This is a genomic window from Enterobacter sp. 3U4 (assembly GCF_057224565.1).
The window spans coordinates 2,456,586-2,570,485 of the sequence record NZ_CP136665.1 but is presented as its reverse complement, the minus strand read 5'-3'; the positions used below and the strand labels follow the sequence as shown (position 1 = coordinate 2,570,485).

The window sequence follows — 113,900 nt, the reverse complement described above, 5'->3', positions numbered from 1 at the left end:
GAAGAGGACAAAGACGTTCAGCTGTTCCGCAAGCTGGGGTTGAACCCGCATCAGACCGAAGTGCTGACGGGCGATAACGAGCAACAGCAGCAGCTGGAGCAGCAGATTTTCAACGCCGACACCGATCAGTTCTACAACGCGGCAGCCGTATGACCTGGCAGGCACGTATCAACTCTGCGCTCGACGACCGTCGGGCGGCAGAGGCGTTTCGCGTTCGCAGGGTGGTGGAAAACGGCGCGGGCCGTTTTCTTACCCGTGAAGGCCAGCGGTTCTGCAATTTCTCCAGCAACGACTATCTCGGGCTGAGCCAGCATCCGACCATCATCCGTGCCTGGCAGCAGGGCGCTGAGCGGTTTGGCGTGGGCAGCGGCGGATCGGGACACGTCAGCGGATACACTACGGCACATCAGGCGCTGGAAGAGGAACTGGCTGACTGGCTCGGCTACCCCCGCGCGCTGCTCTTTATCTCCGGCTTTGCCGCCAATCAGGCGGTGATTACTGCCCTGATGGAAAAAGAGGACCGCATTGTCGCCGACCGCTTAAGTCACGCCTCCCTGCTGGAGGCGGCACATTTAAGCCCGGCTCAGCTGCGGCGGTTTGCCCATAACGATGCTGGACAGCTCGCTGCGCTGCTGGATAAACCGTGTGACGGACAACAGCTGGCGGTCACGGAAGGGGTGTTCAGCATGGACGGCGACAGCGCGCCGCTTGCCGCGCTGCATGAGGCCGCAAAACGGCAGAATGCATGGCTGCTGGTGGACGATGCCCACGGCGCTGGCGTAATGGGCGACGAAGGGCGCGGCAGCGCGCATCAGCAAAACGTGAAGCCGGAACTGCTGATTGTCACCTTCGGCAAAGGCTTTGGCGTCAGCGGCGCCGCCGTGCTGTGCAGCGAATCCGTTGCCGACTATCTGCTGCAGTTTGCCCGACACCTGATTTACAGCACCAGTATGCCCCCGGCGCAGGCCGTGGCGCTGTCGGCGTCGCTGGCGGTCATCCGCAGCGCGGAAGGGGATGAGCGTCGCCAGCGTCTGGCAGAGCATATCTCTCGCTTCCGCCAGGGGTTAGCGGCGCTGCCTTTTCGCAGTCCCGATTCGCAGAGCGCTATCCAGCCGGTGATTGTCGGCGAAAACGGCCGCGCGCTGGCGCTGGCACAAGCGCTGCGCGAGCGCGGCATGTGGGTGACCGCCATCCGTCCGCCCACCGTACCGCCGGGCACGGCGCGGCTACGCTTAACCCTGACGGCGGCGCATGAACGACAGGATATTGAGACGTTGCTGGAGGCGCTCCATGATGCCGGTGAATAAGCAGGCCATCGCGGCGGCATTTGGTCGCGCCGCGCAGAGCTATTCGCAGCATGATGAGCTGCAGCGTCTGAGCGCGCAGGGGCTTCTGGCCGCCCTTGGCGAGAACCGTTTTCCACAGGTGCTGGACGCCGGCTGTGGTCCCGGCAGCAACAGCCGCTACTGGCGCGGGGCGGGAAGCCAGGTGACGGCTATCGATCTCTCAGCCCGGATGCTGGAAGAGGCGCGCCAGCAGCAGGCTGCAGATCGTTATCTGCTGGCCGATATCGAGGCGATCCCGCTTGCGGACGCGCAGTTTGATCTGGTCTGGAGCCATCTGGCGGTTCAGTGGTGCAGCAGCCTGCCGCAGGCCTTGCGCGAGCTTTATCGCGTGGCGCGACCGGGCGGGAAGGTGGCTTTTACCACCCTGCTGGAAAGTTCGCTGCCGGAGCTGAATCAGGCCTGGCAGGCGGTCGATGAACAGCCGCACGCTAACCGGTTTTTATCGCATGAGCAGGTGACGCAGGCGCTGGCAGGCTGGCGCGCTCGCAGCGTGGTGCAGACCATCACGCTCAATTTTAGCGATGCGTTCAGCGCCATGCGTTCGCTGAAGGGCATAGGCGCCACGCACCTGCATACCGGACGCGAGAAAAAACCGCTCACCCGGGGTCAGCTGCAGCGCCTTGAGCTGGCCTGGCCGCAGCAGCGGGGTCAATACCCGCTCTCCTATCAACTTTTTCATGGGATTATCGAACGTGACTGAACGTTATTTTGTTACCGGCACGGACACAGAAGTGGGCAAAACGGTAGCCAGCTCGGCGCTGCTGCAGGCGGCACGGCTGCTCGGAAAAAACACCGCCGGGTTTAAGCCTGTAGCTTCCGGCAGCGAGATGACGGCGGAAGGGTTACGCAACACCGACGCGCTGGCGCTCCAGCGTAACAGCACGCGTGAGCTTGCCTATTCCGCGGTGAATCCGTACACCTTTGCCGAGCCGACCTCGCCGCACATTATCAGCGCTGACGAAGGTCGTCCGATTGATTTTGCCGTGCTGTCTGCCGGATTGCGGACGCTGGAAAGTCAGGCCGACTGGGTGCTGGTGGAAGGGGCCGGCGGCTGGTTTACGCCGCTTTCAGACACGCAGACGTTTGCTGACTGGGTGCAGGCCGAGCAGCTTCCGGTCATTCTTGTCGTCGGCGTCAAGCTGGGCTGTATCAATCACGCCATGTTGACCGCGCAGGCCGTACAGCAGGCCGGACTGCGTCTGGCGGGCTGGATAGCCAACGACGTGGTTGCGCCGGGTAAACGCCATCAGGAGTACCTGGCGACGCTCAGGCGTGTCCTTCCCGCGCCGTGCCTCGGGGCGATTCCCTGGCTTGCTGACGGCGCGGAAAATGCCGAAACCGGACGTTATCTCGATCTCAGCGTTTTGCTTCCCGCGACATCCAGTGAGCGATAAGCTCATCATCCAGTTCGTTAACGTGGCCCTGAGCCACGTTACGCCCGCGATAGAGCATGCAGAAACGGTCCGCCACCCGACGGATAAACGACAGCTGCTGCTCCGCTAATAGCACCGTCATACCCAGCTCCCGGTTTAATCGCCCCAGCAGCTGCACCAGCTTCTGGGCAACGCTGTGCCCCGCGCCGTGAAGGGGTTCATCCAGGATCAGCAGGTGAGGGCGGTTCACCAGCGCATTAGCCAGCGCCAGCTGATACTGGTGGTCCGGAGAGAGCGTGTTGGCGCGGGTTTGTCGCACCCCATAGAGCGCGGGAAACAGATCGTAAACGTCATTTTTCGCCTCAGGGTTAGGTTTCCCCGTCGCCCGCATGGCGATATGCAGGTTCTCCTCAATCGTTAGCTGAGAGAAGATCCGCCTGTCCTGCGAGACATAGCCAATCCCTGGCCCGGGGCGCTGTTCTGACGGCGGGTTGAGCAAATCGCGCGGCGGCGCGCCCGCCTCATACCAGATGATGCTGCCGCTTTCGACGGGCACTTTCCCGGCGATGCAATTCATGAGGGTGGTTTTACCCATGCCCGGCAGGCCAACGACGCCTGTACACATCCCTTGCGGAAAATCTAAATCCACATTCCATAGCGTATGTTGACTTCCGTAAAACTGATTCACTGCACGCAGACTCAACATCTTTCTCTCCTTAAAAATGTGTGTAGGTGAGGCTCGGGTTTGAATCTGCAAAACCCCTGCCACAAAGCGGAAAGTGATTAAAAAAGCGACTTTTTTAGGAATAAGTCACAGAAGCGTGGCGGATAAAAAGCGGGATTGCACATCGACGGTGCCAGCGGTGGTGAGTTGTGGTGCAGAGCCCGAAATGGTGAAAATGTGAGCAGGATCGCATCGGTTGGTTATGAATGACGCAACTGTTAATCAGCAAAAAATAGCTATAAAAATTTTTTGCCGCCGTCTCGTGGGAAAATCCGGGAATTTGCGGAGCGCCAGTCTGCATGGGCTGGAAGCAGTTATCCACTATTCCTGTGGATAACCATGTGCATTAGAGTTAGAAAACACGCGATAAGCGAGAGAGGACGCGGCTTACGCCCAAATTGACGCGAAACGCGGCTTTAGAAAATATCGTTTAATTTTTAATTGCTTAGATAAAAGCAATTCCCGTCATGAAACTGTCACCGGTTGCCACAAAACTATCATTACCTGGCTTGACAAATGTTAAAAAAGAAAAAGTTCTGGGGATAACCTGACCTGACTGGTGTTTTATGTTGTCACAGTCCAAATTTTGGTCGCTCTCGCGCTAATCATTCAGGCGCTACTCTAAATATCCTGACATGCTACTGGTTTTTCATCCAGTGTTTTTTACTGGCATTCCTGGCAACAAGGAGTAAAATTACTCACCTGCCGCTTATAACGTCATCAGGTTGTCGCCCATGAGTAAACCGTTCAAATTGAATTCTGCTTTCCGTCCGTCTGGCGATCAGCCTGAGGCGATCCGTCGTCTGGAAGAGGGGCTGGAAGATGGGCTGGCGCACCAGACGCTGCTGGGGGTAACCGGCTCGGGTAAAACTTTTACCATCGCCAACGTGATTGCGGATCTCCAGCGCCCCACGATGGTGCTGGCGCCCAACAAAACCCTGGCCGCGCAGCTTTACGGCGAGATGAAAGAGTTCTTCCCGGAAAACGCGGTGGAGTATTTCGTCTCCTACTACGATTACTACCAGCCTGAAGCCTATGTGCCGAGCTCTGACACCTTCATTGAAAAAGATGCCTCAGTGAACGAACACATCGAGCAGATGCGACTGTCGGCCACTAAGGCGCTTCTGGAGCGTCGTGACGTGATCGTTGTCGCCTCGGTTTCCGCGATCTACGGTCTGGGCGATCCGGATCTCTATCTCAAGATGATGCTGCACCTGACGCAGGGGATGATCATCGACCAGCGGGCGATTTTACGTCGTCTGGCGGAGCTGCAGTACACCCGCAACGATCAGGCCTTCCAGCGTGGTACGTTCCGCGTGCGCGGCGAAGTGATCGACATCTTCCCGGCAGAATCGGACGATATGGCGCTGCGCGTCGAGCTGTTTGACGAGGAGGTTGAACGCCTGTCGCTCTTCGACCCGCTGACCGGACACGTTGAGTCGGTGATCCAGCGCTTCACCATCTACCCGAAAACGCACTACGTGACGCCGCGCGAGCGTATCGTGCAGGCGATGGAAGAGATCAAAGTGGAGCTGGCCGAGCGCCGTAAGGTGCTGCTGGCGAACAATAAGCTGCTCGAAGAGCAGCGCCTTAGCCAGCGTACCCAGTTCGATCTGGAGATGATGAACGAGCTGGGCTACTGTTCCGGCATCGAAAACTACTCGCGCTTCCTCTCCGGGCGCGGGCCGGGCGAGCCGCCGCCAACGCTGTTTGATTACCTTCCGGCAGACGGTTTGCTGGTGATCGATGAGTCCCACGTCACGATCCCGCAGATCGGCGGGATGTACCGCGGTGACCGTGCGCGTAAAGAGACGCTGGTGGAGTACGGATTCCGCCTGCCGTCGGCGCTGGATAACCGTCCGATGAAGTTTGAAGAGTTTGAGGCGCTGGCGCCGCAAACCATTTACGTCTCGGCCACGCCGGGCAACTACGAGCTGGAGAAATCCGGTGAAGACGTTGTTGACCAGGTGGTGCGTCCAACGGGTCTGCTCGACCCGATTATTGAAGTTCGTCCAGTGGCCACCCAGGTGGACGATCTGCTCTCGGAAATTCGCGCCCGTTCCGCCATCAACGAGCGCGTGCTGGTGACCACGCTCACCAAGCGCATGGCGGAAGACCTGACCGAGTATCTCGAAGAGCACGGCGAGAAGGTGCGTTATCTCCACTCGGATATCGATACCGTGGAGCGCATGGAGATTATCCGCGACCTGCGTCTGGGCGAGTTTGACGTGCTGGTAGGGATTAACCTGCTGCGAGAAGGTCTGGATATGCCGGAAGTTTCGCTGGTGGCGATTCTGGACGCGGATAAAGAGGGCTTCCTGCGTTCCGAGCGTTCGCTGATTCAGACCATTGGCCGCGCCGCGCGTAACGTCAACGGTAAAGCGATTCTGTACGGTGACAAAATCACCCCGTCGATGGCGAAAGCGATTGGTGAAACGGAGCGCCGCCGTGAGAAACAGCAGCGTTACAACGAAGAACACGGCATTACCCCGCAGGGGCTGAACAAGAAGGTGGTGGATATTCTGGCGCTGGGTCAGAACATCGCCAAAACCAAAGCGAAAGGCCGCGGCAAGGCGCGTTCAGTGGTGGAAGAAGATACCGTCGTGCTGACGCCAAAAGCGCTGCAGCAGAAAATCCACGAGCTGGAAGGGCAGATGATGCAGCACGCGCAGAACCTGGAGTTCGAAGAGGCGGCGCAGATCCGCGACCAGCTTCATCAGCTGCGGGATCTGTTTATCGCGGCATCATAGGTCAAAGCAGCGTGTTTTCTCCCTCTCCCCGTGGGAGAGGGCCGGGGTGAGGGCATCAGGCCGCACAAAACGAACCTAACCCAGCGCCTGAATCGCCTTCTCCAGAGCCTCGCGCAGCAGATGCCGGTCGTGACGGTACTTGATGTCTGAGGCCTCCAGCGGCTCCTGCACCACCAGGCGATCGCCGATACCGGATACATCCACCTTTGGCCCCACCACCACGCCGTCAATGATCTTCTTACCGACGTAATGCTCCATCAAATTGAGTTTATCCGCCAGCGACAGGCTTGCGGCTGCCGGGCTCAGCTCACGTCCCAGGTTACCGATGTAAACCATCGGGGCAGGGGTGCGGCGCAATGCCTGCGCCAGCTCTTTCACCAGCAGAATTGGCATCAGGCTGGTATAAAAACTGCCCGGACCGATCAGGATAAGATCCGCTTCCCCGATGGCCTCCACCGCTTCTCGCGTGGCGGGCACGCTCGGATAGGTCATTAACTCCGCTGGCGGCAGGGTGAGCTGGTCAATATTCACTTCACCGTAAACTTCATGTCCTTCGGCATCGATTGCCATCAAGTCCACCGGTTGTTCAGACATGGGGATCAGGAATGCGTCCACTTTGAGCAGATTACGGATTAAGTTGATGGCTTCCAGAGGCCTTACGCTCAGGTGATCCAGCGCCTTTAACATCAGATTTCCGAGGTTATGCCCGGAAAGTTCGCCATTACCGCCAAAACGGTACTCAAACATCGCCGACGCGACGCTGGGTTCGGTAATTAACTGGTTCAGACAGTTGCGCATATCTCCCCAGGCAATGCCGCCTTCGGCACGACGAATACGCCCGGTTGAGCCGCCGTTATCAGTAGTGGTTACTATCCCTGTCAGCCTGGAGCCCAGTGACGACAAAGAGGACATAACCCGGCCTAAGCCGTGTCCTCCGCCAAGAGCGACCACTCTGTCAAGATCCGCAAAAGTGCGATTGCGCATACGTATTCCTTATCACGTTCGATCGCGTAACAGTAACCTAACTACCCCTAAAAGACGATGCCTCACCCGATGCAAAATGACGTATATCAATGTGAAAATGCGGTTTTTAGGTATTCTGTAGCGAAAATGCAGGAATGACTCGCTATATAGATGATTATATAGCGTAAAGCGATAATGGCGCCGTCAGAATTTCCGCGCTACTATCGCCCTAACCACGTTTTCAAAATTGAAAACATACACTCTAGCCCTTGTGCCTGTGTCGAAAGATATGGCGCTCTGGCCGTGGCGAATTTGCCACCAGGGTACAGAAAGAAATGACTGTGCCTCCCGATCTGGAAAGGTGTACATGGCTTCACAACTTACTGATGCTTTCGCGCGTAAGTTTTATTACTTACGTCTGTCGATTACCGATGTGTGCAACTTCCGTTGCACCTACTGCCTGCCTGACGGCTACAAACCGGGCAGCGTCACCAATAACGGCTTTCTCTCCGTAGATGAAGTGCGCCGCGTCACGCGCGCCTTCTCTGAGCTCGGCACCGAAAAAGTGCGTCTGACCGGCGGAGAACCCTCGCTGCGCCGCGATTTTCCCGACATCATTGCCGCGGTGCGTGAAAACGAACGTATCCGCCAGATTGCGGTGACCACCAACGGTTACCGCATGGCGCGCGACGTAGCCACCTGGCGCGATGCGGGCTTAACCGCCATTAACGTCAGCGTGGACAGTCTGGACGCCCGCCAGTTCCACGCCATTACTGGGCAGGATAAATTCCAGCAGGTCATGGACGGTATTGATGCGGCATTTGCGGCCGGCTTCGAAAAAGTCAAAGTCAACACGGTGCTAATGCGTGATGTAAATCATCACCAGCTCGATACCTTCCTGGCGTGGATCAAATCCCGCCCCATTCAGCTGCGTTTTATCGAGCTGATGGAAACCGGCGAGGGCAGCGAGCTGTTCCGCCGCCATCACATCTCCGGCATGGTGCTGCGCGACGAGTTGCTGAAACGCGGCTGGATCCACCAGATCCGCCAGCGCAGCGACGGCCCGGCGCAGGTCTTCTGCCATCCTGATTACGAAGGTGAGATTGGGCTTATCATGCCCTATGAGAAAGACTTCTGCGCCAGCTGCAACCGCCTGCGCGTCTCCTCCGTTGGCAAGCTCCACCTTTGCCTGTTTGGCGACGGCGGCGTGGACCTTCGCGATCTGCTGGAAGACGATGCGCAGCAGGACGCGCTTGAAGCACGCATTTCTGAAGCGCTGACGCATAAAAAACAGACCCACTTCCTGCATCAGGGCAATACCGGCATTACTCAGAACCTGTCCTACATCGGCGGGTAATCAGGCTTAAGAAGGAATCAGAAAATGAGTCAGGTAAGCGCAGAATTTATCCCGACACGCATTGCTATCCTTACCGTTTCCGACCGCCGTGGCGAAGAGGATGATACCTCCGGCCACTGGCTGCGCGATGCGGCTCATGACGCGGGGCATCACATCGTCGATAAAGCGATCGTGAAGGAGAACCGCTACGCCATTCGCGCTCAGGTTTCGCAGTGGATTGCGAGTGATGAGGTGCAGGTGGTGCTAATCACCGGCGGCACCGGCTTTACCGCAGGCGATCAGGCCCCCGAGGCGCTGATCCCGCTGTTCGACCGCGAGGTGGAAGGCTTCGGCGAGGTGTTCCGCATGCTCTCCTTTGAAGAGATCGGTACCTCCACGCTGCAGTCGCGCGCCGTTGCCGGCGTGGCTAACAAAACCCTGATTTTCGCCATGCCGGGCTCGACCAAAGCCTGCCGCACCGCGTGGGAAAACATCATCGCCCCGCAGCTGGACGCCCGTACCCGTCCGTGTAATTTCCATCCCCATTTAAAGAAATAAGCTATGTCACAACTGACCCACATTAACGCCGCTGGCGAAGCGCATATGGTTGACGTCTCCGCCAAAGCCGAAACGGTGCGCGAGGCGCGCGCGGAAGCGTTCGTCACCATGCTGCCGGAAACGCTGGCGATGATTATCGACGGCAGCCATCACAAGGGTGATGTCTTTGCCACCGCCCGCATCGCGGGTATTCAGGCCGCCAAGCGCACCTGGGATCTCATTCCGCTGTGCCATCCGCTGATGCTGAGCAAGGTGGAGGTGAACCTGCAGGCCCAGCCGGAGCAGAGCCGCGTGCGCATTGAGTCACTCTGCCGCTTAACCGGCAAAACCGGCGTGGAGATGGAAGCCCTGACGGCGGCCTCCGTTGCCGCGCTGACCATCTACGACATGTGCAAAGCGGTGCAGAAAGATATGGTGATTGGCCCGGTGCGTCTGCTGGCAAAAAGCGGCGGCAAATCCGGTGATTTTAAGGTGGACAGCCATGATTAAGGTGCTCTTTTTTGCCCAGGTGCGCGAGCTGGTGAATACCGACAGCCTGACGCTGGATGCGTCTTTCGAAAACGTCGCTGCCCTGCGCGCGCATCTGGCGGCACAGGGCGACCGCTGGGCGCTGGCGCTGGACGAAGGCAAGCTGCTGGCCGCCGTTAACCAGACGCTGGTGGAATTGACTCACCCGCTGGCCGAAGGGGATGAAGTGGCCTTCTTCCCGCCAGTAACGGGGGGGTAAGATGGCTGAAACCCGAATTCTGGTGAGCCCCGAGCGGTTTAACGTGGGGACCGAATACAGCTGGCTGGCGGAGCGTGACGAAGACGGCGCGGTTGTCACCTTCACCGGCAAGGTGCGCAACCACAACCTCGGTGACAGCGTGAAGGCGCTGACGCTGGAGCACTATCCGGGGATGACCGAGAAATCGCTGGCGGAGATTGTTGACGAGGCGCGGGGGCGCTGGCCGCTCGGCCGCGTCACGGTGATTCACCGCATCGGCGAGATGTGGCCCGGCGAGGAGATTGTCTTCGTCGGAGTGACCAGCGCGCACCGCGGCAGCGCGTTTGCCGCTGGGGAGTTCATTATGGATTACCTCAAAACCAAAGCCCCGTTCTGGAAGCGCGAAGCCACGCCGGAAGGTGACCGCTGGGTTGAATCGCGCGACAGCGATAAACAAGCGGCCAGCCGTTGGTAGTCGGTTTACGTGGATGTGTTACTCTTAACGAGTGTGTCTACTTAATCTTAATCAGGAGTGAATCATGGACCGATTTCCGCGTTCCGATTCAATAGTACAGCAGACCCGTAGCGGCCTGCAGACGTATATGGCTCAGGTGTACGGCTGGATGACGGTTGGCCTGCTGCTTACCGCGTTCATCGCGTGGTATGCGGCGAACACGCCGGAGCTGATGATGTTTATCTTCTCCAGCAAAATCACCTTCTTTGGGCTGATTATCGCGCAGCTGGCGCTGGTGTTTGTGCTCTCGGGTCTGGTGCAAAAGCTGAGTGCAGGCATGGCAACAACCCTGTTTATGCTCTATTCGGCGCTGACGGGGCTGACGCTTTCCAGCATTTTCATCGTTTACACCTACTCTTCCATCGCCAGCACCTTCGTGGTGGCCGGCGGGATGTTCGGCGCAATGAGCCTCTACGGCTACACCACGAAGCGCGATCTGAGCGGCTTCGGCAGCATGCTGTTTATGGGGCTGATTGGGATCGTGCTGGCGTCGCTGGTGAACCTGTGGCTGAAGAGCGAAGCGCTGATGTGGGCTGTGACCTATATCGGTGTGGTGATCTTCGTTGGGTTGACGGCGTATGACACCCAGAAGCTGAAAAACATCGGCGAGCAGATCGACGTGCGCGATAGTTCAAACCTGCGCAAATACGCGATTCTGGGCGCGCTGACGCTTTATCTGGACTTTATCAACCTGTTCCTGATGCTGCTGCGGATTTTAGGCAACCGTCGTTAAGGTTGTATTGCAGGGGGGCGGTGCAGTCTGATGCCCTCACCCTGACCCTCTCCCACGGGAGAGGGAACAAACACTAAAACGGCAACAAGGTTGCCGTTTTGCTTTTATTTCGCCATTACCTTTTCGTTCTTCGCCCGTAACTTCTTCGCCCGACTCTCCAGCCCCAGATAGCAGATCGTTGCCAGCGCCAGCGGCAGGAAGTAATACAGCATGCGGTAGGCGAGCAGGGCAGCGATGATGGCACCCTGAGAAACATGCTCCCCGGCCAGCAGGGCAATAAATACTGCCTCCAGCACGCCGATCCCCGCCGGAATATGCACAATCACCCCGGCAATACTGCTCACCAGCAGCACGCCCAGCACGAAGAAGTAATTCACGTCCTCGCCGATCAGCAGCCAGATAATGGCCCCCATCGCCATCCAGTTGGCGCTGGAGACGGCCATCTGCAGCACCGCAAACTTCCATGAGGGCAGCACCAGCTTTTGCCCTTTAATGGTCATGTGACGGCGTCTGGCAAACGCGCAGGCCCACAGATAAACGGCGATAATCAGCAGCAGTACGATGCCCAGAATGCGCAGCGTGGCCTCATCGATATACCAGTGCGCGGGCAGCTGCACCGCGCCGATGGTGAAGATCACCCCGCCGAGCAGGATATAGCCCAGCCAGTTGGTGGTAATGCTCAGGGAAAAAATACGCGTAATTGTCCCGCCCGGCAGGCCGAGCCGCGAGTAGAGGCGATAGCGCATGCCAATCCCCCCGACCCAGGTGCTCAGCGTCAGGTTAAAGGCGTAGCAGATAAACGACACCAGCATCACCTGACGTTTGGCCAGCTTGTGGCCGCAGTAGGCCCGACCCAGCAGGTCATAGCAGCCGTACATCAGATAGCTCGCGATAACCAGCCCCGTCGCGCCCAGCAGCACCATCCGGTTATAGTTGCGGATGACCTTCCACACCTCTTCCCAGTCAACTTTCTGCGCGTAGACCACCAGCAGCACCGCGACCGCAATGAAAAACAGCCAGGTCAGGATCTTTTTTGCCAGCCGCCAGCGCGGATGCGATTTCGACATCAGGGTTTGCCTCCGTCTTCCGCTTCTATGCGGTCCTGGGTTTCCATTTCAGGTTGTACCGGCGGGTCCACCTGCGCCAGCTTGGGCGTATGCGCCGGCAGCCAGCCGACCATAGCCGGGAAATGCCGCAGAAAGTGGAACACCACCACGCTGATGCCCAGGTTCCACCAGGTGCGTTTGGGGACCATGGATTCGTCCACGCGCACGCAGTCGTTAACGATCAACGCCTGCAGGTTATCCCGCAGGGTCTGATTAAACTGGCGATCGTGAATGATCAGGTTGGCTTCAAGGTTAAGCGACAGGCTCAGCGGATCGAGGTTGCTGGAGCCCACGGTTGCCCAGTGATCGTCCATCAGCGCGACTTTGCCGTGCAGCGGTCGGCGGCGATATTCGTAGATCTGTACGCCGCCCTTCACCAGATAGTTATACAGCAGCCGCGCCCCGACTTTGACGATCGGCATATCCGGCTCGCCCTGCACGATCAGCTTCACGCGCACGCCGCGTCGGGCCGCATTGCGCATGGCATGAAGCAGACGATAGCCCGGGAAGAAGTAGGCGTTAGCGATGATCACTTCGCGCTTCGCGTTGGCGAGCATCTTGAGATAATGACGTTCAATGTCGTCCCGGTGCTCGCCATTATCCCGCCAGACGAAAAGGGCCTGCGCTTCGCCGGGCTTCCGGTTCTCTTCCGGGCGATGGCGGCGTCTCCACCAGCGGCGAACGGCCTCTTTCCCCGGCAGGTTCTCCAGCTCAAACAGCAAAATGTCCTGCACCACCGGGCCTTCAATACGAATGGCGTAGTCCTGCTTCGCCTCCGGGCCGTAGTCGGACATGTGCTCAGCCGAGTAGTTAATGCCGCCGACAAACGCCACCGTCTCATCCACCACCACAATTTTGCGGTGCATTCGGCGGAAAAGGTTGGTTCGCATGCCAAACAGGCGAGGGCCGGGATCGTAATAGCGGAACACCACCCCCGCGGCGGTCAGTTCATTGACGAACGCATCGCTGAGGTCCGGCGAGCCGTAGCCATCCAGCAGCACTTCAATTTTGACGCCGCGCTGTGCGGCGCGCAGCAGCACGCTGTGCAGCTGCTTGCCGACGTTGTCTTCGAACCAGATAAAGGTTTCGAGGATCACCTTCTGCTGGGCGTTATCAATCGCCTTAAACACGGCCGGATAGTACTCGTCCCCGTTGACCAGGAGCGTGATCCGGTTGCCTTCCTGCCAGGAACATTTCATAGGTGGATCTCCGCGCTGAGCGGGGCGTGGTCGGAAAGATGCCGCCAGTTGAGAAGCGCCAGGGCGGTCGGGCTGCTGGCATGGGCATTTTTTACGTAGATGCGGTCAAGCCGCAGCAGCGGGAAACGGACCGGAAACGTGCGCGCAGGCCTGCCGTTGGCGCGAGTAAAAATCTCCTCCAGTCCGGCTTCTACCTTCAACGGATGGTTGGCCCGCTGTCGCCAGTCGTTGAAATCGCCCGCCACCACTACCGGTTCACCCTCGGGAAGCGCGTTGGCCCATTCGGCCAGCATTTTCAGCTGCGCCTGACGATGGGCTTCTCGAAGGCCCAGATGAACACAGCCGACATGGATGGGCAGCTCAAGGTCGGGCGGGCTAATGCGGCAGTAAAGCAGGCCGCGTTTTTCGCTCTCCCCGACGGAAACGTCGCGGTTTTCGTAATGTTCTATGGGGTAGCGGGAAAGCACCGCATTTCCGTGATGCCCTTCCGGATAGACCGCGTTGCGGCCGTAGGCGTAGTCACTCCACATGGTGTCGGCCAGAAATTCATAGTGCGGCGTGTCGGGCCAGTTTTCAAAGTGAAGCGGATGCACTTCGTGTGCGCCCATTACCTCCTGCAGGCAGACAATATCCGCGCTGACGGTGCGCACCGCGTCGCGCAGCTCCGGTAAAATGAAGCGGCGGTTAAATGCTGTGAAGCCCTTATGAATGTTTATCGTCAGCACCTTAAGCGAGAAATGCTGCATTTTTTGAGTCATAAGCTCCTTCCTGAGTGACTATCCCAATGAAAATAAAGTGTAGTCGGCGTCACAAAAAGATGCGGCGTTACGGAATTTTCCGTAAAGTGCGGTAGTCTGATTATGCAGAGAAAAATCCTTCAGGAGAGAAGCCATGAAGTGGCAACAACGTGTTCGTGTCGCAACTGGCCTGAGTTGCTGGCAGATAATGTTGCATTTACTGGTCGTGGCCGTACTGGTGATGGGCTGGATGAGCGGCACGCTGGTGCGTGTTGGCCTGGGGCTATGCGTCCTTTACGGCGTCACCGTGCTGTCGATGCTGTTCTTACAGCGCCACCATGAAGCGCGCTGGCGCGAGGTGGGTGATGTGCTCGAAGAGCTCACCACCACCTGGTATTTTGGTGCCGCGATGATTGTGCTTTGGCTGCTGTCGCGCGTGCTGCAAAACAACCTGCTGCTGGCCCTGGCGGGTCTGGCTATCCTCGCAGGGCCTGCGGTGGTCTCGTTGCTGACCAAAGAGAAAAAGCTACGCAATGTTGCGTCTAAACATCGCGTACGCCACTGAGCCCGTCGTGGCCGCGATGACCAGTAGCGGCCACAAACTTCCCCAGACAATATCCAGACTCGCATCCTTCAGATAGATTTGCTTGGTGATGTCCGTAAAGTGCCGAATCGGATTTACCCACGTCAGATCCTGTAGCCATACCGGCATGTTCTCGACGGGCGAAACGTACCCCGAGAGCAAAATCGCGGGCATCATAAAGACGAAGACCCCGATAAACGCCTGCTGCTGCGTCGAGCAGAGCGCCGAGATCAGCAGTCCAAACCCCACCAGCGACAGCCCGTAAATCACCATCGTGAAGTAAAACAGCGCCAGCGAACCGGCAAACGGGATCTGATAGGCCCAAATTCCCACCCCCAGCACGATGGTGGCCTGGAACGTCGCGACGATCAGCGCCGGTACCGCTTTGCCGACGAAAATTTGCCAGGTGGCGAGCGGGGAGACCAGCAGCTGGTCCAGCGTGCCCTGTTCGCGCTCGCGGGCCACGGAAAGGGAAGTCACGATCATCACCCCGATAGTGGTGATCATGGCGATCAGCGACGGCACTACAAACCACTTGTAGTCCAGATTCGGGTTGTACCAGTTGCGCACCACCAGCTCGCTGTTGTTGGGCTTCGGTTTGCCCTCCATCAGCTCCTGCTGGTAATCCTTCACCACCTGCTGCAGGTAGTTGGCCGCTATCTGGGCGCTGTTGGAGTTACGCCCGTCGAGGATCAGCTGCATTGGCGCGGTCTGGAAAGTATCCAGGTTGCGGGAAAAATCCGCCGGGAACCGCACCAGCAGCAGCGCTTTTTGCGTGTCGATGGTGGGCTGGATCTCCTGCGGGCTTTTCAGCAGCAGGACGTGGGTAAAGGCCTTCGCACGGGCAAAGCGCTGCGTCAGCTCGACGGAATGTTTGCCGTTGTCTTCGTTGTAAATGGCAATGGTGGCGTTGGTCACCTCAAGGGTGGCGGCAAACGGGAACAGCAAAACCTGGATCAACACCGGCAAGACCAGAATGGCGCGAGTTTGCGGCTCGCGCAGCAGGGATTGCAGCTCTTTGCGTATCAACGTCCATAATCGGTGAAACATGCGCGCTCCTTAATCTAACCGCCGTTTGGTTTTCATCCACGTCAACCCGATAAACATCACCGCCGACGCCATCAAAAACAGGGTGTTGATAATCAGCACTACCGGAATATTCCCCGCCAGGAACAGGCTTTGCAGCGTGCTCACGAAGTAGCGCGCCGGGATGATGTAGGTCACGGCGCGGATCACCGCAGGCATACTGTCTATCTGGAAGATAAACCCGGACAGCATAATCGACGGCAGAAAAGCGGCGTTCAGCGCTACCTGCGCGGCGTTAAACTGATTGCGGGTGATGGTGGAGATAAGCAGCCCCATGCCCAGCGTACTGAGTAAAAACAGGCTGGTGATAAAGAACAGCACGACCAGAGAGCCGCGATACGGCACGCCGAGGATAAAGACTGACACCAGCATACAGAGCAGCATCGCCAGCATGCCGAGGAAGTAGTAGGGAATAAGCTTGCACAGCAGCAGCTCGACGCGCGTCACTTCGGTTGAAAGCAGCGCCTCCATGGTGCCGCGCTCCCATTCGCGAGCGATCACCAGCGAGGTCAGAATCGCGCCGATTACCGTCATGATAATCGTCACCGCGCCCGGAATAATAAAGTGCTGGCTGATGGCGGCAGGGTTAAACCAGTAACGCGTCTGCACGTCGATCAGCGGGTTGAACGTCTCGCCCCGGTCTTCGGCGCGCTGCATCTGCCAGAGCTGCCAGATCCCCTCCGCATAGCCCTGCACGAAGTTCGCGGTGTTCGGCTCGCTGCCGTCGGTGATGACCTGGATCGGCGCATCGGTATTCGCCCGCGCCATGTTGGCGGCAAAATCCACCGGAATGACGATCAGACCGCGAATTTTCCCGGCCTGCATCTTCTGGATCAATTCCTGGCGGCTGTCGCTGATGGTGGCGTCAATGTAGGGAGAGCCGGTCATGGCGTGGGTAAAGTCCAGCGCCTCCTCGCTCTGCTGCTCCAGCAAAATCCCGACCCGCAGCTTGCTGGAGTCCAGGTTAATGCCGTAGCCAAAGATAAACAGCAGCAGCAGGGGGATCACCACCGCAATCAGCCAGCTGCTGGGGTCACGCACGATCTGCCGCGTCTCTTTTATGCACAACGCGCGCACCCTGCGCCAGGAAATGGCGTTACTGCGCATGGGCATTCTCCTTATCCCAGTCGTGGATGAGGGTGATAAACGCCTGCTCCATGGTCGGGTCCGGGACCTCATCGTCTGCGGCCTGGCTTTTCAGATCGTCCGGGGTACCGTGGGCAATCAGCTTGCCGCGATACACCAGCCCGATGCGGTCGCAGTACTCCGCTTCGTCCATGAAGTGGGTGGTCACCATCACGGTCACGCCTTTTTCTACCATGCTGTTGATATGCAGCCAGAACTCGCGGCGGGTAATGGGATCAACGCCGGAAGTGGGTTCATCAAGAAACAGAATATCCGGCTCGTGCACCAGCGAGCAGGCAAGCGCCAGCCGCTGCTTAAAGCCGAGCGGCAGCTCGTCGGTGGCGTGGGAAGCAATGTTGGTTAATCCGAAGGCGTCGCTCATGCGGCGGATTTTCTCGTTCTGCGCCCGCCCGCGCAGGCCGTACACGCCGGAGAAAAAGCGCAGATTCTGTTCGACCGTCAGGTTGCCATACAGCGAAAACTTCTGCGCCATATAGCCGAGATGCTGGCGCGCCTTGCCGGAGCTGACCTTCAGGTCCATATCCAGTACCAGCGCCTTGCCGGACGTCGGCACCAGCAGGCCGCACATCATCTTAAAGGTGGTCGATTTTCCCGCGCCGTTCGGCCCGAGCAGGCCAAAGATCTCGCCGCGTTTTACCGCGAAATTGACGTTATCGGTGGCGGCGAAATCCCCGAACTTTTTGGTGAGGGATTTGGCTTCAATCACCGTTTCGCCCGGCGTGCCTTCCACCGTGTGCAGGATTGCGCCAAGAGGCGACTCTGACGTCCCCGCGCCGCCCAGCAGGTCGATGAACGCGTCCTCAAAACGCGGCGCCGTCTCTTCCATCTCAATCGTCGGCATGCCGGGCGCATGACGAATATCGTCGACGGTGGCCTCTTTTTTGAGGATCACCCGCACCGAGCGGCCCTGAATCATCCCGTCGCTGACCTGCGGCAGCTTGAGCACCCGCTGCAGCAGCGTGCGGTTGGACGCCTGCGGGCTGTGCAGCAGGAAGCTGCGTCCGGCCATGCTCTGCGTCAGCGTCGTCGGCTCGCCCTGATAAAGCAGTTCGCCTTCGTTCATCAGCAGCACGTCCCGGCACTGTTCCGCTTCGTCGAGGTAGGAGGTGCTCCAGAGGATCAGCATCCCGTCGCCCGCCAGCTCGTGCACCATCTGCCACAATTCACGGCGGGAAATCGGGTCTACGCCGACGCCGGGCTCGTCCAGCAGCAGCACCTTTGGTTCGCCTACCAGCGTACAGGCCAGCCCCAGCTTCTGCTTCATCCCGCCGGAGAGCTTGCCCGCCAGCCGATCGGTGAACGGGCCGAGGGAGGTAAACTCCAGCAGGCGGGCGAAGGTTTTCTTACGGGTTTCGCCGGTGACGCTGCGCAGGTCGGCGTACAGGTTCAGGTTTTCCATCACCGTCAGATCTTCATACAGGCCAAACTTCTGCGGCATATAGCCGAGCATGGCGTGGAGCGCGCCGTCATCTTTTATCGGGTCAAGGCCAAGCACGCTGGCGCTGCCTTCATCCGGCTTCAGCAGCCCGGCCAGCATCCGCATCAGCGTGGTTTTCCCCGCGCCGTCCGGGCCGACCAGCCCGGTCACATAGCCTTTCTGAATGGTGCAGTTCAGCGGCGCAACGGCCGGTTTGTCCATTCCCGCGAAGCGTTTAACCAGATTGTTGAGCTGAATAACCGCGTCATTCATGTCGTTCCCCGTTGTCTACTTTTACGGTGACGGGCATGCCCTGACGCAGGGCGTCATCCGCATCGGTCACGATGATGCGCAGGCGATACACGAGGTCGGTACGCAGGTCCGGTGTTTCAACGGTTTTCGGCGTGAATTCGGCGGTAGGGGAGACAAAGCCCACCTTGCCGTGGTACGGCTTGTCCGGGCGACCGTCGGTATAGAGCAGCAGCTCGCGGCCCGGCTGCATCTGGCCGAGATTCGGCTCGTCAACGTAGGCGCGTACCCAGACCGGGCGGGTCAGGGAGAGCGTTAAGACGGTGCTGCCCGCGCTGAGCATGCTGCCCGGCTCCACGGCGCGGGTCATCAGCATGCCGTCAGACGGCGCGATGAGCGTGGTGTCGTGCAGATCCAGCTCGGCCTGAGCCAGCTGCGCCTGCGCCTGTTCAAGGCTGGCTTTCGCCTGGGCGATATCCTGCGGGCGGTTACCGGTGTGGTACTGGCTTAATTTATCCTGCGCTGACTTCAGCGTGGCCTGCGCCTGGTCGCGGGACGAGCGCGCATTTTCCAGATCGTTGGCGGAAATGGTGCGGCTTTTCCACAGCCCCTGCTGGCGCGCGTAGAAATTCTGCGCGTAGTCATAGGCGGCTTGCGCCTGCTTAACGGCGGCGGCGGCCTGAGCGATCTCTTCGTCGCGATAGCCCGCCAGCATCAGATCATACTGCGCCTGAGCGACGGATACGCCCGCTTTGGCCTGCAGCAGCGCATTCTCATAGGGCGCTTTATCCAGCATCCCCAGCGTCTGCCCGGTTTTAATGGCATCGCCTTCGTCAACGTTCAGCGAGGCGAGACGTCCGCCCACGCGGAAGCTCATGTTTACCGTGCGAATATCCACGTTACCGTACAGCGTCAGGCCTTTATCCTGATGGCTCTGATACCACAGCCATCCACCGACTCCAGCGGCAAGCAAAACAACAACCACCAGAATGATGGCGACAGGTTTTTTCATGACTTCAGGCTCCTTTGCGTTAAGCCTTGCAGGATCAGATCGAGATGACAGGCGATGACCTTGCTAATCTGCGCGGCTTTATCCTCATCAAATTGTGTCCAGCCGGTGCGTAACAGGATGGTTTCCCTGCCCAGACGGAAGGCAAGGATTTCACCCAGCAGGGCGTGGGTATGCAAAATTGTCTCGGTATCACTGGCATCGCGCCCGGTATAGGCGGCGATCAGCCGGGTCAGGTGGGTATGCATCGGGGCAATGACCCGATCGTGTACCCGCTGATAGGCGGCTGTGGGGGAGAGCTGCTCCCGGGAGATAAACTTGCTCAGGTTGAGCGTATCGTCGTGCGTCAGCAGGCGGATCATGCTGTGGCAGGCATTGAGGATCAGCTGGCGGATGGCCTCGCGATCGGGGGACGGCTGGCCGAGCAGCGCGGTGGCTTCCTCAACGTGCGGGTGAAACTGCGTGCCGATAAAATCGGCGATCCACTCGGCGCAGGCGAGATATAAATCCTCTTTTGAGCCAAAATAGTAGGTAATCGCCGCAATGTTCTGCCCGGCCAGCGCGGCAATGTCGCGCGTGGTCGCATGCAGCCCGTACTCACCAAACTGCGCCAGCGCGGCGGCGATAAGCTGATTTTTGGCCTGTTCACCTTTGGTTGTTGTGGGGGTCGTATTCATGGCGGCATTAAGAATTAATCAATCGATTGATTAAGATTATGCCTGATTCCCGCTAACGTCGAGGGAATGCGGAGGGATATTTTATGCGCCACGTCACAAAAGCTGCTACACTCCGCTCCTTCGCGACATTGTGGTTTTTGTCCTCCCCTATTCGTTATATCTCCCTGAAAACTACACCTGTGATGGTCGGGGCGGTTCGGAGTTTTTATGTCTTTTGATTCCCTTGGCCTGAACCCGGAAATTCTGCGCGCGATCGCAGAGCAGGGCTACGTTGAGCCAACCCCAATCCAGCAGCAGGCTATTCCTGCCGTTCTTCAGGGCCGTGACCTGATGGCGAGCGCTCAGACCGGCACCGGCAAAACCGCGGGCTTTACGCTGCCGCTGTTAGAGCTGCTGGTAAAAAATCAGCCGCACGCCAAAGGCCGCCGTCCGGTTCGTGCGCTGATCCTCACCCCAACCCGCGAACTGGCGGCGCAGATTGGCGAGAACGTGCGTGACTATAGCCGCTATCTCAACATTCGCTCGCTGGTGGTTTTCGGCGGCGTCAGCATCAACCCGCAGATGATGAAGCTGCGCGGCGGCGTGGACGTGCTGGTAGCAACGCCGGGTCGTCTGCTGGATCTGGAACACCAGAACGCGGTTAAGCTTGATAGCATTGAAATTCTGGTGCTGGACGAAGCCGACCGCATGCTCGACATGGGCTTCATCCACGACATTCGTCGCGTGCTGGCCAAGCTGCCTGCGCGTCGTCAGAACCTGCTCTTCTCTGCGACCTTCTCCGACGAGATCAAGGCGCTGGCAGAAAAGCTGCTGCATAACCCTCTGGAAGTAGAAGTGGCGCGCCGCAACACCGCCTCCGAGCAGGTGACGCAGCACGTTCACTTTGTGGATAAAAAGCGCAAGCGGGAACTGCTCTCCCAGATGATCGGTCAGGGTAACTGGCAGCAGGTGCTGGTCTTTACCCGCACCAAGCACGGTGCCAACCACCTGGCGGAACAGCTGAATAAAGACGGCATCCGCAGCGCGGCGATCCACGGTAACAAGAGCCAGGGCGCGCGTACCCGCGCGCTGGCGGACTTCAAATCCGGCGACATCCGCGTGCTGGTGGCGACCGACATCGCTGCCCGTGGCCTCGACATTGAAGAGCTGCCGCACGTGGTGAACTACGAGCTGCCAAACGTGCCGGAAGATTACGTTCACCGTATCGGCCGTACCGGCCGCGCGGCGGCAACCGGCGAAGCGCTCTCTCTGGTCTGCGTGGACGAGCACAAGCTGCTGCGCGACATCGAACGTCTGCTGAAGAAAGAGATCCCGCGCATCGAAACCCCGGGTTACAAAGTGGATCCGTCAATCAAAGCCGAGCCGATTCAGAACGGTCGTCAGGGCGGCGGTGGACGTGGCCAGGGCGGTGGCGGTCGCGGTCAGCAGCCGCGTCGTGCCGAAGGCGGCGCGCCGAAATCGTCCGGCAAACCACCGCGTCGCAACAACGACAGCAAACCGGCGGGTGAAAGCCCGTGGCGCAGCGGTGAAGGGAAACCGGCAGGGGAAGGGCAGCGTCGACGCCGCCCGCGTAAACCTGCTAACCCGCAGTAATCTGGAAGCCCGGTCTTAAAGCCGGGCTTTTCTTTTTGCGGCAGCGAAGAGAAAGTGCCACAATAGTGTCTGTTTATACAGTATTTCAGGTTTTCCAATGGCTTTAACCGCTGCGCTCAAGGCGCAAATTGGCGCATGGTACAAGGCGCTACAACAGCAGATCCCCGACTTTATCCCCCGAGCGCCGCAGCGGCAGATGATTGCTGACGTGGCAAAAACGCTCGCCGGGGACGACGGGCGACATCTGGCGATTGAAGCCCCGACCGGCGTCGGGAAAACCTTGTCGTATCTCATTCCCGGCATTGCCATTGCGCGGGAAGAGGACAAAACGCTGGTGGTCAGCACCGCCAACGTGGCGCTGCAGGATCAGATTTTCAGCAAAGACCTGCCACTGCTGCGCAAAATCATCCCCGACCTGCGGTTTACGGCCGCCTTTGGGCGCGGGCGTTACGTCTGTCCGCGTAATCTGGCAGGGCTTGCCAGCAGCGAGGCGTCGCAACAGGATCTGCTGGCGTTCCTCGATGACGATCTCACGCCAAACAACAAAGCCGAGCAGGAGCTCTGCGCAACGCTGAAAGGCGATCTCGATGGCTACAAATGGGACGGCCTGCGCGATCACACCGATAAAGCCATCAGCGACGATTTGTGGCGCAGGCTCAGCACGGACAAAGCCAGCTGCCTGAACCGCAACTGTCACTACTACCGCGAGTGCCCGTTCTTTGTCGCCAGGCGTGAGATCCAGGAGGCGGAGGTGGTTGTGGCTAACCACGCCCTGGTGATGGCGGCGCTAGAGAGCGAAGCGGTGCTGCCGGAACCCAAAAACCTGCTGCTGGTGCTCGACGAAGGACACCATCTGCCCGACGTGGCGCGCGACGCGCTGGAGATGAGCGCGGAAATTACCGCGCCCTGGTTCCGCCTGCAGCTGGATCTCTTCTGCAAGCTTGTCGCCACCTGCATGGAGCAGTTCCGCCCGAAAACCACGCCGCCGCTGGCGGTGCCGGAGCGGCTGAGCGACCACTGCGAAGAGGTCTATAGCCTCATTTCATCCCTGAACAACATCCTGAATCTTTATCTTCCCGCAGCCCAGGAAGCCGAACACCGCTTTGCGATGGGCGAGCTGCCGGACGAGGTGATGGAGATTTGCCAGCAGCTGGCGAAGCATCTGGAAAAACTGCGCGGGCTGGCGGAGATGTTCTTAAACGATCTCAGCGAGAAAACCGGCTCGCATGACGTTGTTCGCCTGCACCGTATCCTTTTGCAAATGAACCGTGCGCTCGGCATGTTTGAAGCGCAGAGCAAGCTCTGGCGGCTGGCCTCGATGGCGCAGGCGTCCGGCGCGCCCGTCACCAAATGGGCCACCCGCGAAGTGCGGGACGGGCAGGTCCATCTCTTTTTCCACTGCGTGGGCATCCGCGTGGCCGATCAGCTGGAAAAGCTCATCTGGCGCAGCGTGCCGCACGTGGTAGTCACCTCCGCCACGCTGCGCTCCCTGAACAGTTTTTCGCGTTTGCAGGAGATGAGCGGGCTAAAAGAGAAAGCGGGCGACCGTTTCGTGGCGCTGGACTCGCCGTTTAACCACTGCGAGCAGGGGAAGCTGGTCATTCCGCGAATGAAATTCGAGCCGCTCATCGACAACGAAGAGCAGCACATCGCTGAAATGGCGGCCTACTTCCGCGAGCAGGTCGAAAGTAAAAAGTACCCCGGCATGCTGGTGCTGTTTGCCAGCGGGCGGGCGATGCAGCGCTTCCTTGAGCACGTCACCGATTTGCGTTTACTCCTGCTGGTGCAGGGCGATCAGCCGCGATACCGGCTGGTGGAAACCCACCGCAAGCGCATTGATAACGGCGAGCGCAGCGTGCTGGTGGGTTTGCAGTCCTTTGCTGAAGGTCTGGATCTGAAAGGTGACTACCTGACTCAGGTGCATATCCACAAAATCGCCTTCCCGCCCATAGACAGCCCGGTAGTGATCACCGAAGGGGAGTGGCTGAAAAGCCTCAACCGCTATCCGTTTGAAGTGCAGAGTTTACCTGCGGCGTCGTTTAACCTGATTCAGCAGGTTGGGCGCCTGATTCGTAGCCACGGCTGCTGGGGCGAGGTGGTGATTTATGACAAACGTCTGCTCACCAAAAATTACGGCCAAAGGTTGTTAAACGCGCTGCCGATCTTTCCGATTGAACAGCCGGAGGTGCCTGAGGTAAAAAAACGCCCGGCAACACTGACTGCCGGGCGCAGGAAAAGCCTCCGTGCTAAGGGGCGCGGTCCTACTGGTAAGTGAAGGTCACCTGCACCACGCTGTTGAATGTGCCTGCGGTGACGGGCATTGAGGTAGCGTAATAGCGGGCGGCCAGCGGGAAATCCGCCGTGTGATTGTTCCGGTTGATCATCACGCTGAAGCTGGCGTCCGGGGCAAGCGTGATCTGATCCTGCGGGTCGGCAAGCTCCAGCGCCAGTCCTTTCGCGGTTCCGGTGCTGGCGAATTTAGTCGGATGAATGCTGTCTGGCTGACCGTGAAAGGTGGCCGTAGCCAGCATGGAAGTGGTTGGGCATTTCGACAGGGTTAAGTTGAATGATTTCCATTGTCCGGTATCGCCCACATCCTTAAAATCGCCGGTATTCGCTGTGCCCAGATTGACCGTCAGGTTCTGACTGGCGCTGTCCACCTGGCAGGCGTTGGCGTAAATGTTTCCGCGAATATCGAGTTGAATCTCTTCCGCCAGGCTCTGGCTGGCCACTCCAATCAGTAAAAGGGTTAATAACGTTTTCATTTGTAAGCCACCGTAATGGTTGCGACGGCATTCGCCGTTCCGGGCGTCACCTCCGGGCTGGTTTGTTCGTAAGAGACGCTGAAGGGATATTGCGACTGGACATTGGCATAGGTGGTAAAGGTATTCATATATTGCCCGAAAACAGGTGTCTGGCCGTTAAAGAGCATTTTCACCCCCACGCCGGTCGCCACGCCGCTTTCCGGCGTCAATTTGATCACGCCAGGAAAATTCGTTTCATAGCCATTGGCGCTGGTGATCATCATCTCCGGCTGTACATCCTGATCGCAGAGCATGTCGATACTGAATATCGATTGGGAAACCACGCTTCCTGCCCCGGTAAAGCGGCTCACCGGAAAATCACCCAGCGTGATGGTCAGGGATTTAGGTGACACCGTGCATGTCACAGCTTTTACCTGAACATTGCCTGAGTAAGAGAGGGTGTTAGGATCATTCAGGGCCTCAATTTTTTCAACTGCAAGGTTGAATTGCGTATTGCTCATTGTCAGTGCGCCAGAAGCCACGGTTTCGCTGGTTTTTACCAGTTCCAGCATCACGTCAAAGCTAAACGGGATGGAAGAGTCGCTGTTTATCGTGCCGGAGACCTGGCCTACGGGCGTGTTCGCCGAACATATCTGGTCCGCCGCGCCGGTCACGCGCTGTCCTTTATCATTTCTTAGCGAGATGCCGACACCAGCAACGCCTGTATCATAGACGCCGGGGATCCCTGGAATCTCTTTGCCGAAGCCGTTGTAGCACGCGATGATTGGCTGACCCGCATCCGGCGCGTAGTAACAGTTTCCCGATATGTGAATAGTGCGTTCAGTTCCCTGAATGGTCGACCCTACGGGCAGGCTGGTGGGGACCGAAATCGACGCGAGTGATAGCAGCGCGGGCAGACTCGGCGTTTGGCAAGAAGCTTTCGCGTGCGGCATAAAGAGCGCGGCGGTCGCCAGAACTACAAGCAAGAAAAACGATTTTACTATCTGCATCATAATCGGTCCGGTGTTAATCAGTGACACTGCGCGGCAGCGTTAATAATGTTGGTGTCGTCCCTTCCTTGCATCAGGGCATAATCGGCGATGCAATGCTCGCTCGCCTCCTTGCCCCATGAAACGAAAAGGCGCCCGTTCAGCGGCAGTCCGGTGAGGTACACCTGACCGTCATTGCCGACGATAAATTCACTGCTCTTATCTTCCGTAGTGACCGTTGCGCCGAAGGGCAGCGGTTTATCATTCCAGGCGAGGGTCATTAAGACGCGGTTGCCCACGCGAGTATTGAAACTGGCGCGAACAACAGCGCCACGGGTCGGCGTGACCGTCTGCGAGGCGTGCGTGACGTCGGCATCTTCTGGCAGTGTCTCCGTGTCCAGAGAAATCGGGTTATGACGCCACGGTGTCACAAAGGGCACGAGGGTATAGCCGCGAGAGTCGGTTACTACGCCCGTCTGATTCGCCACGTGGGTGCCGTGGGTGCCCGGCGCTTTGACCAGGACGATGGTTTCTCCCAATGACTGCCCAAGCGTAATACCGTTGGCGTGAGCTACCACTCCCCCCTGAATCCCGGCGCTCACGGTTTGCTGATGACTGTCCTGGCTTACGCCACCGCGCACTTCACCGTAGGTGCCTTTGTAATCCGCATTCATGCTGGTGGCCGTGTTGTTATTGGCGCGGTCCAGATTTTCCTGAATGTTCCAGCTCAGGTTGTCACCCTCCAGCGCCGTACCGTTCAAACCGAGGTTATGCGTGGTGCCGTCTTTACTGGTGTTCAGGCTGTAATTTGCCCAGGTATTAGGCATCCAGCGGTCGAGCGGAACCGATACATTGAGGCCAATTTGTCGGTCATAGCTGATGGATTTACCGTCCTCGTCCTTGTCGTCGCTGTTTTTATTAACGCTGTAGCTCAGGCTATAGCTCACGCCATGCCAGCTGTTGTTGTAGTTAACACCCAGGGAGGTCATATCCTGACTCTGGCTCCAGTAACGCTCTTTCACCAGGCTCAGCGTCACCGAACCCCACTTGTCGCCCAACGTCTGGTCGATGGTGGCCTCCGCCCGTGAGCGGCGCTGCTGCGGAGCGGACCAGTCGTTTGCACTGGTCCAGGACTCCATGGTGTCCTGCAGGGTGTAAAAGCCTTTGCTGTTGTAGCGATAGCCCGCCAGTGAGAAGCTAGTGCCGGTCGCGGTAAAATTTTTGCTGTAGCGCAGACGAAGGGATTGCCCTTTGCTGGTTTTGCGCTTTTTCAGTAACGCTTTGGCACGGGTAACGTCTACGGAGAACGCTCCGAGATCGCCAAAGTTTTTCCCCGCGCCGAGCGCGGCGGAGTGGTAATGCGAACTCTGCTGAGTACCGCCGTAAACGGTGACGCCGTGTGACAGGCCATAGATGGCGCTGCCCTGGGCGAAAGGGGTCTTCTCAACCTCTTTATCGTATGAACGGTAGCGCCCTGCAGCGACGCTGTACTTCAGGTGCTTTTCCCGCTGCAGCACCGGCACGGAGGCAAACGGCACCACGAAATGACTCTCGCTGCCGTCGGTCTCTTTCACCGTGACGTTCAGATCGCCGCTGCTGCCGGTGGGGTAGAGATCGTTAATCTCAAACGCGCCGGGGGCAACGGTGTTTTGATAGATAACGTAGCCATTCTGGCGAACCACCACCTGGGCGTTACTGCGCGCCGTACCGCGCACCACCGGCGCATACCCGCGCTCGCTGTCCGGCAGCATGTCGCTTTCGGTAGCCAGCTGTGCGCCAGTGTAAGAGACGCTGTCGAAAACGTCGGCCTGGGTGCTGCTCTGACCCACGGTCATCTCGCTCTTCAGCCCCACTATATCGCGCTGGGCATAGGTATAGATCGGGGTCAGCTTGCCGTCGTTCTGACCGCCATCCGAATTGTGGTTCCAGGTGCTGTAATTACGCACGCGCCAGGCTCCGGTATTGAAACCGGGGCGCAGGTTAATAAACTGGCTGCTGTTGTCCGCTTCCCCTTGCTGGCGGACGTGGCTTTGGCTGGCGTTAACGCTATAGTTCAGGATGCCCGCGGTGATCCCTTCGTCATACTCTTTCGGATCGATGTAGCCGCGAGGCACCTGGCCCAGCGCCGACTGGGGAATACTCAGCAATAGTTGCTGGTTTTTGATGCGGAAAGTCGCCGAGGCCGAAGGGATGGCGCTGAGATCCGCGCATTCTCCTTCGGTCGCCAGCTGTGGATAATCTTTGGTTTTGATGCCCAGATGGGTTAATTCATCCAGACTCAGGCAAGGCTGCAGGGAATCATCTCCCTGGGCATCTTTTTGTAATGTAAAAAGGACGTCACGGGTGTCGATTTTATTATTATTGACGAACACCGTGACCTGATATTTACCCGGTGCCTGACCGGGACCGTTTTCATAAACAGAGAGATCGGTCTTTGCCTGCTCTGGATTATCAATATCCAGCAGAGCAGGGTTAAAATAATCATCAGCGTGGGCCTGCAGCGCGCAGCATGTCACCGCTATTCCACAAAAAGTGGGCAGCATTTTACGCAGTCTACGTAATAGCGGTTGAGTCGTGCTGTACATGATTATCCAGGCGTCAAGTAAAGTATTAACGAACGGATGCAGACCAGGTTTTACTGATGCTGCCGTAATCGGTAATAACCGACCAGCTTACGGTGTTACCGCTCATATTTGCCGGAAGGGCAAAGTGGGTAGAGGTATTTGGCACAGCCCAGGTTGCTTTTGCCACTTTTTGGCCGTTCAGCGTTACGCTCTGGAAATTCATATAGAAAGGCGTAGGGTTATTTACCACCAGATCATTGCCTTCGCGGTGCCATTGCAGTTTATCAGCCACTGCTTCAGGTTTGCCTTTAATCGATGCGGGGCGATAAAGCAATTTAATACGGGTATTAATGGCGATTTGTAATGTATTAACGCCCTCTTCATGACTTGAAGAAGGAATGGCTTTAATATTTAACCAGTACAACGACTCGCGATCTTCTGGCATATTTTCGCTGGTACGCACCACGCGCAACACGTTATCTTCTTTAGCGTTCAGACGGAACAGGGGCGGGGTAATCAGAAATGGCGCTTTATCGCCTTTTTTCAAACCGGTATCCACCCAGGACTGTACCAGATAGTTAATCTCATCGGGATTGGAAATCCCAATCGAAGACTCTTTTTTCTCTCCCTGATAAACCAGTCGGGTGCCATTAATAATCACACCTGCATGGGCTGTTACTGCGGTCAGTAAAAGTACGCTTAATAAATAACTGTGTCGCATGAATCTGTCTCAAAGAAAGAGGAGATATTCGCGTGAAGGCGAATATCTCCTGGTTGATCGTATCAGTTATAAATAACTGTGAAAGTAGAGGCTGAGTTAGCCTGGCCGGCAGTGATCGATGCCTGAGTCTGAATATAACGTGCACCAAACTCCAGATTATTTACCGTCGTTCCAGCAGCTAAAGGATACTGCTTAGAAGGCGTATATAAGCTGACAGGCTGTTCGGAAGAATCAACCAGCTGAATCGCCACGCCAGTTGCCGTCGTCGCACCCGGGGTCAAGGCCAGCGTGGTGTTATTATCCGCATCTGGCGTACCACCGAAGTTGATGGCTGCAGACGTGACCGTTTCCGGGCAGTCTTTTAACTGAATATCAAATTTCGTTAAGGTGCTGGTAGAGCCTGCGCCGGAAAATGTTGTTTTGGAGACTTTACCCAGCGCAACATTCAGCGGACTGCTTAAGCCGTTAACCACCTGACAGGCGGAATCGATAATTTCACCTGTGAAGTTAATTTGTCCTTCACCGGTGGATGCTGCGAAAGAAGATGCAGAGCATCCCAACGCAGCAGCAATGAATAAACCTAAAGTGACTTTTTTCATATTTAAACCTGTATGTTTCTCCTTTCGACCTTTGCAATTAGCATTGTTCGAAGTTATGTCTCAACTACTCACCGCTGGTTATTTAATCAGAAAATTCACGCCGGGAAAGGCTCCGCGCGGCTTCCAAATAACTCAGTTAAATCTTGCAAAATAAATTTTTTCGCTAAAACAATTGATTATAAAAATACGCAGGACGGTCAAAAAAACTAACAGCGGGGTCATCATCAGGGCTATATTGTTAACAAGATAAGGCTGTCAGGAGGAATGTCGTGGATTATCGCAAAATTATCAAAGAGGTAGGGCGTGGGAAAAACCACGCCCGCGACCTGGACCATGAAACCGCACGCGCGCTTTACACCCGTATGCTCGACGGCGAGGTACCGGACCTGGAGATGGGCGGCATCCTTATAGCGCTGCGTATCAAAGGTGAAGGTGAAGCGGAGATGCGCGGCTTCTATGAGGCGATGCAGGTGCAAACGCTGCGCCTGACGCCGCCGGTGGCAAAGCCGATGCCGATTGTGATCCCGAGCTACAACGGCGCGCGCAAGCAGGCAAACTTAACCCCGCTACTCGCTATCTTATTACACAAGCTGGGATTCCCGTTGGTGGTGCACGGCGTAAGCGAAGATCCCACCCGCGTATTGACGGAGACCATTTTCGGCATGTTGGGGATTGAGCCCACGCGTCATGCGGGCCAGGCCCAGGCGAAGCTGGATGGCCATCAGCCGGTTTATATCCCCGTCGGCGCCCTATGCCCACCGCTGGAGAAGCAGCTCGATATGCGCTGGCGCATGGGCGTGCGCAACAGCGCGCACACGCTGGCGAAACTAGCCACGCCGTTTGGCGAAGATGCCGCCCTGCGTCTTTCCAGCGTCTCGCATCCGGAATATGTGGCACGCGTGGGGCAATTCTTCGAGGCTATTGGCGGAAGGGCGTTGTTGATGCACGGCACGGAAGGTGAGGTTTATGCGAACCCGCAGCGCTGCCCGCAGGTGATGCTGATTGATTCCGCAGGCGCGCGCGCCATTCTGGAGCGCGGGGAAGAGAATACCGGTGTAATATTGCCTGAGGCAAAAGATCCCCATACTACTGCCCACTGGATTGAGCAGTGCCTTGCCGGAAATGTTCCTGTTCCGCAATCGATCAAGCTGCAGATGGCCTGCTGCCTGCTGGCAACCGGGGAGGTTGATACGGTCGAGGCCGGTCTCAAACGCGTGGACGCGGCGTTTTAGACAAAAAAAAGCCCGTCCAGTGGCGGACGGGCAAGCAAGGGTAACAACAACAGGGTCAATGAGGGTTGGAGCAGCTCACCAGAGGGTATGGCGAGGGTACAGCATTCATTCAGTCGATTATTTGTAGATAACCGCGGTACCGCTCAGCTTGTTATTGCCGTTAGCGGAGGTAATGGTGTATCCGCTTGCACCGGCAGCTGCGGCTTTCTCAGCCAGTTTGGCTTCCAGGCCGTCCAGCGTGGTGGCGCCATCAGCACTGACCACACCAACTTTGTTCATGTTCTGTGCCTGAGTGGAAGAGACAGGCTCTACGGCGAAAGCGCCGAAAGACAGAGCGGACAGGGCAACAGCAGCTACAGCATATTTGATGGTTTTCATAATTAATCTCTCGCAGGTGTTTCTGTTAAGGGGACGATGTTTCGTCGATGTGATAAGTATCACGGTTTTTTGCGAGTGATAAAATCGAAGAGAATTGACGTGGTTGCTCAAAAAAATTGAATGACAAATAACTTATTGAATATTAATAAATTCAAAGTACCGCTTTACACTTCTTGCGGATGCGCTTTACAGAAGCGATAAGAAGGGCACGTTTTGCTACGCGTCTGGCTAAAAACCGTGAGCGTAAAGGAACGCGCGGGCTCGGTTAGCCTGGGTAAAGTAAAGTCAACGTAACTGGCTGTCTTTCGAACCTCTGCGATTATATCCCGAGTGTGATGAGTTTTTCGAATCTTTCTGCTGCTGGCAGGTGATGCAAAGCCTTACTCCGGGGATGGCTTTTCGCCGCGCCTCCGGAATGCGGTCTCCGCATTCTTCGCATTCCGTTAAGCTTTCGCCGCGCGGAATTTCACCGCGGGCACGCGCCACCGCATCTTCAATAGTACTGTTGATCTGTTCGTTAACAGCGTCGTCATTTGCCCAGCCGGAAGCCATCGCGTCCTCCTGAAATTGGTTTAGGCCATACGTTTACTATGGGGTTAAAAAATGAACAATCAAGCCGAAGGGAGAAGAGAACTGCACCCGTTGGGCAGATGCAGTCTTGGGGAAGAGGCCGGTTATTTATAAATAGTCGCAGTGCCGTACATGTGGTTATCTCCGCCTGCGGAGTTCACCACGAAGCCTTTGGCACCTTCCTGGCGGGCTTTCTCGGCCAGTTTATTCTGCAGATCGTCAAGGTTACTGGCACGGCTTACCGAAACGGTGCCCGCAGGACGTAGCTGGCTGGTGTCAGTACTCTGGGTCAGCGACTGAACGGCCATGGCAGAGAAGGACGCCGTCGCCAGGGCGGCTGCGATAACAGCAAGGGTCAGGTACTTTTTCATAATCACATCCTCATGGGGAAACAACAGGTGATTCCCCTTAAGTTTAGAAGCCGGAGGAGTGTGACTTAGCGCAAATATTTGATGATGATCTGCTTGTTTTTTGAACAATATGAATTGACATTTCGCTGACAGATCATAGACATAAAGGTGTTTGATTTGTGTCGAATTTTTAATCGATGCAGAGAAAGATTTACCGTTGGGCCAGCAAAGGGTATCTTACGCCGCTGTTTAAAGGAGAACGCCATGACTTCCCAAAAGCCGGGATTGCACCCACGAAATCGCCACCGTAACCGCTACGACATGAATGCGTTATGCCTGAGCTGCCCGCCGCTGCAGGACTACATTGTCCAGACCCCTGCGGGTGAGCCCTCGGTCAACTTTGCTGACCCGCAGGCGGTTAAAATGCTGAACAAAGCCCTGCTGGCGCATTTTTACGGTGTGGCGAACTGGGATATTCCCGAAGGCTTTCTCTGTCCACCTGTGCCGGGCCGTGCGGATTACGTTCATCACCTTGCCGACCTTCTTGCCGAAGGTAATGAGGGCGCTGTTCCACAGCAGGCTACGATTCTGGATATTGGCACCGGGGCGAATCTGATTTACCCGCTGATCGGCGCGCATGAATATCAGTGGCGCTTTACCGGAAGCGAAATCGGTGACGAGGCCTTTGCCAGCGCCCAGGCGATTATCAGCGCGAACCCGGGATTAAGCCGCGCCATTCGTCTGCGTCGTCAGAAAGATGCGGGTGCGATCTTCAACGGCATTATTCACAAAAACGAAAGCTATGACGCCACGATGTGCAATCCGCCGTTCCATGATTCGGCGGCAACGGCCCGTGCGGGCAGCGAGCGCAAGCGCCGTAACCTGGGTCAGGCTGAAGACGCCGCGCTGAACTTCGGCGGTCAGCAGCAGGAATTATGGTGTGAAGGGGGCGAAGTGGCGTTTATCCTGCGCATGATTGCGGAAAGCAAACAGTTTGGCCGTCAGGTGAAGTGGTTCACGACGCTGGTCTCCCGCGGAGATAACCTGCCGCCGCTCTACCGTGCGCTGACCGAAGCGGGCGCCGTAAAAGTGGTGAAAAAAGAGATGGCGCAGGGCCAGAAACAGAGTCGCTTTATCGCCTGGACGTTTATGGACAATAACAAACGTCGCAAATAGCACTCCATCGTAGGCCGGGTAAGGCGAAGCCGCCACCCGGCAACCAGGCTACAGCGTCGGCTCCTGTGGTGGGAGCGGCGCTGTGGGAGGCGGGAGTACCTGATACGTCTGTACCGGCATCCGCACGTTCGCCAGATCGAAGTGTTTTTTCACCATGCTGTCGAGCGCAAAGCGCACCGTCCACTGCTTCAGCGGCTGGGTGGTGAACGACACGCGCAGGGTAAACGCCGTGTTCGTCAGCCCGACGATACCGGCAAATGACGGCTCTCCAATCACCAGTCCGCGAATATCCTCCATCTGCATCAGCTCTTCTACAGCATCGCGCAGCGCCTGCTTCGCTTTATCGGCATCCTCATGACGATCCACATCGTAGTTCGCCACCACGGAACCAATGCCGCGCACAAAGTTTGCGAAGGTGGTGATCGAAGACCAGGGAATAATGTGGTACGCCCCGGTGTCCTGACGCACGCCAACAGAACGGATGGACATCCTCTCCACGGTGCCGGTTAACGGCCCGATGGTCACCAGATCGCCCGTGTTCATCCCGTTCTCAAACTGAATAAAGATGCCGGTAATAATATCCTTCACCAGCGTTTGCGACCCGAAGGAGATTGCCAGCCCCAGGGCACCGGCACCGGCCAGCAGCGGGGCGATATTCACCCCGATTTCAGACAGCACAATCATGATGGTGATGGTACTGATAATGACCGCCAGCGCGTTACGGAACAACGTTAACAGCGTTCTTGCCCGCGCGCTGGGCAGGGGGCGGCCGTGGATATCCGACACCAGACGGTTCTCGATAAGGCTCGCCAGAAGCGTCCAGCCGACGGCAGAGAAGAACAAAATCAGCGCGATGCGAATCAGGATGTCGACCGTTTTTTCACCCGCACCGTTGTGCAGCCAGTTCCAGAAATCAAACAGGCTCCATGCATTCAGGAGCAGCATAATCGCCACGCAGACGGTGAGAATGCGCGCCACCTTCAGCGATACCGACATCCAGCCGTTTACCCGTTTTTGCAGTTCCGGGTAATTACGCTGTACCTGCGGCGACAGGGTTATGGTTTTCGAGATCCAGCGCGACAGCAGCCCCGACACAAACGCCGCGATGCCGATAATGGCGAGGCTTTTGAACGTCGCCCCCATCATGAATTTCAGGCTATTGCCCGGGTCGAACAGCGAGAAGAAGCACAGTACGATGAAGTAAGCGCTTGCCAGCCAGTGCCACACCAGGGCGAAAGCGCGGATAAACAGGCTAAAGAACGAGAGGGAGCGATCGGCCAGATTCAGCAGGCTTTGGGTAATGGTTTTTTTATTGTGGAAGATCAGATACAGCGACCAGACGGTAATGCAGATCATGATAATGACGTTTGCCAGCGCGCCAAACTGGACGTTCACCTGGTTGGAGATGATCGGCACGGCAACCAGCAGACCGTAGCCAATCAGCCCGCTGAGTACGCTCAGGCGCAGCGCCCAGTACTTCGCGCTTTCATCCCGGATGGAGAAAGGACGCAGCGCCGGCACGTGGGGACAAAAGAGTAACCGCAGCAGCGCCTTGAAGAACTCAATCAGGGCAAAGGCATTCAGGAAAAGCGACTGCTGGAAGGCGATAGTTTTGTTGCCCGCGTTCAGCCTGTCGGCCAGCATCTGGCCTAAGAACAGCGTCAGCGCCAGCAGCAGTAAATCAATGATAAACGCTGAGGCTATCATCAACGGCAGGTGCAGCCAGCTGCTTTTCTGCTGATTCTTTCTGCGTCCCCATTGCCCCATTTTGCGGTACAGCGGCCACGCGCACAGGCGCACCAGCCAGTAAAAAAGGAATACCGCACCGGCCAGCATCAGGAACTGAGTGGCGGCGGCGGTAAACGTTTGTGGGTTAAACGGCTTATGCGGTGAGCCAATCAGGTTGCGGTACAGCTGAGCAAAGCGCGAAGAGAGCGCTTCCCCATAGTGGCGGCTTACGTCGGTGACGTTTTCCAGTACCGTTTTTTGCTCCTCCACCTGGGGAGGGGTGATGACAGGCACCGGCTCCTGCGGCGGCGTGGCGGCCACTTTCCGCAGCTCGCTGATGAGCTCCTGCCGGGAGGTGTCGTTTTCGAGGACGTCGGCAAGCGCACTATAGGCCGCTTTTTTCTGTTCAACATCGGGCTCCGGAGGCGGCGTACTTTGCTGGCTGGCGGTCGTTCCAGTGGTCACGCCGGGGATCGCGACGGCGAACGATGGCGCACTAAACAGGCTTATCAACAGCAACAGGATCCACGGCACGGCGTCCTCCGGTGAAAATGTCGAACAAAATGATAAGTATAGAAGTCGAGGCGAGGAGGGGGATTTTTGGGAACAATCTGGCGTAAAAAAGCCGGGCAAGCCCGGCTTTAGCGTAAAGCGATGGATCAGGAGACGTGCTGCAGGAACTCCTGCAGACGCGGGCTCGGCGGGTTCGCAATCAGATCCTGCGGGTTACCGTCTTCCGCGATACGGCCTTTATCAATAAAGATCAGGCGGGACGCCACCTTCTCGGCAAAGCCGATTTCGTGGGTCACGATAACCATCGTCATCCCTTCTTCCGCCAGATCCTGCATGACCTTCAGCACCTCATGGCGCAGCTCCGGGTCGAGTGCGGACGTAGGCTCATCAAACAGCATCAGTTTAGGCTTCACCGCCAGCGCGCGGGCAATCGCCACGCGCTGCTGCTGGCCGCCAGACAGCTCGGAAGGGTAGTGGTGCGAACGCTCCGCCAGGCCGACTTTTGCCAGCAGATCTTTGGCCAGCGCTTCTGCCGCCGCTTTGTTGGCGCCGCGCACGCGCAGCGGACCAAACATCACGTTCTCCAGCGCCGTCAGGTGCGGGAACAGGTAGAACTGCTGGAACACCATACCGGCTTCCTGGCGAATCAAGCGCTCGTCGACTTTCGGGTCATTCACCTTCAGACCATCGACAATCAGGTCGCCGCTGGTGATCTCTTCCAGCTTGTTGATGCAGCGCAGCAGGGTTGACTTACCGGAGCCGGACGGCCCGATAATCACCACAACTTCACCCTGTTGGATGTTCAGATCGATATTGTGCAGCACCTGGGTTGGGCCAAAGTGCTTGGAAACGTTTTTAAATTCAATCACAGGATTTTCATCCTTCTTTCAAGACGACGCAGAACGAAGCTCAGAACCAGAGTAATGATCAGGTAGACAACGGCCACCGCACTCCAGATTTCCAGCGCGCGGAAGTTGCCAGCAATGATCTCCTGTCCCTGACGGGTCAGTTCGGCCACGCCGATAACAATGAACAGCGACGTATCTTTAATGCTGATGATCCACTGGTTACCCAGCGGTGGCAGCATGCGACGCAGCGCCAGCGGCAGAATAACGTGGCGGATCGTTTCGCGACGTGAAAGGCCTAATGCCAGACCGGCTTCACTGAAACCTTTATGAATCGACAGCACCGCACCGCGGGTGATTTCCGCAATATAGGCGCCTGAGTTGATCATAATGGTGACGACGGCTGCGCTGAACGGGTCGATGCGCAGGTCGGTAAACGCCATAGGCAGGGCGAAGTAAATAAACATGACCTGCACGACAATAGGGGTGCCGCGGATCACTTCGATGAAAACCAGTGCGATGTGGTTTGCGATCCAGCCGCCGTAGGTGCGGGCGAAACCGGCGACAAGACCGATAATCAACCCACCAACCAGACCCAGGACCGAAATCCACAGGGTCATTTTAGCGCCTTCAAGCAAGAGTGGAATGGCAGGCCAGATGGCGCTCCAGTCAAACTGCATGATGTATTCCTGTATACCGTGGTGAAAAACGAAAAACGTAGGCCCGGTAAGCGGCAGCGCCACCGGGCGTTACAAACCTGAATTCAGGTGAAATTATTTAGGCTCGGTACCGAACCATTTTTTGTAGATTTCGTTATAGGTGCCGTTCTCTTTCAGCGTTTTCAGCGCGCCGTTAACTTTCGTGCGCAGGTCGTCGCTGCCTTTCGGGAACGCGATACCGTACTGCTGGGCTTCCAGAGACTCGCCAACGGCTTTGAACTTGCCGTTACCGGCTGTTTTGATGAAGTACAGGATGTTCGGCGTGTCGTGCAGAACAGCGTCAGCACGGTTGGTACCGAGTTCCATGTACGCGTTGTCGATGTTCGGGAACTGACGCAGGTCTTTGGTTTTGATATTTGCTTTCGCGTAATCAACCGAACCGGTGCCGCTCTTCACTGCCACCACTTTGCCGTCGAGATCTTTCACGCTTATTACGTCGTTATTATCGGCTTTGACCATCACCAGCAGGCCGCTTTTGTAGTAGCCATCAGAGAAGTCGATCGCTTTTTTACGCTCGTCGGTAATGGTGATACCCGCCAGCGCCAGATCAACGTTCTTGGTTTGCAGTGCCGGGATGATGCCGCTGAAGTCCATCGGCTTCAGGGTGTAATCCAGCTTGAGTTCTTTTGCGACTGCGGCCCACAGATCCACATCAAAACCAACGTATTTATCACCCTGTTTGAATTCAAACGGAACGAACGCCGTGTCGGTCGCCACAACCAGTTTGTCGGCAGCCTGAGAGGACACCGCAAAAGCCAGGGTAAGTGCAGCCAGTGAAACTTTTAATACAGACTTCATAGCATTTCCTTTTATATCCACGGGGCGATCCCCTGCGAGAACAGGTGGCACAATGAAAATATCGTGCCAACTTTACAAGCTGTTGTTTTGCAAAGGGGATGATGTCATGCATTGCACAATAAATGGGGCAATGAGGTCTTATTGCACCAAAGTGGAGCACTGTTTTGGTGCGCTTCGTTTGGCTCAACTGACGGGGAGATATTTAGCGTAAATTCTGACGAAAAAACAATCTTCCATTAACGGTTGTGTGAGGTGATTATTACAATTTCTTCACTTTTGCATGTTCTCAGGCAAAAAACGTGCACCATAGATGTGCAAAACCCTCACCGAAGGGCGAGGGTTTGATAGAAAAATCGTATGAATTATTCGATGTTAGATTCGATGAACCACAGGAACTGATCCAGATCGCGAGACGCGGCGGTGAAGATATCTGCGGTATCTTCGTCTTTCGCTTCGCCAATCGCTTTGCGCACATCGTTTGCCACAATCGCGTAGCGGTCCGCCAGCTCTTTCAGGTGATCCTGAACCGTATGGATATCCAGCGGATAACTCTTCAGAGGCGTTTTGCTGTTGATCACCTGCGTGGTACCGAGCGCCACGCCGCCTAACTGAACGGCACGCTCAGCCATCGTATCGAGGTGGGTTACCAGTGCTGTGCGGAAGCCATCCAGCATTTCATGAACGGCAATAAAGTTTGCACCGCGCATATTCCAGTGGGCCTGCTTGGTGATCAGCGAAAGATCGATGAACTGGATCACCTGGCGATTCAGCAACTCAATGGTCGCTTTTTTGTCGCTGTCCGATACATCGTTACGGGTATAAAGCAGATTAGACGCTTTCGTTTTCACCAGTTTAGCGGTACTCATAATCTCATATCCTCTTGATGTTTATGTCCCAGGTAATTACGGAACTAAGTATAGCACCGGATTTTTTCTCTGCGGTTTGGCTGTGCCTATCGGTTTAATAGCGAGAAGGAGGTTGAGAATTTAATTTATTGAAATTAATCAATATTTTTAAATTTGATACAGATCAATCTTAATTGTTGAATGGGGAAGTCAACGCAGAGGAATATTTTGCTGGCAGGACTGAGTGTGTAAGAAATTATAACGCATGCATTTCTGGCCTTTATTCTGCATGACGTGGAGGCCATGCAGAATATATGGCTTTAGCTGATATCCACTTTCTCGACTTTAGGTTCCGGGCGCATGGTGAGCGTCGAGCCCATTGACGCCGCGATAATTGAGCAAAGCGCCAGCGTCTGGGTCAACGTCAGGGTTTCGCCGAGAAATACCATCCCGGAAATGGCGGCAAGGGCGGGCTCCATGCTCATCAGGGTGCCAAATATGCGTGTTGGAAGACGCGTTAGGGCAATCATCTCCAGAGAATAGGGGAGTGCGGTAGAAAGAATCGCGACTGCCAGTCCGATGGGCATGACGGACCATTGCCAGATGGACTCTGTCGCCTGCGCCATGCCGATGGGCACAAACACGATGGCCGCAATCAGAGAACCCAACGCCACCGTTGCCGGACCGTGCTCTTCGCCTGCACGCTGGCCGGTGAGGATATAGACAGCCCAGCAGGCACCGGCACCCAGCGCCAGCGCTGCGCCCGTCAGATCAATCTCAGAAACATTCTGGCCCAGCGGCAGCAGGAACCATAAGCCCAGAACGGCTAACACCACCCAGATAAAATCGACCGGACGCCGCGAGGAGAAAAGCGCCACCGCCAGCGGACCGGTAAACTCCAGCGCGACGGCGATCCCCAGCGGTATCGTCTGTATAGAGAGGTAGAACAGATAGTTCATTGCTCCCAGGGAGAGTCCATAAAACAGCAGGGGTAAACGCTGCTCCTTTTTGAAACGCAGACGCCAGGGTTTGAAAATGACCACCAGTATTGCCGTTCCCAGTACGATACGCAGGGCAGTCACCCCTGGCGCACCTACTAGCGGAAAAAGTGATTTTGCCAGCGAAGCACCGCTTTGAATGGACAACATGGCAATGAGTATGACTGCTACCGGCAACCAGACCGACGACGTGCGGGATAACCCAGGCATCCTTTCTCCTGTCAGCTTATGTCAAATGAGGTAAAGGTTGCAGTGTAAAGGAAATATGCGGCTACGGTTGAGGTACTGTTGAAAAAAAAGCAGGTGAAATCCGTAAAATGGTTAAGCGCTGGTGGATTTATCGCCTTTAAGATTAGGAATAATCTGGATGAATGTAACGGCGCAGACGCGCACTATGCGCATTTAGTAGTGAAAATTGCATGTGATTTGAAAGAGATAGCTTACGCTGGAAACGTTCTGTTACAGGAAAGGTTTCATTAGACATCACGAATCACAAAGAGTTTCGCAAATTTTTTTGATATATTTAAAACTTACGGACTTACTTGAAGCACATTTGAGGTGGTTATGAAAAAAATTGCATGTCTTTCAGCACTGGCCGCTGTACTGGCTGTTTCCGCAGGTACCGCTGTAGCTGCTACTTCTACTGTTACTGGTGGTTACGCTCAGAGCGACTATCAGGGCGTGATGAACAAAGCTAACGGTTTCAACCTGAAGTATCGCTACGAGCAGGATAACAACCCACTGGGCGTGATCGGTTCTTTCACCTACACCGAGAAAGATCGTTCTGAAAACGGCGCATACAACAAAGGCCAGTACTACGGTATCACCGCTGGTCCAGCTTACCGTCTGAACGACTGGGCGAGCATCTACGGTGTTGTAGGTGTTGGCTACGGTAAATTCCAGCAGACTGAAAACCAGAGCGAAAGCCGCACTGCAAGCAACAGCGACTACGGTTTCTCCTATGGCGCAGGCCTGCAGTTCAACCCAATCCAGGACGTAGCTCTGGACTTCTCCTATGAGCAGAGCCGTATCCGCAACGTTGACGTTGGCACCTGGATCGCGGGCGTAGGTTACCGCTTCTAATCACTTCGGTGATTAAATAAAAAATCCGCCCTCTGTGGCGGATTTTTTTTGTGGAAGATAAAAGCAAAACGGCAACCCCAGGTTGCCGTTTTTAGTGTTTGTTCCCTCTCATGCACTCACCCTCAAGGGAGAGGGGGTCATCCGTGCGGGCATTATTTTGTGGGGATTCCTCAGCGAAGGGGAAGACCGCACGAGACGGCAGAAACTACTTACTCTTAATATCAAAAATATCCGTACCCAGATGGTTATAGTCAACTTTCTGTAACTTGAAGTTGGTAACGTACACTGGGGGAGCTTTCTTGTTAGAGACAAACGGGTAAGCAGTTTTTATCTGCTCGGCCTTAATCCCGGTCCACTGCGAGAAGAACTGCAGGAAATCATTAGCCGAACGACGCGCTTTAATCACGCGATGCGTTTTATCATCACTCGAGAGCACCATAAACGGCACCTGGAAGTTCTGCTGGAACTTGTCATCGTGCGCCAGATACTGCACCTCTTTACCACGCTCTTTAAACGCCAGCCCATGATCCGAGAAATAGACCATGGAGAAGCTGTCGCCCGTATTGCGTAGCTGCTCGTAAAGCTTGCTCAGCAGGTCGTCGGTTTGCGTCATGGTATAGAGATAGCAAGAGGTCTCTTTGGACTGCACGAACTCCGCGTACTTCCCACCGGTCCGATCGCAGGCCTGCGGGTGCGACCCCATGAGATGCAGGACGATCAGCTGCGGCTGGGTGCGCGGGGTGGCGAAGACCTGCGCCGTCATTTTCAGCAGCGCTTCGTCTTTGGTGTTTTTGTCAGCTTCAAAATCGCCGTTTTTCAGGAACTGCACTTCATCGGCGCGTTTGGCGATGCTGGCGATGGCCGTATCGTATTCGCCAATTTGCCCCTGATTGGAGAACCACCAGGTCTGATAACCCGCGCGGTTTGCCAGGGTGACAAAATTATCCTGATACTGGGGTTTGCCGTCGACGACCCGGTTAAGCGTCAGACCGAGCGATTTCTGCGTCGAGCCGCTGGCCGCGACGTAATCGGTGAACAGAGTACCTTTGACCGAACTCGCAAACGGGGTATTGTCCCAGTGGCCGCCAAACGCCCCCATTGCATCGCGACGCGCGCTTTCGCCAATCACCACTACATAGGTGTGATATTTCGGCTTAACGGCCAGCACGTTCCAGGTGTCTTTCATGTTGGAAAGCTCAGCCATGCGGGCCTGTTCGTCGAGAACCTCTTTATTATTAACAACGACGTCTTTAACGAAGCGGAAAACCGGATAGCCGATATTAATAAGCCTTAGCTTACCGTCCCAGGGAATGTTCTGGATGGGGGCGACAAACGCCACGGCAACGCTGAACACCAGACAGAGTATTTCGATCTTACCCCAGGATTTTTTCTCGCCCGACTGACGGCGGATGGCGATAACGCCCAACGCGAAGATAAAGAGCCCAACCACATAGCTGTACCAAGGGAAGATCGTCAGGATCTCCGTTGACTCTTCCATATTGGTCGAGTGCAGCGCCAGCAGGGTATTAAAGTTTGGCGACCCGTAGGCCTGACCAAACGGGAAATAGAGTGCCGCAACCAGCGAACAGATGCCGATTAATGCTTTTTGCGCGCGCGGCGCGGCTCGCCACAGCACATGCAGAATGCAGGTGAAGGCCACCGCGTAGAGCAGACTAAAGGGATAACCCAGCGCAAAGTTAATCAGTAATGACTGCAAAAAGTAAAACCCCGTCCACGGGCTTAAGGCCCGGCTGCGGGTCACAACGGTATCTATCAGGGTTAAATTCATAGGTCACTATCATGGATGAAAACGCCATGTGCTCACCCTGGCGTCAAGGGTCATAACCTGCCTGACAGTGCGTGGAGAGGGAATGAGGGTCCGCTTCAGCGAGCCGCAAATTGTGCAGGGCTGCAAGAAGATAGTGCGAGCGCTAAATAATATCAACAGTTGCTAAGCAGATGTTTTGCGAAGGGGATTGCAAATCCGTAAAAAAGATCGGGAATAAGGCGGCTGGAAGCCAGTTTACAGCGAGTTTGTGACGAGAAAATGAAGCGGCGTACCGCGACGCCGCTTAGTGGGAAGGTTTGTCATCCTGATGCGGTTTGTTGTTAAACATATCGCATAGCATGTTCAACAGCATTAAGCGCACTTTAAAGGGAGAGTGGGTAAACACGGTCATGCACCTCTTGAATTCGTTCATAAGACCTCCTGATTTTTGATCCCTTCGATCCGTGAAGGGTGACTGCATTACATACAGATATAGCACAGGCTATATTGTATAGCTATGGCTATTTCGTTAATTTTTTGTGCTTGTGGAGGGATGGTTTACAATGTGCGCTCTCGATACCGGGCGCTGGAAGCGTCACCCCACTGAGGAAGTACAATGAACCGTCGCGCAGGTAAGCCAACCATTAAAAAAACGACGCAACTGGTGAATGTTGAAGAGCATGTCGAAGGTTTTCGCCAGGTCCGTGAAGCGCACCGGCGTGAACTGATTGATGATTATGTTGAACTCATTTCCGATCTGATTCGTGAGGTCGGTGAAGCGCGCCAGGTCGATATGGCCGCCAGGCTGGGGGTTTCACAGCCAACTGTCGCTAAAATGTTAAAACGCCTGGCCTCCGTAGGCCTAATTGAAATGATCCCCTGGCGCGGTGTTTTTCTGACGCCGGAAGGGGAGAAACTCGCGCAGGAGAGCCGCGAGCGCCACCAGCTTGTCGAGAATTTTTTACTGGTGCTGGGCGTCAGCCCGGAGATCGCCCGCCGGGATGCGGAAGGAATGGAACACCACGTGAGCGAAGAGACGCTGGTGAAGTTTCGTGAATTTACGCTTAAATATGGTCCCTCCGCTGAATGAAAATCCCTGGACTGCAGGCTCTGGCACGCGATCGTTTCTTCCATCTCTTATTAATTATTGGCGCAGGGTTAAGCCTCTTTGTGCCGTTTGCGCCGCAGGCCTGGCCCGCCGCCATTGACTGGCGCACCATCATTACCCTGAGCGGCCTGATGATGCTCACCAAAGGGGTGGAGCTGAGCGGCTATTTTGACGTGCTGGGACGTAAAATGGTGCGCCGCTTTGCCACCGAGCGCAGGCTGTCCCTGTTTATGGTGTTCTCCGCCGCGGTGCTGTCGACGTTTCTGACCAACGATGTGGCGCTGTTTATCATCGTGCCCCTCACGCTTACGCTGCGTAAGCTGTGCGAGATCCCCGTCAGCCGCTTGATCATCTTTGAAGCGCTGGCCGTCAATGCAGGATCACTTCTGACGCCAATCGGCAACCCGCAAAATATCCTTCTCTGGGGACGGTCCGGGCTGTCGTTTGCCGCCTTTACCTGGCAGATGGCTCCACTGGCGCTGGTGATGATGCTGTCGCTGATGGTGGTGTGCTGGTTTGCGTTTCCGGACAAAAAACTGCAGTACCACAGCGGCACAACGGGCCCGCAGTGGCAGCCGCGTCTGGTGTGGAGCTGCCTCGGGTTATACATCGTCTTTCTGTTTGCGCTGGAGCTGAAGTATGAGCTGGCGGGCGTGCTGCTCGTTGCCGCAGGCTTTGTCGTCCTGGCGCGTCGCGTGCTGGTTAGCGTGGACTGGACGCTGCTGCTGGTCTTTATGGCGATGTTTATTGATGTGCATCTGCTTATTCAGCTTCCGGTGCTGCAAAACGTGCTGCACAGCGTCAGCACGCTTTCTCAGCCGGGACTGTGGCTGACGGCGATTGGCCTGTCGCAGTTTATCAGCAACGTGCCGTCCACCATTCTGCTGCTCAACTACGTTCCGCCTGATACGCTCCTGGCCTGGGCCGTTAACATTGGCGGGTTTGGCCTGCTGCCCGGCTCGCTGGCAAACCTGATTGCTCTGCGCATGGCCAACGACCGTCGTATCTGGTGGCGCTTCCATCTCTGGTCGATCCCGATGCTGGTTTGGGCGGCGGCGATCGGTTTCGGAATATTCCTTCTCATATAGTGCGCAATTTGTCAGTTTTTCCTGGCAAACGTATAGCAACGTCCTAGCTTTAGTGAACGGCATAGTGTGATGCCGCTCACTGACAGGACCGTTGCTGACCTATGGCTGAAGATCAAAATCCGCCTGCTGACGAGCAGGACAAAAATAATAATGAGCGTAAGCGCCCGGGCAAGAAACCGTTAATTATCCTCGGCATTGTCGTGGTTGTGATGGTCGTCGTGGCCCTGGTCTGGTGGTTTTTAACCCGTAATGAAGAGACGACCGACGACGCCTTTACCGACGGCGACGTGGTAACGATTGCCCCGAAAACGGCGGGCTACGTCACCGAGCTACGGGTGCGCGATAACCAGCGCGTGAAAAAGGGCGATCTGCTGGTGGTCATCGATCCGCGTGATACCACAGCGCAGCGCGATCAGGCTCAGGCCCAGCTTGGGCTGGCCATCGCGCAGCTGCATCAGGCCCAGGCGCAGCTGGCGCTCTCGAAAGTGCAGTACCCCGCCCAGCGTGACGAGGCCAAAGCGCAGGTGCTGAAAGCGCAGGCCGATCTGGCGAACGCGCAGGCAGAGTACCGTCGCCAGCGCGGCGTTGACCCGCGCGCGACCACCCAGCAAAGCATTGATTCCGCGAACGCTCAGCTGCGCAGCGCGCAGGCGGGGCTGGCGAGCGCCCAGGCGCAGCTGGAAGTGGCAGAGCAGGTCCAGCTGCAAATCCGCCAGCAGGAAACCAACGTTGAAGCGCGCGAGCGTCAGGTCGATCAGGCGAAAGCGCAGCTGGAAACGGCCAATCTGAACCTCTCCTACACCGAAGTCCGCGCCCCGTTCGACGGTTTTGTCACCAAACGCAACGTGCAGCCCGGCACGCTGGTTCAGGCGGGAACGGCGCTGTTCTCCCTGGTTTCACCGAACGTGTGGGTGGTGGCGAACTTTAAAGAGTCCCAGCTTGAGCGCATGAAGCCCGGCGATAAGGTCACCGTGTCCGTCGACGCGTGGCCGGATATGGAGCTTGAAGGCCATGTTGACAGCATCCAGCAGGGCAGCGGCTCGCGCTTCTCCGCCTTCCCGGCAGAAAATGCCACCGGTAACTTCGTTAAAATTGTGCAGCGCGTGCCGGTGAAAATTGTGATTGATAAGGGGCTCGATTCGAACAAACCGCTGCCGCTTGGGCTGTCGGTTGCGCCGAAGGTGACGGTGGAATGACGGATCACAGCCACGACAGCTGGAAGCCCGCCAGTAATCCGTGGGCGGTGGCGATTGTCGTCACCCTGGCGGTGTTTATGGAAATTCTGGACACCACTATCGTTAACGTGGCGCTGCCCCACGTGGCGGGCTCGCTCTCGTCCAGCTATGACGAATCCACATGGGTATTAACCAGCTATCTGGTCGCGAACGGCATCGTACTGCCCATCTCGGCGTTTCTAAGCCGGGTGTTTGGCCGCAAGCAATTCTTCCTGATTTGCATCGTGATGTTTACCGTCTGCTCGTTCCTGTGCGGGATCGCCACCGAGCTGTGGCAGATCATCCTGTTCCGCGTGATGCAGGGCTTTTTTGGCGGCGGGCTACAGCCCACGCAGCAGTCGGTACTGCTCGACTACTTCAAGCCGGAGGACAGGGGCAAAGCCTTTGGGCTTTCGTCTATCGCGATTATCGTCGCACCGGTCCTCGGCCCGACGCTGGGGGGCTGGATCACCGACAACTACTCCTGGCGCTGGGTATTCTTTATCAACATCCCGGTGGGGATTGTGACGGTACTGGCGATCTACCAGCTGCTGGAAGATCCACCGTGGGAGAGCAAATCGAAAGAGAAGCTGAGTATCGACTGGACGGGGATCGGCCTGATCGCCCTGGGGCTGGGCTGCCTGCAGGTGATGCTCGACCGGGGGGAAGATGAGGACTGGTTCTACTCGAACTTTATTCGAACCTTCGCCGTATTGACGCTTATCGGCATTATCGGTGCCATTTACTGGCTGGTGTATGCCAAAAAACCGGTGGTGGATCTGCACTGCATGAAGGACCGCAATTTTGCCATCTCAAGCCTGCTGATGGCGGGGATGGCGATGATTTTGTACGGCAGCTCGGTGGTGATCCCGCAGCTGGCACAGCAGGACCTGGGCTATACCGCCACCTGGTCCGGGCTGGTGCTGTCGCCCGGGGCGGTGCTGATCGTGTTAACCATTCCGCTGGTGCTGAAGCTGATGCCGGTGGTGCAGACGCGCTGGATTATCGCCTTTGGCTTTACCTGCCTGGCGGTATCGTTCTTCTGGTCCCGCACGCTTACGCCGGATATCGACTTCGAAACGCTGGTGCTGTTCCGCAGCGCCCAGTCGATAGGGCTGGGGTTCCTGTTTGTGCCGCTGACCACCATTGCCTTCATCTCGATACCAAGACGGTTGAATGCCGATGCCGCGGCGCTGTTCACCATGTTCCGTAACGTCGCGGGCTCGGTCGGGATCTCGCTGTCGACGGCGGCCATCACCGAACGGTCGCAGGCGCACAGCGCGCATCTGGCGTACCACGCCTCGCCGTTTAACGAGCAGTTCCAGCAGGCGATACGCGAAAGCGCCCAGGCGATCCAGAACTTCACCACCCAGGTGGGTGACCCCACCGGCATTGCTACCGGACGCATGTACCAGACCATGATCGAGCAGTCGCGCTTTCTGGCCTACATCGACGTCTTCACCATTCTGAGCGCCGTTGCCTTGTTACTGATTCCGTTTTGTTTGTTGCTCTCGCCGGTTAAGAGCGAGGGGAGTGCAGGAGCACATTGATGATACACAGACGTTTACACCCCCTGATGATAATGATGCTGCTGGCAGGCTGCGCCGTCGGACCGGACTACCAGCAGCCCGCGCCGCCCGCCGTCTCGCACTGGAATGATAAGGGCGACAGCGCGGTGAAATCGCAAACGACCTCCGCCGCGACCAATCCGCGCTGGTGGAAAACCTTCGGGTCGCCGCAGCTCGACAGCCTGGTTGAGCGGGCCATCGCCGGGAACCTGACGCTGCAGCAGACGGTGCTGCGCATCGCCGGGGCGCGTGAGCAGATTAACCAGGCAGGCGGGGCGTTTTACCCGTCGGTGAACGGCAACCTGCAGGCGACGCGCCAGCAGCTCGGGCTCGAAGGGGAGCTTAAATCCCACGGCGTGTATGACCAGGTGGATAGCATCGATCCCGCTCTGAAGGGCGCGCTGGGGCCGCTGACGCAGCCGGTTAACCTCTATCAGGGCAGCTTCGACGCCCAGTGGGAAATCGACCTGTGGGGCAAGGTACGTCGTCAGGTGGAAGCCGCCGAAGCGCAGCAGAAAGTGGCTATCGAACAGCGTAACGACGCGCTGGTGTCGCTGGAAGCCGAAGTGGCGCGCGCGTGGCTCCAGCTCCGCGGGGCGCAGAGCATTATCGCCACGCTGAATACCCAGATTAAAAGCGCGCAGCAGACGCTGGAGCTCACCGAAAGCCGCCAGCGGGGCGGGCTGTCGCCGCAGATGGATGTGGAAAACGCCCGGGCGCAGTCAGGAAACCTTGAGGCACAGCTTCCGCAATATCAGGCGCAGGAGCGGCAGGCGATGAACGGCCTGGCAATCCTGCTCGGCAAGCCGCCGGGGGCGCTGGATGCGGAATTGCAAAGCGTGCAGCCGATGCCCGCCCTGCCGGATATCGTGCAGACCGGCATTCCGTCGACCTTGGCGCGACGCCGTCCGGACGTGCGCGAAGCGGAGGCGAACCTTCACGCCGCCACGGCGCAAATCGGCGTCTCGGTGGCGGAGCTGTTCCCGAGCTTTACCCTCTCCGGGCAGTTTGGCCTGCGCAACAGCGAAACCGACTGGCTGACCGACTGGAGCAGCCACTTCTACAGCTTTGGCCCGCAGGTCTCCATCCCCATTTTCCAGGGCGGTCGGCTGGTCTCCAGCGTGAAGGTGGCGCGCGCGCAGCAGGGGGCGGCGGTGCTGGACTATCGTCAGACGGTGCTCACCGCGCTTGGCGATGTCGAAAACGCGCTGGTGAGCTATCGCACCGACCAGCAGCGTGAAGCGGGTCTCGCAAAAACGATCGATGCGCTGCAAAACGCGTTTGACCTGGCAAGCGACAGCTACCGCCAGGGGATCGCCAGCTTTATCGACGTGCTGGACGCCCAGCGACAGCTGGCGCAGGCCGAGCAGCAGCGCGCGCAGGCGCAGGTGCAAAGCGCGCTCGATCTGGTGGCGCTCTACAAGGCGCTCGGCGGCGGCTGGGAGCCGTATCAGCAGGTGCAATTACCGGACTACAGCGTCTTTGGCGACGCCCCGCGCGGATAAATTTTCAGAGGATTGGGCAAGAAACGGACAGGAACGCCACATTCGCGATGGCTGAGGGGCGGGTATAACTATCGGGTACCCCTTAAACGACATGCGAGGATTATCTTATGCGTTATCAAAAACTGGGCAACACCGGACTGTTTGTTTCTGAACTGTGCCTCGGCACCATGACCTTCGGCGGTGAAGGCGGCATGTGGGGAAAGATTGGTCAGCTCCAGCAAAGCGAAGCAGAAAAGCTGGTGGGCCGCGCGCTGGATGCCGGGATCAACTTTATCGACACCGCGGACGTTTACTCCGAAGGGCGTTCGGAGGAGATCACCGGCCAGGCGCTGAAAAACCTGAAAATCCCGCGCGAGAACGTAGTCGTCGCCACTAGAGTGTTCGGCGAAACGGGAACGGCAGGAGTGAACTCGCGCGGCAGCTCGCGTTATCACATCATCAGCAGCGTGAAGGAAAGCCTGCGCCGCCTGCAGCTCGATCATATCGATCTCTACCAGCTGCACGGCTTCGACCCGGCCACGCCGATTGAAGAGACGCTGTATGCGCTGGATAACCTGGTGCAGCACGGCCACGTGCGCTATATCGGCGTCTCGAACTGGGCGGCGTGGCAGATTGCCAAAGCGCTGGGCATTTCCGAGCGTCTCGGGCTGGCGCGTTTCGCATCACTCCAGGCGTATTACACCATCGCCGGACGCGATCTTGAGCGCGAGCTGGTGCCCATGATGCAGAGCGAAGGCGTCGGGCTGATGGTCTGGAGCCCGCTGGCGGGCGGCCTGCTGAGCGGAAAATATGGCCGCGACGGGCAGAGCGAAGCCGGTGGTCGTCGTCTGGAGTTTGACTTCCCGCCGGTGAACAAAGATCGCGCCTTCGACTGCGTGGACGTGATGCGCACTATCGCCGAAAGCAAGGGCGTCTCCGTCGCGCAAATCGCGCTGTCGTGGCTGCTGCATCAGAAAGCGGTGACCAGCGTCATCATTGGCGCAAAACGCGTTGAACAGCTGGACGACAACATTGCCGCCACCGGGATCCTTCTCAACGAAGACGAGCTTCAGCAGCTTGATGCGGTGAGCGCGCTGCCGCGGGAATATCCGGGCTGGATGCTGGAGCGGCAGGGTGAATATCGCCGTAATCAGCTCGCGCAGCAATAACCTTTCTTGCCCCGGTAGTGCATCGCTTACCGGGGCTTTTTTTCCCGCATTGCTCACAAAAAACGATCCTCCTCTTTGATCGTCCTTTCATTCTCGCCTATATGACTAGTCATGATATTTTAAATGACTAGTCATATAGGGAGGGAACATGAACAATCAGCTGCCGGCCAACTTTTTATGGGGCAACTCGGTGTCCAGCATGCAGACGGAAGGGGCCTGGAACGAGGGCGGGAAAGGGATGTCGGTGTACGACATTCGCGAAGCCGGGGAGAACGTCTCCGACTGGAAAGTGGCGACCGACTCCTACCACCGCTACCGGGAGGATTTCGACCTGATGCAGGATCTGGGCATGAACTGCTACCGCTTCCAGATCTCGTGGAGCCGCGTCTGCCCGCAGGGCGACGGCCCGTTCAACGACGAAGGCATCGCTTTTTATGACCGCTTTATTGACGATCTGATTGCCCGCGGCATCGAGCCGATGATCTGCCTGTACCATTTCGATATGCCGCTCGCGCTGGCGCAGGAGTACAACGGCTTCAACGACCGCCGCGTGATGGACGCCTTTATCCGCTACGGCAAAAAGATGATCGACTGCTATGGCGACCGCGTGAAGTACTGGCTGACCTTCAACGAGCAGAACATCTTCCATATGCCGGAAGCGTTCCGTATTTCCGGCTATATGAAAGGCGAGAAAACCCTGCGCGAGCTGTACGAGCTGCAGCACCATACGATGGTGGCGCACATGGCGCTGACCGAATACCTGCACCAGACGAAACCGGGCCAGCTGATGGGCGGCATGCTGGCGCACCAGCTGATCTACCCGGCCACCTGCAAACCGCGCGATATCTTCTGCGCCCAGCAGTATGACGAATTCCTCAACCAGAACCTGCTGCGCGTCTTCGCAGGGCAGGGCTACAGCCCGGCGGTGATGGCGGTGGTGGAGCAGGAGGGCTTTGGCGATATCTACCGCGAAGACGATCTCGCGCTGCTGGCGCGCACCAGAAACGATTATATGGCCTTCAGCTACTACGCCAGTAAAACGCTGGACAGCGATGCGATCCCGGAAGGCACGCCGGTGAACTATTACCTGCTGCACGGTGAGAAAAATAACCCGTACCTGAAGGCTACCGAGTGGAACTGGCAGATCGATCCGCTGGGCTTCCGCACCATCATCACCCGCTACGCCAACGACTGGCGCCTGCCTGTGTTCCCGATCGAGAACGGCATTGGGGTGATTGAGTCCTGGGACGGGGTGAACCCGATTGAGGACACCTACCGCATCGATTACCACCGGGCGCATATCGAGGCCATGAAGGAGGCGATGTTCGAGGATGGGGCAGAGGTCATTGGCTACCTCGGCTGGGGGCTGATCGACATTCTCAGCTCCCAGGGCGACATGCGTAAGCGCTACGGCGTGGTCTATGTCAACCGGGAAAACCACGACCTGAAAGACCTCAGGCGCGTGCCGAAGAAGAGCTACGCGTGGTTAAAACAGGTTATCCATACCAACGGGCGCGAGATGTAAGCCGTACGCTGCCGGGCCGTTTTTGTGACTGATTGATGGGAACACTCCGCTATGTCTGAAACAAAAATCACACCGCACATGCAGTCCTTTGTCGATAAGTTTGTCGAGTTCTCGGCGCGCCTGGCAAACCAGGTGCACCTTCGCTCCCTGCGCGACGCCTTCGCCACGGTGATGCCCATTTTCATCCTCGCCGGTCTGGCGGTGCTGGTGAACAACGTGGTGTTTCCGTGGATCTTTCACGGCGATACGCTGGCACATTTCAAAGTGTGGGGCGAGGCGATTATCAACGGCACGCTGAACATTGCCGCGCTGCTGCTGGCGCCGATGATTGCCTGGTCGCTGGCGCGCAACAAAGATTTCGACAATCCGGTCTCGGCAGTGATTATCGCCGTCAGCAGTTTTATCATTATGATGCCGATGCGCTTACAGATTACGCCCGTCGGCAGCGACGCTGCGGTCAGCGTGACGCAGGTGCTGACCTTCGCCAATATCGGCTCCACCGGGATTTTCGCCGGGGTGCTGATCGGGCTGCTCTCAACGGAACTGTTTATCGCCATCTCGCGCCTGAAGGCGCTGCACATTTCCCTCGGGGAAAACGTGCCTCCGGCGGTGAGCAAATCCTTTACCGCGCTTATCCCGACCATTCTCACGCTATCCCTGTTCGCGGTGCTGGCGGCTGTGCTGGCAAACGTGCTGCATACGGACCTGATCCATCTCATTACGACCTTTATCCAGCAGCCGCTGCGGCTGATCAACACCAGCCTGCCGGGGACGATTTTCATCTACAGCTTCGGCAACTTCCTCTTCACGCTCGGCATTCATCAGTCGGTGGTCAACAGCGTGGTGCTGGAGCCGTTCCTGCTGATCAATACCAACGAGAACATGCTTGCCTTCGCCAACGGCCAGCCCATTCCGCACATCATCAACAACATCTTCGTGCCGACCTTTGGCATGGTGGGCGGGACGGGCAGCACGATATCGCTGCTGATCGCCATCTTTATCTTCTCCCGACAACAGTCGGCTAAGCAGGTGGCGCGTCTGTCGCTGGCGCCGGGCCTGTTTAACATCAACGAGCCGGTGATTTTTGGCCTGCCGATCGTGTTTAACCTGCCGCTGATGATCCCGTTCGTGCTGCTGCCTGCGATAGGCATTTACTTCGCCTGGCTCTGTACCACGCTGGGGTTAATGTCGCGCTGCGTGGTGATGATCCCGTGGACCACGCCGCCGATTCTCAGCGCCTGGCTGGCCACGGCGGGAGACTGGCGGGCGGTGGTGGTGCAGTTGGCAATCATCGTATTTGGTGTATTCTTCTACCTGCCTTTCCTCAAAATTGCCGAGCGAGTGGCCTTGAAAAACAGCGGGATAGAAAACTAACAGAAAGGAAGGACGATGGCGGCGAAGTACATCACCATAGCGCGGGAAATCAAGAAACGCATTATCAGCCAGCAGTACGCCGCCCATGAACCGCTCCCGGACCAGTTTGCGCTGGCGGCGGAGTTCAGCACCAGCCGGATGACCATCCAGCAGGCAATGCGCCAGCTGATCGTCGAAGGGCTGGTCTATACCCGCCAGGGCCAGGGCACGTTCATCCGCAAAAACTTCCTCCAGCTTTCGCAGTGGGATCTCTCCGGCAGCGACTACTTTGGCGCGACCAAAACCTGGGCGCATCTGGGTAAGGTCACGAGTCAGGTGGTGCATTTCGAACTGCGCTTCCCGAACGAAAAAGAGCAGGCGTCGCTGATGATTAACGCCGATGCGCCGATCTACGACTTCATTCGCCTGCGTTTGCTGAACGGCGAACCGATGTCGCTGGATTCCACGGTGATGCCGATGAATCTGGTGCCGGGCCTGACGAAAAACCATCTTGAAGGTTCGGTATTTCAGTACGTTCAGGAGACCCTGGGGCTGAAAATTATGGGGTCATACCGGGTGGTGCGGGCGCTTAAGCCCAGCGCGCTGGACAGAGAGCATCTGGTCTGCGAAGAAACCGATCCGGTGCTGGAGGTGGAGCAGGTCATTTATCTGGAAGATGGCACGCCGCTGGAGTATGCCCACTGTCACTATCGGTACGACCACGGCGGGATTGTGATCGTGAATAACGGGTAAAAAAAAGCGGGCAACGAGGCCCGCTTTTTTAATACGCGTGATTAGTTCAGACGCACCGGCATACCGGAACGGTTCTGAATGGCCTGGTCAACAATCGCCGTTTCAACATCTGGCTGAGACGTTACCGCCTGTACCGCGCTGTTCAGCGTAACAGGAACGACTTCGTTGTTGTTGATCTGGTCTTCACTGGTGGACAGCGGGTTGTGCACTTCGATGTAGCGGCTGCCGTCTGGTTCAGACGTTGCTTTCACCGGTTCGTTGATGAACTGCACGCGCGTACCGACCGGCACGTTTTCGAACAGGAACTTGATGTCGTCGTTACGCAGACGCACGCAGCCGTGGCTCACGCGCAGGCCGATACCGAAGTTGGCATTGGTGCCGTGAATCGCATACAGACGACCAATGTACAGAGCATACAGACCCATCGGGTTATCCGGGCCTGCCGGCACAACGGCTGGCAGCGGTTCGCCCGCAGCGATATATTCCGCGTGCATTTTAGCCGTCGGCGTCCAGGTCGGGCCCGCTTTCTTACGCTCAACTTTGGTGGTCCAGTTCATTGGGGTGTCTTTGCCCAGCTGGCCGATACCGATTGGCAGCACGATCACGGTGTTGGTGCCTTTCGGGTAGTAATACAGACGCATTTCGGCGCTGTTGATCACGATACCTTCATGAACGGTATCCGGCAGGATCAGCTGCTGAGGGATATTCAGCACGGTACCTGCTTTCGGCAGGTACGGGTCAACGCCCGGGTTCGCTTCCAGCATGTTAGACAGACCCAGCTGGTACTGCGCCGCGAAATACTCCAGCGGCTGAGAGTTACCTTCAGGAACCGTCACCACCTGGTTTTGACCCACCAGACGGCTTCCGTCGGTCGGCAGGGGATACGTCACCGCAGACGCGGTCTTACAAAAACCTACTACGGCTAACGCCGCCGCAAAAAGCGCTGTTAATTTCATGTTCATGTTGTGCGAGGTATCTAAGCCATTCAGGCGATGAGTTGATAAGTCTGAATCTGTGATGGGAGCGCATTATATGTGCATTCCCGCTCACAGGGAATTCAGATGTGTACGAAATCACATTTTTTTCGATTTTGTTAAAGTTTAGTGGATTGCCGCAACACGGGATCTCAATTCGGAATTGTGGCATAATGCCGTGTTTATCACACTTTTCGCAGGAATCTCTCCGTGTTAGTTACCAGCAACGTCACTATGCAGTTTGGCAGTAAGCCGCTGTTCGAAAACATTTCCGTCAAATTTGGCGGCGGCAACCGTTACGGCCTGATTGGTGCCAACGGTAGCGGTAAATCCACCTTTATGAAGATCCTCGGCGGTGACCTGGAGCCGACCCTCGGCAACGTGTCGCTCGATCCTAACGAGCGCATCGGTAAGCTGCGTCAGGATCAGTTCGCCTTCGAAGAGTTCACCGTGCTCGACACCGTGATCATGGGGCACGCGGAGCTGTGGGAAGTGAAGCAGGAGCGCGATCGCATCTATGCGCTGGCCGAAATGAGCGAAGAAGATGGCTATAAGGTGGCCGACCTGGAAACGCAGTATGGCGAGATGGACGGTTACTCTGCGGAAGCGCGCGCGGGCGAGCTGCTGCTCGGCGTCGGCATTCCGGTAGAACAACACTACGGCCCGATGAGCGAAGTCGCGCCAGGCTGGAAGCTGCGTGTGCTGCTGGCGCAGGCGCTGTTCTCTAACCCGGACATCCTGCTGCTCGATGAACCGACGAACAACCTGGACATCGACACCATCCGCTGGCTGGAGCAGACGCTGAACGATCGCGACAGCACCATGATCATCATCTCGCACGACCGTCACTTCCTGAACATGGTCTGTACGCACATGGCGGATCTGGACTACGGCGAGCTGCGCGTTTATCCGGGCAACTACGACGAATACATGACGGCTGCCACCCAGGCGCGCGAGCGTCTGCTGGCGGATAACGCCAAGAAGAAAGCGCAGATTGCTGACCTGCAGTCCTTCGTCAGCCGCTTTAGCGCCAACGCCTCTAAGTCGCGTCAGGCGACGTCGCGTGCGCGTCAGATCGACAAAATCAAGCTGGACGAAGTCAAAGCCTCCAGCCGTCAGAACCCGTTCATCCGCTTCGAGCAGGATAAGAAACTGTTCCGTAACGCGCTGGAAGTGGAAGCCCTGGTAAAAGGCTTTGAGAACGGCCCGCTGTTTAAAAAATTCAACCTGCTGCTGGAAGTGGGCGAGAAGATTGCCATTTTGGGTGCCAACGGCGTGGGTAAATCCACCATGCTGAAAACCCTGGTGGGCGAACTGCAGCCGGACAACGGCACCGTGAAGTGGTCTGAAAACGCGCAGATTGGCTATTACGCGCAGGACCATGAGTACGAGTTCGAAAATGACCTGACCGTCTTTGACTGGATGAGCCAGTGGAAGCAGGAAGGCGACGACGAGCAGGCGGTGCGCAGCATTCTGGGTCGTCTGCTGTTCAGCCAGGACGACATCAAAAAGCCCGCAAAAGTACTTTCCGGTGGTGAGAAGGGTCGCATGCTGTTCGGCAAGCTGATGATGGAAAAACCAAACATCCTGGTGATGGACGAACCGACCAACCACCTGGACATGGAATCTATCGAATCCCTGAACATGGCGCTGGAGATGTATCAGGGCACCCTGATCTTCGTCTCTCACGACCGTGAGTTCGTCAGCTCCCTGGCGACCCGCGTGATCGAAATTACGCCAGAGCGCGTGGTGGACTTCACCGGTAACTACGAAGATTACCTGCGCAGCAAAGGTATCGACGGCTAAAAAAAAGCCGGGTGGAGGCTTCGCCTTACCCGGCCTACGTTCTGTTCCCTCTCCCTGTGGGAGAGGGCCAGGGTGAGGGCATCAGGCCGCACTACAGCACCCACTCGCTCCCTTCAACCCCGTTCACCCGCAGCGTACGTTTTTCCCCTACAGGCAGCGACACCTTAAGCGCTTTCCACGCCGGACGATAATCCCCACGCGCGTTGACCTTCAGGTTGATGGTTGCGCCATCGCACACCATTTCCCATTCCACCCACAGCGCATTGCCGTTCTGGTAGCCCCAGCTTTCGCCGTCGTCTTCAAACAGCATGCCGGAGGTTGTGCCGACGCCCTTCACCGGGAACAGCTTCAGCTCGCGGGTGGTATCTTTTTCGGCATTTACATGCGTGATGCGCTCGCTCAACGGCAGGCCGGCTCCGGCGCGCACCAGCAGCGGCAGTTTTTCCAGCGGCGCGTCGAGAACGATCGACTGGCCGCCAGCGAACCACGCGTGGGTGTAAAAATCGTACCAGCCGGTGGCGTTATCCGGCAGCCAGACGCGGCGCTCGCGCTGCCCGGCTTCGACGACGCTGGCGACCAGCAGGTCGCGGCCCAGCAGGAAGTCATCGCACTCTTCGAAGGTCTGCGCATCGTGCTCGTGGTCGAGGAAGGTCGGGCGCAGCATCGGCTCGTCGTCGGCGTGCGCCTGCCAGAGCAGGGTGTAGAGATACGGCAGCAGGCGGTAGCGCAGCTCAACCGCGCCGCGAATGGCAGGCGTGACGCCCGGATACATCCACGGTTCGTTCACCGTGTGGTCATCGTTCCACGAGTGAATGGTAAAGCGGGGGTGCATCACGCCGTTCTGCACCCAGCGCACGAACAGCTCGGCGTCCGGCTTATCGCCGGAAAAACCGCCCACGTCATGGCCGACGTTGAACAGCCCGGACAGGCTCATGCCCAGCCCCATGCGGATGTTATAGCGCAGGGTGTCCCAGTTGGTGCGGTTGTCGCCGCTCCAGGTCTGAACGTAGCGCTGCATCCCGGCGCAGCCGGAGCGGGAGATGAGATACGGACGTTTTTCCGGCGCAAATCGCTGCTGCGCTTCCAGCGAGGCGCGCATCATCAGCAGCGGCATCACAGGGCGAATGTGCTTGATGGCGATCTCTTTGCCGAAGCCAAAGCAGCGGGCTTCCCCGTCCCACACTTCATACTCGTTGTTGTCGTTCCAGGTGGAGTCGATGCCCATTTCCAGCAGCTGCGTGGTGACGCCGTTCTGCCACCACTGCACCGTTTGCGGGTTGGTAAAGTCGAGGTGCGATCCTTCGTCATCCCAGAAGCTGGAACGTTCGGGTGCATCGGTTTCTGAATCGCGAATGAACAGGCCGCTTTCCGCCACTTCGTGATAGCGCGGATGATCCTGCAGCAGGCACGGCTTGATGTTTGCGGCCAACTTCAATCCCGCGTCGTGGAACGCCTGGCTCATCACCTTCGGCTGCGGCACCTTGTCGTAGTTCCAGTTGAAGACGTAGCGCTTGCCGTTGATGGAGGTATAGCCGGACGAGAGCTGGAACGAGTCGCACGGAATGGCGTGTTCTTCGCACAGGCGGATGAAGTTCATCAGCTGGTTTTGCGCGTCCGGCGCGTCGGTGTAGTGCATGGTCGAGCCGCTATAGCCCAGGCTCCATTTCGGTCCGAACAGCGTTTTCCCGGTCAGGCGCACAAAGGCTTTGGTGACGTCCAGCACGCGCCTGCCGGTAAAGATGTAGTAGTCGATATCGCCCGCTTCCGCCTGCCAGCGGCGATAGGCGGTGTGATAGTTGTCGATTTCGTTACCCAGATCCAGCCAGCAGCTGCTCAGGTTGTCGTAGAACAGGCCGTAACTCACGTCATCGCGGCGGGCGATAGTGAACGGGATGTGCTTGTACAGCGGGTCGGTGCTGGCGGCGTTATAGCCCATGGCATCGAGGTTGCGCATCTCGTAGCGTTTGCCGTTGCGCTGCAGATCGCCCGCTTTCTCACCCAGGCCGTAGAAACGCTCGTCCTTGCGGCGGCTCAGGTAGTGCGCCACGCCGTCGCCGTGGGCGTTCAGCAGGTAGGCGCTGGTGGGACGGTCGTTGACCAGCGGCTGCCACTCGCCCGCGTCATTGCGGTAGTGCCACTCCAGCCACAGCGGCTGGTGCACGGTGACGCGCAGCTGTTCGGTTGCCACGGTTAACGTGTCATCCTGCTGCGTCAGCGTCCAGGCCGGGCAGGTGAAGCCGCTAATATCGTCACGACGGCGACCTTCCCACGGCACGTCTTGTTCCGGGGCGATGCTCCAGGTGCGGTCCAGCGCCAGCACGCCTTTGCGTTTGATCAGCACGCGGAACAGGTTCTCTTCCAGCACATACAGGCACAGGCGGTGCTGGTTATCGACCAGCAGTTCCAGATGGTTTGCCGACTGCGTATCAACGGTCCAGTTTTTCAGGGTTTTCATATGCAATACATCCACTATCAGGCGCGCTTGGCGCGACGTTCAGCAATAAATGCTACCAGGAAGACAGCGCCAATCAGGTCAAAGAAGCCCATGGCGATAAAGAGCGGGTTAAAGCCAATTTTGTCGGCGGTCACACCGATTAACAGGGAGAACAGGAAGCTGGCGATCCACGCCGCCGAGCCGCGCATGCCGTTGACTGTCGCCATCTGGCCTTTGTCGAACGATTCAACGACCAGGGCGCTCAGCATGCAGGAGATGATCTGGTGCCCGAAGCCGCCGATGGAGATCAGCACGATGGTGATATACGGGTCGCGGGTAATGGCCACGATGGCCAGCGAGATCATCAGGAACGCGCCGGTCACGGAGCTGGCGACGACCGAGTTCACGCGGGAGCAGCCGAACAGGCGGGTATAGAGACGCGTCAGGTAGCCGCTCGCCACGCTGCCGAGGTCGGCGGCGAGGAACGGCAGCCAGGCAAACATCGCAATCTGCTTCAGGTCCATGCCGTGCTCTTTGGCAAGGTACAGCGGCACCCAGAAGCTCAGCACCGCCCAGGCGGGTTCCGCCATAAAGGCCGGGATGGCGATACCGTAGAAACGCTTGTTCTTCGAGACGGTTTTCAACGCGGTCAGGAAGGGCAGTCTGACGGCAGGCGGCTCGTTATCCTGCTTGATAAACGCCAGCTCGTCCTTGCTCAGGTTCGGGTGCTGCTCCGGATTGTGGTAGAACGCCCACCACAGGATCACCCACAGCAGCGCCAGCACGCCGGTAAACATGAACGCCCCCTGCCAGCCGAAAGACGCGTGAGCAAAGTAAATGATAGGCGGAGCCAGCATCGCGCCGATAGAGAAGCCCACGCCCGCCCAGCCAGCGGCAACGGGACGCTCTGATTTCGGGAACCATTCACCGATGGTTTTGGCGTTCGCCGGGGTAGCGGCGGCTTCGGAAGCACCCATAAAGAAGCGCAGAATCGCCAGGTGCAGCCAGCTTCCGGCGCCCGCGTGGAAAATACACATCAGCGCCCAGATCCCGGCGCAGACCATAAAGCCAATCTTCAGGCCGATAACGTCAATCAGCCAGCCGCACAGGGGCTGGAAAATGGTGTAGGCAATCTGGAACGCACCGACGATCCAGGAGTATTGCTCGGTGGTGATCCCAAGGCTCTCTTTCAGTTCCGGGGCGAGGATCCCGAGCGAGTTTCGGGTAATGTAGTTAACGGTGACGCCAAGTAAGAACAGCACCAGCACGTACCAGCGCAGGTTCTTGATGACGCGACGGGTTTTGCTTGTCGCAACGGTGTTATTGATGTCCTGACTCATTTTACTCTCCACAAGACGGACGGTAAGGGGACGGAGGTTCAGGTGTCACACAGATTTTTATGCCTTTGATTTCTATCCGTTTAAACTGCTTAAGTTGGTATACAACTAGTATGGAAGTTGTGTGACAAGTTCACCTTAAGGGAGAAAATGAGCGGGCAATAGTCGATTTTGTGCAAAATTTCTCATAACTGACGTAAAGACTCTGGCAAGATGGCATTTGTGTCAGTTAATGCCTGACAAACACGCTATGAAAATTTTTTCATTTCGCAAATGGAGCCAGATCACAAAATGGACAAAAGGCTAAAAATCACCGAAATCGCAGCCCGCACGCAGCTCTCGATCAGCACCGTGTCGCGCGTGCTGGCGGGGAAAGCGAATACCAGCGAAAAGGCGCGCGCAAAGGTGCTGGCGTGCGCGCGGGAGCTGGGGGTGATGGAGGGCATGGCGGCGGGACGGCTGCTGCTCAATAGCCTGGTGGTTTTTGCTCCTCAGCGCGCCTTCGACGAGCGGTCCGACATCTTTTACTACCGCGTGATCCAGAGCGTGAGTAAAGGCCTTGCTTCCCACGATGTGCGCCTGCGCTACTGCGCGCTGGAAGAGAACGACAGCGACGCCCAGCTGTTCCTGGCGCGCATGAACGAGTCGGACACGCAGGCCGCCATTCTTCTCGGTATCGACGACCCGCATATCCACGATCTGGCGGTGGACGTCGGAAAACCCTGCATGCTGATTAACTGCCGCGACCGGCACATGCGTCTGCCTGCCGTCGCGCCGGATCACCGCGCCATTGGCGAGCGAGCGGCGGAATATCTGTTCGAGATGGGACACCGCGAGGTGATGAGCGTGCTGTGCCTGCGTCGCTACACGATGGAGCTGCGTCTGTCAGGGATCCGCGACGCGTGGCAGTCTCACAACCTGATGTTCAACGACAGGCGCGATCTGCTGGTGGTACCCAGCTTCAGCGCGCGCGAAACGGAACAGGTGGTCAGCGGCTGGCTCAGCGAAATGCAGGGCAAGGATTTGCCAACCGCGTTTCTGGTCGGCGGCGATTTTATGGCGGCGGGTACCATCAGCGCATTACAAAACCACGGATTGCGCGTGCCGCAGGACGTGTCGGTGATGAGCATCGACGGATTTAACCTGGCGGCAATTCAGGATGTTCCATTAACGGCCGTGCACGTTCCCCGCGACGAGCTGGGAACGGAAGCGGTACACATGCTCCAGCAGCGGCTGATGCGCCCGGACGCGCCGGTGGGAACGTTACTGCTTAACGGCACGCTGACCGTCCGGGAGTCGGTACGGCGGATACGTCACGGGAAACGACGCACCGCCGTTGAGCGGGAAGGGCTGTACGACAGTTAGACCATGCCCAGCGCGCGCTTGCCGTGGATGTTGAGATCGTTCACGGTAAAGCGGTCCTGCCAGCTCTTTTCATAATCTTCGCGTGGGAAATCACCCGGTGATGCGCCGGTTTCGAGCGCTTCCTTGACCTTTTTGGCGTAGGCGAGGTTCTTCTCGCACATCGGCGCGGCAGGAATGTACATCACGTTGCCCCAGCCCTGCTGATTTTCCACCGGCGCGACGGAGTGGATCACATCGCAGTGCCACCACACGGAATCGCCTGCCTCGAGTGCCGGAATGCTGCTTAATGCCTCGATGAGCAGTGGGTGCCACTTCTCGGATACCGGCAGCACGCGCCCCGGCGCCACGCCGCACAGCTCGTCTTCCGGCACGTCGTCCAGCAGCGGACGCAGCAGAATGTACGCCATCGCTTCCGGGATCGGCACCACGTGCAGCAGCCCCTGGCCGGGGATCATGTCCGACAGCGCCGTCCAGCCCTGGAAGGTGCGGAATACCGAGCATTTGGTGGTGTTATCGACGGTATACTCTTCCACTTCGGTACGGTGCGCGGCGTTCCACGGATCGTATTTCTCGACGTTGCCGTCAAACACGCGGGCGAAGACCTGCTGGTAAGCCGGCAGCAGCCAGCGTTCCAGCGCGCCGGAGTCGGTATGTGCGCCGAGTCCTTTCGAGGTAGTTCCCGGCGGACGGCGGCGAATACGATCCGGATAAATCACGCTCACGTCCGGGTCGAACCACTGCTTGCCGTTGCTCTCGAACGTCCATAAACGGTTCAGGAACGACTGCACCTGCGCCATCTCTTCGCTCTGACGCGCCTGCATTTGCGCCTGCGACCAGTAGATCGGGTAAATCTCCGGACGGGAGGCGGTCAGGGTGCCAAAAAAGTTATCGCCCGGGCCTTTGTACACCTCGTCAAATTTGTTCAGATCGAGGTAGTCGAGCATCGACTGATCCCACGCCAGCGCCTGCTCGCGCGGGAAGTGACCTTTAATCACCGCGCAGCCGCGGCGCTTAACGGCGTCGCGCTGCGCGTCGGTAATCGTGCCGTTTTTTACATCCGTAAACGGGATCGCCGGCCAGACGGATTCACCTTTATTTTTAAGCGCGTTAATTTCCGCCACGCGGGTGGCAATTTTGTCGCTGAGCTTATTAAACACCGCCTGCACGTCGCCTATCTGCGCGCGTAACTCACGTTTCAACTGACGGATTGCCGCTTTGTGATCCGCCGGCAAGGTTTCACTGGTAAAGGTCATAACTGCCTCGCATCTTTCATTCGAAAGTAAAAGTGTCTACAAGTGATACTTTAAGTTAAAAATAAGTTAATGCAAGTTTAGAAACTTGACGCAAGCCACAGGACGGAAAAAGAGTGAGAAGCCGGAGCAAGGCTCCGGCGAAGAGAGGATCAGACGTCGAAAGGAGAGTGGTTGTCGAGCACGGCCTGAATGACGTTCAGCGCGCCCTGATGGTTGTTGTCGTCGGTGCTGTAGCGGCTGATTTCTTTGATGCTTTCTGCCGCATTGCCCATCGCAAAGGAATATTTCACCAACTTCAGCATCTCGGCATCGTTGCCGCTGTCGCCAATGGCCACGCACTCTTGCGGGGAGATTTTCCAGCGTTTCAGCAGACGGCTGATGCCGTTGGCTTTGTGCAGGCCGGGGATAATCAAATCCACAAAGCCAAAACCGCTGGTGACCGGCTTCATGATGCCGTCCAGCGAGACGTGCAGCTTATCCACCAGATTGGGGATATCGCTGTCCGGCAGGTTCAGGGAGAACTTGAACAACACGTCGTCAATTTCGCGGTAATCGCTGATGCGTTTTAGGCGGTGGTAGTGCTTTGACATCAGCGCCACGAACGCGTCCGGGGCTTTATCGCTGATGTACGCGCTCTCCAGCCCGCAGGCCACGAAGTTCAGCCCTTTATCTTTCAGCAGTTCGCCAATGACGATCTGCGATTCATGGCGCGTCAGCTCGCCGTGGAAAATCTGCTCCCCGCGATCGAACACCAGCGCGCCGTTTTCCGCCACGAAGGAGATCCTTTCTTTCAGCTCCGGAAAGAAGGAGATGAGCTGGTAATACTGGTTGCCGCTGGCGACAACGAATTCAATGTCGCGGGCTTTAAGCTGTTCAAACTGTGCCTGGAAGCGGTCACGATCGTACTGCTTGGCATCATCAAGAAAAGTTCCGTCCATATCGGTGACGATAACTTTAACGGTCATACTGTGCTCCTGGGTCACTGCGTTTTGAAACATTCTAATAACAAGGTGACGGGGAGCACAAATTTAATTTCATTCGAAAGTAAAAGCAAAACGGCAACCGAGGTTGCCGTTTTTAGTGTTTTCTCCCTCTCCCCGTGGGAGAGGGCCGGGGTGAGGGCATCAGCGTGCGCATTTCCCCTTAGGGGATACACCGTTACAGCGTATGTTCAGTACGGGCGATAATATCGTCCTGCGCATCCGGCGACAGGGCGGTGAAGAACGCCGAGTAGCCCGCGACGCGCACCACCAGGTCACGATACTGGTCAGGATGTTTTTTCGCTTCCAGCAGCGTTTCGCGCGAGACGATGTTGTACTGAATATGCCAGCCCTTATGCACCTCGAAGAAGGTGCGCAGCAGCACCATCAGCTTCTGGCGATCGCTGTCGTTTTCCAGCGTCGACGGGTTCAGCTTCTGGTTAAGCAGCACGCCGCCGAGAATCGCCTCGGTAGGCAGTTTACCCACCGAGCCAATCACCGCCGTTGGGCCAAGGTGGTCGGTACCGGAAGCCGGGCTAGCCCCTTCCGCCAGCGGCGTGTGCGCCTTACGTCCGTCCGGCGTTGCCATCGTCGCCGCGCCAAACGGCACGTTCGCGGAGATGGAAGAGGTGCCCGCGTAGTAGTTACCGCCAATCGGGCCGCGGCCGTAGCGCGGGTTGTGGTACTGCTTCAGCTCTTCGATGTAGGTCTGATAGGCACGGGTCAGCAGCATGTCCACGCTGTCATCGTCGTTGCCGTACTTCGGCGCACCGTTGATCAGGCGCTGGCGCAGCTGCTCGTGGGTCAGCCCGTCGAAGTCATCTGCTAGCGCCGCCGCCAGCTGCTGTTGACCGATAATGCCCTGCTCAAACACCAGCTTCTTCACCGCCGCCAGGCTGTTGCCCAGGTTGGCGATGCCCACCTGCAGGCCGGAGACCCAGTCATATTTCGCGCCGCCCTGCTTGATGCTTTTCGCGCGCTCGATGCAGTCGTCCACCAGCGCCGAGCAGAGAATATCGTGGACGTTCTCTTCCAGCATGGTATCTACCACGTACTCAATCTCGATGGATTTGCGGGTGTAGTAGCGGATTTGGGTATCCCATGCCGCCATCACCTCCTCGAAATTGTCGAAGTTTCCGGCGGAGAGCGCTTTCTCCTGCGGCAGGAATACCTTGCCGCTGGTGGCGTCGCGGCCGCCTTCCAGCGCGGCGAGCATCACGCGGGCGAAGTTGATAAAGCTCATGCCGGTGCAGCGATAGCCCCACTTGCCGCCCACCGCGGTTTCGATACAGCCAATCGCCGCGTAGTCGTAGGCATCATCGCGCTCAACGCCGAGCTTGATAAATTCCGGGATCACGATTTCGTCGTTGTTAAAGGCTGGCATCCCGAAGCCGCAGCGGATCACCTGCACGCAGGCGTCGAGGAAGTCGTTGCTCATGCCCGCGTGGTAGCGCACGCTCAGGTTCGGCTGGGTGGAGCGCAGGCGACCGCAGGATTCAAGAATCGCGTAGGAGAGCGGGTTCACCGCGTCCATCGGCTCACCGTTAACCAGCTTCTGACCGCCGATGGTGACGTTCTGGTACAGCGGGCTACCGGCGGAAGCCTTCGAGTGCGAACCGGAGCGGATCTTGTTCACTTCCAGCAGCTTCAGCCAGCAGCTGTGCAGCAGCTCGATGGCGTGTTCGCGGTCGAGGCTCTGGTTCAGCTCTACGTCGCGGCGGTAGAACGGATAAAGATACTGGTCCATACGCGCGAAGGAGACGGAGTGGCCGTTGGACTCAATCTGCAGGATCAGCTGAATGAAGTAGCACAGCTGCAGCGCCTGCCAGAAGGTTTTTGGCGGCTCGTGGGCAATCACGTCACAGTTTTCTGCCATCGCCAGCAGCTCGTCGCGGCGGCTTTCGCGGGTTTCGGTTGAGGCCATCTGGCGCGCCAGATCGGCGAAGCGTTTGATGTGCAGGCTCACCGCTTCCAGCACGATATCAATCGCCTTCAGGAACTGATCGCCGTGCAGGTCTTCCAGCACCGTCAGGTTGATACGCGAGCGGCGCTCGGCCACTTTCGCACGCATGCCGTCGAGACCTTTCTCCAGCACCAGCGGGAAGTTCACCGCCAGGTGCGCGTCGCCGGAGGTCATGTTGCCTTCGGCTTTGATAATGCCGGTTTCCAGCAGGCCTTTCTGCTCGTCGGTGAACATGCCGTAGCAGCGGTCCTGCACCGTCTGGCCGCGCCACCAAGGGCAGATCTCATGCAGCACGCGCTTGTTCTGTTCGCTCACCGCAAAGCCCGCGCCCGGGCGGTCCGCCAGGTCGTCAATCTCTTTCTCAATCCAGGAGACGGTGTATTCCGGGAAGATCGGCGCGGCGCGCACTTCGCTTGCCTGGTTACCGATAATCAGCTCGTCGTGTTTGATCCAGATGGTACGTTCGGCCAGGTGATGTGCCAGCGCCAGGGCGCGACGCACCGGGATCGGCTTGTCCATGTGCTGCTGGTACATTTCGGTGTAATGCTGCGCGCGCTCGGTACAGACCGGCGGCTTAACGATATGCACCAGGGCCGTTTTGTGTGCCTTAATACGCTCGCTGAGGGTGTTGAGATTCAGGGTTGTCATAGATTTATCCTCGTAAGGTCGCGGTTAACCCTTTCTGGCAGGCGTACTGCTGCGCGAAGTCCAGCAGGGCAGGGTTATCCAGCGGTTTGTCAGGGGCAGAGTAGGGTTGGCCGAGCAGGGTGTATTTGTTCATGCCCAGCGTGTGATACGGCAGAAAATGAATATCGTCGACGCCGAGCTCATCGGCGGCGAAGTTGGTAATGGCGGTTATGGACGCTTCGTCAGCGTTAAAGCCCTGGATCAGCGGCACGCGAATGGTGATTTTTTTTCCGGCAGCGGCAAGGCGCTTCAGGTTTTCCAGGATGCGCTTAGCCGAACCGTCCGTCCACTGCCTGAAAACGCCACCGTCGACGTGCTTCAGGTCGGCGAGAAACAGATCGACGTACGGTAATGACGGCTCGATATAGTGCCACGGCACGTGAAGGCAGGTTTCGACGGCGGTGTGGATCCCGTGTTCGTGGCTGGCTTTAAACAGGGCCTGTGCCAGCTCGGGGTTCATAAACGGCTCGCCGCCGGAGAGGGTGATCCCGCCGCCGCTGCGGTCGTAGAAGGGTTTGTCGCGCAGTACGGTCGCCATAATCTCCTCGACCTGCTGCTCTTCACCGCAGACGGTCAGCGCCTGCGTCGGGCAGCAGTCGGTGAGGGCGTTAAGCGTCTCTTCGCTCAGCTTCTCGCGGTGGATGACCAGGCCATTCAGCGCGCGTTCGATGCAGCCCGGTGCCGCCTTCTGGCACAGGTCGCAGCCGTCCAGGCACAGACGCGCATCAAACAGCACGTCCCGGCCGCGGGAGCGGCTTTCCGGGTTCTGGCACCAGCGACAGCCCAGCGAGCAGCCTTTCAGGAACACCACGGTACGGATACCGGGGCCATCGTGGGTAGAGTAACGCTGAATATTGAAGATCATGTTTTCGCCTCTCATCTTGCATACGAAGATTAAATTACTTTCGAGTGAAAGTTATTTTGATGCAGGTCAACTCTTGAGCAGGTTTTGTCGTGATAGGGTAAGTGCAGGCTAATTTTGAGGGTGACATCATGGAACTTTATCTCGACACATCTGACGTTGCGGCAGTCAAAAAGCTGGCGCGTATCTTCCCGCTGGCGGGCGTGACTACCAACCCAAGCATTGTGGCGGCAGGCAAAATCCCGCTCGACGAGCTGCTGCCGGCGCTGCACGACGCGATGGGCGGTAAAGGCCGTCTGTTCGCTCAGGCAATGGCGACCACCGCCGAAGGGATGGTGGAGGACGCGCGTAAGCTTCGCGCCATCATTAACGATCTGGTGGTGAAAGTGCCGGTGACCGCAGAAGGGCTGGCGGCAATCAAGATGCTGAAAGCAGAAGGGATCCCGACGCTGGGCACGGCGGTTTACGGTGCCGCGCAGGGGATGCTGTCCGCGCTGGCGGGGGCGGAGTATGTGGCGCCTTACGTTAACCGCGTGGACGCGCAGGGCGGGGACGGGATCCAGACCGTTGTGGAATTACAGCAGCTGCTGACGCTGCATGCCCCGCAGTCAAAAGTGCTGGCCGCGAGCTTTAAAACCCCGCGTCAGGCGCTGGACTGCCTGCTGGCAGGGTGCGAGTCCATCACGCTGCCGCTGGACGTGGCGCAGCAGTTTATTACCTCTCCGGCCGTGGATGCGGCGATCGTGAAATTTGAGCAGGACTGGCAGGGTGCGTTTGGACGGACGTCGATCTGACGGGTGTGGCCTGATGCCCTCACCCCAACCCTCTCCCACAGGGAGAGGGAGCAAACACTAAAACGGCAACCTGAAGGTTGCCGTTTGCTTTAACCTCCGCAAACCTCACACCCCGGGTTACGCATCAGCTTCATCTCGCGGAACTGGCAGGTCATCGCGTCATACATCACGATTTTCCCCGCTGCGGGCGTGCCGTAGTGCGCCAGGACTTTGATCGCTTCCATCGCCTGCAGTGAGCCAATCACGCCGACGAGCGGCGCCATCACGCCCGCCTCAACGCAGGTCAGCGCATTCTCGCCAAACAGACGGCTCAGGCAGCGGTAGCAGGGTTCACCCTCGGCGTACGTGAAGACGCTGATTTGCCCCTCCATGCGGATCGCCGCGCCGGAGATCAGCGGGGTTTTGTGGGCAAAACAGCCCGCGTTGAGCTGGTTACGGACGGCGACGTTATCCGTGCAGTCCAGCACCAGGTCGTGCCGGGCAATCTGCGCGGAGAGCGCGTCGTCATCCAGCATGGCGTCAATCAGGGTGAACTGAACGTTGGGGTTGATGCGCGCCAGCGCCGTGCGGGCAGAGTCCACTTTTGGCTGGCCAACCGTCGCGTCGCTGTGCAGCGTCTGGCGCTGCAGGTTGGACACCGATACGGTATCGAAATCCAGCAGCGTCATTTTTCCAACGCCCGCCGCAGCAAGGTATTGCGCGGCGGCGCAGCCCAGCCCGCCCAGCCCAACGACCAGCACCCTGGCCGCCTTAAGCGCTTCCTGGCCGTCGAAATCAAACCCGCGCAGCACAATCTGGCGGTTGTAGCGCATCATCTCCGGGTCGCTCAGCTCCACCGTCATGTCAGCCTCCGAACAGGTGGTTAAAGTGCTCGATTTCAACCCACTCGCCTGCTTCCACATTGCCGCGCTCGCGCTCAAGCACGATAAAACAGTTGCCCTGGCTGAAGGAGCTGAAAATGTGTGAGCCCTGGTGCCCGGTGGTGCTCACCTCCAGCTCGCCGTCCGCGTTGCGCGCCAGAATGCCGCGCTGGAAATCGAGGCGACCCGGCGATTTTTTTAGGCGCGTGGCGGCGCGCACGCGCTGACGTTCAGGCAGCGGGTTTGCCTTGTTGCCGGAAAGCTTCGCCAGCAGCGGGATCACCAGCTGGTAGAAGGTGAGTGCAGCCGAGACCGGATTACCCGGCAGGCCGCAGAACCAGCCGTGCGCGAGCTTGCCAAACGCGAACGGTTTGCCCGGCTTGATCGCCAGCTTCCAGAAGGCGATTTCCCCCAGCTCTTCGAGGATGGTTTTGGTGTAATCCGCTTCGCCCACGGAGACGCCGCCGGAGCTGATGACCACGTCGGCAGCGTTATCCGCCTCGATAAACGCGGCGCGCAGTTTTTCCGGATCGTCAGGAATAATGCCGAGGTTAATCACGTCGCAGCCCAGCTGCTCCAGCATCAGGTGTACCGCCAGGCGGTTGGTATCGTAAATCTGGCCGTCCTGCAGCGGCTGGCCCGGAAGCTGCAGCTCGTCGCCGGTGGAGAAAACGGCGACGCGCACTTTACGAATAACGTCGATTTCAGCAACGCCGAGCGACGCCAGCACCGGTAGTTCACCCACCGTCAGCTTCTGTCCGGCGGCAAAGACCGTCGCGCCAAGCGTGATATCTTCGCCGGTACGGCGAATGTTCTGGCCCGCTTTAACGTTCGCGGTAAAGCGCACGCCGTCGTCTGTCTGTTCAGTCTCTTCCTGCATCACCACGGCGTCGCAGCCAGCCGGAACCGGCGCGCCGGTCATGATGCGCACGCAGGTGCCCGCAGGCCATTCACCGCTAAAAGGCTGGCCCGCAAAGGCTTTACCCGCCACCGGCAGGGCGTTACCCGTCTGGAGATCCGCCAGGCGCACCGCGTAACCGTCCATTGCGGAGTTATCAAACCCCGGCACGTTAAGCGGAGAGACGATATCGCGCGCGGCAATACGGCCAAAACAGCGCACGAGGGGCAGCGTCTCAACGTCATGCAGCGGGGAAACTCGGTCAAGCATCTGCGTGAGTGCCGTCTCAAGCGGCATCAGTCCGGCGGTAAAATCCATGGTGGGCTCCTGCGGAGTAACAACGAAAGCGTCCATTATGGCAGAAAAGTGCGGCTAACTGTATGACCCGATGGGTGTACGCTTTACATCACAGTTACGTCTTTCTATATTCAAAAATCATCTGAAGTTTCGTCGACGATAATGATATTTATAGAAAAAGCCGCAAATCAGGCTAACGGGTGATGCGAATGGTTAATGCGGTAATCGCAATTCATGGTGGCGCCGGGGCAATCACCCGAGCACAGCTCAGTCCCGAGCAGGAAAAGCGCTATATCGACGCGCTGTACGCCATTGTGGAAACGGGCCAGAGAATGCTGGAAGCGGGCGAAAGCGCGCTGGACGTGGTCACCGAGGCGGTGCGCCTGCTGGAAGAGTGCCCGTTATTTAATGCGGGGATCGGTTCGGTCTTTACCCGGGATGAAACGCACGAGCTGGATGCCTGCGTGATGGACGGCGTCACCCTGAAAGCGGGGGCCGTGGCGGGCGTCAGCCACCTGCGTAACCCGGTGCTGGCCGCGCGTCTGGTGATGGAAGAGAGCCCGCACGTGCTGCTGACGGGTGCCGGGGCGGAGAGGTTTGCCTTCGAACACGGGATGGAGCCGGTATCGCCGGATCTGTTTTCCACCGAAGCGCGCTATCAACAGCTGCTGGACGCCCTTTCGGCGGGCATGACGCAGCTTGATCATACTGCGCCGCTGGATGAGCGCAGCAAAATGGGCACGGTCGGCGCGGTGGCGCTGGATAAAGCCGGCAACCTCGCGGCGGCAACCTCCACGGGCGGGATGACCAACAAGCTGCCCGGACGCGTAGGCGACAGCCCGCTGCCGGGCGCGGGTTGCTATGCCAATAACGCGACGGCGGCGGTGTCGTGTACCGGAACCGGGGAAGTGTTTATCCGCGCCCTCGCGGCCTACGACATCACCGCGCTGATGGATTACGGCGGTTTAAGCCTGAACGAGGCCTGCGAGCGCGTGGTGATGGAGAAATTACCTGCCCTGGGCGGCGTCGGCGGGCTCATCGCGGTGGATCGTGAGGGCAACGTGGCTTTGCCGTTCAACAGCGAAGGCATGTACCGCGCCTGGGGCTATGCCGGTGATGAGCCGAGCACCGGTATCTATCGTGAATAAGGGGGCAGCGCGTGCCGCACAGTGAAGAACTGGACAACCGCGAAGTGCTGGCTGTCCATCAGCTCAATATTGCGTTTCAGGAAGAGCGGCAACTCATCCCCGCAGTACAGAATTTATCGTTCACGCTCAGGCGCGGCGAGACGCTGGCGATTGTTGGCGAATCCGGCTCCGGGAAATCGGTCACCGCGCTGGCGCTGATGCGCCTGCTGGAACAGACTGGCGGGCAAATCAGCAGCGAGAAAATGCTCCTGCGCCGCCGCAACCGTCAGGTCATTGATTTAAATGAGCTAAGCGGTTCGCAGATGCAGGGCGTACGCGGGGCGGATATTGCGATGATCTTTCAGGAGCCGATGACCTCCCTGAACCCGGTTTTTCCGGTCGGGGAACAAATCGCCGAGTCCATCCGCCTGCATCAGGGGCTGAGCGGCGATGAGGCACTTAGAGAAGCGAGACGCATGCTGGAGCTGGTGCGCATTCCGGAGGCGCAGGCCATTCTGGGGCGCTATCCGCATCAGCTTTCCGGCGGCATGCGCCAGCGGGTGATGATCGCCATGGCGCTCTCGTGCCGTCCGGCGGTGCTGATTGCCGATGAACCGACGACGGCGCTGGACGTGACGATTCAGGCGCAGATCCTGCAGCTCATCAACGTGCTGCAGCAGGAGATGGAGATGGGGGTGATTTTCATCACCCACGATATGGGCGTGGTCGCCGATATCGCCGATCGGGTGCTGGTGATGCACAAGGGCAGCGCGGTGGAAACCGGCCCGGTCGAGCAGATTTTTCACGCGCCCGCGCATCCCTACACCAAAGCGCTGCTGGCGGCGGTCCCGCGACTTGGGGCGATGAACGGCAGCGATCTGCCGCGTCGTTTTCCGCTGATTTCCCTCGAGGCGTCTGAGTCGCAGGAGGATGAGCGCGAGCAGGACACCGTGGTGCCGGGCAAGCCCATTCTTGAAGTGCGCAATCTGGTTACCCGGTTTCCGCTGCGCAGCGGCGTACTGAACCGCGTGAAGCGCGAAGTGCACGCGGTGGAAAACGTCAGCTTCGATCTCTGGCCGGGTGAAACGCTGGCGCTGGTGGGGGAGTCCGGCTGCGGTAAATCCACCACCGGGCGCGCGTTGCTCCGTCTGGTGGAATCTCAGGAGGGCAGCATTACCTTTAACGGCGAGCGCATTGACGCCCTTCCGGACAGCAGGCTGCAGGCGGTGCGGAGAGATATTCAGTTTATTTTTCAGGACCCGTATGCCTCCCTCGATCCGCGCCATACGGTGGGGTATTCGATCATGGAGCCGCTGCGAGTGCATAACCTGCTCGACGGCGAGGCGGCGCAGCGTCGCGTGGCCTGGCTGCTTGAGCGCGTTGGCCTGAAGGCAGAACACGCCTGGCGTTATCCGCATGAGTTTTCCGGGGGGCAGCGGCAGCGTATCTGCATCGCCCGCGCGCTGGCGCTGAACCCGAAAGTGGTGATTGCGGATGAATCCGTCTCGGCGCTGGATGTCTCTATCCGGGCGCAAATCATCAATCTGCTGCTGGATCTACAGCGGGATATGGGGATCGCCTTCCTGTTTATCTCGCACGACATGGCGGTGGTTGAGCGCATCAGCCATCGCGTGGCGGTGATGTTTATGGGGCAAATCGTGGAAATCGGACCGCGAAGAGCGGTGTTTGAGAACCCACAGCATCCGTACACCCGCAAGCTCATCGCGGCGGTCCCGGTCGCCGATCCGGCGCATCGTCACGGCCAGCGCGTGCTGCTGCAGGATGAAATGCCGGGCAATATTCATAAACGCGGCGAGGCCGTGGAGCGCGTGACGCTGCGCGAGGTCGGGCCGGGTCATTTCGTCGCTCCCCCGCGACAGGACAATGCTTTTTCGCGGTTATAACTTTCAACAGGCAGGAGAACACAATGGTTACATTTGTAGCGCGTAGATGGTTGTTAGCCGCGAGCGTGACGGCAGCCCTGGCCGCTGCCCCCGCGTTCGCTGCCAAAGATGTGGTGGTCGCCGTCGGCTCTAACTTCACCACGCTGGATCCGTATGACGCTAACGACACGCTCTCACAGGCGGTGGCGAAATCGTTCTACCAGGGCCTGTTTGGCCTGGATAAAGAGATGAAGCTCAAAAACGTGCTGGCGGAGGGGTACACCGTTTCAGATGACGGGCTGGTGTACACCATTAAGCTCAAAACCGGGGTGAAGTTCCAGGACGGCACTGACTTTAATGCGGAGGCGGTGAAGGTTAACCTCGATCGCGCCAGCAATCCGGACAATAGCCTCAAGCGCTATAACCTGTATAAAAATATCGCCAAAACCGAGGTGGTCGACCCGGCGACGGTAAAAATCACCCTGAAAGAGCCGTTTTCCGCGTTTATCAATATTCTGGCGCATCCGGCGACGGCGATGATTTCCCCTGCCGCGCTGAAGAAATACGGCAAGGAGATCGGCTTCCACCCGGTCGGTACCGGCCCGTATGAGCTGGTCACCTGGAATCAAACCGATTTTGTGAAGGTGAAGAAATACCCGGGATACTGGCAAAAAGGGCTGCCGAAGCTGGACACCATCACCTGGCGCCCGGTAGTGGATAACAACACCCGCGCGGCCATGCTGCAAACCGGCGAGGCGCAGTTTGCCTTCCCTGTGCCTTACGAGCAGGCAGCCATTCTGGAGAAAAACAGCAAGCTGGAGCTGGTCGCCAGCCCGTCGATCATGCAGCGCTACATCAGCATGAACGTTACGCAAAAGCCATTCGATAACCCGAAGGTGCGTGAAGCCATTAACTACGCCATTAACCGCCAGGCGCTGGTGAAGGTCGCTTTTGCGGGCTATGCCACCCCGGCCACCGGCGTGCTGCCGCCGGCTATCGCCTATGCGCAAAGCTATCAGCCGTGGCCGTACGATCCGGCCAAAGCGCGAGAGCTTCTGAAAGAGGCGGGCTTCCCGAACGGGTTCAGCACCACGCTGTGGTCGTCGCATAATCACAGTACCGCCCAGAAGGTGCTGCAGTTTACCCAGCAGCAGCTGGCGCAGGTCGGCATTAAGGCGCAGGTGACCGCGATGGATGCCGGACAGCGTGCGGCAGAAGTGGAGGGGAAAGGGCAGAAAGAGAGCGGCGTGCGGATGTTCTACACCGGCTGGTCCGCCTCGACCGGTGAAGCCGACTGGGCGCTGTCGCCGCTGTTTGCCTCGCAGAACTGGCCGCCAACCCTGTTCAATACCGCGTTCTACAGCAACCCGCAGGTGGACAAAGACCTTGCCGATGCCCTGAAAACCACCAGGCCGGAGGAGAAAGCTCGCCTTTACAAGGACGCGCAGGACATCATCTGGAAAGAGTCACCGTGGGTGCCGCTGGTGGTGGAGAAACTGGTGTCAGCCCATAACAAAGCGTTGACCGCGTTCTATATCATGCCGGACACGGGCTTTAGCTTTGACGATGCGGATTTAAAATAACGCCCATGCTGAATTATGTTTGTAAACGCCTGCTGGGGCTTATTCCGACGCTGCTGATTGTGGCGGTGCTGGTGTTTTTGTTTGTCCATATGCTGCCGGGCGATCCGGCGCGTCTGGTTGCCGGGCCCGAAGCGGATGCCGCGGTCATTGAGCTGGTGCGTAAACAGCTGGGTCTTGACCAGCCTCTGTATGTACAGTTTCTGCACTATATTGGCAACGTTCTTCAGGGTGACTTTGGTATCTCGATGGTGTCGCGTCGTCCGGTGTCGGAGGAGATCGCCACCCGCTTTATGCCTACGTTCTGGTTAACGATAGCCAGCATGAGCTGGGCCGTGGTGTTCGGACTTGGCGCCGGGATTGTGGCGTCCGTCTGGCGCAACCGCTGGCCGGACAAGCTCGGCATGGCGCTGGCGGTGACCGGCATCTCTTTCCCGGCGTTCGCGCTGGGGATGCTGCTGATGCAGATCTTCTCCGTTGAGCTGGGCTGGCTGCCGACCGTCGGGGCCGATACCTGGAAGCATTACATCCTGCCTTCCATGACGCTGGGGGCTGCCGTTTCGGCGGTAATGGCTCGCTTTACCCGCGCCTCGTTCGTTGACGTGCTGAGCGAAGATTATATTCGCACCGCGCGGGCAAAAGGGGTCAGCGAGAAGTGGGTCATTCTCAAGCACGGGTTCCGCAATGCGATGATCCCGGTCGTGACGATGATGGGGCTTCAGTTTGGCTTCCTGCTGGGCGGCTCTATCGTGGTAGAAAAGGTCTTTAACTGGCCGGGGCTGGGTCGTCTGCTGGTCGATTCCGTCGAGATGCGCGACTACCCGGTGATTCAGGCGGAAGTCCTGCTTTTCTCGCTGGAGTTTATTCTTATCAACTTAGTGGTGGACGTGCTCTATGCCGCCATTAACCCGGCCATCAGGTATAAGTAAGATGCGATTGTTGAACTGGCGACGTCAGGCCGTTTTAAACGCCATGCCGGGGCTAAAGCCGGACCACGTCCGCACCCCGTGGTCTGAATTCTGGCGGCGTTTCCGCCGTCAGCCGGTCGCGATGGCCGCAGGGCTGTTTGTGCTACTGCTGATTGCGGTGGCGGTAATTGCGCCGTGGGTGGCGCCGTTTGATGCGGAAAACTATTTTGACTACGACCGTCTGAACGACGGACCGTCGATGCTGCACTGGTTCGGCGTGGACTCTCTCGGGCGCGATATCTTTAGCCGCGTGCTGGTGGGGGCGCAGATCTCGCTTGCCGCCGGGGTGTTCGCGGTGCTGATCGGCGCGGCCATCGGTACCGTGCTGGGGCTCGTTGCCGGGTATTACGAAGGCTGGTGGGATCGCATCATCATGCGCATCTGCGACGTGCTGTTTGCCTTCCCCGGCATTTTGCTGGCAATTGCCGTGGTGGCGATCATGGGCAGCGGCATGGCCAACGTCATCATCGCGGTCGCGGTGTTTTCGATTCCGGCCTTTGCCCGTCTGGTGCGCGGCAACACGCTGGTGCTGAAGCAGCAAACCTTTATCGAGTCGGCCCGCAGTATGGGGGCCAGCGATGCGACCATCCTCTTCAGCCATATTCTGCCGGGGACGGTGTCGTCCATCGTGGTCTATTTCACCATGCGTATCGGCGTGTCGATTATCTCGGCGGCCAGCCTGTCGTTTCTGGGGTTAGGGGCGCAGCCTCCGACGCCGGAGTGGGGCGCGATGCTGAACGAGGCGAGGGCGGATATGGTGATTGCGCCGCACGTGGCGATCTTTCCGAGTCTGGCGATTTTCCTGACCGTGCTGGCGTTTAACCTGTTAGGTGACGGGCTGCGCGACGCGCTGGATCCGAGGATAAAGGGGTAGTGCAGTGAAATGTGCCGGGTGGCGGCTACGCCTTACCCGGCCTAAAACAGGATTAAACCCGGCTACCCCACAGGTCATACTCGTCAGCGTTTTCAACCTTCACGCGAATAATATCACCCGGCTTAACGTTGGTTTCGCCGTTCAGGTACACCGCACCGTCGATTTCAGGGGCGTCCGCCATGCTGCGGCCAATCGCGCCTTCTTCATCCACTTCGTCGATGATAACCATGATCTCGCGGCCCACTTTTTCCTGCAGACGCTCGGCAGAAATCTGCTGCTGCAGCTGCATGAAGCGGTTCCAGCGCTCCTCTTTCACCTCTTCCGGCACCTGGTCCGCCAGCTCGTTGGCGGTTGCGCCTTCAACCGGGCTGTACTTGAAGCAGCCGACACGGTCCAGACGCGCTTCTTTCAGGAAGTCGAGCAGCATCTGGAAGTCTTCTTCGGTTTCACCCGGGAAGCCGACGATGAAGGTGGAGCGCAGGGTCAGATCCGGGCAGATCTCACGCCACTGCTTGATGCGCGCCAGCTGGCGATCAACGGAGCCAGGACGCTTCATCAGCTTCAGAATGCGCGGGCTGGCGTGCTGCAGCGGGATGTCCAGGTAAGGCAGAATTTTGCCTTCCGCCATCAGCGGGATCACGTCGTCAACGTGCGGGTACGGGTAGACGTAGTGCAGACGCGTCCAGATACCGAGTTTGGACAGCTGCTCGCACAGGCCCACCATGCTGGTTTTCACCGGCTCGCCGTTGTGGAAACCGGAGCGGTGCTTCACGTCCACGCCGTAGGCAGAGGTATCCTGGGAGATGACCAGCAGCTCCTTCACGCCCGCGTCGGCCAGACGTTTGGCTTCAGCCAGCACTTCGCCAATCGGACGGCTCACCAGATCGCCACGCATTGACGGGATGATGCAGAAGGTGCAGCGATGGTTGCAGCCTTCGGAAATTTTCAGGTACGCGTAGTGGCGCGGCGTCAGCTTCACGCCCTGCTCTGGCACCAGGCTCAGGAACGGGTTGTGCTTTGGTTTTGGCACGTAGTGATGAACATGTTGCAGCACTTGCTCGTAGCTGTGCGGGCCGGTGATCTCCAGCACCTTCGGGTGCACTTCGCGGATCTGGTCTTCTTTCGCGCCCAGACAGCCGGTCACGATCACTTTGCCGTTTTCGGTCAGCGCTTCACCAATGGCTTCCAGAGACTCCTGGACCGCACTGTCGATAAACCCGCAGGTGTTTACGATCACCATATCGGCGTTGTCGTAGCTTGGCACCACGTCATAGCCCTCGGTGCGCAGTTCGGTCAGGATGCGTTCTGAATCCACCAGGTTTTTCGGGCAGCCCAGGGAGACGAAGCCGATTTTCGGCTGGTGCGTAACATTGCTCATAGGTTAAAAATTCATCAATTATGGAGTTATCAGGGCGGGATTTTACAGCGTATCGCGGGGGATTTATACACTCTTTGCAAGGCTGATGCGTCGGGCAGAGGTTGTAACATTGTAAATAATGTTAATCAGTTAATAAAAATTGATCCCAGGCATTAAACTGTACAAAAAATGAACTTATCCTGACTATGCACCATGGCTGACAGAGGAGGAAAGAGCATGACCGTTGACAGACTTAAACGCGATCTGCTGAACAAGCTGATCAACGCCCGAATCGACCTGGCCGCGTACCTGCAGTTGAGGAAGGCAAAAGGGTATATGTCAGTCAGCGAAAGCGAACATCTGCGTGATAACCTGTTTGAACTGTGTAATTTCATGCGTGAAAAAGCACCGACCCTGAAGGCGAACGGCGGCGAAAGTGAAGAAATCGCGCTGCGCCGCGCCGCCGAGGTGCTCTCCATTGCAGGGGTGTGTCTGATGAACGGACGCCACGACTGCCCGAACTTTATCGCTGTTAACGCGGAGAAGCTTGAAAACTGCCTGACAACGCTCTCTCTATGCATCATGTGCCTGAACGAGCACAAACAGCTTGAACAGCACTGATCCCGGGGGAGGCAACTCCCCCTTCTGATTAAGCTTTGTAAAAGTGGTAACGCGCCCGGACGCAGTGGCTAATCTTTATGCCATATGCCGATAAAGGAGCGCGTTATGCCTCGATCCTCGCTGATTTCCCTGCCTGCGTTATTCATTTCGTTTTCACTTCTTGCTGCGCCGGAGGCGGTCAAGGTCGAGGTGCTGCAAAACAGACTCGATCATCCCTGGTCCCTGGCGTTTCTGCCGGATAATGACGGGCTGCTGGTGACCCTGAAGGGCGGTCAGCTCAAACGCTGGCAGGCCGGGAAAGGGCTTTCCGATCCGATTGTCGGCGTACCGAAGGTCTGGGCAAACGGTCAGGGAGGATTGCTGGATGTGGTATTGGCGCCGGATTTTGAAAAGTCGCGCCGCGTCTGGCTGAGCTACGCCGAGGCCGGACATGATGGTAAAGCCGGAACGGCGGTGGGCTATGGCCGCCTGAGCGACGACTATTCCCGCATCGAGGGATTCCAGGTGGCGTTCCGCCAGATGCCAAAACTCTCAACCGGCAACCATTTTGGCGGGCGATTGGTGTTCGACGGTAAAGGCTCTCTCTTTATTGGACTCGGCGAGAACAATCAGCGTCCGACGGCGCAGGATCTGGATAAATTGCAGGGTAAGGTGGTGCGCCTCACCGAAGACGGGAAAGTCCCGCCGGATAACCCCTTTGTGAATACCCCCGGCGCGCGACCCGAAATCTGGTCTTACGGCATTCGCAACCCGCAGGGGATGGCGATGAATCCCTGGAGCGACACGCTGTGGCTGAACGAGCACGGCCCGCGCGGCGGGGATGAGATCAACATCCCGGAGAAAGGAAAGAACTACGGCTGGCCGCTGGCGACGCATGGCATTAACTACAGCGGTCTGAAAATTCCTGAAGCCAAAGGCGAGCACGTTGAGGGCACAGAGAAGCCGCTGTTTGTCTGGAAAGTCTCACCCGCGGTGAGCGGCATGGCATTTTACAACAGCGACGTTTTCCCGCAGTGGAAAAACAAGCTGTTTATCGGGGCGCTGAAGGAGAAGGACGTGATCGTGCTGAGCGTGGAGGGCAACAAGGTGACGGAGGACGGGCGCATTCTGGGCGACCGGGATCAACGTATTCGCGATGTGCGGGTGGGGCCGGACGGGTATCTGTATGTCCTGACCGACGAGACGGACGGGCAGCTGTTGAAAGTCAGCCCGTCCGGCGCGTAATCAGGTGACCGGGATCATCACGACGTTGCGGTAAGCAGGGCGATCGCTCAACTGTTTAAGCCAGCGCTCAAGGTGAGGGCGCGGCGTCCACTTCAGACCCATGTTGGTCAGGTTCCAGACGAACGGCGCCACGGCGATATCGCCTGTGCCGAACGCCTCGCCGGAGAACCAGGCGTGCTTCGCCAGCTCGTCATCCATCATCGCGAACAGATTGTCGCAGGCGTCCTGGGCGGCATGAATAGCGGGATAGTCGCGTTCTGCTTCCGGCGTGCGGATAAGCCCCATCAGGATCACGCGGTGGGTCGGGGACAGCGTCTGGTTCGCCCAGTCCATCCACTTTTCGCCCTGAGCACGACGGGCCGGGTTTTCAACCCACAGGCGGCCCTGACCGTACTGGGCGGCGAGGTAACGGACAATGGTGTTGGACTCCCAAAGCGTCGCGTCTGTTTCATCATCGCGCAGCAGCGGCACCAGGCCGTTCGGGTTCATGGCCAGATAATCGGCCTCTTTGTTTACGCCGAACGACATGCCAGCCATGATTTGATTGAACGGTAAATCCAGCTCCTCGAGCGTCCAGAGCACTTTCTTAACGTTGGTCGAGTTGTTCCTGCCCCAAAGCGTAATCATATTTACTCCTGATGAGATGTGAATCCGGGTCAGCTTTCGCCATGGTGAGATAAACCTAACAATTACGCAACAGAAGACAAAAAAATCGTCTGAATCAAAGCGTATCTGAATGTTATTGCATAAACTTTAATAACTTTACCCTCGTTGGGTTTCTTTAACCGTTTTAGTGCGCTATTACTCATCGCTTCTTGCGACACGGTGATGTGACGTAATTTTTGAATGGACACTCGGGTGGCATTTATGACGCGTAAAATGACTTCTCTGCGCAGCCTTGCGACAGGCTCTGCGCTCCTTTTCCTGTTTGCACCAACTCTCTATGCAGCTGAACAGGCTGCGCCCGAAGCGCCGCCAGTGGATGCGCGCGCCTGGATCCTGATGGATTATTCCAGCGGTAAAGTGCTGGCGGAAGGGAATGCGGATGAGAAACTCGATCCGGCAAGCCTGACCAAAATCATGACCAGCTACGTGGTGGGCCAGGCGCTGAAAGCGGGCAAGATCAAGCTGGACGATATGGTCACCATCGGGAAAGATGCCTGGGCGACCGGCAACCCGGCGCTGCGGGGTTCTTCCGTGATGTTCCTGAAGCCGGGCGATCAGGTCTCCGTTTCCGATCTGAACAAAGGGGTAATTATTCAGTCGGGAAATGATGCGTGCATCGCGCTGGCCGATTACGTTGCCGGCAGCCAGGATTCTTTCATTGGCTTGATGAATGGCTACGCGCAGAAGTTGGGCTTAACCAACACCACGTTCAAAACGGTTCACGGTCTGGATTCGCCGGGACAGTTCAGCACCGCGCGCGACATGGCGCTGCTGGGGAAAGCGCTGATCCACGACGTGCCGGATGAATACGCCATCCACAAAGAGAAAGAGTTTACCTTCAACAAAATTCGCCAGCCGAACCGCAACCGCCTGCTGTGGAGCAGCAACGTCAACGTGGACGGGATGAAAACCGGCACCACGGCGGGTGCAGGCTACAACCTGGTGGCCTCCGCGACCCAGGGCGACATGCGCCTGATTTCGGTGGTGCTTGGCACCAAAACCGACCGCATTCGCTTTAATGAATCAGAAAAACTGCTGACCTGGGGCTTCCGCTTCTATGAAACCGTGACGCCGATTAAGCCGGATGCCACGTTCGTCAGCCAGCGCGTCTGGTTTGGTGACAAGAGCGAAGTGAACCTGGGCGCGGGTGAGGCGGGCTCGGTGACCATTCCGCGCGGCCAGCTGAAAAACCTGAAGGCCAGCTACACCCTGACCGACCCACAGCTCACCGCACCGCTGAAAAAAGGCCAGGTGGTCGGGACGATTGATTTCCAGCTTAACGGCAAGTCGATTGAACAGCGTCCGCTGATTGTGATGGAAGCAGTTGAAGAGGGCGGCTTCTTCAGCCGGATGTGGGATTTCGTGATGATGAAATTCCACGGGTGGTTTGGCAGCTGGTTTAGCTAAACTCGATGGGTTTTCTCCCTCTCCCTGTGGGAGAGGGCTGGGGTGAGGGCATCAGACCACACCCCTCTTAATACATCAACTTCACCTGCTGCGCCTTCGCGTGGGCCACAATCTCGTCGTCCGGGCGGCAGTCGCTGACGATGGCATCGAACTGCGCCAGCTCGCCCATTCTTGCCGAACGTACCTTACCAAACTTGCTGTGATCGACCACCAGCACATGGTACTGCGCGGCGCTCAACGCCCAGTGCTTTACCGGCAGCTCCTCCAGGTTAAAGCAGGTCGCCCCCTGGCGCACGTTGACGCCGGCGGCGGAATAAAACGCGATATCCGGGCAGAGATTGCTGAGCGTGTCCTGCAGGTTGAGCGGCTTAAAGATCGCGTTGCTGGCGTGAAACTCACCGCCGCAGAGGATCACCCGGCACTCGGGTTTCTCCTGAAGCGCCAGAAAGGTGTTCAGGGAGTAGCACACGGCGGTAAAAGGAATGCTGCTGTCGATGGCTTCGATAATCCACGGCGTAGTGGTACCGCAGTCAAAAAACAGCGTCTGGTGCGGCTGTACCAGCGAGGCCGCAAGCCGCGCGGCTTTGCGTTTCTCTTCCACCAGGCGCGTCTTCTGATCGCTGATCAGATAATGGCTGGCGCTACGCGGCTCAAGCACAATGTATCCACCCAGCAGCACGACGGGCGCGCTCTCGCTGTTTAGATCCCGACGAATGGTCATCTCTGAGACGCCGAGGAGGTTGGCGGCTTCCTTAAGATGCAGCTTATCGCTGCGCTTCAGCGCCTGTAGCAGCTGAGCAATGCGGTCATCGCGACGTGTTTCCATAGTTCCTCGGGATAAAAAAAGTGAACCCCCGCAGGGCGGGGGTTCAAGTGTAACCTGTCAGGTTGGGGTTAGTCACGTATCCAGCCTTTGCGGATCGGGATAGCGAAAATGGCGCGATAGAGTGATGATAGCGTGCGGTAGAGCGCTTCACCGAAGAGGCTCCACAGGATAGCCGCGCTCACGCAGCCAATCAGCCCGACCAGGAAACCGCCCACCATATCCAGCGGCCAGTGTACGCCCAGGTAAACGCGAGACCAGGCGATTGCCAGGGCCGCCAACATCAGGACCGCACCAGACCACAGGCGATGCCAGAACAGGAACGCCAGCGCAAAGGTGAAGATCACCGTCCCGTGATCGCTCGGGAACGAGTCATCCGGCGCGTGGTGCAGGAAGGTATAGCCCACATGTGCAACAAAAGGACGGGCGTGCGGGAAAACATGACCCAGAACGAAGCTCACCAGAACGCTCACGCCCAGCGCCATCGCTACTTTGATCACCAGCTGGCGCTGCGCTTTTACCTGGCTGCGGGGTCCCCACAGCCAGAGAATCGCAGCCAGTGCAGGCACGATACCGATCAGATCTTTTGCCAGGAAGGTGGCAAAATCGATCGTCCACTCGGGAGAGGCCGGGGTGGCATTGATCAGATAAAACAGCTGATAATTTAGATTCTCTAACATAACGTTATCACTCTTTAGCAAACCGGGTGGAAACAAGGCCGTAGACCACCACCTGGGAAAACCAGACCCACCACCCAGCCCACAGGTTGTGAGAGAAAAAATGCGCCCCGCGCATGATCTGGCCATAGCCCATCACCAGACCTAACACCACGCCCAGCGCGACGAAGCTCCAGGCGAGGCGCGGACGCTCGCGCCAGAAGGCAAAAAATAGCCCCATCACCATAAAGCCGCTAGAGGCATGACCGCCGGGGAAACAGCGCCCCGGACCGCTGTCTACAGGGATGGCGCTGAACAGGGGATAAGAGACAGCCTTACCGCCATATTCCACCAGGTCCCACGGGCAGCTGTGATGGCTCATGCTTTTCAACAGGCCCACCACCAGCGCGCCAACGCCCATCAGCAGCGCCGCCGTAACCAGCCTTGCGTTACGCTTGTAAGCGCCGTAAAACAGCGCCACGGCGCCTAAGGCGATGGCTATGTACTTCGCCAGACGATGGTTGAGCAGATCCAGCAGGTGGTCTTTCTGCAGCGGGAAGCTCTGCGTCGCCGCGTCATACCAGAAGCCGGTTACCCATCTGTCGAGCGCTTCATTGCGCGATAGCCACGTAAACACCACGGCAAGGACTATCAGTATGAAAAGCTGATAACCATAAAAGCGGGCCGGTAAGCGGTAAAGTCGTTTTGTCTTATTTGTCTGTAACTTAGACAATTCTGAACGGCTGGAGGTGAGTGCCATAATTTGGGGTCGTTGACGAGTAATGGGGCTATCATAAATCTGTCAAATTAAGGAAACCTTAAACGAAGACGATATGTGCTTTATTTCTGTTTATCCTCGATAAATCACTATCTCGGGCTGCGGCATTTCATTACACTCGTCGCGATTTTGTCATTATAAAGAGATTGCATGTTAAACCGTTCTTCTTCTGGTTCACGTCTGGGTCGTCAGGCGTTGCTTTTCCCCCTGTGTCTGGTGCTCTACGAATTCTCTACCTATATCGGCAACGATATGATCCAGCCCGGTATGCTGACCGTTGTGGCGCAGTACAACGCGGGAATTGAGTGGGTACCGACCTCCATGACCGCCTATCTGGCCGGCGGCATGTTTTTGCAGTGGCTGTTAGGGCCGCTGTCGGATCGTATTGGCCGTCGTCCGGTGATGCTGACGGGCGTGGTGTGGTTTATCGTCACCTGTCTTGCCACGCTGCTGGCGCAAAACATTGAACAATTTACCCTGCTGCGCTTCCTGCAGGGGGTGAGCCTGTGCTTTATCGGCGCCGTGGGGTATGCCGCCATTCAGGAGTCGTTTGAAGAGGCGGTGTGCATCAAAATTACCGCGCTGATGGCAAATGTGGCGCTGATCGCTCCCTTGCTCGGGCCGCTGGTGGGCGCCGCGTGGGTGCATGTGGCGCCCTGGGAAGGGATGTTTGTACTCTTTGCGGTTCTCGCCGCCATCGCGTACTTTGGCCTGCACCGGGCGATGCCGGAAACCGCCACCCGCATCGGTGAGAAACTCTCGCTGAAAGAGCTGGGCCGGGATTACAAAGAAGTACTGAAGAATGGCCGCTTTGTGGCGGGCGCGCTGGCGACCGGATTCGTTAGCCTGCCGCTGCTGGCGTGGATTGCCCAGTCGCCGGTCATCATCATTAGCGGCGAAAAGCTCAGCAGCTATGAGTACGGCCTGCTGCAGGTGCCGATCTTTGGCGCGCTGATTATCGGGAACCTGGTGCTGGCTCGTCTGACGTCACGCCGCACCGTGCTTTCACTGATTATCATGGGCGGCTGGCCGATTGCGGCAGGGCTGATTCTGGCGGCGGTGGCGACCGTCGCGTCATCACATGCTTACCTGTGGATGACGGCAGGGCTGAGCGTTTACGCCTTCGGGATTGGCGTGGCGAACGCCGGGCTGGTGCGCCTGACGCTGTTTGCCAGCGAGATGAGTAAAGGCACGGTGTCAGCAGCGATGGGGATGCTGCAGATGCTGATTTTTACCGTCGGCATCGAAGTGAGCAAGCATGCCTATGCGATGGGCGGTAACGGGCTGTTCAGCCTGTTTAACCTCGCCAACGGCGCGCTGTGGGTTGGCCTGATGGTGGTGTTCCTGAAGGACAAACGCGTCGGAAACGCCCTGCAACCTTAACCTGTTTATTCCCTCTCCCCTTTGGGGAGAGGGCCAGGTGAGGGGAGAGGGCACCAGACCGCACGCGGTCAATTAAACGGCGCCTCCCCATCCAGCACCTTATCAATCACATCCAGCACGCCTTCATCGTTATTATGCGGCGCTTCAAAGCGCGCCGCCGCTTTGATATGCGGTCTGGCATTCGCCATCGCAAAGCTGAACCCGGACTGGCGCAGCATCTCCACGTCGTTGCCGCTGTCTCCGAAGGCCACCACGTCGCTGTTCTCTATCCCCCAGCGCTGCTGCAGGATCCGCAGGCCGTTGGCCTTATGCACGCCGGGGATAATCAGGTCGATACTGCCGTGACCGGTGGTGACGGGCACCATGATGTCGCTGAGTTGTTCATGCAGAAGCGCCTGAATACGCGGAATTTCATCATCAGACACGTTGAGCCCGAACTTGAAGAAAATATCGTTAAGGTTGTCGAAATCACTCACCATTTCCAGACGGTGATAGTACTTCGCCGCGATAGCCTTAAAGCCCTCTTCATAGCCTTTCAGCGTGTAGGCGCTGCTTTTCCCGCAGGCGATAATCTCAATGCCCGGCACGTCGTTTAACACGTTCGCAACGGTCTCGAAATGGGCTTTCGACAGTTCGCCGTTAAAGACATCTTCACCCTCACTCACGACCCAGCCGCCGTTTTCGGCGACGAATGAAATTTCATGCGCAATCTCCGGGAAAAAGGAGATCAGCTGGTAGTACTGGTTGCCGCTGGCGACCACGAAGCGAATGCCTTGCGCCTTCATGCGTGCGTACTGCGCCAGAAAGCGCGGGCGATTGTAGGTCTTGGCATCACTCAGGAATGTGCCATCCATGTCGACGGCGATCAGTTTAACGCTCATATCCCTTCTCCAGTGTCGTTTGATTCGTTTCCGGCTTTGCCACCGCGCGCGCCACCAGCGCCGCGACGATCACCAACCCTAATACCACCAGCATGGCGCTGCGCAGCCCGTAGTGCTCGCCGAGGAAGCCGAGCAGGGGCGGCCCGACCAGGAAAGCGAGATAGCCGGTTGTCGCCACCACGCTGACGCGCGTCGGGGCATCCGGGCCGGTGTCGCTGGCGGCAGATATGGTCAGCGGGAAGCCGAGGGACGCGCCCAGCCCCCAGAGGATCACCGAGACGCCGGCAATCCAGTCCACATCCACAAAGATAATCATCGCGATACCCAGCCCGCCGAGCAGGGCGCTAGCGCGCACTACCGCCACGCGGCTGTAGCGGTCGATAAACCAGCCGCCGGTGAAGCGCCCGACGGTCATCCCCAGCGTAAACCCGGCGTAGATCAGCGAGCCGGAGGTCGGGCTAAAGCCGTGACCGTCCACCATCAGAAGAGGCAGCCAGTCGTTGGCGGACCCTTCCGCAAACGCCATCGCCAGCACGACCACGCCAATCAGCATCAGCTGATAGTCGCGGTAGAAGGGCAGACCTTTTTCAGCAGAATGCTGTTCGTCTGAGGCGTTCTTGCCGGTGCCCTCCGGGATCGCCCGGATGCCGGTCAGAATCGGAATGATGCACACCAGCGCCGCCAGCAGGATATGCAGATTCGCGCTCACGCCGAAGGCCGTCAGCGCCATCCCCACGCCCGCCCCGGCCAGCGTGCCGAGGCTATAGAAGCCGTGCATCATCGGCAGCACGGTTTTGTTCATCTCGCGCTCGACCGCCGCCCCTTCAACGTTTATCGCCACTTCCGCCGAGCCGAAGCTGCCGCCAAACACCGTCAATCCCAGCGCAAACAGTACCGGTGAGGCAAACCACAGCGCCACGCTCAGCACAATCATCCCGAACGCCGCGAAGCACATGGTCGTGCGGATCACCGCCCGCGTACCGAAGCGCTTCACCAGCCATGCGGAGCAGAGGATGCCGCTCATGGAGCCTATCGACAGGCCGAACAGCACGATGCCCATCTCAGCGGTAGAAACGGACAAAATATCGCGAATGGCGGGGGTGCGCGTGGCCCAGGAGGCCATCAGCAGGCCGGGAATAAAGAAGAACATAAACAGCGCCCACATGCGGAGCTGCAGGGCTTTGCGGGGAGAGGTCAGCGTCATTGGGGTAGCACCAGAAGTACAACAATAGCGACAACACTAGCAAGTTTGTGTACATTTGTACACAAACCAGGTGAGGAATTGATGAGCAGACCACCCAACGATCCGCATCGCCGGGAGAAAATCCTGCAGGCGACGCTCGACACCATTGCTGAACACGGTATTCACGCCGTCACGCACCGTAAAATCGCCACCTGCGCGGGCGTGCCGCTGGGGTCGATGACCTACTATTTCGACGGCATGGAGCCGCTGCTGGAGGAGGCCTTCACGTGGTTTACCCGCCAGATGTCGCAGCAGTACCGTGATTTCTTTGCGGGCGTCACCGGGCCGGAAATGGCGTGCGAATCCATCACTACCCTCATCCACAGCTCGCAGGTGACCACGCCGCACAACATGGCGCTGATGTATCAGCTTTACGCTTTTATGCACCGCAGCGCGGCGCTCAAAACGGTGATGCAGGACTGGATGAAGATGAGCCAGACCACGCTGGAGCAGTGGTTCGACCCGGTCACCACCCGCGCGCTGGATGCGTTTATCGAAGGGATGACGCTGCACTACGTGACCGACCGGACGCCGCTATCCCGGGAGGAGATTCGGGCGATGGTGGGGAGGATTGCGGGCGAGGGCAGAGGCTAGGTTGCGCCCGCGGTCATATTGACGGCGGTCCCCGAGATGGCGCTTGCCGCATCTGAAGCCAAAAACGCAATCGTGTCTGCCACCTGCGCCAGCGTCGGCAGGCGGTGCGTCAGGGTGCTTTGTGCGGCGCCGCCAAGAAACTGATCGACCGTAATACCCATCGCCTGCGCCCTGGCGGCGAAAATGGCACCCACATACGAACCCGCCTGCACCGCGTCGGCTATCGCGTGCGAGCGCAGACACAGCACACGAATATTTTGAGCCCCCAGCTCGGCCGCAAGCGCTCGGGTAAAGGCTTCCGTTCCCGCGCAGCCGACGATATGCCCGAGGTGGCCCGCCATCGCCATGTTTGCGGCGGGGGCGACGACGGTAATAATGGTCCCGCCATGCTCGCCGCCCATAAGGGGAGACACGGCTTTCGCAATGTTAAAGTACGCGGCCAGAAAAGGGTCGAAACCCTGACGGAATTCGTCGAGCGTTAAAGCCTCAAGGCGTTTACCCTGATCGTGCATAAAGCCCGTGGCGTTGACGACGATATCAATGTGGGCAAGGTCCGGGAGCAGCGAGGACTCCTCGAGCGCATCGAAAACAAACGTGCTGGCAGAACCGCCCGCGGCGCGAATACGGCTGGCGACCAGCTCCAGCCTGGCGTGGTCACGCGCGGCGAGGTACACATCTGCCCCTTCACGCGCCAGAGCGTGCGCCACTGAACTGCCGATGGCGCCGCTGCCGCCGAAGATGACGGCGGTTTTATTTTTAAAACCCATACCTACTTACCCTCACCAGGATTAACCCTCAGAAGTATGTGCCGGCTTTCGGCTGTTGCAACCTGGCCGATAGGCGGGGCATGCGGTTGGCAGAACTTACCTTGCCATTATCAATGGGTTACTTTGGCGAGATTTTTTTCCCGCTGGCGTCCACCACCGCTTCGCCATCCTCTTTTGTAAATGCCCCTCTCTGCGCATCCGGCAGGATGTCGAGGACGACTTCAGACGGACGGCACAGGCGGGTGCCCAGCGGTGTGACCACGATCGGACGGTTAATCAGAATCGGGTATTGCAGCATAAACTCGATAAGCTGGTCGTCGGTGAAGCTATCGTCGGCAAGTCCGAGCTGCTCATAGGGCTCCACGTTTTTACGCAACAGATCCCGCACTGAAATGCCCATCTCGGCAATCAGGGCGGTCAGCGTATCGCGCGACGGCGGGGTTTCCAGATAGAGGATAATCTCTGGCTCCGCGCCGCTGTTGCGGATCATCTCCAGCGTGTTGCGCGAGGTGCCGCAGGCGGGGTTGTGGTAAATGGTGATGTGGCTCATATCAGTGGCTCATTACAGTGTGAAGGAGAGACGTAGCGCCAGCGCGGCGAGCGTCACAAACAGGACCGGCAGGGTCATGATGATGCCCGTCCGGAAATAGTAACCCCAGGCGATCGTCATGTTTTTCTGCGCCAGCACGTGGAGCCAGAGCAGGGTGGCGAGGCTGCCGATAGGAGTGATTTTCGGGCCCAGATCGCAGCCAATTACGTTGGCGTAAATCATCGCGTCCTTGATCAACCCAGTTGCCGTGCTGCCGTCAATGGAGAGCGCGCCAATCAGCACCGTGGGCATATTGTTCATTATGGATGACAGGAACGCGGTGATGAACCCGGTACCCAGCGTGGTGGCCCACAATCCGTGCCCGGCCAGGCTGTTCAGTACGCCTGTGAGAGAGTCCGTCAGCCCGGCATTGCGCAGGCCATACACCACCAGATACATCCCCAGCGAGAAGATGACGATCTGCCACGGTGCGCCGCGCAGCACTTTTCCGGTATTTATCGCATGTCCGCGTTTTGCAACAGCAAACAAAACCAGCGCGCCCGCGGTCGCGATGGCGCTGACCGGAACGCCCAGCGGCTCCAGCACAAAGAAACCGACGAGAAGAAGGAGCAGCACGATCCAGCCGGTTCTGAACGTCGGAAGATCGTTTATCACGCGTGCAGGCTCACGCAGTTTCGCCCGGTCATATTCCGGCGGGATTTCCTTGCGGAAGAACAGATGCAGCATCACCAGCGTTGCGGCAATCGCGGCGATATCAACCGGGATCATCACCGAGGCGTATTCGCTGAACCCCAGCTTAAAAAAATCTGCCGAGACGATGTTGACCAGGTTCGACACAATCAGCGGCAGGCTGGCGGTATCGGCGATAAAACCTGCCGCCATCACAAATGCCAGCGTAGCCTGCTTGCTGAACCCCAGCGCCAGCAGCATGGCAATAACGATAGGCGTCAGGATCAGAGCCGCGCCGTCATTGGCAAACAGCGCCGCGACGGCTGCGCCCAGAAGGATAATCCAGGTAAACAGCAATCGCCCGCGACCGTTCCCCCAGCGGGCGACGTGCAGCGCTGCCCACTCGAAAAAGCCGGACTCATCCAGAAGCAGGCTGATGATGATGACGGCAATGAACGTTGCCGTAGCGTTCCAGACGATATCCCAGACTACCGGTATATCGTTAATGTGAATCACGCCGCTGGCCAGCGCCAGCACGGCGCCGATGGTCGCGCTCCAGCCGATACTCAGTCCTTTGGGCTGCCAGATGACCAGCACCAGCGTAAACAGAAAAATTGCCCCTGCCAGAAACATCGTTTACTCCGTTATATCTGTTTTTGTGAATGTGTCTTGATTAACACGAACCCGGCAGTCGGTTTTTCAGCTTCACGCGCGTCTCCTCCCGCAGGCAGTTCCAGCTGGTGTCGATAACGGCTGCCGCCCATGCAGGCATGTTGGGAGAGAGACGGTAATGGACCCATTTGCCCTCGCGCCGATCGATAACCAGCCCGGACTCGCGCAGCAGCGCCATGTGGCGGGAGACTTTAGGCTGCGACTCGGTGGTCGCGGCGCAGAGATCGCAGACGCACAGCTCGCCCGCTTCGCGGAGCAGCATGACGATGGCGAGCCGCGTTTCGTCGGAGAGGGTTTTGAAGAGCTGGAGTGGGTGGAGCATGGGTGTTCCTGATAGCGTGGTTTATACATGCGTTAAATCATATATGTTTTAATGGCTGGAGAGAAGGTGAAATTGAGTAAGGGGAATTTCAGGCAACAAAAAACCCATCAACCTTGAACCAAAACGGCGGGGTTGATGGGCTCCACAAATTGGGGACATCAAAGAAAAGCAGTGGCACTAGTTATGACTGCCCCCTGATAAAAAAGTTCTGCGCGTAATAAAAATATTTTCCGCCACGCGCATTCTTAGGAGTTATCCGAGTCCAGGCCAGATGATGACGATCAGCGTACCCGCCAGCGTCAGCAGTACGTTAGCGATAGCGTAGGTCCCCGCATAGCCCAGCGCCGGGATGTTGCTGCGCGCGGTATCGCTGATGATTTCCATCGCAGGCGCACAGGTACGCGCCCCCATCATCGCCCCGAAGAGCAGGGCGCGGTTCATGCGCAGCACGTAGGCGCCGAACAGGAAGCAGATCACCACCGGCACCAGGCTGACGATAAGTCCGGAAACCAACATCTGCCAGCCGACGGCACCGAGGCTGTGACCAATCCCGCTGCCCGCGCTTAAGCCCACGCCCGCCATAAAGACCATCAGACCGAACTCTTTCACCATGTTCAGCGCGCCCTGCGGAATGTAGCCGAAGGTCGGGTGGTTCGCTCGCAGGAAGCCCAGCATGATCCCGGCGAACAGCAGACCGGCGGCGTTACCGATGCCGAAGCTGAAGTTGCTGAACTGGAAGGTGATCATCCCGATCATCAGGCCAACGATAAAGAAGGCGCAGAAGGCCAGCAGGTCGGTGACCTGGCTGTGAATGGAGATAAAGCCGATACGATCGGCAACGGTTTTCACGCGACGGGCATCGCCGCTGACCTGCAGCACGTCGCCTTTGTTGAGCACCACGTTGTCGTCGATAGGCATCTCAATCTGGCTGCGGATCACGCGGTTGAGGAAGCAGCCGTGGTCGGTCAACTTCAGCTGCGCCAGGCGGCGGCCCACGGCGTTATGGTTTTTCACCACGATCTCTTCGGTGACGATGCGCATGTCGAGCAGATCGCGGTCGAACACCTCTTTGCCGTTACGGAAGCTCGGGTCGAGACGGGCGTGGGCGTCCGGGTAGCCCACCAGCGCGATGTCGTCGCCCATCTGCAGCACCGCGTCGCCGTCCGGGTTAGCCAGAATGCCGTTGCGGCGGATACGCTCGATGTAGCAGCCCGTCTGGCGGTAAATCCCCAGCTCGCGCAGATTTTTACCGTCAGCCCAGGCAACCAGCTCTGGTCCGACGCGGTAGGCGCGGATCACCGGGAGATAGACTTTACGTTTGGAGTCGGTATCCAGACCGCGCTCGCGGGCGATTTGCTGGGCGCTGGTCTGCAGATCCTGATGCTGCAGTTTTGGCAGGTAGCGTGCGCCGACAATCAGGCTCACCAGACCAATCAGATAGGTCAGGGCATAGCCCAGGCTCAGGTGGTCGAGGGCGGTAGATAGCTGTGCACCGGCCATGCCGGAATGGCGCAGGGTATCGCCGGCACCCACCAGTACAGGGGTGGACGTCATGGAGCCTGCCAGCATACCGGCCGTTAACCCGATATCCCAGCCAAACAGTTTACCCAGCCCTAACGCGATCAGCAGCGCGCTGCCGACCATCACCAGCGCCAGCATCAGATAATTTTTGCCGTCGCGGAAGAAAATTGAAAAAAAGTTCGGTCCCGCTTCCACGCCAACACAAAAAATAAACAGCATAAAACCTAGGTTGAGCGCGTCCGTGTTAATGCTGAAGTGCTGCTGGCCTAATAATAAGGAGACGACTAAAACGCCAATGGAATTACCAAGTTGAACTGAACCCAGGCGCAATTTACCCAGGCAAAGGCCCAGCGCCAGTACCACAAATAATAACAGGATGTAATTCCCATTTAACAAGTCTGCGACGTTTATATTCACGGAGGCTAACTTCTTGTTTACCAGTAAGTTGTTGAATGAAAGGACTTTTTGGGCTACTGTTTTCTGGGCCAGGGAACGCGTACAACCCTCCCTGTTACCTAATTTATTCCCTAAAACATTAGCTGGCCGATAGTTTAATCGTATTAGCTACTGACAGCTACCTATTATCGCATCACCCTGTGCGTACTTTGGCAAGGATTGCCGCACTGCTTTATCTGACTGGGCGTCTACCCGACGAAGGTATATTTGATAGAGATAAGTCAGGAGGATAGTTTGAACATTAAACGAAACTGGGCGGGGGTGATCAGCTGCTTTTTGCTGTTTACCGTCGTGTGCATGTCGCTCGCTTTTAATGTGAAGGGGGCATTCAGGGCTGCCGGACATCCGGAGCTGGGACTGCTCTTTTTTACGCTGCCGGGGGCTGCTGCCAGTTTTCTCTCCCGTAAAGGGGAGGTGGTGAAGCCGCTTATTGGCGCAATGCTGGCCGCGCCGCTGTGTCTGCTGCTGATGCGTATGCTGTATATATCAACGCGAAGTTTCTGGCAGGAGCTGGCATGGCTGATGAGTGCAGTATTCTGGTGCGCCCTTGGCGCGCTCTGCTACTTATTTGTGCGCAGTCTGCTTCAACGCCGACGGCACCACAAATAAAAACGCCCTCTCGGTGAGGGCGTCGTATCATTTCATTACTGGGCAGCAAACAGGCCCAGGTGCTCTTTGGCGTAAGCTTCAAAGTCAGTGCAGCCGCCGATGTGTTTCTGATCGAGGAAGATCTGCGGAACGGTTTCAACCGGCTTGCCGACGGTTTTTTCGAGATCCGCTTTGGTGATGCCTTCCGCGTGGATATCCACGTAGCGGAAGTTGAAGTCATCGCGCTCTTCGGTCAGTTTCTCAGCCAGCTCTTTCGCGCGTACACAGTATGGGCACCCTGGACGACCAAAAATTACTGCAAACATTTCTCTCTCCTCAAAAAACAAGCCTGACGGCGAATAAGACATATAGTGCCCGATAACCTGTCGCCATTAAAGAAGGTTTCGCCTGTCGCTTTGATACAGTCAGGCTATGTTTGGCCAATTACATCGCGCAAATCATTGCCTATACTGGCTGGCATAAGGTTTAAGCAAGACAAAGAGAGACAAGATGACACCAACAATTGACCTGCTCCGTTCCCACCGTTCCATTCGCCACTTCACCGATGAGCCGATTACCGAGGCGCAGCGTGCCGCTATTATTGACAGCGCCAGGGCGACTTCGAGCTCCAGTTTTCTGCAGTGCAGCTCCATTATCCGCATCACCGACCCGGCCATGCGCGAGCAGCTGGTGACGCTGACCGGCGGGCAGAAGCATGTGGCCCAGGCGGCGGAGTTTTGGGTGTTCTGCGCTGACTTTAACCGCCACCTGCAGATCTGCCCTGAAGCCGAGCTCGGGCTGGCCGAACAGCTGCTGCTGGGCGTGGTGGATACCGCGCTGATGGCGCAAAATGCCTTCACGGCGGCGGAGTCGCTGGGATTAGGCGGTGTCTACATTGGCGGCCTGCGTAACAACATTGAAAGCGTGACCGAGCTGCTGAAGCTGCCAAAACACGTGCTGCCGCTGTTTGGCCTGTGCCTCGGCTGGCCTGCGGATAACCCGGATCTGAAGCCGCGCATTCCTGCGGCGATGCTGGTGCATGAAAACCACTACCAGCCGGTCGATCAGGACGTCCTGAATCAATACGATGAAGAGCTGGCAAACTACTACCTGACGCGCGGTAGCAATAACCGTCGCGATACCTGGACTGACCATATTCGCCGCACCATCATTAAAGAAAATCGCCCGTTTATTCTTGATTATCTGCACAAACAGGGCTGGGCGACGCGATAGTCCATTTATCCTGCGCCTGCCTGCGTATATGATACGCAGGCTTTTTCCATGTCTTCAGAGAGGTGCAGGGTGAAAATTGCCATATTGTCCCGGGATGGAACGCTCTATTCATGTAAGCGCCTGAGAGAAGCGGCGGCGAAACGCGGCCATCAGGTTGAGATCCTCGACCCGATGTCCTGCTATATGAACATCGATCCGGCCGCCTCGTCGATTCACTACAAAGGCCGCAAGCTGCCGCACTTTGATGTGGTCATCCCCCGCATCGGCTCACAGATAACCTATTACGGCACCGCCGCGCTGCGCCAGTTCGAGATGCTGGGCAGCTATCCGCTCAACGAATCCGTTGCTATTTCCCGCGCCCGCGACAAGCTGCGCTCGCTGCAACTCCTTGCCCGACAGGGGATCGATCTTCCCGTCACCGGGATTGCCCATTCGCCGGACGACACCAGCGATCTGATCGACATGGTGGGCGGCGCCCCTTTGGTGATCAAGCTTGTAGAAGGCACCCAGGGCATTGGCGTGGTGCTGGCGGAGACGCGTCAGGCAGCGGAAAGCGTGATTGACGCCTTTCGGGGACTGAATGCCCATATTCTGGTGCAGGAGTACATCGAAGAGGCGAAAGGGCGCGATATTCGCTGCTTTGTGGTCGGCAATGAAGTGGTGGCGGCCATCGAGCGTCAGGCAAAAGAGGGCGATTTCCGCTCTAATCTTCACCGGGGCGGCGTGGCGCGGGTAGCCGATATCAGCGACCGGGAGCGGGAGATTGCCGTCAAAGCGGCGCAAACGCTGGGGCTGGACGTAGCGGGCGTAGACCTGCTGCGGGCGACGCGCGGGCCGCTGGTCATGGAGGTGAATGCCTCCCCGGGGCTGGAAGGCGTGGAAAAAACCACAGGTGTCGATATTGCGGGTAAAATGATCGCATGGATCGAGCGTCATGCCACGCCGGGCTACTGCCTGAAAACGGGCGGTTAAATGGTATTGAACGCACTTTTTGCGTAATCTATGCAAAGTTTTTATTTAAGAGGCTGCACAGCGATGGATTTACAGGTCGTACCTACACTGGATACGTTACGTCAATGGCTTGATGATGCCGGAATTACGTTCTTCGAATGCGATTCCTGCCAGGCGCTGCATCTGCCTCATATGCAGAATTTCGACGGCATTTTCGATGCCAAAATCGATCTCATTAACGACGTGATCCTTTTCTCCGCGCTGGCCGAAGTGAAGCCGTCCGCGCTGCTGGCGCTGGCCTCCGACCTGTCGGCCATCAACGCCAGTTCTTTGACGGTGAAGGCATTTCTCGACATACAGGATGATAATCTGCCAAAACTGGTTGTTTGCCAGTCTTTATTCTCCGGTGCCGGGCTGTCGTTCAAGCAGTTCTCCTGGTTTATGCGCTTGAGTGAAGAGCAAATTTCGATGGTCATGATGGAAGCCAATGCACACCATCTGCTGTATAGCGCGGAAGATGATGCAGAGAATAATGATGCATCTCCCAATTTTCTTCACTAAGCCTGTCTGACTTTTGCGCAGTCGCTGCCATGGCGGCTGCAGAAGGCCATTTTTTCTGCTGCTTTTAACCTTTCTTTAAAGAATTATTCACCTCCCTGAAGGCCGTTTCGGCTTATCACGTAGACTTAACCTGCATAAAAAATTGATAAAAGGCGTTTTTTCGTCTGGGCTATAGCCGGGGACACGGGCTACAGTTATTCTTGCGATGCTTCAAAAAGCGAGCGGAAGCTGCCGGGTAAAGAGGTTTCTTTTTATTTTGAGCAGAGCGACAAACTATGCATGATTTTTGCATATATCCAGATTGCACAGTTTTAGTTCGTTTGTTAACGAGCTTTCAGAAGGAATAACACTATGATCGCCTTGAATAAAAAATGGTTATCGGGTCTGGTTGCGGGTGCTCTGATGGCCGTCTCTGCCGGCACGCTCGCTGCGGAACAAAAAACGCTGCACGTTTATAACTGGTCTGACTATATTGCGCCGGACACGGTCGCAAATTTTGAAAAAGAGACCGGCATTAAAGTGGTCTACGACGTGTTCGATTCCAACGAAGTGCTGGAAGGAAAACTGATGGCGGGCAGCACCGGGTTTGACCTCGTGGTGCCTTCCGCAAGCTTCCTCGAGCGCCAGCTGACGGCAGGCGTCTTCCAGCCGCTGGATAAGAGCAAATTACCCAACTGGAAAAACCTCGATCCGGAAGTGCTGAAACTGGTGGCCAAGCATGACCCGGACAACAAATACGCGATGCCGTATCTCTGGGCGACCACCGGTATCGGCTTTAACGTCGATAAAGTGAAGGCGGCGCTGGGCCCGGACGTGAAGCTGGACAGCTGGGACGTGGTGCTGAAGCCGGAAAACCTTGAGAAGCTGAAAAGCTGCGGCGTCTCCTTCCTTGATGCGCCGGAAGAGATTTTCGCCACCGTGCTGAACTACCTGGGCAAAGATCCGAACAGCAATAAGGCGGATGATTACACCGGCCCGGCGACCGATCTGCTGCTGAAGCTGCGTCCAAACATCCGTTACTTCCACTCGTCTCAGTACATCAACGATCTGGCGAACGGCGACATCTGCGTCGCGATTGGCTGGGCAGGGGACGTGTGGCAGGCGGCTAACCGCGCGAAAGAGGCGAAAAACGGCGTGAACGTTTCTTACTTCATTCCAAAAGAGGGGGCGCTGGCCTTCTTTGACGTCTTTGCGATGCCTGCTGATGCGAAGAACAAAGACGAAGCCTATCAGTTCCTCAACTACCTGATGCGTCCTGAGGTTATCGCCCATATCAGCGACCACGTTTACTACGCGAACGGTAACAAGGCCTCCGTGCCGCTGGTGAGCGAAGAAATCCGTAATAACCCGGCTATCTATCCGCCAGCGGATGTGTTCGCCAAGCTCTTCACCCTGAAAGTCCAGGATCCAAAAATTGACCGCGTGCGTACCCGCGCGTGGACCAAGGTGAAAAGCGGTAAATAACGGCGTTTGGTATTGTTGCCCGGTGGCGCTATCGCTTACCGGGCCTCTACAACCCGTAGGCCGGGCAAGCGTTAGCGCCGCCCGGCGATGCGCACCCTGACGGTGCGTTTGCACCAGTTTTGATCTATGCCGGAGAACACCCCGTGAATGACGCGATCCCCCGCCCGCAGGCGAAAGTCCGTAAAGCGCTGACCCCGCTTCTTGAAATTCGTAACCTCACCAAATCTTTCGATGGCCAGCATGCCGTGGACGACGTCAGCCTGACGATTTATAAAGGCGAGATTTTTGCCCTTCTGGGGGCCTCTGGCTGCGGTAAATCGACCCTGCTGCGTATGCTGGCCGGTTTTGAACAGCCCACTGCCGGGCAAATCATGCTCGACGGCGTGGATCTCTCCAGCGTGCCGCCGTATCAGCGCCCGATTAACATGATGTTCCAGTCCTACGCGCTGTTCCCGCACATGACGGTGGAGCAGAACATCGCCTTTGGCCTGAAGCAGGACAAGCTGCCGAAAGCGGAAATTACCGCGCGCGTGGCCGAAATGCTGAGCCTGGTGCACATGCAGGAGTTCGCGAAGCGTAAGCCGCACCAGCTCTCCGGCGGCCAGCGCCAGCGCGTGGCCCTGGCGCGCAGTCTGGCAAAACGCCCGAAATTATTACTGCTCGATGAGCCGATGGGGGCGCTGGACAAAAAGCTGCGCGACCGTATGCAGCTCGAAGTGGTGGATATCCTCGAGCGCGTGGGGGTGACCTGCGTGATGGTGACCCACGACCAGGAAGAAGCCATGACCATGGCCGGACGTATCGCGATCATGAACCGCGGCAAGTTCGTGCAGATTGGCGAGCCGGAAGAGATTTATGAGCATCCGACCACCCGCTACAGCGCGGAGTTCATTGGCTCGGTTAACGTCTTCGAAGGGCTGCTGAAAGATCGTCATGAAGATGGACTGGTTATCGAATCGCCGGGGCTGCAGCATCCGCTTAAGGTCGATCCTGATAACTCGGTGGTGGATAACGTGCCGGTCTACGTCGCGCTGCGTCCGGAGAAGATTATGCTCTGTGAGGATCCGCCTGCCGATGGCTATAACTTTGCCGTCGGCGAAGTGGTGCACATTGCCTATCTGGGCGATCTTTCAATCTACCACGTGCGCCTGAAAAGCGGGCAGATGCTCAGCGCGCAGCTACAGAACGAACATCGCTATCGCAAGGGGCAGCCGACCTGGGGCGACGAAGTGCGCCTGTGCTGGGACGCTGACAGTTGCGTCGTGCTGACGGTATAAGGAGCGATCATGAGCACACTTGAACCTCCAGCCCGCGTAGAAAAGCCGGGCGCCTTTGCCGGTTTCCTGACGCGCATGCAGATGAAACACGGCCGCAAGCTGGTGATCGCCATGCCTTACGTGTGGCTGATCCTGCTGTTCCTGCTGCCGTTCCTGATTGTTTTCAAGATAAGCCTGGCGGAGATGGCGCGCGCGATCCCGCCTTACACCAACCTGCTGGACTGGGCCGACGGGCAGCTGACGCTGACGCTTAACCTCGGTAACTTCCTCCAGCTTACCGACGACCCGCTCTATTTCGAAGCCTATCTGCAGTCGCTGCAGGTGGCGGCTATTTCGACGCTCTGCTGTCTGGTGATGGGCTACCCGCTGGCGTGGGCGGTGGCGCACAGCAAGCCGTCGACGCGCAACATCCTGCTGCTGCTGGTGATCCTGCCGTCGTGGACCTCGTTCCTGATCCGCGTTTACGCCTGGATGGGGATCCTGAAAAACAACGGCGTGCTGAATAACTTTCTGATGTGGCTCGGGGTTATCGATCAGCCGCTGACGATCCTGCACACCAATCTCGCGGTCTATATCGGGATTGTATATGCCTATCTGCCGTTTATGGTGCTGCCGATCTACACGGCGCTGACGCGTATTGACTACTCGCTGGTGGAAGCGTCGCTCGATCTCGGCGCCCGTCCGTTAAAAACCTTCTTCAGCGTCATTGTCCCGCTGACCAAAGGCGGGATTATTGCCGGGTCAATGCTGGTCTTTATCCCGGCGGTAGGGGAGTTTGTGATCCCGGAACTGCTCGGAGGCCCGGACAGCATAATGATTGGTCGCGTGCTGTGGCAGGAGTTCTTCAATAATCGCGACTGGCCGGTGGCCTCGGCGGTGGCGATTGTGATGTTACTGCTGCTGATCGTGCCGATCATGTGGTTCCACAAGCATCAGCAGAAACAGATGGGAGACCACGGATGAACAACTTACCGGTAGTGCGCTCCCCGTGGCGAATTGCGATCCTCGTTATCGGCTTTACCTTCCTGTATGCGCCGATGCTGATGCTGGTGATCTACTCGTTTAACAGCTCCAAACTGGTGACGGTCTGGGCAGGCTGGTCGACGCGCTGGTACAGCGAGCTGTTCCACGATGCTGCGATGATGAGCGCGGTGGGGCTGAGCCTGACCATCGCAGCGCTGGCGGCGACCATGGCGTCGGTGCTGGGCACGATCGCCGCGCTGGTGATGGTGCGCTTCGGGCGTTTTCGCGGTTCAAACGGCTTCGCCTTTATGATCACCGCCCCGCTGGTTATGCCGGACGTGATCACCGGTCTTGCGCTGCTGCTGCTGTTCGTGGCCCTGGCGCACGCCATCGGCTGGCCGGCGGATCGCGGGATGCTCACCATCTGGCTGGCGCACGTCACCTTCTGTACCGCCTATGTCGCGGTGGTGATCGCCTCGCGTCTGCGCGAGCTCGATCGCTCCATTGAAGAGGCGGCGATGGATCTCGGCGCGACGCCGCTGAAGGTCTTTTTCATCATCACGCTGCCGATGATTATGCCGGCGGTGATCTCCGGCTGGCTGCTGGCGTTTACCCTGTCGCTCGACGATCTGGTTATCGCCAGCTTTGTCTCCGGCCCGGGGGCGACGACGCTGCCGATGCTGGTCTTCTCCAGCGTGCGCATGGGGGTCAACCCGGAGATCAACGCCCTGGCCTCTATCATCCTCGGCGTGGTCGGAATTGTCGGATTTATCGCCTGGTATTTGATGGCGCGCGCGGAAAAACAGCGTGTGCGTGATATCCAGCGTGCAAGACGCGGCTGAAGGATTTAAAATTTCCAGTGATGTGCCGCGCATGACGCGGCACTGTTTTTCAGGGAAGTAAAACATTGGGATTATTAAAAAAATCACGTATTACGCACGCGCGTCCTAACGTACCTGCGCTGGTTCAGGTGGCGGCGCTCGCCATTATTATGATCCGCTGCCTGGACGTGCTGATGATTCTGAATACCCTGGGCGTGCGCGGCATCGGTGAATTCATTAACCGCAGCGTGCAGACGTGGAATCTGACGCTGGTCTTTTTGAGCAGCCTGGTGCTGGTGTTTATCGAGATCTACTGCGCGTTTTCGCTCGTTAAAGGGCGCAACTGGGCGCGCTGGGTCTATATGCTGACGCAAATTACCGCGGCGAGCTATCTGTGGGCCGCCTCGCTGGGCTACGGCTACCCGGAGCTGTTCAGCATTGCCGGTGAATCCAAACGCGAGATCCTGCGCGCGCTGTTTATGCAAAAACTGCCGGACATGCTGGTTCTGTTCCTGCTTTTTATCCCCGCCTCCAGTCGGCGGTTCTTCCGCCTGCAATAATGTGTATAATCGCAGCCCTCGTGATTCTTAAGGTTTTCATATGCAGTGCGCACTCTATGACGCCGGACGCTGCCGCTCCTGTCAGTGGATAGAACAGCCGGTCTCTCAACAACTCACCGCCAAAATGGCCGACCTGCAACAGCTGCTGGCAGCGCACGCGGTGGGCGAGTGGTGCGCACCCGTCAGCGGCCCGGAGCAGGGTTTCCGTAATAAAGCCAAAATGGTGGTCAGCGGTAGCGTAGAAAAACCGCTGCTGGGGATGCTGCACCGCGACGGCACGCCGGAAGATTTAACCGACTGCCCGCTGTATCCCGCCTCCTTTGCGCCGGTCTTTGCCGCACTGAAACCGTTTATTGCGCGTGCAGGGTTAACGCCCTACAGCGTGGCCCGCAGGCGCGGCGAGCTGAAATACCTTCTGCTGACCGAAAGCCAGAAAGACGGCGGCATGATGCTGCGCTTCGTGCTGCGCTCGGAAGCCAAGCTGGAGCAGCTGCGCGCGGCGCTGCCGTGGCTGCAGGAACAGCTCCCGCAGCTGAAGGTGATTACGGCAAACATCCAGCCGGTGCATATGGCGATCATGGAAGGGGAGAAAGAGATTTTCTTCACCGACCAGCACGCGCTGGCGGAGCGCTTCAACGGCGTGCCGCTGTGGATCCGCCCGCAGAGCTTCTTCCAGACGAATCCGACCGTGGCAGGCAGCCTGTACGCTACCGCCCGCGACTGGGTGCGTGCGTTAAACATCCATCATATGTGGGATCTCTTCTGCGGCGTGGGCGGGTTTGGCCTGCACTGCGCGACGCCGGAGATGCAGCTCACCGGGATTGAGATCTCAGCCGAAGCGATTGCCTGCGCGAAACAGTCCGCCGCTGAGCTGGGGTTAACGAATCTGCGCTTCCAGGCGCTCGACTCCACGCAGTTCGCGACCGGACAGGGCAACGTGCCGGAGCTGGTGCTGGTCAACCCGCCGCGCCGCGGCATCGGCAATGGGCTGTGCGATTACCTGAGCCAGATGGCGCCTGAGTACATCATCTATTCCAGCTGCAATGCGCAGACCATGGCGAAAGACATCGCTCTACTACCGGGCTATCGCGTTGAACGCGTTCAGCTTTTTGATATGTTCCCGCATACCGCGCATTATGAAGTGTTGACGTTGTTAACCCGCAGGCCGGGTAAGGCGTAGCCGCCACCCGGCATGACCTCCGCACAATGTTCAACAAAATGTGAACTCTTCATCCCGGCGAAATCAGGTAAGCTTACGTCATAAGAAATGAATGAAGGCTTACCCATGAAGCAGATCCTGCTGGTGGAAGACGACCACGATATCGCGGCGCTTCTGCGACTCAATTTAGAAGACGAAGGCTACGCCATCACCCACGAGCCCGACGGGGGCAACGCTCTGCAGCGTCTTGAAGCACAGCCGTGGGATGCGGTGATCCTCGACCTGATGCTGCCCAACGTGGACGGTCTGGAGATTTGCCGACGCATCCGTCAGATGACGCGCTACCTGCCGGTGATCATCATCAGCGCCCGCAGCAGCGAAACTGACCGCATCACCGGGCTGGAAACCGGCGCCGACGACTATCTGGCAAAACCGTTCTCCGTGCAGGAGCTGATTGCGCGCATCAAAGCGCTGTTCCGCCGCCAGCAGGCGATGGGGCAGGCGCAAACCGACGGACACATTCAGGCCCACGGTCTGACCATCGACCCGCTGGCGCGCAGCGTGCTGCTTCACGGCCAGGTGGTGGACCTCACCCCGCGCGAGTTCGAGCTGCTCTACTTCTTTGCCCGTCATCCCGGCGAGGTGTTCTCCCGTCTGGCGCTGCTGGAGCAGGTCTGGGGCTACCAGCACGAAGGCTACGAGCACACCGTCAATACCCATATCAACCGCCTGCGCATTAAGATTGAGAAGGACGCCGCCGAGCCGGAGATCATTCGCACCGTCTGGGGCAAGGGCTACAAATTTGCGGAGCCGCAGCATGATGCGTCGCTTTAGCCTGAGCCAGCGCCTGACGCTGCTGTTCATCCTGCTGATGATGCTCTGCGCCGCCGTCGCCTGCGCGGTCCAGCTCTACAGCAGCATGCAGTACGGTAACGCGATGGTGCAGCGTCTGTCGGGCGGACTGGCGCAGCAGATCGTCCAGCGCGAACCGATCCTGGACGCGCAGGGCAGGGTCGACCGCAGCGCGCTGAAGCCGCTGTTTGGCCGGCTGATGACCTTTAATCCGAGCGTTGAGCTGTACGTTATCTCTCCTGACGGCGATATCCTCGCCGATGCCGCACCGCCGGGCCATATTCAGCGGCAAAAAATCGATCTGGCTCCGGTGCAGAGCTTCCTGAGCGGCACCGCCATGCCGGTACTGGGCGACGATCCGCGCAGTCAAAATCAAAAAGTCTTCAGCGCCACGCCGCTGCGGCAGGACGGTGAGCTAAAAGGCTATCTGTACATTATCTTGCAGGGCGAGGAGTCAAACGCTCTGGCGGAAATGGCCTGGCACAAGGCGCTGTGGAGTACCGTCCTGTGGTCACTGCTGTGGGTCGCGCTGTTTGGGCTGCTGGCAGGGCTGCTGGTCTGGTACTGGGTCACGCGTCCGGTCAAACAGCTGACGGTGGAAGTGGCCGGGCTGGAGCAGGACAGCATGAGCGCAATCAGGCTGCTGGCGGCACAGACGCCGGACGCGGCGGCAAAAGATGAAGTGGCGATCCTGCGCAACAGCTTTATCGAGCTGGCGCGCAAAATCACCCAACAGTGGGATCGGCTGGCCGACAGCGATCGCCAGCGCCGGGAGTTTATCGCCAATATTTCGCACGATCTCCGCACGCCGCTGACCTCCCTGCTGGGCTATCTCGAAACCCTGTCGCTCAAATCCGCCACGCTGACGCCGCAGGAGCACCAGCAGTATCTCGCCACCGCGCTGCGTCAGGGGCAAAAAGTCCGGCATCTTTCGCAGCAGCTGTTTGAGCTGGCGCGCCTTGAGCACGGCGGTATTAAACCCCAGCGCGAGCGGTTTGCGATGGCGGAGCTGATTTCCGACGTGGCGCAGAAGTTTGAGCTCACCGCCCGCACGCGAGAGGTCAATCTGCATATTGACGTGCCGGGGCCGCTGCCGTTGATTAACGCCGATGTGTCGATGATCGAACGCGTGGTGACCAACCTGCTGGATAACGCGATGCGCCATACGCCTGGCGGCGGAGAAATTCGCCTGGCGGTGTGGCAGGAAAATGAACAGCTGCAGGTTGAAGTATCCGACAGCGGAACGGGCGTGGATGCCTCGCTGCGCGACGATCTGTTCCAGCGGCCGTCGGCGCTCAACACCCAGGCGTCGAGAGAGAATCGCGGCGGGTTAGGGCTGCTGATTGTGAAACGGATGCTGGAGCTGCACGGGGGCGGGATCAGGCTAATGGAGTCGGTGAGCGGGGCACGGTTCAGGTTCTTTGTGCCGCTTTGAGAAATTGCCGGGTGTCGGCTTCGCCTTACCCGGCCTACAGATTACCACCCCCGTAGGCCGAGCCACCCGGCAAAAGGCTTATTGCGGGAACCACTGCTCGCTGATTTTCTGATACGTCCCGTCCGCTTTAATCGCCTTCAGCGCGCCGTTCAGTTTTTCCAGCAGGGCTTTGTTATCCGGACGTACCGCGATGCCCAGACCCGTGCCGAAGTACTGCGGATCGGTCACTTTTTCCGTTGCGGTGCCCAGCTGCGGGTTGGTTTTCAGCCATTCGTTCACCACGGCGGTGTCGCCGAAGACGCCGTCGATACGGCCATTTTTCAGGTCGATAATCGCGTTCTGGTAGCTGTCATAGGCCACGGTTTTCACTTCCGGGTGTTTGTCCTGGAGGTATTTCTGGTGCGTGGTGCCGTTTTCCATCCCGATGCGTTTGCCTTTCAGCTGATCGAAAGAGGTATAAGCGCCTTTTTTCGCAATCACCACCGCCGAGTTGGCGTAGTACGGGTCGGTGAACGCGACCTGCTTGCTGCGCTCGGGCGTGATGTCCATCCCGGAGATAACCGCGTCGTATTTTTTGAACTTCAGCGACGGGATCAGGCTGTCAAAAGCATGGTTAGTAAAGGTGCAGTCGGCCTGCATCTGTTTGCACAGCGCTTTCGCCAGATCGATATCGAAACCAACGATCTGGTTGCTGGCATCCAGCGATTCAAACGGCGGATAGGTGGCGGATACGCCAAAATTGATTTTATCCGCAGCGGATGCGTCAGCGGCGAAGGTGGCGAGTAATGCGGCCAGAACTAACTTTTTCATTGTAATGCTCCCGTCTGTCTTATTGATGTGCCGTGTCTGCGGCCTGGATGTACAATGCCAGTTAATGAATTTGTATGCAATAAAAATGATTAAATATCATGTTTACCACAAAAAAAAGCGGATAAACCATCAGGTTACCCGCTCTATGAATACCGTTTTATGCATTCGCGTGGTTAATTTCTGCGCTCAAACGCTAATGCTCTACGCTCGATCAGGCGCATCATCAGCGTCAGCAGACCGTTCACCACCAGATAGACCACGCCTGCCGCACCGAACACCATCACGTCATAGGTGCGTCCGTACAGCAGCTGTCCGTGACCCATCACCTCCATCAGTGTGATGGTGTAGGCCAGCGACGTACTTTTGAACACCAGCACCACTTCGTTGGAATAGGAGGAGAGCGCGCGCTTAAAGGCGTACGGCAGCAGGATCGCCAGCGTGTCTTTTTTGCTCATGCCCAGCGCCCCGCAGGACTGCCACTGGCCTTCCGGGATGGCACGGATCGCCCCGTAGAACAGCTGGGTGGTATAGGCCGCGCTGTTCAGCGAAAGGGCAATCAGGGCACACAGCCACGGCTCAGAGAGCAGATGCCAGATAACCGGATACTCCTGCAGCGACGGGAACTGGCCCGGGCCGTAGTAAATCAGGAAGATTTGCACCAGCAGCGGCGTACCGGTGAACAGGGTGATGTAGCCGCGCACAATCCACACCAGCACCGGCGTTTTCAGCGTCAGGATGATGGTGAAGATGAGCGCCAGGATCAGCGCCACGATAATGGACGCCACGGTCAGCGTCAGGCTGGTGTGCAGCCCTTTCATCAACTCGGGAAAGTATTCAAGCATCAGCCTGGTCTCCGTTCAAAGCGCGTCGCTCGCAGGTCAATACGCTTGAGGATGTACTGACTGAGCAACGTGATCACCAGGTAGATCGCCGCCGCCACAATGTACCAGGTAAAGGGCTCCTGGGTACGGGTGGCGATGCTTTTGGTTTGCAGCATCAAATCGTTAACGCTTATCAGGCTCACCAGCGCGGTATCTTTCAGCAGCACCAGCCACTGATTGCCGAGCCCCGGCAGGGCATGACGCCACATCTGCGGCATCACCAGACGGAAGAAGATGGCTGACTTCGACAGGCCTAACGCCTGACCCGACTCCCACTGACCCTGCGGCACGGCTTTCAGCGCACCGCGCAGAGTTTGCGACGCGTACGCGGAGTAGAGCAGGGAGAGGGCAATCACGCCGCACAGGAACGGGCTGACGTCGAAGTTTTCAATCTGCATCTGCACCGGGATCTGCGCAAAGCCAAGATTGAGGGTGAAGCCGTCAGACAGCGTGAGCAGCAGCTGCGAGGAGCCGAAATAGATAAACAGGACCACCAGAATTTCCGGTAGCCCGCGCAGCACGGTGACCAGCGCGGAGCCTGTCCAGGCGACGGGGAACCATTTCGCGGATTCCCACACCGCAAAGAACATCGCCAGCACGAGGCCGATAATCAGTGCGCAAACGGCAAGGCCGACGGTCATCCCGGCGGCGCTTGCTAAAGGAAAAATTTCATTCATCAGGAATTACTTCTGGAACCATTTTTTGTAGATGGTTTCGTAGGTGCCGTCTTTCTTCACTTTTTCCAGCGCAGCGTTGAATTTCTGCTGCAGCTCAGTGTTGCCCTGACGAACGGCAATCCCCAGACCGGTACCGAAGTAATCCTTATCGGTAACTTTGTCGCCCACTGGCGCCAGCTTATCGTTGGCTTTCAGCCACTCGGTCACCACCGCGGTATCACCGAAAACGCCGTCGATACGGCCATTTTGCAGATCCAGCTTCGCGTTCTGGTAGCTGTCATACGGAACGGTGGTGATTTCCGGATGCTTATCCATGATGAATTTCTGGTGCGTGGTGCCGTTCTGCACGCCAACTTTTTTGCCTTTCAGCTGATCGACAGAGGTGAATTTACCTTTCTGACCAATGAACAGGGCGGAGTTGTCGTAGTAAGGGGTAGTGAACAGCACCTGCTTTTCACGCTCTGGGGTGATATCCATACCGGCCATCACGGCGTCGATACGGCGGAACTTCAGGCTTGGGATCAGGCTGTCGAACGCCTGGTTGCTGAAGGTGCAGGTCGCGTCGATCTCTTTACACAGGGCGTTAGCCAGGTCAACGTCGAAGCCCACAATTTTGTTGTTCGCATCAATGGACTCAAACGGAGGGTAAGAGGCTTCCGTGGCGAAACGAATGGTCTGGGCTGCGGTAGCGGAAAGGGTAACGCCAGCAAGCAGCACGGCAAGTAATACTTTTTTCATTATATTTCCCCTGACACAATCAATGAGATAAATAGTTTTTGAAGGCATCGGTTTGCGGGTTAGCGAAGCAGCTCGCATCACCTTGCTCAACGATATACCCATTTTCCATGTAGACCACACGGCTGGCGGTTTTACGCGCCACTTCCACTTCGTGGGTGACGATAACCTGCGTAATATTGGTTTCCGCCAGCTCGCGAATGATGCTCACGATTTGGGCGGTGATTTCCGGATCCAGCGCTGCGGTAGGTTCATCAAACAGCAGCACCGCGGGTTCCATCATCAGCGCGCGGGCAATGGCCACGCGCTGCTGCTGACCACCGGACAGGTGCAGCGGGTAGCGGTCGCTGTAGGGCTTAAGGCGCAGACGGTCCAGCAGCTTTTCGGCACGGGCGATCGCCTGCTCCTTGCTTAACCCCAGCACGCGGCACGGGGCTTCAATCAGGTTCTGCAGCACGGTGAGGTGCGGCCAGAGATTGTATTGCTGGAAGACCATGCCGACGTTTTGACGCAGTTCGCGAATCGCTTTATCAGACGGCGTCTTCGCGAAATCAAAATGGTTACCGGCAATCGCCAGCGTACCTGAGCGGGGCATTTCAAGCAGATTAAGGACGCGGAGAAGGGAGCTTTTGCCTGCACCGCTTGGGCCAAGCAAAACCAGCGTTTCGCCTTCCGGGCAGTTCAGCGTGATGTCAAACAGCGCCTGGTGTGCGCCGTAGAAGCAGTTAATGCCGTTTAGTTTAATACTCATCGGGGCAGTCTTTACTCATCCAGGCAATCTATAGCAATTGAGGCCGCAGATAGTACCGTTGACAGAATAGTTATGCAATATTTCTGCGTTAAAAGTTAAATATAACCCGTATTTCCTCTTAAACATAGCACAAAATAGCGAACCGCAAGGTCGGCGAGTATAAATGTCGGCATTCCGCAAGAAATGCCGGACATTTTACGGGGGTAACATTTTTATCACTGATGAATCAGCGGTTCTCAATCGACTGGCGAAGCGTGCCTGCCGGGGCATGAACGCTGCCGCCAACGTAGCGCACATCGTCTACCGCCCAGCACTGTCCTTCACGGATCATCAGCACTTCATCCTGCCAGGTTTGGGTTCCCTGCGTCAGCTTCACGCGCAGCGGAATATTGCGGGCATCGGTATTCGGGATGGTTGACGCGCTCGCCACTTCGGCGCTGTCCGGCAGCGTGGTGCGGCTGGAGAACGGATCGGATTTCAGCAGGGCGTTATGCTGTGGATCGCGGGTGGCATCGTTAAGCAATTTTGCCAGGCCATCGCTCAGATACGGGCGCAGGCCGGTGAGATCGTTGCTGCGGTGCTGAATGCGATAATCATAGAACTGCTGCGCCACGGTGTCCGGGCCGCCCTCAATGCAGGGGCCGCTGCGGGTACCGATATCCTTAAAGGCAGGCGTGACCGTGGTGGTACAGGCGCTGAGCACCAGCGCGCAGGGCACGAAAAGCGTTAAAGCTGAATAGCGCATGTTGATTTCCTTATTTATTAACTATCCTTTCAATCATAGCGTAACGAACCGATAATGCTGTGCCTAAGGCATTGAACGCTAAAGAAGGAGAGAAACCATGCAGTTTTCAACAACGCCAACCCTGGAAGGGCAGACAATTACCGAGTACTGCGGCGTGGTCACCGGTGAAGCGATTCTCGGCGCCAATATCTTCCGTGACTTTTTTGCCGGTATCCGCGATATCGTAGGTGGCCGCTCGGGTGCATACGAAAAAGAGCTGCGCAAAGCGCGCGAAATCGCCTTCAAAGAGCTTGGCGAGCAGGCGGAAGCCCTCGGCGCGGATGCGGTCGTGGGGATTGATATCGACTACGAAACGGTCGGGAAAGATGCCAGCATGCTGATGGTGAGCGTAAGCGGTACGGCGGTGAAAACTCTCCGATGAGGCGTTCGTTTGCAACACTCCTGCTGGCGCTGCTGCTGGCAGGGTGTGCCGCCGAAAAAGGGATCATCGACAAAGGCGCCTACGAGCTGGATACGCGTCATCAGGCGCAGGCGGCTTACCCGCGCATCAAGGTGCTGGTTATCCACTACACCGCGGATGATTTTGACAGCTCGCTGGCCACGCTGACGGATAAGAACGTCAGCTCTCACTATTTGATCCCGGCTAAACCCCCGGCACCGGACGGTAAGCCGCGCATCTGGCAGCTGGTACCCGAAAGCGAACTGGCCTGGCATGCGGGCATCAGCTTCTGGCGCGGCACCAACCGCATCAATGATACGTCTGTCGGCATTGAGCTGGAGAACCGTGGCTGGCAAAAAACGTCGGGCGTTAAGCATTTTACGCCGTTTGAGCCTGCGCAAATTGCGGCGCTGGTGCCGCTCGCCAAAGACATTATTACCCGCTACAACATCAGACCTGAAAATGTGGTGGCCCATTCGGACATCGCGCCGCAGCGTAAAGACGATCCAGGCCCGCTGTTCCCGTGGCAGGCGCTCGCCAGGCAGGGAATTGGCGCATGGCCCGACCCGGCGCGTGTCGAGTTTTACCTGAACGGCAAGCCGCGCGATGAGCTCGTGGAGCAGAAGGTGCTGCTCGATCTGCTCGCGCGCTACGGCTATGAGGTGACCGATAACATGACGAACGCACAGCAGAAGCGTGTGATCGTCGCGTTTCAGATGCATTTTCGCCCGGCGCGCTGGGACGGCGTGGCCGATCGCGAAACGCTGGCTATCGCGGAGGCGCTGTTAGAGCGCTACGGACAGGGGTAATCCTTCGGGTTACCCGACTCCACTTTTAGATGATCTCCTTTTGGACTTTTTTTTAATCACATTCACGGTGCAAATGTTTTATAGTTTCCTCAGTCGAAATTACTCGCAAACGTGGTTGACAATATATCAGCACGGCAAATAAGAAATACGGATGTGCTAACACCTTAGCTTTACTTTACATTTGTTAAATGGACTACGCATTTATGCGCTGTGATTGCACACGTTCACCTTTTTCAATTTACTATTAATAGGTATAACTATGTTAAGTATCTACAGTAAAAATAGCCGTCCACAAGCAGAACTTGACGCCCTTATTGCGGCAACTGAAGGTTTTGAAGAAAGAACCTTACGCAAATGGCAGCGTATTAGTACCGAGAACAACGAAGATATTCATTTTATCGTTAGCGGTGAAGTTGAATTCCGCCGCGAGTCGGATGAACTGTGTATGTTCACCTTACAGGATAAATGTATTTTTGGTCTCTCCTCTATTTATTACAACTCAACGCATATGTACGGCCTGGTTCGTGCCACTACCGTAGTGCGCACCATTAAAAAAGATGACTTTGTCCGTCTGATAAGCGAGAAAAACCTGTGGGAAGCCTTGAGTAAAGTTCTCTCCTGGTACGTTTGTCTGCTCAGCAAGCGTGACGAAGTGCTGGTAGCCCGCAGCGCGTACTCGATTGTTCGCGAGTTCTTGCTGGAAATTAACGAACTGATTGTGCACCATCAGCGCGATATCAATATTTACGACTATATTCAGGAATATACCAGCCTGGCCCGGAGTACCATTATTAAAATTCTCGCCGACCTGAAAAAAGGTAATTATATTCAGGTTAATAAAGGCCGTCTTATGCATTTGTCAGCACTGCCGGAGAAGTATTAATTGCTTTTTGCTCCTTTTTAACTGAAAGGGGGACTATCTTTCCGTAAATTATTTGCCTGCGTTCCTGTTGTGGTTTCATCCACTGGGGGCGCGGGCATTTTTCCCTGCGAATAATCTTTTTCCTGCTCTTTTAACGCCTTCATCAATAATGCCTTGATCGCCCCGTCATCAACTGTCTGACCGGGATTATCCCGTTCGGGGATAGCAGAATTGTTCACTTCTGTCCCTGGCAATGTATCCCGGGAAATATCATGCGGCATTTCACCGTCGGGCGCCTGCTGCCAGTCGGCATCGCCGCTATCAATGGGCATCTCCTGCAGCGGCGGAATCTCTTTTGACACCGGTTCTTGCTTTTGTTCAGGCTGCGGGAACGGTTTACTGACATAGACATAATGCATATCCGATAGCTTCGTTTCTGGCTTAACGACGCTTGCTTTTATTGGTTCAGGTACCGGATGGCGCAGATCCCAGTAAAGATGAGCGTAGAGTCCCGCAGCGATCGCCATCACTATTCCCACCACCCAGATCAGGGTGGCACAGACCACTTTTTTCAGCGAGGGGCGCCGGTAAGAAAACCAGACCGGTGCGTTCAGGGTATAGCTGCGCTGGGCAGCCAGAGTAATCGTCGACATTATGAATGCATCTCCTGCGCGGTGGGGGTCGCAGATGTATTTGTGGGCTGAATAAGTACGCTTGGCGTAGTCCTGGTTTCACGCATTAACTGCATCAATGTATCTTCACCCGCAATCCCGTCCACATGCAGATGCATTTTCTGCTGAAACTCGCGGGTGCGTTGCATCAGTTCGGCCGTCCACGCCTTTGCGTGGGTTTCGGGCAGATTCAGCGCCAGGCTTAGCTGCTGATCCATCCAGCCCAGATCTTTGGCGCTGCTTTCGGCGCTCACGGCATCTTTCCCCTGCGGCGTAAGGCGGTGCAACTGGGTGTAATTGCCCGTTGCATGCTGGTTAAACCAGCTGCGGCTAACCTGCCAGGTGCGATTATTCATCAGCAGATCCAGCGAGTTATCATCTACTCTGGCCACCACGGCATAGTTCAGGTGATCGCCTGTTTTGATCTCGCCGATCCACGGATAACCCTCTTTTGCCAGCTCTTCGACCGGAGCGCTTCCCTCCTTACACATCAGGTTGACCCGCCCGGCGTTCTGACAGAGCGCCTCTTCCATCGTGGCGTCATAGCCCCACATGGTATAGAGCTGGTGCATCGCATCGGGCTTATTCACCACTTCATTATCAATAACCGGCACCGCTGGGGCGTCGGTTTTTGGCGCCTGCGGTTTCCAGCTGGCCATCACGGGCAGCTGTACCGGCAGTCTGGCGGTAATGGTGGGCATCAATGCCCAGCCGCAGGCGGCAAACAGCACGGAGGCAAAAAGGCCCATAACGGCAAGGCGTTTACCCTTCGGTTTCGCCGGCAGAACTTCTCCTGCGGCGAGGCGCAGATGGCGCGGCGATACCTGCGCTGAACGCTCGGTCCAGGCGGCCAGCATCGCAAGGTGCGCCAGCTCGTTAATTTTGCCTGTCTGTCCTTTGGTCAGAACATGCATCTTGCGCACGCGGGCCCGGGTGAACGGCGTCGCGTCGCTGCCATGCGCTTCACACTGGGCCTGAACATAGCTCAGGGACTCGCGGCCGGTCAGGGGCCGGAGCGTGTGATGCGTATGAAGATATTCACGTAACCCGGACTGCTGGAGTGGGGCTTCCTGGTCGGCCGATCCCATCAGCACAACCGACAGAGGCACATCCAGCTCCTGCGCGCGGGTTAACAACATGGACAGTGCATCATGGCAATTCGCTTTCATCGACTGAATATGCGAAATGACCAGCACTTTACGTGTGGTTTTGCTGGACAGCATCTCGTCCTGCCACTGACGCAGCACGGTATCAATAGCCTGGATCCGGGTTTTGCTCTCTTTAGTGGTGGCGTTGAGTTTATAGAGCAGACCGCTGGCGCTGAGTTTCGGGAAGGCGTTAATGGCAAGAAGCGTGCCGTCATGCTTTTTCAGCGCATCGCAAAACTGCGAGGCGAGATAGCTGTCGTCGCTAAAGAGCGCAGTGACGCCTGTTGTC

General features: G+C 57.5%; 110 protein-coding genes and 1 riboswitch (2 of these 111 cut by a window edge). Of the genes, 54 read left to right on the top strand and 56 right to left on the bottom strand.

Annotated elements, in window-relative coordinates:
• The 4 genes in view from bioB to bioD are tightly spaced (each overlapping or abutting the next) and all read left to right on the top strand, a layout consistent with a single transcriptional unit that may run on beyond the window.
• Positions 1-153 carry the 3' portion of a biotin synthase BioB gene (bioB, locus tag RVY89_RS12275; RefSeq protein ID WP_008501133.1) on the top strand. Its footprint begins 888 nt before the window's first position, so 153 of the gene's 1,041 nt are visible here — the last part of the coding sequence; its start codon lies off the left edge, out of view; its stop codon occupies positions 151-153.
• Positions 150-1,307, top strand: a complete 1,158-nt coding sequence (bioF, locus tag RVY89_RS12270; RefSeq protein WP_484825471.1) for an 8-amino-7-oxononanoate synthase — start codon at positions 150-152, stop codon at positions 1,305-1,307. The genes bioB and bioF overlap by 4 nt, the downstream gene beginning before the upstream one ends.
• Positions 1,291-2,046 (top strand): malonyl-ACP O-methyltransferase BioC, encoded by a 756-nt coding sequence (bioC, locus tag RVY89_RS12265; protein ID WP_484825470.1) that lies wholly within the window; start codon positions 1,291-1,293, stop codon positions 2,044-2,046. Before bioF ends, bioC begins: the two co-directional genes overlap by 17 nt.
• Complete coding sequence (bioD, locus tag RVY89_RS12260; RefSeq protein ID WP_484825469.1) at positions 2,039-2,740, top strand: dethiobiotin synthase; 702 nt, start codon at positions 2,039-2,041, stop codon at positions 2,738-2,740. The genes bioC and bioD overlap by 8 nt, the downstream gene beginning before the upstream one ends.
• Here the strand turns inward: bioD and RVY89_RS12255 are convergent.
• Complete coding sequence (locus RVY89_RS12255) at positions 2,703-3,425, bottom strand: ABC transporter ATP-binding protein (RefSeq protein WP_484825468.1); 723 nt, start codon at positions 3,423-3,425, stop codon at positions 2,703-2,705. The two genes, bioD and RVY89_RS12255, sit on opposite strands and share 38 nt — an antisense overlap.
• Positions 3,426-4,177: 752 nt before the next feature.
• Here RVY89_RS12255 and uvrB point away from each other — a divergent pair.
• Positions 4,178-6,193: an excinuclease ABC subunit UvrB gene (uvrB, locus tag RVY89_RS12250; protein ID WP_484825467.1), complete on the top strand. Its 2,016-nt coding sequence runs from the start codon at positions 4,178-4,180 to the stop codon at positions 6,191-6,193.
• Between the two features lie 75 nt (positions 6,194-6,268).
• Here uvrB and yvcK read toward each other — a convergent pair whose 3' ends face one another.
• Entirely contained in the window at positions 6,269-7,177 is a 909-nt protein-coding gene (gene yvcK, locus RVY89_RS12245; RefSeq protein WP_484825466.1) for a uridine diphosphate-N-acetylglucosamine-binding protein YvcK, read from the bottom strand.
• Positions 7,178-7,402: 225 nt separating this feature from the next.
• Positions 7,403-7,536: riboswitch (molybdenum cofactor riboswitch) on the top strand.
• On the opposite strand from yvcK, the gene moaA reads away from it, so the two are divergent.
• From moaA to RVY89_RS12215, 6 genes are all read left to right on the top strand, one after another.
• On the top strand, positions 7,524-8,513 hold the full coding sequence (moaA, locus tag RVY89_RS12240; RefSeq protein ID WP_104949073.1) for a GTP 3',8-cyclase MoaA: 990 nt from the start codon (positions 7,524-7,526) through the stop codon (positions 8,511-8,513). (Overlaps the previous riboswitch by 13 nt.)
• A 24-nt stretch (positions 8,514-8,537) precedes the next feature.
• The gene (moaB, locus tag RVY89_RS12235) at positions 8,538-9,050 is read left to right on the top strand and encodes a molybdenum cofactor biosynthesis protein B (RefSeq protein WP_221550734.1); all 513 of its coding nucleotides are present in this window, start codon (positions 8,538-8,540) and stop codon (positions 9,048-9,050) included.
• 3 nt (positions 9,051-9,053) lie between these two features.
• Positions 9,054-9,539 carry a cyclic pyranopterin monophosphate synthase MoaC gene (gene moaC / locus RVY89_RS12230; protein ID WP_023292962.1) on the top strand — a complete coding sequence of 162 codons (486 nt, stop codon included), beginning with the start codon at positions 9,054-9,056 and terminating at the stop codon, positions 9,537-9,539.
• A complete protein-coding gene (moaD, locus tag RVY89_RS12225) occupies positions 9,532-9,777 on the top strand; it encodes a molybdopterin synthase sulfur carrier subunit (protein WP_484825465.1) in 246 nt (81 codons plus the stop codon). Before moaC ends, moaD begins: the two co-directional genes overlap by 8 nt.
• 1 nt (position 9,778) lies before the next feature.
• Positions 9,779-10,231 (top strand): molybdopterin synthase catalytic subunit MoaE, encoded by a 453-nt coding sequence (gene moaE / locus RVY89_RS12220; protein ID WP_229225526.1) that lies wholly within the window; start codon positions 9,779-9,781, stop codon positions 10,229-10,231.
• 64 nt (positions 10,232-10,295) lie between these two features.
• A complete protein-coding gene (locus tag RVY89_RS12215; RefSeq protein WP_047347027.1) occupies positions 10,296-11,003 on the top strand; it encodes a Bax inhibitor-1/YccA family protein in 708 nt (235 codons plus the stop codon).
• Positions 11,004-11,107: 104 nt separating this feature from the next.
• Here RVY89_RS12215 and RVY89_RS12210 read toward each other — a convergent pair whose 3' ends face one another.
• Genes RVY89_RS12210 through RVY89_RS12200 form a run of 3 tightly spaced genes read right to left on the bottom strand, consistent with a single transcriptional unit; the run spans position 11,108 to position 14,066 of the window.
• Positions 11,108-12,070, bottom strand: a complete 963-nt coding sequence (locus tag RVY89_RS12210) for a lysylphosphatidylglycerol synthase domain-containing protein (RefSeq protein WP_484825464.1) — start codon at positions 12,068-12,070, stop codon at positions 11,108-11,110.
• Entirely contained in the window at positions 12,070-13,308 is a 1,239-nt protein-coding gene (gene clsB, locus RVY89_RS12205; protein ID WP_023343620.1) for a cardiolipin synthase ClsB, read from the bottom strand. The genes RVY89_RS12210 and clsB overlap by 1 nt, the downstream gene beginning before the upstream one ends.
• Positions 13,305-14,066: an endonuclease/exonuclease/phosphatase family protein gene (locus tag RVY89_RS12200; protein WP_484825463.1), complete on the bottom strand. Its 762-nt coding sequence runs from the start codon at positions 14,064-14,066 to the stop codon at positions 13,305-13,307. The genes clsB and RVY89_RS12200 overlap by 4 nt, the downstream gene beginning before the upstream one ends.
• A gap of 133 nt (positions 14,067-14,199) precedes the next feature.
• On the opposite strand from RVY89_RS12200, the gene RVY89_RS12195 reads away from it, so the two are divergent.
• On the top strand, positions 14,200-14,610 hold the full coding sequence (locus RVY89_RS12195; RefSeq protein ID WP_014883088.1) for a YbhQ family protein: 411 nt from the start codon (positions 14,200-14,202) through the stop codon (positions 14,608-14,610).
• On the opposite strand, the gene RVY89_RS12190 is transcribed toward RVY89_RS12195, so the two are convergent.
• The 5 genes from RVY89_RS12190 to cecR are packed head-to-tail and all read right to left on the bottom strand — an operon-like array spanning position 14,572 to position 20,212.
• On the bottom strand, positions 14,572-15,678 hold the full coding sequence (locus RVY89_RS12190) for an ABC transporter permease (RefSeq protein ID WP_371898539.1): 1,107 nt from the start codon (positions 15,676-15,678) through the stop codon (positions 14,572-14,574). The two genes, RVY89_RS12195 and RVY89_RS12190, sit on opposite strands and share 39 nt — an antisense overlap.
• A gap of 9 nt (positions 15,679-15,687) precedes the next feature.
• Positions 15,688-16,821: an ABC transporter permease gene (locus tag RVY89_RS12185; RefSeq protein WP_484825462.1), complete on the bottom strand. Its 1,134-nt coding sequence runs from the start codon at positions 16,819-16,821 to the stop codon at positions 15,688-15,690.
• The gene (locus RVY89_RS12180) at positions 16,811-18,550 is read right to left on the bottom strand and encodes an ATP-binding cassette domain-containing protein (protein ID WP_484825461.1); all 1,740 of its coding nucleotides are present in this window, start codon (positions 18,548-18,550) and stop codon (positions 16,811-16,813) included. Before RVY89_RS12180 ends, RVY89_RS12185 begins: the two co-directional genes overlap by 11 nt.
• Positions 18,543-19,538: a secretion protein HlyD gene (gene hlyD, locus RVY89_RS12175; protein WP_484825460.1), complete on the bottom strand. Its 996-nt coding sequence runs from the start codon at positions 19,536-19,538 to the stop codon at positions 18,543-18,545. The genes RVY89_RS12180 and hlyD overlap by 8 nt, the downstream gene beginning before the upstream one ends.
• Entirely contained in the window at positions 19,535-20,212 is a 678-nt protein-coding gene (cecR, locus tag RVY89_RS12170) for a transcriptional regulator CecR (RefSeq protein WP_484825459.1), read from the bottom strand. The genes hlyD and cecR overlap by 4 nt, the downstream gene beginning before the upstream one ends.
• 207 nt (positions 20,213-20,419) lie before the next feature.
• On the opposite strand from cecR, the gene rhlE reads away from it, so the two are divergent.
• Together rhlE and dinG are read left to right on the top strand one after the other, a co-directional pair.
• On the top strand, positions 20,420-21,805 hold the full coding sequence (gene rhlE, locus RVY89_RS12165) for an ATP-dependent RNA helicase RhlE (RefSeq protein ID WP_484825458.1): 1,386 nt from the start codon (positions 20,420-20,422) through the stop codon (positions 21,803-21,805).
• Between the two features lie 97 nt (positions 21,806-21,902).
• Positions 21,903-24,080 carry an ATP-dependent DNA helicase DinG gene (dinG, locus tag RVY89_RS12160; RefSeq protein ID WP_484825457.1) on the top strand — a complete coding sequence of 726 codons (2,178 nt, stop codon included), beginning with the start codon at positions 21,903-21,905 and terminating at the stop codon, positions 24,078-24,080.
• On the opposite strand, the gene RVY89_RS12155 is transcribed toward dinG, so the two are convergent.
• The 5 genes from RVY89_RS12155 to RVY89_RS12135 all read right to left on the bottom strand — a co-directional run bounded on the left by RVY89_RS12155 (position 24,067) and on the right by RVY89_RS12135 (position 29,422).
• Entirely contained in the window at positions 24,067-24,570 is a 504-nt protein-coding gene (locus RVY89_RS12155; protein WP_484825456.1) for a fimbrial protein, read from the bottom strand. The genes dinG and RVY89_RS12155 overlap by 14 nt on opposite strands.
• On the bottom strand, positions 24,567-25,562 hold the full coding sequence (locus RVY89_RS12150; protein ID WP_484825455.1) for a fimbrial protein: 996 nt from the start codon (positions 25,560-25,562) through the stop codon (positions 24,567-24,569). The genes RVY89_RS12155 and RVY89_RS12150 overlap by 4 nt, the downstream gene beginning before the upstream one ends.
• Before the next feature lie 17 nt (positions 25,563-25,579).
• On the bottom strand, positions 25,580-28,123 hold the full coding sequence (locus RVY89_RS12145; RefSeq protein WP_484825454.1) for a fimbria/pilus outer membrane usher protein: 2,544 nt from the start codon (positions 28,121-28,123) through the stop codon (positions 25,580-25,582).
• A gap of 25 nt (positions 28,124-28,148) precedes the next feature.
• Positions 28,149-28,823, bottom strand: coding sequence for a fimbrial biogenesis chaperone (locus RVY89_RS12140; protein WP_484825453.1), 675 nt, complete (start codon positions 28,821-28,823; stop codon positions 28,149-28,151).
• A gap of 62 nt (positions 28,824-28,885) precedes the next feature.
• Positions 28,886-29,422, bottom strand: coding sequence for a fimbrial protein (locus RVY89_RS12135; protein ID WP_484825452.1), 537 nt, complete (start codon positions 29,420-29,422; stop codon positions 28,886-28,888).
• A 269-nt stretch (positions 29,423-29,691) separates the two neighbouring features.
• Here RVY89_RS12135 and ybiB point away from each other — a divergent pair, with 269 nt between their 5' ends.
• A complete protein-coding gene (ybiB, locus tag RVY89_RS12130; RefSeq protein WP_484825451.1) occupies positions 29,692-30,654 on the top strand; it encodes a DNA-binding protein YbiB in 963 nt (320 codons plus the stop codon).
• Positions 30,655-30,771: 117 nt separating this feature from the next.
• Here the strand turns inward: ybiB and ybiJ are convergent, their stop codons facing one another.
• From ybiJ to mcbA, 3 genes are all read right to left on the bottom strand, one after another.
• Positions 30,772-31,032 (bottom strand): DUF1471 family protein YbiJ, encoded by a 261-nt coding sequence (ybiJ, locus tag RVY89_RS12125; protein WP_023310874.1) that lies wholly within the window; start codon positions 31,030-31,032, stop codon positions 30,772-30,774.
• A 285-nt stretch (positions 31,033-31,317) separates the two neighbouring features.
• Positions 31,318-31,584, bottom strand: coding sequence for a DksA/TraR family C4-type zinc finger protein (locus RVY89_RS12120; RefSeq protein WP_484825450.1), 267 nt, complete (start codon positions 31,582-31,584; stop codon positions 31,318-31,320).
• Positions 31,585-31,706: 122 nt separating this feature from the next.
• Positions 31,707-31,973: a DUF1471 family periplasmic protein McbA gene (mcbA, locus tag RVY89_RS12115; RefSeq protein WP_371898526.1), complete on the bottom strand. Its 267-nt coding sequence runs from the start codon at positions 31,971-31,973 to the stop codon at positions 31,707-31,709.
• 243 nt (positions 31,974-32,216) lie between these two features.
• On the opposite strand from mcbA, the gene rlmF reads away from it, so the two are divergent.
• Positions 32,217-33,128, top strand: coding sequence for a 23S rRNA (adenine(1618)-N(6))-methyltransferase RlmF (rlmF, locus tag RVY89_RS12110; protein WP_484825449.1), 912 nt, complete (start codon positions 32,217-32,219; stop codon positions 33,126-33,128).
• A gap of 48 nt (positions 33,129-33,176) precedes the next feature.
• Here rlmF and ybiO read toward each other — a convergent pair whose 3' ends face one another.
• The 6 genes from ybiO to rhtA all read right to left on the bottom strand — a co-directional run bounded on the left by ybiO (position 33,177) and on the right by rhtA (position 39,784).
• The gene (ybiO, locus tag RVY89_RS12105; RefSeq protein ID WP_484825448.1) at positions 33,177-35,390 is read right to left on the bottom strand and encodes a mechanosensitive channel protein; all 2,214 of its coding nucleotides are present in this window, start codon (positions 35,388-35,390) and stop codon (positions 33,177-33,179) included.
• 125 nt (positions 35,391-35,515) lie between these two features.
• The gene (glnQ, locus tag RVY89_RS12100; RefSeq protein WP_371898523.1) at positions 35,516-36,238 is read right to left on the bottom strand and encodes a glutamine ABC transporter ATP-binding protein GlnQ; all 723 of its coding nucleotides are present in this window, start codon (positions 36,236-36,238) and stop codon (positions 35,516-35,518) included.
• Positions 36,235-36,894 carry a glutamine ABC transporter permease GlnP gene (gene glnP, locus RVY89_RS12095; RefSeq protein ID WP_003858462.1) on the bottom strand — a complete coding sequence of 220 codons (660 nt, stop codon included), beginning with the start codon at positions 36,892-36,894 and terminating at the stop codon, positions 36,235-36,237. Before glnP ends, glnQ begins: the two co-directional genes overlap by 4 nt.
• A 93-nt stretch (positions 36,895-36,987) precedes the next feature.
• Positions 36,988-37,731: a glutamine ABC transporter substrate-binding protein GlnH gene (gene glnH / locus RVY89_RS12090; RefSeq protein ID WP_484825447.1), complete on the bottom strand. Its 744-nt coding sequence runs from the start codon at positions 37,729-37,731 to the stop codon at positions 36,988-36,990.
• A 362-nt stretch (positions 37,732-38,093) separates the two neighbouring features.
• A complete protein-coding gene (gene dps / locus RVY89_RS12085) occupies positions 38,094-38,597 on the bottom strand; it encodes a DNA starvation/stationary phase protection protein Dps (protein ID WP_010428924.1) in 504 nt (167 codons plus the stop codon).
• Between the two features lie 299 nt (positions 38,598-38,896).
• Positions 38,897-39,784 (bottom strand): threonine/homoserine exporter RhtA, encoded by an 888-nt coding sequence (gene rhtA, locus RVY89_RS12080; RefSeq protein ID WP_484825446.1) that lies wholly within the window; start codon positions 39,782-39,784, stop codon positions 38,897-38,899.
• A 354-nt stretch (positions 39,785-40,138) separates the two neighbouring features.
• Here rhtA and ompX point away from each other — a divergent pair, with 354 nt between their 5' ends.
• Complete coding sequence (ompX, locus tag RVY89_RS12075) at positions 40,139-40,657, top strand: outer membrane protein OmpX (RefSeq protein WP_023310884.1); 519 nt, start codon at positions 40,139-40,141, stop codon at positions 40,655-40,657.
• Between the two features lie 205 nt (positions 40,658-40,862).
• Here the strand turns inward: ompX and RVY89_RS12070 are convergent, their stop codons facing one another.
• Together RVY89_RS12070 and mntS are read right to left on the bottom strand one after the other, a co-directional pair.
• Positions 40,863-42,446 (bottom strand): phosphoethanolamine transferase, encoded by a 1,584-nt coding sequence (locus RVY89_RS12070; RefSeq protein WP_484825445.1) that lies wholly within the window; start codon positions 42,444-42,446, stop codon positions 40,863-40,865.
• 283 nt (positions 42,447-42,729) lie between these two features.
• The gene (mntS, locus tag RVY89_RS12065) at positions 42,730-42,858 is read right to left on the bottom strand and encodes a manganase accumulation protein MntS (RefSeq protein WP_014831181.1); all 129 of its coding nucleotides are present in this window, start codon (positions 42,856-42,858) and stop codon (positions 42,730-42,732) included.
• 183 nt (positions 42,859-43,041) lie between these two features.
• Here mntS and mntR point away from each other — a divergent pair, with 183 nt between their 5' ends.
• The 9 genes from mntR to RVY89_RS12020 all read left to right on the top strand — a co-directional run bounded on the left by mntR (position 43,042) and on the right by RVY89_RS12020 (position 53,687).
• Complete coding sequence (gene mntR, locus RVY89_RS12060; protein ID WP_008501176.1) at positions 43,042-43,515, top strand: manganese-binding transcriptional regulator MntR; 474 nt, start codon at positions 43,042-43,044, stop codon at positions 43,513-43,515.
• Entirely contained in the window at positions 43,512-44,621 is a 1,110-nt protein-coding gene (locus RVY89_RS12055) for an anion transporter (protein WP_484825444.1), read from the top strand. Before mntR ends, RVY89_RS12055 begins: the two co-directional genes overlap by 4 nt.
• Before the next feature lie 101 nt (positions 44,622-44,722).
• The gene (locus RVY89_RS12050; protein ID WP_484825443.1) at positions 44,723-45,817 is read left to right on the top strand and encodes an HlyD family secretion protein; all 1,095 of its coding nucleotides are present in this window, start codon (positions 44,723-44,725) and stop codon (positions 45,815-45,817) included.
• Positions 45,814-47,385, top strand: coding sequence for a DHA2 family efflux MFS transporter permease subunit (locus RVY89_RS12045; RefSeq protein ID WP_484825442.1), 1,572 nt, complete (start codon positions 45,814-45,816; stop codon positions 47,383-47,385). Before RVY89_RS12050 ends, RVY89_RS12045 begins: the two co-directional genes overlap by 4 nt.
• The gene (locus tag RVY89_RS12040) at positions 47,385-48,908 is read left to right on the top strand and encodes an efflux transporter outer membrane subunit (RefSeq protein WP_484825441.1); all 1,524 of its coding nucleotides are present in this window, start codon (positions 47,385-47,387) and stop codon (positions 48,906-48,908) included. The genes RVY89_RS12045 and RVY89_RS12040 overlap by 1 nt, the downstream gene beginning before the upstream one ends.
• Before the next feature lie 107 nt (positions 48,909-49,015).
• Positions 49,016-50,056, top strand: a complete 1,041-nt coding sequence (locus RVY89_RS12035; protein ID WP_484825440.1) for an aldo/keto reductase — start codon at positions 49,016-49,018, stop codon at positions 50,054-50,056.
• A 148-nt stretch (positions 50,057-50,204) separates the two neighbouring features.
• Positions 50,205-51,581: a glycoside hydrolase family 1 protein gene (locus RVY89_RS12030; RefSeq protein ID WP_484825439.1), complete on the top strand. Its 1,377-nt coding sequence runs from the start codon at positions 50,205-50,207 to the stop codon at positions 51,579-51,581.
• 51 nt (positions 51,582-51,632) lie between these two features.
• Positions 51,633-52,955, top strand: coding sequence for a PTS sugar transporter subunit IIC (locus RVY89_RS12025; protein WP_484825438.1), 1,323 nt, complete (start codon positions 51,633-51,635; stop codon positions 52,953-52,955).
• A gap of 15 nt (positions 52,956-52,970) precedes the next feature.
• The gene (locus tag RVY89_RS12020) at positions 52,971-53,687 is read left to right on the top strand and encodes a GntR family transcriptional regulator (RefSeq protein WP_229225557.1); all 717 of its coding nucleotides are present in this window, start codon (positions 52,971-52,973) and stop codon (positions 53,685-53,687) included.
• Between the two features lie 41 nt (positions 53,688-53,728).
• Here RVY89_RS12020 and ldtB read toward each other — a convergent pair whose 3' ends face one another.
• Positions 53,729-54,649, bottom strand: coding sequence for a L,D-transpeptidase (gene ldtB / locus RVY89_RS12015; RefSeq protein WP_484825437.1), 921 nt, complete (start codon positions 54,647-54,649; stop codon positions 53,729-53,731).
• 222 nt (positions 54,650-54,871) lie between these two features.
• Between ldtB and RVY89_RS12010 the strand changes: the two genes are divergently transcribed.
• Positions 54,872-56,467, top strand: coding sequence for an ABC-F family ATPase (locus RVY89_RS12010; protein ID WP_484825436.1), 1,596 nt, complete (start codon positions 54,872-54,874; stop codon positions 56,465-56,467).
• 91 nt (positions 56,468-56,558) lie between these two features.
• Here RVY89_RS12010 and RVY89_RS12005 read toward each other — a convergent pair whose 3' ends face one another.
• Positions 56,559-58,922 carry a glycoside hydrolase family 31 protein gene (locus RVY89_RS12005; RefSeq protein WP_484825435.1) on the bottom strand — a complete coding sequence of 788 codons (2,364 nt, stop codon included), beginning with the start codon at positions 58,920-58,922 and terminating at the stop codon, positions 56,559-56,561.
• Between the two features lie 17 nt (positions 58,923-58,939).
• Entirely contained in the window at positions 58,940-60,241 is a 1,302-nt protein-coding gene (locus tag RVY89_RS12000) for an MFS transporter (protein ID WP_484825434.1), read from the bottom strand.
• A gap of 288 nt (positions 60,242-60,529) precedes the next feature.
• Between RVY89_RS12000 and RVY89_RS11995 the strand changes: the two genes are divergently transcribed.
• Entirely contained in the window at positions 60,530-61,603 is a 1,074-nt protein-coding gene (locus tag RVY89_RS11995; protein WP_484825433.1) for a LacI family DNA-binding transcriptional regulator, read from the top strand.
• Here the strand turns inward: RVY89_RS11995 and RVY89_RS11990 are convergent.
• From RVY89_RS11990 to RVY89_RS11975, 4 genes are all read right to left on the bottom strand, one after another.
• On the bottom strand, positions 61,600-62,856 hold the full coding sequence (locus tag RVY89_RS11990) for a DUF1479 domain-containing protein (RefSeq protein WP_484825432.1): 1,257 nt from the start codon (positions 62,854-62,856) through the stop codon (positions 61,600-61,602). The genes RVY89_RS11995 and RVY89_RS11990 overlap by 4 nt on opposite strands.
• Positions 62,857-63,005: 149 nt before the next feature.
• Positions 63,006-63,821 (bottom strand): Cof-type HAD-IIB family hydrolase, encoded by an 816-nt coding sequence (locus RVY89_RS11985; protein WP_484825431.1) that lies wholly within the window; start codon positions 63,819-63,821, stop codon positions 63,006-63,008.
• A 193-nt stretch (positions 63,822-64,014) separates the two neighbouring features.
• Positions 64,015-66,447, bottom strand: a complete 2,433-nt coding sequence (locus RVY89_RS11980) for a formate C-acetyltransferase/glycerol dehydratase family glycyl radical enzyme (protein WP_484825430.1) — start codon at positions 66,445-66,447, stop codon at positions 64,015-64,017.
• Between the two features lie 4 nt (positions 66,448-66,451).
• Positions 66,452-67,351: a glycyl-radical enzyme activating protein gene (locus RVY89_RS11975; RefSeq protein WP_484825429.1), complete on the bottom strand. Its 900-nt coding sequence runs from the start codon at positions 67,349-67,351 to the stop codon at positions 66,452-66,454.
• Positions 67,352-67,479: 128 nt separating this feature from the next.
• Between RVY89_RS11975 and fsa the strand changes: the two genes are divergently transcribed.
• Complete coding sequence (gene fsa, locus RVY89_RS11970; protein ID WP_484825428.1) at positions 67,480-68,142, top strand: fructose-6-phosphate aldolase; 663 nt, start codon at positions 67,480-67,482, stop codon at positions 68,140-68,142.
• A gap of 89 nt (positions 68,143-68,231) precedes the next feature.
• On the opposite strand, the gene moeB is transcribed toward fsa, so the two are convergent.
• Positions 68,232-68,984, bottom strand: coding sequence for a molybdopterin-synthase adenylyltransferase MoeB (gene moeB / locus RVY89_RS11965; RefSeq protein WP_484825427.1), 753 nt, complete (start codon positions 68,982-68,984; stop codon positions 68,232-68,234).
• Position 68,985: 1 nt separating this feature from the next.
• Complete coding sequence (gene moeA / locus RVY89_RS11960) at positions 68,986-70,218, bottom strand: molybdopterin molybdotransferase MoeA (RefSeq protein ID WP_484825426.1); 1,233 nt, start codon at positions 70,216-70,218, stop codon at positions 68,986-68,988.
• A 188-nt stretch (positions 70,219-70,406) separates the two neighbouring features.
• On the opposite strand from moeA, the gene iaaA reads away from it, so the two are divergent.
• From iaaA to gsiD, 5 genes are read left to right on the top strand one after another with little or no spacing between them, the layout of a single operon-like run.
• On the top strand, positions 70,407-71,345 hold the full coding sequence (gene iaaA / locus RVY89_RS11955) for a beta-aspartyl-peptidase (protein ID WP_484825425.1): 939 nt from the start codon (positions 70,407-70,409) through the stop codon (positions 71,343-71,345).
• Between the two features lie 11 nt (positions 71,346-71,356).
• Complete coding sequence (gene gsiA, locus RVY89_RS11950; RefSeq protein ID WP_484825424.1) at positions 71,357-73,228, top strand: glutathione ABC transporter ATP-binding protein GsiA; 1,872 nt, start codon at positions 71,357-71,359, stop codon at positions 73,226-73,228.
• 23 nt (positions 73,229-73,251) lie between these two features.
• Positions 73,252-74,790 (top strand): glutathione ABC transporter substrate-binding protein GsiB, encoded by a 1,539-nt coding sequence (gene gsiB, locus RVY89_RS11945; RefSeq protein ID WP_484825423.1) that lies wholly within the window; start codon positions 73,252-73,254, stop codon positions 74,788-74,790.
• Between the two features lie 5 nt (positions 74,791-74,795).
• Positions 74,796-75,716 carry a glutathione ABC transporter permease GsiC gene (gene gsiC / locus RVY89_RS11940; protein WP_484825422.1) on the top strand — a complete coding sequence of 307 codons (921 nt, stop codon included), beginning with the start codon at positions 74,796-74,798 and terminating at the stop codon, positions 75,714-75,716.
• Position 75,717: 1 nt separating this feature from the next.
• Positions 75,718-76,629 (top strand): glutathione ABC transporter permease GsiD, encoded by a 912-nt coding sequence (gene gsiD, locus RVY89_RS11935; protein ID WP_484825421.1) that lies wholly within the window; start codon positions 75,718-75,720, stop codon positions 76,627-76,629.
• Between the two features lie 52 nt (positions 76,630-76,681).
• Here gsiD and rimO read toward each other — a convergent pair whose 3' ends face one another.
• Positions 76,682-78,007, bottom strand: coding sequence for a 30S ribosomal protein S12 methylthiotransferase RimO (rimO, locus tag RVY89_RS11930; RefSeq protein WP_008501203.1), 1,326 nt, complete (start codon positions 78,005-78,007; stop codon positions 76,682-76,684).
• 216 nt (positions 78,008-78,223) lie between these two features.
• Between rimO and bssR the strand changes: the two genes are divergently transcribed.
• Both bssR and RVY89_RS11920 read left to right on the top strand, forming a co-directional pair.
• A complete protein-coding gene (gene bssR / locus RVY89_RS11925; protein ID WP_024908680.1) occupies positions 78,224-78,607 on the top strand; it encodes a biofilm formation regulator BssR in 384 nt (127 codons plus the stop codon).
• A gap of 105 nt (positions 78,608-78,712) precedes the next feature.
• Positions 78,713-79,831, top strand: a complete 1,119-nt coding sequence (locus RVY89_RS11920; protein WP_484825420.1) for a PQQ-dependent sugar dehydrogenase — start codon at positions 78,713-78,715, stop codon at positions 79,829-79,831.
• Here RVY89_RS11920 and RVY89_RS11915 read toward each other — a convergent pair whose 3' ends face one another.
• Positions 79,832-80,458, bottom strand: a complete 627-nt coding sequence (locus RVY89_RS11915; RefSeq protein WP_484825419.1) for a glutathione S-transferase family protein — start codon at positions 80,456-80,458, stop codon at positions 79,832-79,834.
• A gap of 240 nt (positions 80,459-80,698) precedes the next feature.
• Here RVY89_RS11915 and dacC point away from each other — a divergent pair, with 240 nt between their 5' ends.
• Entirely contained in the window at positions 80,699-81,904 is a 1,206-nt protein-coding gene (gene dacC / locus RVY89_RS11910; protein ID WP_047653218.1) for a serine-type D-Ala-D-Ala carboxypeptidase, read from the top strand.
• A 67-nt stretch (positions 81,905-81,971) separates the two neighbouring features.
• On the opposite strand, the gene deoR is transcribed toward dacC, so the two are convergent.
• The 3 genes from deoR to RVY89_RS11895 form a co-directional block, all read right to left on the bottom strand.
• Complete coding sequence (deoR, locus tag RVY89_RS11905) at positions 81,972-82,730, bottom strand: DNA-binding transcriptional repressor DeoR (protein ID WP_008503427.1); 759 nt, start codon at positions 82,728-82,730, stop codon at positions 81,972-81,974.
• A gap of 68 nt (positions 82,731-82,798) precedes the next feature.
• Positions 82,799-83,407, bottom strand: a complete 609-nt coding sequence (gene ybjG / locus RVY89_RS11900) for an undecaprenyl-diphosphate phosphatase (protein ID WP_484825418.1) — start codon at positions 83,405-83,407, stop codon at positions 82,799-82,801.
• Between the two features lie 7 nt (positions 83,408-83,414).
• Positions 83,415-84,143: a phosphatase PAP2 family protein gene (locus RVY89_RS11895; protein WP_484825417.1), complete on the bottom strand. Its 729-nt coding sequence runs from the start codon at positions 84,141-84,143 to the stop codon at positions 83,415-83,417.
• Positions 84,144-84,311: 168 nt separating this feature from the next.
• On the opposite strand from RVY89_RS11895, the gene RVY89_RS11890 reads away from it, so the two are divergent.
• Positions 84,312-85,544 carry an MdfA family multidrug efflux MFS transporter gene (locus RVY89_RS11890; RefSeq protein ID WP_484825416.1) on the top strand — a complete coding sequence of 411 codons (1,233 nt, stop codon included), beginning with the start codon at positions 84,312-84,314 and terminating at the stop codon, positions 85,542-85,544.
• A gap of 68 nt (positions 85,545-85,612) precedes the next feature.
• Here RVY89_RS11890 and RVY89_RS11885 read toward each other — a convergent pair whose 3' ends face one another.
• Together RVY89_RS11885 and RVY89_RS11880 are read right to left on the bottom strand one after the other, a co-directional pair.
• Positions 85,613-86,425, bottom strand: coding sequence for a Cof-type HAD-IIB family hydrolase (locus RVY89_RS11885; protein ID WP_484825415.1), 813 nt, complete (start codon positions 86,423-86,425; stop codon positions 85,613-85,615).
• Positions 86,415-87,629 carry an MFS transporter gene (locus tag RVY89_RS11880; RefSeq protein ID WP_484825414.1) on the bottom strand — a complete coding sequence of 405 codons (1,215 nt, stop codon included), beginning with the start codon at positions 87,627-87,629 and terminating at the stop codon, positions 86,415-86,417. The genes RVY89_RS11885 and RVY89_RS11880 overlap by 11 nt, the downstream gene beginning before the upstream one ends.
• An 81-nt stretch (positions 87,630-87,710) precedes the next feature.
• Here RVY89_RS11880 and RVY89_RS11875 point away from each other — a divergent pair, with 81 nt between their 5' ends.
• Positions 87,711-88,262: a TetR/AcrR family transcriptional regulator gene (locus RVY89_RS11875; RefSeq protein WP_024908670.1), complete on the top strand. Its 552-nt coding sequence runs from the start codon at positions 87,711-87,713 to the stop codon at positions 88,260-88,262.
• Here RVY89_RS11875 and RVY89_RS11870 read toward each other — a convergent pair.
• The 5 genes from RVY89_RS11870 to RVY89_RS11850 form a co-directional block, all read right to left on the bottom strand.
• Positions 88,259-89,029: an SDR family NAD(P)-dependent oxidoreductase gene (locus tag RVY89_RS11870; protein WP_484825413.1), complete on the bottom strand. Its 771-nt coding sequence runs from the start codon at positions 89,027-89,029 to the stop codon at positions 88,259-88,261. The genes RVY89_RS11875 and RVY89_RS11870 overlap by 4 nt on opposite strands.
• Before the next feature lie 118 nt (positions 89,030-89,147).
• Positions 89,148-89,579 (bottom strand): glutaredoxin-dependent arsenate reductase, encoded by a 432-nt coding sequence (gene arsC / locus RVY89_RS11865; protein WP_484825412.1) that lies wholly within the window; start codon positions 89,577-89,579, stop codon positions 89,148-89,150.
• Positions 89,580-89,591: 12 nt separating this feature from the next.
• On the bottom strand, positions 89,592-90,881 hold the full coding sequence (locus RVY89_RS11860; RefSeq protein WP_484825411.1) for an arsenic transporter: 1,290 nt from the start codon (positions 90,879-90,881) through the stop codon (positions 89,592-89,594).
• Between the two features lie 40 nt (positions 90,882-90,921).
• Complete coding sequence (locus RVY89_RS11855) at positions 90,922-91,242, bottom strand: metalloregulator ArsR/SmtB family transcription factor (RefSeq protein ID WP_484825410.1); 321 nt, start codon at positions 91,240-91,242, stop codon at positions 90,922-90,924.
• Between the two features lie 252 nt (positions 91,243-91,494).
• Positions 91,495-93,180, bottom strand: a complete 1,686-nt coding sequence (locus RVY89_RS11850; RefSeq protein WP_029739442.1) for an aspartate:alanine antiporter — start codon at positions 93,178-93,180, stop codon at positions 91,495-91,497.
• Positions 93,181-93,453: 273 nt separating this feature from the next.
• Between RVY89_RS11850 and RVY89_RS11845 the strand changes: the two genes are divergently transcribed.
• Positions 93,454-93,828 carry an inner membrane protein YbjM gene (locus RVY89_RS11845; RefSeq protein WP_484825409.1) on the top strand — a complete coding sequence of 125 codons (375 nt, stop codon included), beginning with the start codon at positions 93,454-93,456 and terminating at the stop codon, positions 93,826-93,828.
• Between the two features lie 35 nt (positions 93,829-93,863).
• Here the strand turns inward: RVY89_RS11845 and RVY89_RS11840 are convergent, their stop codons facing one another.
• On the bottom strand, positions 93,864-94,133 hold the full coding sequence (locus tag RVY89_RS11840; RefSeq protein WP_006809455.1) for a GrxA family glutaredoxin: 270 nt from the start codon (positions 94,131-94,133) through the stop codon (positions 93,864-93,866).
• A gap of 184 nt (positions 94,134-94,317) precedes the next feature.
• Here RVY89_RS11840 and nfsA point away from each other — a divergent pair, with 184 nt between their 5' ends.
• From nfsA to RVY89_RS11785, 11 genes are all read left to right on the top strand, one after another.
• Positions 94,318-95,040, top strand: a complete 723-nt coding sequence (gene nfsA, locus RVY89_RS11835) for a nitroreductase NfsA (protein WP_045908437.1) — start codon at positions 94,318-94,320, stop codon at positions 95,038-95,040.
• 69 nt (positions 95,041-95,109) lie between these two features.
• Positions 95,110-96,012, top strand: a complete 903-nt coding sequence (gene rimK / locus RVY89_RS11830) for a 30S ribosomal protein S6--L-glutamate ligase (RefSeq protein ID WP_484825408.1) — start codon at positions 95,110-95,112, stop codon at positions 96,010-96,012.
• Between the two features lie 63 nt (positions 96,013-96,075).
• On the top strand, positions 96,076-96,552 hold the full coding sequence (locus tag RVY89_RS11825; protein ID WP_014169308.1) for a YbjN domain-containing protein: 477 nt from the start codon (positions 96,076-96,078) through the stop codon (positions 96,550-96,552).
• A 351-nt stretch (positions 96,553-96,903) separates the two neighbouring features.
• Complete coding sequence (potF, locus tag RVY89_RS11820) at positions 96,904-98,016, top strand: spermidine/putrescine ABC transporter substrate-binding protein PotF (RefSeq protein WP_045908435.1); 1,113 nt, start codon at positions 96,904-96,906, stop codon at positions 98,014-98,016.
• 143 nt (positions 98,017-98,159) lie between these two features.
• Positions 98,160-99,293: a putrescine ABC transporter ATP-binding subunit PotG gene (potG, locus tag RVY89_RS11815; RefSeq protein WP_484825407.1), complete on the top strand. Its 1,134-nt coding sequence runs from the start codon at positions 98,160-98,162 to the stop codon at positions 99,291-99,293.
• A gap of 9 nt (positions 99,294-99,302) precedes the next feature.
• Positions 99,303-100,256, top strand: a complete 954-nt coding sequence (gene potH / locus RVY89_RS11810) for a putrescine ABC transporter permease PotH (RefSeq protein ID WP_047648226.1) — start codon at positions 99,303-99,305, stop codon at positions 100,254-100,256.
• Entirely contained in the window at positions 100,253-101,098 is an 846-nt protein-coding gene (gene potI, locus RVY89_RS11805; protein WP_484825406.1) for a putrescine ABC transporter permease PotI, read from the top strand. The genes potH and potI overlap by 4 nt, the downstream gene beginning before the upstream one ends.
• Positions 101,099-101,163: 65 nt before the next feature.
• The gene (locus tag RVY89_RS11800; RefSeq protein WP_484825405.1) at positions 101,164-101,637 is read left to right on the top strand and encodes a YbjO family protein; all 474 of its coding nucleotides are present in this window, start codon (positions 101,164-101,166) and stop codon (positions 101,635-101,637) included.
• A gap of 40 nt (positions 101,638-101,677) precedes the next feature.
• Positions 101,678-102,817 (top strand): 23S rRNA (uracil(747)-C(5))-methyltransferase RlmC, encoded by a 1,140-nt coding sequence (rlmC, locus tag RVY89_RS11795; RefSeq protein ID WP_484825404.1) that lies wholly within the window; start codon positions 101,678-101,680, stop codon positions 102,815-102,817.
• A gap of 105 nt (positions 102,818-102,922) precedes the next feature.
• On the top strand, positions 102,923-103,630 hold the full coding sequence (locus RVY89_RS11790; RefSeq protein WP_484825403.1) for a response regulator transcription factor: 708 nt from the start codon (positions 102,923-102,925) through the stop codon (positions 103,628-103,630).
• A complete protein-coding gene (locus tag RVY89_RS11785; RefSeq protein WP_484825402.1) occupies positions 103,614-105,083 on the top strand; it encodes a sensor histidine kinase in 1,470 nt (489 codons plus the stop codon). Before RVY89_RS11790 ends, RVY89_RS11785 begins: the two co-directional genes overlap by 17 nt.
• A gap of 78 nt (positions 105,084-105,161) precedes the next feature.
• On the opposite strand, the gene artJ is transcribed toward RVY89_RS11785, so the two are convergent.
• From artJ to RVY89_RS11755, 6 genes are all read right to left on the bottom strand, one after another.
• Positions 105,162-105,893 (bottom strand): arginine ABC transporter substrate-binding protein ArtJ, encoded by a 732-nt coding sequence (gene artJ / locus RVY89_RS11780; RefSeq protein WP_484825401.1) that lies wholly within the window; start codon positions 105,891-105,893, stop codon positions 105,162-105,164.
• A 173-nt stretch (positions 105,894-106,066) separates the two neighbouring features.
• Complete coding sequence (gene artM, locus RVY89_RS11775) at positions 106,067-106,735, bottom strand: arginine ABC transporter permease ArtM (RefSeq protein ID WP_029739452.1); 669 nt, start codon at positions 106,733-106,735, stop codon at positions 106,067-106,069.
• Complete coding sequence (gene artQ / locus RVY89_RS11770) at positions 106,735-107,451, bottom strand: arginine ABC transporter permease ArtQ (RefSeq protein ID WP_025756069.1); 717 nt, start codon at positions 107,449-107,451, stop codon at positions 106,735-106,737. Before artQ ends, artM begins: the two co-directional genes overlap by 1 nt.
• A 6-nt stretch (positions 107,452-107,457) precedes the next feature.
• Positions 107,458-108,189, bottom strand: a complete 732-nt coding sequence (artI, locus tag RVY89_RS11765; protein WP_008500032.1) for an arginine ABC transporter substrate-binding protein ArtI — start codon at positions 108,187-108,189, stop codon at positions 107,458-107,460.
• A gap of 19 nt (positions 108,190-108,208) precedes the next feature.
• Positions 108,209-108,937, bottom strand: coding sequence for an arginine ABC transporter ATP-binding protein ArtP (artP, locus tag RVY89_RS11760; RefSeq protein WP_148242699.1), 729 nt, complete (start codon positions 108,935-108,937; stop codon positions 108,209-108,211).
• A 226-nt stretch (positions 108,938-109,163) separates the two neighbouring features.
• On the bottom strand, positions 109,164-109,682 hold the full coding sequence (locus tag RVY89_RS11755) for a lipoprotein (RefSeq protein ID WP_045908429.1): 519 nt from the start codon (positions 109,680-109,682) through the stop codon (positions 109,164-109,166).
• Between the two features lie 97 nt (positions 109,683-109,779).
• Here RVY89_RS11755 and RVY89_RS11750 point away from each other — a divergent pair, with 97 nt between their 5' ends.
• The 3 genes from RVY89_RS11750 (at position 109,780) to RVY89_RS11740 (ending at position 111,813) form a co-directional block, all read left to right on the top strand.
• Positions 109,780-110,103 (top strand): heavy metal-binding domain-containing protein, encoded by a 324-nt coding sequence (locus RVY89_RS11750; protein ID WP_023310944.1) that lies wholly within the window; start codon positions 109,780-109,782, stop codon positions 110,101-110,103.
• On the top strand, positions 110,100-110,930 hold the full coding sequence (locus tag RVY89_RS11745; RefSeq protein ID WP_484825400.1) for an N-acetylmuramoyl-L-alanine amidase: 831 nt from the start codon (positions 110,100-110,102) through the stop codon (positions 110,928-110,930). The genes RVY89_RS11750 and RVY89_RS11745 overlap by 4 nt, the downstream gene beginning before the upstream one ends.
• Positions 110,931-111,189: 259 nt before the next feature.
• Positions 111,190-111,813 (top strand): helix-turn-helix domain-containing protein, encoded by a 624-nt coding sequence (locus RVY89_RS11740; protein WP_484825399.1) that lies wholly within the window; start codon positions 111,190-111,192, stop codon positions 111,811-111,813.
• A 17-nt stretch (positions 111,814-111,830) separates the two neighbouring features.
• Here RVY89_RS11740 and RVY89_RS11735 read toward each other — a convergent pair whose 3' ends face one another.
• Positions 111,831-112,445 carry a hypothetical protein gene (locus RVY89_RS11735; RefSeq protein WP_484825398.1) on the bottom strand — a complete coding sequence of 205 codons (615 nt, stop codon included), beginning with the start codon at positions 112,443-112,445 and terminating at the stop codon, positions 111,831-111,833.
• Positions 112,445-113,900, bottom strand: partial view of a peptidoglycan-binding protein gene (locus RVY89_RS11730; RefSeq protein WP_484825397.1) — the 3' portion only. 119 nt of this gene lie beyond the right edge of the window; the window shows 1,456 of its 1,575 coding nt (coding positions 120-1,575); the start codon falls outside the window, past its right edge; it ends in the stop codon at positions 112,445-112,447. Before RVY89_RS11730 ends, RVY89_RS11735 begins: the two co-directional genes overlap by 1 nt.

Coding starts and splice junctions, on each gene's coding strand:
- RVY89_RS12255 (WP_484825468.1), bottom strand. CDS start 3,425: ATGTTGAGTCTGCGTGCAGTGAATCAGTTTTACGGAAGTCAACATACG.
- glnP (WP_003858462.1), bottom strand. CDS start 36,894: ATGCAGTTTGACTGGAGCGCCATCTGGCCTGCCATTCCACTCTTGCTT.
- moeB (WP_484825427.1), bottom strand. CDS start 68,984: ATGACGGTGGAGCTGAGCGACCCGGAGATGATGCGCTACAACCGCCAG.
- RVY89_RS12135 (WP_484825452.1), bottom strand. CDS start 29,422: ATGAAAAAAGTCACTTTAGGTTTATTCATTGCTGCTGCGTTGGGATGC.
- RVY89_RS11975 (WP_484825429.1), bottom strand. CDS start 67,351: ATGATCTTCAATATTCAGCGTTACTCTACCCACGATGGCCCCGGTATC.
- rlmC (WP_484825404.1), top strand. CDS start 101,678: ATGCAGTGCGCACTCTATGACGCCGGACGCTGCCGCTCCTGTCAGTGG.
- nfsA (WP_045908437.1), top strand. CDS start 94,318: ATGACACCAACAATTGACCTGCTCCGTTCCCACCGTTCCATTCGCCAC.
- dps (WP_010428924.1), bottom strand. CDS start 38,597: ATGAGTACCGCTAAACTGGTGAAAACGAAAGCGTCTAATCTGCTTTAT.
- potH (WP_047648226.1), top strand. CDS start 99,303: ATGAGCACACTTGAACCTCCAGCCCGCGTAGAAAAGCCGGGCGCCTTT.
- cecR (WP_484825459.1), bottom strand. CDS start 20,212: ATGAATACGACCCCCACAACAACCAAAGGTGAACAGGCCAAAAATCAG.
- RVY89_RS11920 (WP_484825420.1), top strand. CDS start 78,713: ATGCCTCGATCCTCGCTGATTTCCCTGCCTGCGTTATTCATTTCGTTT.
- gsiC (WP_484825422.1), top strand. CDS start 74,796: ATGCTGAATTATGTTTGTAAACGCCTGCTGGGGCTTATTCCGACGCTG.
- ldtB (WP_484825437.1), bottom strand. CDS start 54,649: ATGAACATGAAATTAACAGCGCTTTTTGCGGCGGCGTTAGCCGTAGTA.
- moaD (WP_484825465.1), top strand. CDS start 9,532: ATGATTAAGGTGCTCTTTTTTGCCCAGGTGCGCGAGCTGGTGAATACC.
- RVY89_RS12070 (WP_484825445.1), bottom strand. CDS start 42,446: ATGAATTTAACCCTGATAGATACCGTTGTGACCCGCAGCCGGGCCTTA.
- hlyD (WP_484825460.1), bottom strand. CDS start 19,538: ATGAAAAAACCTGTCGCCATCATTCTGGTGGTTGTTGTTTTGCTTGCC.
- RVY89_RS12180 (WP_484825461.1), bottom strand. CDS start 18,550: ATGAATGACGCGGTTATTCAGCTCAACAATCTGGTTAAACGCTTCGCG.
- yvcK (WP_484825466.1), bottom strand. CDS start 7,177: ATGCGCAATCGCACTTTTGCGGATCTTGACAGAGTGGTCGCTCTTGGC.
- ybiJ (WP_023310874.1), bottom strand. CDS start 31,032: ATGAAAACCATCAAATATGCTGTAGCTGCTGTTGCCCTGTCCGCTCTG.
- RVY89_RS11985 (WP_484825431.1), bottom strand. CDS start 63,821: ATGACCGTTAAAGTTATCGTCACCGATATGGACGGAACTTTTCTTGAT.
- potF (WP_045908435.1), top strand. CDS start 96,904: ATGATCGCCTTGAATAAAAAATGGTTATCGGGTCTGGTTGCGGGTGCT.
- RVY89_RS12145 (WP_484825454.1), bottom strand. CDS start 28,123: ATGTACAGCACGACTCAACCGCTATTACGTAGACTGCGTAAAATGCTG.
- RVY89_RS12050 (WP_484825443.1), top strand. CDS start 44,723: ATGGCTGAAGATCAAAATCCGCCTGCTGACGAGCAGGACAAAAATAAT.
- potI (WP_484825406.1), top strand. CDS start 100,253: ATGAACAACTTACCGGTAGTGCGCTCCCCGTGGCGAATTGCGATCCTC.
- RVY89_RS12200 (WP_484825463.1), bottom strand. CDS start 14,066: ATGACTCAAAAAATGCAGCATTTCTCGCTTAAGGTGCTGACGATAAAC.
- RVY89_RS12215 (WP_047347027.1), top strand. CDS start 10,296: ATGGACCGATTTCCGCGTTCCGATTCAATAGTACAGCAGACCCGTAGC.
- RVY89_RS12195 (WP_014883088.1), top strand. CDS start 14,200: ATGAAGTGGCAACAACGTGTTCGTGTCGCAACTGGCCTGAGTTGCTGG.
- iaaA (WP_484825425.1), top strand. CDS start 70,407: ATGGTTAATGCGGTAATCGCAATTCATGGTGGCGCCGGGGCAATCACC.
- moaA (WP_104949073.1), top strand. CDS start 7,524: ATGGCTTCACAACTTACTGATGCTTTCGCGCGTAAGTTTTATTACTTA.
- RVY89_RS11785 (WP_484825402.1), top strand. CDS start 103,614: ATGATGCGTCGCTTTAGCCTGAGCCAGCGCCTGACGCTGCTGTTCATC.
- ybjG (WP_484825418.1), bottom strand. CDS start 83,407: ATGTTAGAGAATCTAAATTATCAGCTGTTTTATCTGATCAATGCCACC.
- artP (WP_148242699.1), bottom strand. CDS start 108,937: ATGAGTATTAAACTAAACGGCATTAACTGCTTCTACGGCGCACACCAG.
- RVY89_RS11880 (WP_484825414.1), bottom strand. CDS start 87,629: ATGACGCTGACCTCTCCCCGCAAAGCCCTGCAGCTCCGCATGTGGGCG.
- mcbA (WP_371898526.1), bottom strand. CDS start 31,973: ATGAAAAAGTACCTGACCCTTGCTGTTATCGCAGCCGCCCTGGCGACG.
- RVY89_RS12120 (WP_484825450.1), bottom strand. CDS start 31,584: ATGGCTTCCGGCTGGGCAAATGACGACGCTGTTAACGAACAGATCAAC.
- RVY89_RS12000 (WP_484825434.1), bottom strand. CDS start 60,241: ATGAGTCAGGACATCAATAACACCGTTGCGACAAGCAAAACCCGTCGC.
- gsiD (WP_484825421.1), top strand. CDS start 75,718: ATGCGATTGTTGAACTGGCGACGTCAGGCCGTTTTAAACGCCATGCCG.
- moaB (WP_221550734.1), top strand. CDS start 8,538: ATGAGTCAGGTAAGCGCAGAATTTATCCCGACACGCATTGCTATCCTT.
- RVY89_RS12035 (WP_484825440.1), top strand. CDS start 49,016: ATGCGTTATCAAAAACTGGGCAACACCGGACTGTTTGTTTCTGAACTG.
- rimO (WP_008501203.1), bottom strand. CDS start 78,007: ATGAGCAATGTTACGCACCAGCCGAAAATCGGCTTCGTCTCCCTGGGC.
- artJ (WP_484825401.1), bottom strand. CDS start 105,893: ATGAAAAAGTTAGTTCTGGCCGCATTACTCGCCACCTTCGCCGCTGAC.
- moaC (WP_023292962.1), top strand. CDS start 9,054: ATGTCACAACTGACCCACATTAACGCCGCTGGCGAAGCGCATATGGTT.
- RVY89_RS12150 (WP_484825455.1), bottom strand. CDS start 25,562: ATGATGCAGATAGTAAAATCGTTTTTCTTGCTTGTAGTTCTGGCGACC.
- RVY89_RS12210 (WP_484825464.1), bottom strand. CDS start 12,070: ATGTCGAAATCGCATCCGCGCTGGCGGCTGGCAAAAAAGATCCTGACC.
- rhlE (WP_484825458.1), top strand. CDS start 20,420: ATGTCTTTTGATTCCCTTGGCCTGAACCCGGAAATTCTGCGCGCGATC.
- moaE (WP_229225526.1), top strand. CDS start 9,779: ATGGCTGAAACCCGAATTCTGGTGAGCCCCGAGCGGTTTAACGTGGGG.
- RVY89_RS11995 (WP_484825433.1), top strand. CDS start 60,530: ATGGACAAAAGGCTAAAAATCACCGAAATCGCAGCCCGCACGCAGCTC.
- dacC (WP_047653218.1), top strand. CDS start 80,699: ATGACGCGTAAAATGACTTCTCTGCGCAGCCTTGCGACAGGCTCTGCG.
- RVY89_RS12020 (WP_229225557.1), top strand. CDS start 52,971: ATGGCGGCGAAGTACATCACCATAGCGCGGGAAATCAAGAAACGCATT.
- RVY89_RS11790 (WP_484825403.1), top strand. CDS start 102,923: ATGAAGCAGATCCTGCTGGTGGAAGACGACCACGATATCGCGGCGCTT.
- RVY89_RS11750 (WP_023310944.1), top strand. CDS start 109,780: ATGCAGTTTTCAACAACGCCAACCCTGGAAGGGCAGACAATTACCGAG.
- RVY89_RS12155 (WP_484825456.1), bottom strand. CDS start 24,570: ATGAAAACGTTATTAACCCTTTTACTGATTGGAGTGGCCAGCCAGAGC.
- glnH (WP_484825447.1), bottom strand. CDS start 37,731: ATGAAGTCTGTATTAAAAGTTTCACTGGCTGCACTTACCCTGGCTTTT.
- arsC (WP_484825412.1), bottom strand. CDS start 89,579: ATGAGCCACATCACCATTTACCACAACCCCGCCTGCGGCACCTCGCGC.
- RVY89_RS12190 (WP_371898539.1), bottom strand. CDS start 15,678: ATGTTTCACCGATTATGGACGTTGATACGCAAAGAGCTGCAATCCCTG.
- RVY89_RS11860 (WP_484825411.1), bottom strand. CDS start 90,881: ATGTTTCTGGCAGGGGCAATTTTTCTGTTTACGCTGGTGCTGGTCATC.
- RVY89_RS11990 (WP_484825432.1), bottom strand. CDS start 62,856: ATGACCTTTACCAGTGAAACCTTGCCGGCGGATCACAAAGCGGCAATC.
- RVY89_RS12025 (WP_484825438.1), top strand. CDS start 51,633: ATGTCTGAAACAAAAATCACACCGCACATGCAGTCCTTTGTCGATAAG.
- dinG (WP_484825457.1), top strand. CDS start 21,903: ATGGCTTTAACCGCTGCGCTCAAGGCGCAAATTGGCGCATGGTACAAG.
- bioC (WP_484825470.1), top strand. CDS start 1,291: ATGATGCCGGTGAATAAGCAGGCCATCGCGGCGGCATTTGGTCGCGCC.
- RVY89_RS12185 (WP_484825462.1), bottom strand. CDS start 16,821: ATGCGCAGTAACGCCATTTCCTGGCGCAGGGTGCGCGCGTTGTGCATA.
- RVY89_RS11890 (WP_484825416.1), top strand. CDS start 84,312: ATGTTAAACCGTTCTTCTTCTGGTTCACGTCTGGGTCGTCAGGCGTTG.
- artM (WP_029739452.1), bottom strand. CDS start 106,735: ATGCTTGAATACTTTCCCGAGTTGATGAAAGGGCTGCACACCAGCCTG.
- bssR (WP_024908680.1), top strand. CDS start 78,224: ATGACCGTTGACAGACTTAAACGCGATCTGCTGAACAAGCTGATCAAC.
- RVY89_RS11895 (WP_484825417.1), bottom strand. CDS start 84,143: ATGGCACTCACCTCCAGCCGTTCAGAATTGTCTAAGTTACAGACAAAT.
- RVY89_RS11745 (WP_484825400.1), top strand. CDS start 110,100: ATGAGGCGTTCGTTTGCAACACTCCTGCTGGCGCTGCTGCTGGCAGGG.
- gsiB (WP_484825423.1), top strand. CDS start 73,252: ATGGTTACATTTGTAGCGCGTAGATGGTTGTTAGCCGCGAGCGTGACG.
- RVY89_RS11915 (WP_484825419.1), bottom strand. CDS start 80,458: ATGATTACGCTTTGGGGCAGGAACAACTCGACCAACGTTAAGAAAGTG.
- RVY89_RS11755 (WP_045908429.1), bottom strand. CDS start 109,682: ATGCGCTATTCAGCTTTAACGCTTTTCGTGCCCTGCGCGCTGGTGCTC.
- moeA (WP_484825426.1), bottom strand. CDS start 70,218: ATGGATTTTACCGCCGGACTGATGCCGCTTGAGACGGCACTCACGCAG.
- deoR (WP_008503427.1), bottom strand. CDS start 82,730: ATGGAAACACGTCGCGATGACCGCATTGCTCAGCTGCTACAGGCGCTG.
- mntR (WP_008501176.1), top strand. CDS start 43,042: ATGAACCGTCGCGCAGGTAAGCCAACCATTAAAAAAACGACGCAACTG.
- RVY89_RS12040 (WP_484825441.1), top strand. CDS start 47,385: ATGATACACAGACGTTTACACCCCCTGATGATAATGATGCTGCTGGCA.
- artQ (WP_025756069.1), bottom strand. CDS start 107,451: ATGAATGAAATTTTTCCTTTAGCAAGCGCCGCCGGGATGACCGTCGGC.
- RVY89_RS11885 (WP_484825415.1), bottom strand. CDS start 86,425: ATGAGCGTTAAACTGATCGCCGTCGACATGGATGGCACATTCCTGAGT.
- fsa (WP_484825428.1), top strand. CDS start 67,480: ATGGAACTTTATCTCGACACATCTGACGTTGCGGCAGTCAAAAAGCTG.
- RVY89_RS11855 (WP_484825410.1), bottom strand. CDS start 91,242: ATGCTCCACCCACTCCAGCTCTTCAAAACCCTCTCCGACGAAACGCGG.
- RVY89_RS12140 (WP_484825453.1), bottom strand. CDS start 28,823: ATGCGACACAGTTATTTATTAAGCGTACTTTTACTGACCGCAGTAACA.
- clsB (WP_023343620.1), bottom strand. CDS start 13,308: ATGAAATGTTCCTGGCAGGAAGGCAACCGGATCACGCTCCTGGTCAAC.
- RVY89_RS11875 (WP_024908670.1), top strand. CDS start 87,711: ATGAGCAGACCACCCAACGATCCGCATCGCCGGGAGAAAATCCTGCAG.
- RVY89_RS11980 (WP_484825430.1), bottom strand. CDS start 66,447: ATGACAACCCTGAATCTCAACACCCTCAGCGAGCGTATTAAGGCACAC.
- ompX (WP_023310884.1), top strand. CDS start 40,139: ATGAAAAAAATTGCATGTCTTTCAGCACTGGCCGCTGTACTGGCTGTT.
- RVY89_RS12005 (WP_484825435.1), bottom strand. CDS start 58,922: ATGAAAACCCTGAAAAACTGGACCGTTGATACGCAGTCGGCAAACCAT.
- artI (WP_008500032.1), bottom strand. CDS start 108,189: ATGAAAAAAGTATTACTTGCCGTGCTGCTTGCTGGCGTTACCCTTTCC.
- rhtA (WP_484825446.1), bottom strand. CDS start 39,784: ATGCCTGGGTTATCCCGCACGTCGTCGGTCTGGTTGCCGGTAGCAGTC.
- mntS (WP_014831181.1), bottom strand. CDS start 42,858: ATGAACGAATTCAAGAGGTGCATGACCGTGTTTACCCACTCTCCCTTT.
- RVY89_RS12030 (WP_484825439.1), top strand. CDS start 50,205: ATGAACAATCAGCTGCCGGCCAACTTTTTATGGGGCAACTCGGTGTCC.
- RVY89_RS11870 (WP_484825413.1), bottom strand. CDS start 89,029: ATGGGTTTTAAAAATAAAACCGCCGTCATCTTCGGCGGCAGCGGCGCC.
- RVY89_RS11735 (WP_484825398.1), bottom strand. CDS start 112,445: ATGTCGACGATTACTCTGGCTGCCCAGCGCAGCTATACCCTGAACGCA.
- uvrB (WP_484825467.1), top strand. CDS start 4,178: ATGAGTAAACCGTTCAAATTGAATTCTGCTTTCCGTCCGTCTGGCGAT.
- rlmF (WP_484825449.1), top strand. CDS start 32,217: ATGACTTCCCAAAAGCCGGGATTGCACCCACGAAATCGCCACCGTAAC.
- RVY89_RS12045 (WP_484825442.1), top strand. CDS start 45,814: ATGACGGATCACAGCCACGACAGCTGGAAGCCCGCCAGTAATCCGTGG.
- RVY89_RS12055 (WP_484825444.1), top strand. CDS start 43,512: ATGAAAATCCCTGGACTGCAGGCTCTGGCACGCGATCGTTTCTTCCAT.
- bioF (WP_484825471.1), top strand. CDS start 150: ATGACCTGGCAGGCACGTATCAACTCTGCGCTCGACGACCGTCGGGCG.
- RVY89_RS11840 (WP_006809455.1), bottom strand. CDS start 94,133: ATGTTTGCAGTAATTTTTGGTCGTCCAGGGTGCCCATACTGTGTACGC.
- RVY89_RS11740 (WP_484825399.1), top strand. CDS start 111,190: ATGTTAAGTATCTACAGTAAAAATAGCCGTCCACAAGCAGAACTTGAC.
- RVY89_RS11825 (WP_014169308.1), top strand. CDS start 96,076: ATGGATTTACAGGTCGTACCTACACTGGATACGTTACGTCAATGGCTT.